A 115,343-nucleotide genomic window follows, 5' to 3' on the forward strand; every position below is an offset into this window, starting at 1 on the left:
TGAGTGCTAAGATCCATTGTCAAAAGGGAAACAGCCCAGACCATCAGCTAAGGTCCCCAAGTGTGTGTTAAGTGGGAAAGGATGTGGAGTTGCACAGACAACCAGGATGTTGGCTTAGAAGCAGCCACCATTGAAAGAGTGCGTAATAGCTCACTGGTCGAGTGACTCTGCGCCGAAAATGTAACGGGGCTAAACACACCACCGAAGCTATGGCTTGATGCTTTGCATCAGGGGTAGGGGAGCGTTGTATAAGGGTTGAAGGTGTACCGTAAGGAGCGCTGGACATTATACAAGTGAGAATGCCGGTATGAGTAACGAAAAGATCAGTGAGAATCTGATCCGCCGAAAGCCTAAGGGTTCCTGAGGAAGGCTCGTCCGCTCAGGGTAAGTCGGGACCTAAGGCGAGGCCGAAAGGCGTAGTCGAAGGACAACAGGTCGAAATTCCTGTACCACCGTAAATCGTTACGAGCGATGGGGGGACGCAGTAGGGTAGTGACGCAGACTGATGGATGTCTGTCCAAGCAGTGAGGCTGATGTGTAGGCAAATCCGCACATCATTAAGGCTGAGCTGTGATGGGGAGTGAAAATTACAGTAGCGAAGGTCATGATCTCACACTGCCAAGAAAAGCCTCTAGCCAGATGAAGGTGCCCGTACCGCAAACCGACACAGGTAGGCGAGAAGAGAATTCTAAGGCGCGCGGAAGAACTCTCGTTAAGGAACTCGGCAAAATGACCCCGTAACTTCGGGAGAAGGGGTGCCCCGGTAGTGTGAATAGCACGAGGGGGCCGCAGTGAAAAGGCCCAAGCGACTGTTTAGCAAAAACACAGGTCTGTGCGAAGCCGTAAGGCGAAGTATACGGGCTGACGCCTGCCCGGTGCTGGAAGGTTAAGGGGAGCGGTTAGGGAGTAATCCCGAAGCTGTGAACCGAAGCCCCAGTAAACGGCGGCCGTAACTATAACGGTCCTAAGGTAGCGAAATTCCTTGTCAGGTAAATTCTGACCCGCACGAATGGCGTAACGACTTGGGCGCTGTCTCAACGAGAGATCCGGTGAAATTTTAATACCTGTGAAGATGCAGGTTACCCGCGACAAGACGGAAAGACCCCATGGAGCTTTACTGCAGCTTGATATTGAATTTGGGTACGATCTGTACAGGATAGGTGGGAGCCTTTGAAGCATGAGCGCCAGCTTGTGTGGAGGCACCGTTGGGATACCACCCTGATCGTATCTAGGTTCTAACCTGGTGCCCTTAGCGGGTACGGGGACAGTGTCAGGTGGGCAGTTTGACTGGGGCGGTCGCCTCCTAAAGAGTAACGGAGGCGCCCAAAGGTTCCCTCAGAATGGTTGGAAATCATTCGAAGAGTGCAAAGGCATAAGGGAGCTTGACTGCGAGACCTACAAGTCGAGCAGGGACGAAAGTCGGGCTTAGTGATCCGGTGGTACCGCATGGAAGGGCCATCGCTCAACGGATAAAAGCTACCCTGGGGATAACAGGCTTATCTCCCCCAAGAGTCCACATCGACGGGGAGGTTTGGCACCTCGATGTCGGCTCATCGCATCCTGGGGCTGAAGTAGGTCCCAAGGGTTGGGCTGTTCGCCCATTAAAGCGGTACGCGAGCTGGGTTCAGAACGTCGTGAGACAGTTCGGTCCCTATCTGTCGTGGGCGTAGGAAATTTGAGAGGAGCTGTCCTTAGTACGAGAGGACCGGGATGGACGTACCGCTGGTGTACCAGTTGTTCCGCCAGGAGCACCGCTGGGTAGCTATGTACGGACGGGATAAGCGCTGAAAGCATCTAAGCGTGAAGCCCCCCTCAAGATGAGATTTCCCAGTATGTAAGACCCCTTGAAGACGACGAGGTAGATAGGCTGGGGGTGGAAGTGCAGTAATGCATGGAGCTGACCAGTACTAATCGGTCGAGGGCTTATCCAAATTGCAGGTTCTAGTCGCAAATTTCGTTTCGGATCTAGTTTTCAGAGAATGATCTCTGAGTGTATAGCAGCATCGTTTGGTGGCGATAGCGGAGGGGTTCCACACGTACCCATCCCGAACACGACCGTTAAGCCCTCTAGCGCCGATGGTACTTGGACCGAAGGGTCCTGGGAGAGTAGGACGCTGCCAAGCAAAGAACCACTGCCGAAGAAACTCGGTGGTGGTTTTTATTTTGTTTATAAGGCTGTATTAAGTGAATGCAAGCGTCATCAGAAGGTAACAGTATTGTTACAGAATATAAGTAGGAAATCAGTATAATAGGACTATGTTAAATATGCTAAAAGTACCTGACCACAGAGCTGTGAAATGTGCAGCTGTGAAAAGGAGGGTGTGTGTGTTAAGTTGGCGGAGACTTGGGCTGTATTCATTTCTAATGATTGGTTTGTTGGGTGTGCTTACAGGATGCGGAGATGCCGGACCTTCCTGGACTTCATATGAAGGCGCAGTCAACGAGAAGAGTTTCCCTGTACCGAAAGTAGCGAATAAATCGGACCAATCCGGAAACAATTCGGAGATGGACTATGTTCGATATACATTGTCTGGTATTAGTGAAAGTACCAGCTTGCCTGAAGTATATCTAGACGAGATTAAAAGCTGGGGCTGGACGGAGACACAAGCCAAGAGTACATCAAATACCTCAAACTCTCTTCGTGTGTTTGCTAAAGAGGGGCATATTGTGCATCTAGCTGTACATGATGGATTCTTTACGCTAATGGTACCTCGGAATGATACTGCGACAACAACGGTGAAATCCCTTGCTGATGATGAAGAGTAAGAGTACGGTTTGTTTTGTAACATTGTAATGTTCAGACGATACAAGTTCCCGTAAGCCTACGGGGACTTTTTTTATTTTAGGGAAGAGGAGATACTGTACGTTGCTGTAGGAGTCTAATGGACTCCTTTCTAGAACCTGGCCTAAGATTAAGATGAACTGAGCTTATAAGCTGCCTAGTTACTGCACGTACTACCATGGGCTCCATGGAATTTGGTACTCCTATATTAGAAGGAGGCCCTAAAGCAGCATCTATGAGCGTGTAGGTATCTCAGTCATGGTAGTCCAAGACAATAGATAAGGCGTAGAGACATGAGCTGAAAATAGGTTTGAGGCGAAGAGCAGTAGATATATAGCTGCTTAATGGGGTATAGTTTACGGCTGCAATGTCTGATCAATAGATAGAGGATGGGAACGGGAATAAATGGGGATAACCTGATTAGCTTGTACCCATGCTGTGGATAAAAGAAAGGTTAGTTAGAATGAACAAAGGTTATCCACTGTGGATAACCTTTGTTCATTATTAAAGAATGGAATGCTCGATTGCTTACGAAGATCATAGGTCATTTTTTAAGCCAAGTTGGGGGCATGTTTTATGTATTGCACTTGTACATATTGATTTTCATAAAAGAGGTAAAGGCGTTATTGCAGATAGTACGAAACGTCCTCTTCATTTAGTTTGATTAATCCGTCTTTGCGTTCACGTGATAGAATCATAACCACGTACAGACGGGGGATGAGCAGCCACAGATGCCAGAAAATCAGTGAAAGCGTGAAGGACAGCGGAGACCAGATCAGGCAAATGGTAATGATGCATAGTCCAATCCAGCTCATGTTCAAATGTACTCTGACAAACATGCGGTAGCTAAAGTGCTGATCCGGAATGTAACCTAACCAAGGCATATGGAAGTTCCAGCGCCAGCGTTTGGCATAAGAGGCACGGACCAGAAGCAAAATAGTTCTGGCAATGACATAATGAATCCATAGGGTGATCGGCCCTGCCAGCAGAAAAAAGAAGAGGCCGGTCCAGGAGAATGCCAGTAAATTAAAGAAGAGCATAATGATAGGCAAGCACAGATAGCTGTAGATGACACTGCGGGCAATCGCCTTTTTTTTCAGAAGCCGGTATTGATAAAATGTAGCTTTATTCTCCGGTTCAGCGGTCATACGATTACAAATCCTCCTTCTGGGATCACGTTCGTGTGTGGACGTATGCTTGTACGTTGGTGTCATGCAAATGATCCATATGCGTATAGGAACCATGGAAGCGCTGTAGGGATGATGTACAAGTTTAAGAGTAGGAGCCTCATACAAGTATATCCACGAACTTCTTGGCTGTCAGGTTCTGATGTATTATATATCGGCTGAAAATCAAAGTTTTTTTAAGATTATAGAATATAAGTTTTTGTGGACGCGAAGGTGAAAGTGTATATAGGAGGGAGGCGATATAACTGTATGGGAAGCATCAGTGCAGAAAAGTACGAGCGGTATGCGATTTGTTGAACTTTTGAATCGGTACAGACACCCAATGGGTGGTGGGCGAATATATATATTTTACAGAAAGAAAGCACTATGAAAAGGTTTAAAATAATAGAAACTGTGCAATACTGATAGTAAACGTAAAACAAGGTGGGATGGTTGATGGAAGAACATACCGAACACACATGTATTATCTGCGAACAGAAAAAAAGAGAAGGCATTTTTATTGTATCTGAATTTATATGCGATGCTTGCGAAGCAGAGATGGTTCATACTGATGCACAGGATGCCAAATACAATTATTTTATACACCAAATGAAACAGATTTGGGTGCAAAAAAACGCATAATGACCATAAGCCGAAACATCCATTGATGTAGGTGTATTCAGGGGCCCATAGGGCCTTTTTCTGTTTGATACGGAGGATTGTAGAACAGAGGATCATGTAGAGCCGCGGATTCGGCAAAAAGACTGATATAATAAAAGGGTAATGAGGAGCAGAATAAGAGTAATATTGTGCTCTTCACTTAATACCTAATTGAGAGAGGCACAGTTCACAAAAGAGCCCTTATTATAATAGGAAGTTAAAGAGCAAATGTGAATCCAAATTTAATGATTATATAGGAAGGTAATTCTATGAAATACAAACCATATCAGGCTCCTTTGTACGAGGCTCTGCTTCATTACCAGAAGTCGGGGAATCGTTCTTTTCATGTGCCTGGGCATAAGAATGGACAAGCTTATCGAGTTTTGATGAATACAGGGAATAGGAAGCAGCACGGAAGTTCTGACGTTATGCCTGCGGCAGCCTTTCTGGATATGATGCAGATGGATGTAACGGAAATTACCGGTACGGATGATCTGCATCATCCAGAAGGGGTGATTCTGGGAGCACAACAGCTGGCGGCTGATTGTTTTGGTGCGGAGGAGAGCTTCTTCCTTGTGGGTGGCAGTACGGCTGGTAATTTGGCTATGCTGCTTACGGTGTGTGATGAGCCAAAAAGTATCGTACTTGTCCAACGTAATGTACATAAGTCAGTCATTCATGGGCTGATGCTTGCTGGCGCCAGAGCTGTGTTTCTGGAGCCACATGTTGATCCATCCAGCGGACTTGCTGTTATGCCGTCGGTAGAGACGGTCAGGGCTGCTGTCCAGGCATATCCTGAGGCAAAGGGGGTACTTGTTACTTTGCCGAATTATTATGGCATGGGCGCTGATTTGAAGCCCATAGCCGACATATGTCACGGTGCTGGCATGCCACTGCTCGTGGACGAAGCGCATGGCGCGCATTATGGACAGCATCCAGAGCTGCCTGCTTCAGCCCTGTCATGCGGAGCGGACGGGGTGGTGCAGTCGACCCATAAGATGCTGTCCGCCTTCACCATGGGAGCCATGCTGCACATTCAGGGACCGTTGTTGAATCGGTCCCTGCTGAGGCAGCGCCTGGCCATGGTGCAGAGCTCAAGCCCATCATACCCTGTGATGGCTTCGCTTGATCTTGCGCGCCGACTGCTGCATGTGCAGGGCGCAGACACCTTCACGGCGGGGCTTGCCGCCGTGGATGCCTTCAAGCGCGGCCTTGCAGAGCTGCCGCGCTTTCAGCTGCTGCAGCCTGTGCAGGCGCTGCAGCAAGAGCCGCCAGCCGAGGCAGAGCCGGCTGATGGCGGTAACAAGGCCGCCGATGCATCGAGGCGGCCAACAGCACCTCCCGCGGCGGCGATGCCATCTGCCGTGGGCTACACCGCTCAGGACCCTTTTAAAGCCGTCATATATGACGGGGCGGGGGTACTGAGCGGTTATGGGCTGCAGCAGCAGCTGGAAGCATACGGCTGCGTGCCCGAGATGAGCGACGAACGGTACGTCGTCCTGCTCTTTAGCCTTGGCTCAACGCGAAGTGATGCTGAGCACTTGCTGCAGGCGTTAGAGCGCATTAGTCAAGCCAATGAGAATGAGCTAAGGCAAAGCCTGAACGAGTCATCAACGCAAGCTGCGAAGAAGGCAGTTCACTATATTTCCACGTGGAACAATTTACTAGATCCATCTGTGGATTCCTTTTCAGAGCCTATTGTGTTCTCACTACAACCTATATCAGAAAAAGATACAGCAAAAGTTGAACTCGAAGACTGTGCAGGCTATCGATCTGCTGAGATGATTATTCCGTATCCTCCTGGAATCCCCCTCCTATATGCAGGGGAACGAATAAGTCCTGCTGCAGTAAAACGTATACAGCTTCTGAGGGATGAAGGGGCGAGGTTTCATGGCGCAGCGGATGATACTCTTCGATCATTGAAGGTCATGAAGGAAGGGCAGAGTTAAGTTAAACCAAAAATGTGGGAACGATACTTACTACTCATTACGTACTCACTCTTTCATTCCTTATCCCTCAATCATCTATTATTTGTACCATCTAAGACATCATGTGCTGTCTGGACATAAGAAAGAAGGGAATTGTTTTGGATATTCCGATAAAGAGATATACAGGAATAGTCCTGCAAGTCATGTTAATGTATGGCTTTTATTGGATAGGAACCTGGATACAGTCTATATTGCATCTACCTTTAACAGGCAGCATTGTGGGCATGCTGCTTTTGTTCATTGTCATTCAAATGGGTTGGGTCAGGATCAGCTGGGGAAATGAAGGTTCATCCTGGCTCCAGTCCAATTTGCAGTTATTGTTTATCCCGCCTACGGTAGGCATCATTAATCACTTTGATTTTTTTACTGCGAATACACTCCTGCTTGTGTTGGGATTGATCCTCAGTACCCTAGTAACTTGCTTGCTATCTGCCAAAATTGGTGAGTGGCTCATGACATGGATAAGATCGCATCGAGACAAGAAGGAGGCGATCTCATGTCAACATTCATCATCGGAATAGCTATGATCGCTCTGACTGTGGTCTTATATATCCCGGCGACTCGTCTATATAAGAGGATAAAATGGCCTATTCTTATGCCAGTACTCACAACAACGGCAGTAATTGTAGTCATTCTGCTTATAACAGGAATTAAACTGGACACCTATATGCTGGGTGGCAAATGGATACAGGATCTTCTGGGGCCTGCGGTTGTTTCCTTAGCCTACCCTTTATCCAAACACATGGATGTGCTGAAACGGAACATCATTCCCATTCTGGGTGGTACGCTTGGAGGAAGCATCGTAGGGATGTTTACCGGGGCATCGGTAGCTCTGCTGCTTGGTTATCCTAAAGATATCGTGATCGCCTTACTGCCAAAGTCAGTGACTACTCCAGTTGCCATCCAGTTGGCAGATCAGGCAGGAGGCAACGCTTCATTTACGTCCCTATTTGTAATGATTGCCGGTTTTTCGGGGATATTACTTGGGCCGCTGATGATGAAATGGATTCGAATAAAGGATAATAGTGCCTATGGCATTGGACTCGGCTCCGCTTCTCATGCACTTGGCATGGCCAGATCTTTTGAATATGGCGAGAATGCTGTAGCATTAAGTTCCGTCTCCATGATTGTCAGTGCGATAGCCGGATCATTGTTCCTTCCCTTATGGGTATCCATTATCTATAGTTGACCGGTCATCTCTATTGAAAAAATTGGCGGAATAGCTGACCGCTATTGCTTGATCATGTATAGTATTATAGTAAGAAGCTTGTACAATATGGCCCAAACGACAATACCATGATCATGAACATACACCTCTGGGCGTGTCATTTCATAATCTGAAGTAGAAAGATCAGGCCATATAACATTCACAGCAGAGTAAGATGCCATTATCGACATAGAAAGCAGGGAAGCATATGCAGGGCAGAGGTAAATTCATTACATTGGAGGGGGGAGAAGGGTCCGGTAAAACGACGATGATCAGCAGATTGGGTTCTTACTTCGAGGAACAGGGTATACCTTACGTAGTTACTCGTGAACCTGGCGGAATCGAGATCGCGGAGAAAATACGTGCTATTATCCTTGACCCTCTCCATACGGCAATGGATGCGCGTACCGAAGCACTGCTCTATGCAGCTGCACGCAGCCAGCACTTGGCTGAGAAGGTGGAACCGGCGCTGAAGGCAGGCAAGACGGTTATCTGTGATCGATTCGTCGATAGCAGTCTGGCATATCAAGGTCATGCACGTGGGCTCGGAATAGAGAATGTCTGGGCCATTAACCGGTTCGCAATAGGTGAGCTCATGCCGGATGTTACACTTTATCTGGACATCGAGCCGGAAGCAGGTCTTGCCCGGATTGATGCCCACGATGGACGTGAGGTAAACCGTCTGGATCTAGAGAGTCTGGAATTTCATCGTAAGGTTAGAGAAGGGTACTTCCTGTTAAAGGAACAATTCCCGGAACGAATCCAGGTTATTGATGCTTCCAAACAGCCTGATGAAGTCGCAGCAGCATTGATTTTGTCGCTGGAGACAGGGATTTTGAAGGATTTTGGCGAGTAATTGTCTAATATATAGACAGGGCATTTCAAAGGTGCTTATTCTGAAGGAGGTTATGCAGGATGAAACTGATTGTTGCGATTATACAGGATAAAGACAGCAACCGATTATCCAGCGCATTGGTCAAAGCTAATTTTCGGGCAACGAAATTGGCCAGTACCGGTGGATTTTTGAAGGCAGGCAACACGACGTTTATGATCGGTGTCGATGATGGTCAAGTCGAGTCCGTAATGAATGTCATTCGCAGCAGCTGTAAGGTTCGTGAACAGCTCGTGACTCCAGTCACACCGATGAGTGGAACAACCGACTCTTACCTGCCGCTGCCTGTTGAAGTCCAAGTGGGTGGAGCTACTGTGTTTGTTCTGCCAGTGGATCGTTTTGAACACTTCTAACAATGCGTTCTGTGTCTATGATGCAAAATGATTGCTAGTGTTCTTAGGCGACTTATATGCGTCCTTCCTGATATCAGGAATCGGCGCTTTCCGTCCGAAATTAGGCCATCTGATAAAGGGAATGCTTTCTTTCGGGCGGAAGTTGACTACCAAGCAGGTTAATGGTGAAAAGTTTTAACTACCATTATATATAGAGACTCATACAAGGGTATCTTCCACGCACAGGCGCAGCGCGCACTGTGCTGATGGTCGATGGTCTACTATAATAGAAAGCGGGCATATCGATGAAAATCAATCCTGGATTTAGACCGATGCAGAGTGGGATCAATTCTACCGACTCCAGTTCCAAACCGGTTCAATCCAAAAATTTCTCTGACATGATGAACCACCAGGGCGAACGAGCATCACAAGCCGAGCTTAACCGCCGACTTAGTGAAATTCAGATGCAGGGCGATCGCTTGGCTCGTTCCATGACGATTCGTGAATTGAAAGCATACAAGCAGCTTGTCAAAAGATTTCTGGAAGAAACGGTTCGCCGGGGTGTATCCATGAAAGAGACCAGAGGATGGGATCGGCGGGGCAGAGGTAAAAGATACAAGCTAATTGATGAAATCGACTCTGCGCTGTTATCCATGGCTGATGAATTGCTCGAAACAGAAGAAGGTAAGATCACATTATTACAACAAGTAGGAGAAATTCGGGGAATGCTTATTAATTTAAGCTTCTGAGGAGGAAGTATGTCCTTTCAACAAATTATGGGTCAGCAGGCAGCCAAGCAGATGTTGCAGAGCAGCTTGAGACGCCAGGCAATCAGCCATGCGTATTTGTTTAGCGGGCCAGCGGGTAGCGGGCAGCTGAAGACAGCTGTGACGTTTGCCAAAGCCATATTCTGTACAGAGCTTGAAGATGATGCCTGCGGACAATGTCTGGAGTGCCGTAAGGTCGAGCATGGTAATCATCCGGATTTAACGATGCTTGCACCAGATGGAAACAATATTAAAATTGATCAGATTCGGGATCTGCAGCGTATTTTCTCATACCGTTCAGAGGCTGGCCATCCCAAAGTTTATATTATAGAACAGGCAGAAAAAATGACCGTGCAAGCGGCAAATAGTCTGCTGAAGTTCCTGGAAGAGCCGCAGGTGCCTGCGGTAGGAATTTTGATTACGGACAATGGTCAAGCCATGCTTCCGACTATCCGTTCACGCTCACAACTTGTTCCTTTCAGTGCACTGAATCCTGAAGAAATGCTGCAAGCTTTGATTGCAGAGGGGCATCCGGCCAATCTTGCGCGTTCAGCGGTTCATTTGGCGTCAGGACTCGAATCATGTAGAGAAATTCTCCAGCAGAATTGGTTTGCAGAAATTAGAAACGTAATGTTACAATTAGGGAAGGAGTCCCTGGGCAGAGGCAGCACATCATTAATCTCTGCACAGCAGAAGCTTTTTAAAACCGGACTCTCAGAACATCTGGATATTATGCTTAGTCTATTCCATTTATGGTTTAGGGATATGCTGTATGTCCAGCACGGTAGGCATGAACATATCGTTTTTATAGATCAGTTGGACATGCTGTCTAAGTTGGCTAATACCCGCAGCACGGAGCAGTGGGTGTCCTATATGGATTTGGCCGCAGCATGCAGAAAAAAATTGCGTTTCAACGTCAATGGCCAGCTTTGTCTGGAGCAATTTTTGATCGGTTTGGCATAAGGCTGGGGAGAGGACAGTTTTTGTTCCATTCATATGCAAACGGTTATTACTTCGGAGGGTTCCCTAAGAAGACAGGGCTTCAGACGAAGCGGGATTGGCTTACAAGGGGGTTAATTTTTTGTATAGTGTAGTGGGTGTCCGTTTCAAAAAAGCGGGCAAAATTTATTACTTCGATCCCCTGGACCTTCCCATTGAGAAAGAAAACTGCGTTATCGTGGAGACAGCGCGGGGGGTAGAGTACGGTAAGGTAGTTGTTGGCAAGAAGGAAGTAAGCGAGTCCGATGTGGTGCTGCCACTCAAAAAGGTCATTCGGGTTGCGGGAGATACAGATGCCCGTGTGGTGGATGAGAACAAGCGGGCAGCCAAAGAAGCATTCGGTACTTGTTTAAATAAAATCAAAGACCATGGCCTCAAGATGAAGCTGGTCGATGTGGAATTTACGTTTGATCGCAACAAGATCATTTTTTATTTTACAGCTGAAGGAAGAGTGGATTTCCGGGAGTTGGTTAAGGATCTGGCAAGCATTTTTAGGACACGGATCGAGCTGCGGCAGATTGGTGTACGGGATGAGGCCAAGATGCTTGGAGGAATCGGACCTTGCGGCCGTGTATTATGCTGTTCTTCCTGGCTGGGAGACTTTGAGCCGGTATCCATCAAGATGGCCAAAGATCAGAGCCTGTCACTGAATCCGACGAAAATTTCAGGGTTGTGCGGAAGACTCATGTGCTGTCTGAAATTTGAGCATGATAACTATGAAAGTGTGAGAGAAGAACTGCCGGCTGTAGGCAAGTTGGTCGTCACCTCTATGGGTGAAGGGAAAGTTGTCGGCATCAATGCCGGTAATCGCACAGTCCATGTTCAACTGTTCGACATCAGTAAAGTCAAAGAACTTCCGCTGGATGACGTCGTTATCAAGTAAACCATAAAGGTTGCTTCGGGGTGGAAACTTGGAAAAGAAAAATCTGTTTACACACATTCATGAAATGGAAACCCAATTGGGTCAGTTGCACAGTGATTTAGGAGAGTTAAAAATGATTGTCAAAGAGCTGCTTGAAGATAATCAGCGGCTTACGATTGAGAATGAGCAGCTACGCAAACTGCTCAAGCGTGAGGCTCCGGTAGATCTGCCCGTTTCATCTGCACTGGCTCCAGCCGCTAGACCTGCAGGTCCGGCTACAGGTGAAGATGTGGTAGGTGAAGGATATGATAATCTGGCCCGGCTGTATCACGAAGGATTCCATATCTGCAATGTCTATTACGGACATTTGCGGACGGAAGGCGATTGTCTGTTCTGCCTGTCTTTTTTGAATAAATGAAGTGACCGTAGGGAAGAGCCCCTACGGTTTTTTTTCAAGGTTATAGACCTAAACTAAAGCTAAAATGCGATATAGAGTACCGGAGGATGAACGTATCATATGACAGCCAATGAAGCTAAAGAAGTAATTTTGCATGAATCAGAACGGATTGACGATCTGCTCTCTCATGATTTGAGAATCATTCAAAGTGATGAAGTATTCAGTTTTTCCATGGACGCCGTATTGCTTGCCCGGTTTGCTTCTGTTCCTAAACGAGGGCGTGTACTCGATTTATGTACGGGAAATGGGGTTGTTCCCATTCTGCTGACAACGCGTACGCAGGCCACCCTGGAAGGAATCGAGATTCAGCCAAGGCTGGCTGATATGGCACGGAGAAGCGTGAAGCTGAATGCTCTGGACCAATCGATCACAATTCATGAAGGCGACCTGCGGGAACTGGTGAAACAGACAGGACATGCTGTGTATGATGCGATTACCGTGAATCCGCCGTATATGCCGCTAAATGGAAGTGACCTTAAAATGAATACACACCAAGCCATGGCACGTCATGAGTTGGGGTGTACATTGGAGGAAGTTATTCAGGCATGCAATCGTCTCGTGCGTAATGGAGGAAAAGTATCCATGGTTCACCGCCCTCAACGGCTCGGGGAGATTATCTCTCTGATGAGGGAGTACAAGCTTGAGCCGAAGCGGATCCGAATGGTACATCCACGCGCTCACCTTGAAGCCAATATGGTGTTAATCGAAGCGCTGAAGGATGGCAAACCCGAAGTGCGCATGCTTCCGCCCCTCATTGTCTACAATGAAGAAGGAACCTACTGTGATGAAATTATGGATATTTATTACGGATCACAACATACAACGAGTACTACGGAAGGAGGAGTGTAAGTGACACTGCACATTCAAAAAAGTTATGCTGAAGCCCATGATGGTCGGGGTAAATTATATTTGGTTGGAACACCTATTGGGAATCTGGATGATATGACATTTCGAGCAATTAAGACACTGCAGAGTTGTGATATTATTGCGGCAGAAGATACAAGGCAAACCCGAAAGCTGCTCACTCATTTTGAGATCACCCCTTCCATGTTGTTTAGTTATCATGAACATAATAAGGCGGCAAGTGGTCCTGAACTGATACGCTATATAATAGAAGGAAAAAATTTGGCACTGGTCAGCGATGCTGGTTTGCCAGCCATTTCAGACCCTGGTTCTGATCTGGTACAACTAGCAATTGAGGCAGGAATTCATGTTATTCCGATTCCGGGTGCCAATGCAGCATTGTCTGCTCTAATTGTATCCGGACTACCGACGGAACGCTTCACGTTCGGCGGCTTTTTGCCGCGCGAGAAAAAGGATATGCGAAAAGTGCTGGAGGGTTTTGACGAATCTAACGGCACCTTGTTGTTTTATGAGTCACCGCATCGTATTCGCAAAACGTTGGTCAATCTGGAAGAGATTTTGGGGGATCGTTCAGTTGTGCTGGCTCGTGAGCTGACGAAGCGACATGAGGAATTTGCACGTGGCACGGTTCGCGAGTGCATAGACTGGCTGGAGGAGCATCCACCACTTGGAGAGTACTGTTTGCTTGTAGAAGGCATTAAGGAACAGGAGCGTAAAGCAGAGCGTGAAGCCTGGTGGCAGCCATTGTCCCTGGAGGACCACGTCAGCCACTATGAAGGTGAAGGACTTCACCGCAAAGATGCGATGAAAAAAACAGCAGCAGACCGAGGGTTAACGAAACGTGATGTATATAACGCGCTGATCTAATCCTCTGCATGCTCCAAACATACGGTTAAATAGGGGAACATAACCTGAAAAGTTTCTCATTGGAAACCTTAGCAAAATATTAAAAGTCCAAGGCGGTGTAAAAATATTTTTTTGATTTTTCACCGCTTTCCTAGTTATGAATGAGCTGATCAGGGTTTGTCCCGAATGGGGTAATAAAAAAAAGACCTTCCAACGGTGGGGTTCACACCGGGAAGGCAAGTAAGGAATATAAAAAGGTTAGAATTAACAATTCAATGAGTCCATTATACCTGAAATTTCTTATTTTGTCACAGGTGCAGGAATTTCGGAAATACATTCGTTACAAACGATTTTACCTTTGAAGTATGTAACGTTCTCAGCGTTACCACAGAAGATACAAGCGGGCTCGTATTTTTTCAACATGATGCGCTCACCGTCAACATAGATTTCCAGAGCATCTTTTTCACCGATACCCAGTGTACGGCGCAATTCGATTGGAATAACTACCCGTCCCAGTTCGTCTACTTTTCTAACAATACCTGTTGATTTCATCATTATAATCAGTGCTCCTCTCAGCTACTTATCTTTGTCATTATTCGACATTATTTTATGTTTTATGATACTCATCATACCAACGATTCCCAAAACAGTCAACCTTAAAATTAGCTTAAAATTAAGGCTGTTTTTGATAAGATTACGGTTGGCAAGGGGTTAAGAGCGATTTTTCATATTTAAACATCAATGTCAGGTTTGTCGATTTGGAAAACATTAAAAGTGCATCATTCGACAAAATTCGTCATTGTATGTCGAATAATAGGGCTGGGCAAGGCTGAAAGCGACAAACACAACTCATAAACAAGGGAGCGAAGCGACATGGAACAGCGTTTAACCGAAGAGAAAGTGTTTAAAGATCCGGTACATAATTATATTCATGTGCAAGATCCGATTATATGGCAGTTGATCAATACTCCCGAGTTTCAGCGCTTACGACGGATTCGTCAGTTGGGAACATCTTATCTGACTTTTCACGGTGCGGAACACAGCCGGTTTTCACACTCATTGGGCGTTTACGAAATTACACGGAAGATTATCTCTCAATTTGAAAGAAGTCACTACTCCGATTGGCCTAAGGAAGAAAAAGCCGTTGCTCTCTGCGCTGCATTACTGCATGACTTGGGACATGGGCCATTCTCTCACTCCATTGAAGAAGCCTTCGACATGAATCATGAGGACTGGACCTGCCGAATTATCCTTGGGGATACCGAAGTGGGGGCAATCCTGAGACGGTATGCTCCCGATTTCCCGGAGAAGGTGGCATCTGTTATTCAGAAAACATATGAAAAGCCAATCGTCGTAAATTTGGTCACTAGCCCGCTTGATGCAGACCGGATGGACTATCTGCTTCGGGATGCATACTTTACAGGTGTAAACTACGGAACCATCGACCTTGACCGCATCCTGCGAATGCTTCGTCCCTATCACGGGAGAATTGTAGTCAAGGAATCCGGTATGCATGCCGTGGAAGACTATTTGATGTCACGTTACCAGATGTACTGGCAGATTTACTTCCATCCGGTGACCCGAAGCTCCGAAATTATCCTGAGACAAATATTTAAGCGTGCAAAAGAGCTAGTAAAGCAGGGGTTCCAATTCCGTTTCATGCTGGAGCCACTGCCGCAGCTGTTTGACGGAGTGCTCTCTGTTGATGAATATCTGCAATTGGATGAGGCACTAATACAGACCACATTCATGCAGTGGCGCAAAGAGAACGATTCTGTTCTGAGCGAGTTATGCGAACGTTTTATGGATCGCAGGTTGTATAAGTATGTAGAGGTTGAACAGATCGATGTGGAAACGATTGAAGAAATTCGGGTTGCCTTTGTCGAAGCAGGTCTTCATCCCGAATATGATCTGGAAATTGATTTTCCGACGGATCTTCCGTATGATGTTTTTCGTCCGGATGAATCGACAGACAAACAGATTCTGCTGCTGGATAGACAGGACAAGTTGCATGAATTGTCCGAGGTTTCGGACATTGTCCGTTCAATCAGCGGAATACATCGTGGTAAGCATCATCTGTACTATCCGCAAAACAAGGTGGACGCCATCATTCACGAACTGCCATCTCATATTCGTCCATACTTCTCATGATCATGAAGTGAGCCGTGAGGAGCAAAATTATTACAAATTAGCTATGATAGAAAGAGTTTCTATTTCGAGATATTATCATGATACAGTAATCTGCTTTAATGGAGAGTATATGTAGATCGACATAATTTTGTAATGTATACTTTTTTTTGAACAAGTTGAGACCATAAGAGCTCCTATATATAGTAGAAATTAATTTTGGTAATTCCACATGTTGTACTCTGAAAAATCAATGATGATGATAAAATGGGTGCATTTTATAGGATTTTGATCGGGAAAGAAAACAGTTATTCGACAGGAAGGGAGAAATACAAATGATGTTATTCGACACACATACACACCTGGATGCACCGCAATTCGACGAGGACCGCGAGGAGATGATTCAACGTGCTGTAGATGCCGGGGTTGGCCGTATGATCAATGTCGGTTTCAACCGGGAGACCATTCCATCCACGATGAAGCTTGCCGAAACGTATGATTTTATATATGCAGCTGTAGGCTGGCATCCTCAGGATGCCATTACGATGCAGGAGGGCGATCTTGAGTGGATTGCGTCTCTGTGCAAGCATGAAAAAGTCGTTGCCATAGGCGAGATTGGCCTGGATTATTATTGGGACACTTCTCCCAAGGATGTTCAGCATCGTGTACTGAGACAACAGATCGGACTAGCTCGTGAACTTAACATGCCGATTGTCATTCATAATCGCGACGCTCATGAGGATATTGTCAAAATTTTGCGCGAGGAAAAGGCTGGAGAAGTCGGGGGTGTGATGCACTCGTTCTCTGGAAGCTGGGAAACGGCAAAACTCTGTCTGGATCTAGGGTTCCATCTATCCTTCGGGGGACCAATCACGTTCAAAAACGCCAAGCAGCCAAAAGAGGTACTGGCGAAGGTGCCAATGGACCGATTTTTCATCGAAACTGACTCCCCATATCTTACACCACATCCTTATCGTGGAAAACGAAACGAAACAGCGCATGTACGTCTGGTTGCAGAAGCAGCTGCCGAAATTAAAGGCATTTCGGTAGAGGAAATTGCTGCAATAACGACCAAAAATGCCATGGAACGATTTGGGATTCGTTAAAAAACGAAGCAAATGCGGTGAAAAAGAGAGGTAGACGGAGCGAATTTGCTTTTTGATCCAAATAAATGAAGAATATTACAATATTTTAACCAAATATTTAGAAAAACGTACTTGAACAACGCTTTACAACATGCATCGAAACAGGATATCATCTTTTCAGTGAATTGTTGTGAGGAAAATTGGACAGATGTTCGGGGGATGAACAAAGGGACACTTTCCGATGACACAACAATACTTTTCATGAACCGATCTCGCTGAGTCTCCGTTAACGGAGAGCGGGGGAACCAATAGGGCTTAAACATCAGTGTAAGCAGCTGATGCGCATCGTTTCGCTGACCCAAAAGCAGCGGATGCACTTGCGAAGCGCTATTTGATTTCTTCTTTGGGTCTCGGGGTGAATTCAAGGGCATCCGCCATGAGCGGGTGACCGGAGATAGGGCGGCTCTCTTTCGCCCGAACCCGACAGCTAACCTCGCAAGCGGAAAAAGAGAGGCAACCTCGTGCATGAATTTCCGATATTCAAAATCATTCGGAAGCCACGAAAGAGTTCCTCTTACACTCTTTCTTTGGCTTTTTTGTTTTTGAATAAAAGAAATAAGGTCATCATACGGTAAGAATTCAGGTGGTGACATCATGTTGCGAAGAGTGGTTCATGGTGCAGAGCCGGTCATTGAGATATCGATCAGTTCTGTAGAAAATTTGGTATAGTCGCGTCAAAGACATCATGCATTAACTTTAGACGGCGAGGCTATGAAGGAGGACGGAGAAGTGGGCACATTCCAACCAGAAGAGACCCATGAGTCACGATCATCCAGTAAGTCTTACGCGTTGCGGTGGAAGCATGAGAACATGCGTCAAATGGCACTGATCGCTATTTTCTCAATCGCGCTTACAATCATGATCTTGTTAGTCGTTTACGGTCAAGCCGGGAAACAAATTTCGCTGGTTATTGATGGCAAAGCTCAAGCGGTAGAGACTCGTACAGGAATGCTTCAAGAAATGCTGGAGGAGCAATCAATCACAGTCAGCCCCCATGATGAGGTATCCATGCCTTTGAACGGGGCAATCGCAGATGGAGACCGCATAGTTATTGAGCGGGCCGTTCCAGTCAACATTACGGCAGACGGAGACACCAAGACTCTGTATACAACCGATTCATCGGTAGAAGATGCAATTCAGAAATCTGGAATTGAAGTTGCCAGTGAGGATAAGGTTTATCCTGCGCTCGCAACACCAATCAAGGCAGATATGAAAATTCGCGTAGTGCGTGTAACAAAGCGTACAGTGGAAGTGGAACAGCCGATTGCGTACAAAGTAATCAAAACGGCTGACCCTAGCTTGTACAAAGGTGACAATCGCGTCATCGTAAACGGCAAAGAAGGTACACTTGTACAGCATATCGAAAAGGTGTTTCAGGATGGAGAGTTAGTCTCCAAAAAGATGGTGGGCAAATCGGTATCGACCAACCGTGTAGATAAAGTTATTGCTGTCGGAACCAAAGCAAAACCAGTTGTGAAGCAGCCGGAGATTCAGACGGTATCGGCCCAAACCTCCACAGCAAAGAAAGAAACGACAACGAACTCGAAGAAAACCGCTGCATCAGGCAGCAAAGTGATTACCGTCTCAGGCACTTCTTTTAAATATTCCAAAGTACTTAAAAATGTATCGATGACCGCGTACTCTTCTGAGGAGCCTGGCATTGGTACAAAAACAGCTTCCGGTACCCGGGTAACTGAAGGACGGACCATTGCGGTCGATCCAAAAGTGATTCCGATTGGCTGGTGGGTGTACATTGAGGGCCTCGGCTTCCGTCGTGCGGAAGATACCGGCGGCGCCATTAAAGGCAACAAAATCGATGTGTATTATGACAGTGTGAAGCATGCCCTGAATTTCGGACGTAAGAAAGGCAAGACGGTATATGTGATCGGTCCGGTTAAGCCGGAAGCGAACTAAAATCGTTTTACTTTGAAATGGGAATGCTATAAAATAGTTGCATGAATGAATCATGCGGAATATGCAGCGGTGGAGTCTGAATAGACTCGCCGCCGTTTGGCAGAGAAGAGGATATTCCTCTTCTTTTTGCGTTAGAAAGGAAGAAATGGAACATGATAAAAGAAGTCATTGTGGTAGAAGGACGCGACGATACCGTCGCCATCCGGCGGGCTGTTGAGGCAGACACCATAGAGACCGGCGGATCAGCCATCAATCAGCGAATCCTGAAGCGAATTGCACTGGCACAGGAGAGACGTGGTGTGATTGTTCTTACGGACCCGGATCATGCCGGAGAGCGCATTCGCAAAATCATTGCAAATAAGGTCCCAGGCTGTAAGCATGCTTTTATTCCGGAAGCGGATGCAACCCGCAAAGGGGATATCGGGGTCGAGAATGCCTCGCCTGAGGCAATCCGCCATGCGCTGGAGCGTGTACATACCTCTTATGAGGGTATACCGAGCCTGATCGATTGGGAGGACTTGATTGCAGCAGGACTGATTGTGCACCCACAGGCAGCCGCAAGGCGTATGGAGATGGGGAATCTGCTGGGCATAGGTTATTGCAACGGAAAGCAGTTCCACAAGCGTCTGGGTGTATTCCAAATTAGCCGGGAAGAGTTTTCTGCAGCATTATCGCAAATTGAACGTGAAGGATTGTGAGCGTATGAATGGCATGGATGAGACTTTGGAAATTGCAACACCTAAGCGAACGAAAGAGATAATTCAGAGACACGGTTTCTCATTTAAAAAAAGTCTAGGTCAGAACTTTCTGATTGATCAGAATATATTGAACAAAATTGTAAATGCAGCGGATCTGGACGAGTCCAAGGGCGCACTCGAAATCGGCCCGGGGATTGGGGCACTTACGGAGAGACTGGCCCGAGCAGCCGGCCCTGTAACAGCTGTGGAAATCGATCAGCGTTTATTACCGATCCTTGGAGAAGTAATGGAGCCCTATCCCAACGTCCGGATACAGCACGGCGATGTGCTGAAGCTGGATTTGGCAGAGCTTTTCCGCACAGACTTTGCTAGTGTGGGCAAGGTGAGTGTTGTAGCCAATCTGCCGTATTATGTGACGACGCCTATTATGATGAAACTGCTGGAAGAGAAACTTCCGGTAGACAGCATTGTCGTTATGATTCAGAAGGAAGTAGCAGAACGTATGGCAGCTGCACCCGGCTCGAAGGACTACGGAAGTCTGAGCATTGCGGTCCAATACTACAGTGTGCCTGAATTGGTTTGTATTGTGCCGCCAACCGTATTTATTCCGCAGCCCAACGTGGAATCGGCTGTCATCAAGCTCAAGGTTCGTGAGCAGCCCCCTGTCGAAGTGCCGAGTGAAGCACACTTTTTCGAAGTGGTACAAGCCTCATTTGCCCAGCGCAGAAAAACCATCTCGAACAATCTGAAAGCTCGCTTCTTCACTAAGGAGAATCGGGAGCAGGCGGATCAGTTACTGGAGCAGGCTGGCATTCAGCCGTCCAGACGGGGTGAGACACTTAGTCTGCAGGAATATGCGACGTTAAGCACGGTAATGTGGGATGCAGGAGTTCGTGCCGGTCTGTAAATAAATTCGGATGAACCAAACCGGGTCTTTGCCCATACGATGGGGTAGAGGTGATTATGTTGATGAATATCGGTGACTTGGTCGTTCGAAAGTCATACGGAGGAGATGTGACTTTTCGGGTGGAAGGCCTCCAGTTGGATAGCGCGGTCATTAAAGGGACCGAATTCCGTCTGCTTGCTGACTCCCCGGTGGACGATTTGATACAGGTTCCTTATGAACCGCAGAGTGCCAAGACCAGGCAGGCACATGTAAAAGCGCATCAGACACTCTCCAGGCTGCAGCAGAACCGGATTGAACAGGCGGAACGCAACCTTGAAGGCTTGACGCAGGACTGGGCTGCACAGCGGGAGCCGGCTTATTTTGAAATGCCCGGCAAGGTGCTTCACTTGGATGGGGATCCAAATTACCTGAAGAAAAGTATGGCTCTCTATGAGCAGCTTCGTGTCCCGGCAGAGGGTCAATATGTCCATGAGTCAGCCATGGCTGATGCCCTGTATCGTCTTCTTCCCAAAGTCCAGCCTGACATTGTGGTAATTACCGGCCATGACGGAGTGCTGAAGACCCGTCAGCCTTACGACTTATACAGTCTTGGAAGTTACAAGAATTCGCAAAATTTTGTGGCAGCGATCCAGGTTGCAAGACAATATGAGCGTCATCTGGATGCGCTCACGATCGTTGCAGGAGCATGTCAGTCCCATTTTGAAGCACTGCTGCGGGCAGGTGCGAACTTTGCCAGCTCACCAGGCCGAATTCTGATTCATGCCCTAGACCCGGTATATGTGGCAGCCAAGGCAGCCTTTACATCGGTTAGGGAAACGGTGAATATGAATGATATTCTGCATAACACGATTAGTGGCAGCCAGGGGGTAGGTGGTGTCGAAACACGCGGCAGTTACCGCGTTGGCCTCCCTGGTTTGAACGATTTATCCACACTTAAAGTTAACCCATCAGTCGTCTGAAACAGGTCAATTAAAGTCCCAATTTGGGGCTTTTTTCATTTGCAAAAAAATTCATTGACAGCAACTTTTCCATGCTGATATAATATTTAGTTTTGATTTGACATTGACTGTAAATTCAGGTATAATGGACAAGAAAAGAGGTGGTCGTCGACAATGGCTAAAAATACGCTGTTGGATATCAAACGCAATCTCGACGCTCATATAGGTCAAAAAATTATGTTGCGGGCTAATGGTGGCCGCCGTAAGACTATCGAGCGTACGGGTGTATTGGAAGAAACGTACCCTTCTGTTTTTATCGTCAAGCTTGATGAGGAGCAAGAAACGTTCAAGCGAGTCTCTTACAGTTATGCAGATATACTTACGGAGTCGGTGGAAGTCATGGTATTTAACCCAGGCGACCAGACGCCTAACTCCTACATGGAGACGTAAGCATCGTTTTACAGGCAGTTTGCCCCTTGGGGCGAACTGCTTTTTTATTTGTATAGAAATACCGTCCAGGCAGGCATCTCAGGAATGAGGTTTAACCAGAAACGGCATACTACTTGAACAGGCACATATTGATATGCTGAACAGTTCATCGAAAATGGTGGCTCTGAAGCTGTCAGGAAGAATCCTGGTGTAAATGGACTAATCAGAACTGTACTTCAAGGAGGATGGTTTCATGAGCCGCAGAAGAAGAAGTGTGATGTCAGATGAGCTCAAGAATGAGCTGGCAAAAGACCTGGGATTTTATGATACTGTACAGCAGGAAGGCTGGGGTGGAATCAAAGCCAAGGATGCAGGCAATATGGTGAAGCGTGCCATTCAGCTTGCTGAAGAGGCAGCACGCAAATCGTAATTCGATCTAGACGGTTTGGAGAGCGGGGCCTTCCATGAGGTTGACCTCGCTTTTTCCCCATGAATTCGGAATAAAAATGACTTGACAGCCCCATTTTGATATAATATGTTAAGTTGTCTTAGGGAAAAGGTGAGGACGGGTGAACGCCTTGAAAATTTACGAAAAAGCGCCTGCTAAAATTAATTTGATGCTGGATGTTTTACATAAACGAAGTGACGGCTTCCACGAAGTCGAGATGATCATGACCATGGTCGATTTGGCAGACCGGCTGGAAATGTCAGAACTGCCTCGCGATACGATATTTATCTCCAGTCAGGCGGGGTATATTCCGCTGGATGAGAAGAATCTGGCATTCCAGGCGGCCAGATTAATCAAGGAGCGTTACGACGTGCGTACTGGAGTGCACATTCATCTGGACAAAAAGATACCGGTGGCTGCCGGTCTGGCAGGCGGCAGTAGTGACGCTGCAGCTACGCTGCGCGGCTTGAACCGCCTCTGGCGTCTGAATATCCCGGATCATGAGCTCCAGGAGCTCGGAGCAGAGCTTGGTTCGGATGTACCTTTTTGTATTACAGGGGGTACAGCGCTCGCTACAGGCCGCGGAGAGAAACTGAAACCAATGCCTAACCCACCGCAATGTTGGGTCATCTTGGCGAAGCCTCCAATCAATGTGTCGACAGCGGATGTGTACGGAAGATTCCGCAGCGACAAGATTGTGCGGCATCCAAGTGCGGCCAAAATGGAGCAGGCCATTCGTAATCATTCTTTTACAGAAGTGTGCGGACAGATGGGGAATGTGCTTGAGGATGTCACGCTTAAGCTGTATCCGGAAGTTCAGCATCTGAAGGATGCCATGATGAAGCTGGGTGCAGATGGGGTGCTCATGTCGGGTAGTGGCCCAACAGTATTCGGGCTGGTCTCCAAGGAAGCAAAGGTTGCACGGATCTATAATGGGCTGCGCGGCTTCTGCAAAGAAGTGTATGCAGTACGCATGTTGACTTAGAATTCGCTTTTATAATGTACAAACACGTATAAAGGTGGTATATTTTTAAATAATTATTCGGATTTGGATGTTTTCCGTGATCGTGAGGATGGATCTCTGTGAAGAAATTAAAACGAAGCGCTAGGCTGGTTGAAATGACGCAGTATTTATTGTCAAGACCGCATACGGTTATTCCGTTAACCACTTTTGCCGAACGTTATGGTGCCGCGAAGTCGTCAATCAGTGAGGATTTGGCGATTATCAAGGAAGTGTTCGAAGAAGGTGGGTCGGGAGAACTGCAGACACTGGCAGGGGCTGCCGGGGGAGTTAAATGGATTCCGAAGGTATCCAGAGAACATGCACTGGCTTTTGCCGAACGACTAAGCAATCAGTTGGAGCAGCCTGACCGTATTTTGCCTGGCGGGTACCTCTATATGTCTGACCTGCTTGGACAGCCTGCATTGATGAATGAAGCAGGTAAAATATTTGCGACTGCTTTTGGCAACATGGATATCGATGTAGTCATGACGGTAGAAACGAAGGGTATTCCTCTGGCATATGCGACTGGAGCCCAGCTTAACCTGCCTGTAGTGCTCGTGCGCAGGGACCATCAGGCTACGGAAGGATCGGCCGTAAGTATCAATTATGTATCAGGGTCCCATAAAAGTCTCCATACCATGTCCCTATCTCGCAGGGCGATGCGTGAGCATTCGAGGGTTCTGATTGTGGATGATTTCATGAAAGCCGGTGGAACGGTACAGGGCATGATTGATTTGCTCGCCGAGTTTAATGCAACGGTAGCAGGTGTAGGGGTGCTAGTGGAATCTGGTTCAGTTGATTCGGAAGAGCGTTTGCTGACCGATTACGTATCTCTTGCGCAGCTGACAGCCGTGGATGCAAAAAGCAGACACATTTCGGTGAAACCTGGTAACTATTTTGACCTGTAGAAAGATGACGAATAACATGTCGGGAAAGGTTCTTTTCCATCGACCTGGCACTAACGTTGTCGAATTGTGTATTAAATAAAAAAATTCCTGAAATTAGGACATTTTTGTGGTTATAAAAAGAAGGAGTTCGTATAGGCTGTGTGGAATTATACACCAAGTTCTGATGGAAAAAGGTGGTGAACACACACATGCAAATTACGGATGTCAGACTCCGCCGTGTTAACTCGGAAGGGAGAATGAAGGCTATCGCATCCATTACCATCGATAACGAATTCGTCGTTCATGACATTCGCGTCATTGATGGGAACAACGGAATGTTTGTTGCTATGCCGAGCAAGCGGACTCCTGACGGAGAATTCCGTGATATCGCCCACCCGATCTCTTCCGGTACTCGTGAGAAGATTCAGGCTGCTGTTTTGACTGAGTATGACCGCGCTGCAACTGAGGAAGAAGTCATTGAAGAAGGTGCCTGAGAACATTATTGGGGTTCGAAGGAAAAGAGAGCCATGTCTTATGGCTCTCTTTTCTTTTTGACCGGAATAAGATATATTCAGTATTGAGTTTATTCAAACAGGAACATTTAACAGCTTTATTGCTGGAAAATGTTGAAGGAAACATTAGCGCAGCGTGCGCTTGGTGACAGGGCGGCATCTTAAGAGTCATTGGGATTCGGTTAAGGCTCGCAGGTACACGGCGTATACATATAGGTCACGATTTCCTCGTGTCCGCGTTGTTACGTGTGATAACAGAGACAGTAGGCGATGAACAAGACCGGCTTCAGGCCGGCTGAACGATACTTATCAGGGATGATCCATTAAGGTGGGTCTTCCGGATGGGGTTTTCAGAACAGGAGGTCGTGAAATTTGAAACGAATGGCAATTGTACTTGCTGCAGGGCAAGGTAAACGAATGAAATCTAAATTGTACAAAGTACTGCATCCCGTATGCGGTAAACCTATGGTAGCTCATGTGCTGGATGCAGCTCTACGCGCAGGCGTTGAGCGCAGTGTAGTCGTGGTCGGTCATGGTGCCGAAGCGGTGCAGTCATTTTTGGGTTCCAAAGCAGAGTATGCACTTCAGGCTGAACAATTGGGAACGGGTCACGCGGTGAAGCAAGTGAAGTCTTTGCTTGGAAGTGAGCAAGGCTCTACTATAGTCGTCTGTGGAGATACACCACTGGTAACCAGTGAAACGCTGGAAGGTCTGATGAAGCTTCATGAAAGTCGCGGAGCTGCTGCAACCGTGCTAACGGCTCAATTGGACAATCCAAAAGGCTACGGCCGCGTCATTCGCGGAGAAGACGGTTCTGTACAACGCATTGTGGAACAGAAGGACTGCAACGAGCAGGAAGATGCTGTGAAAGAAATTAACACAGGGACTTACTGTTTCGATAATGCGAAATTGTTTGCTGCACTGGAGAAAGTGACCAACCAGAACGCCCAAGGAGAGTATTACCTGACAGATGTTGTTGGGATTTTCCGTAACGATGGTGAAGTGGTTGAAGCTTATATGTCAGATGATATCGCGGAATCCATCGGAGTTAACGATCGACTTGCTCTGTCCCAAGCAGAAGCATATATGCGTGAACGTTTGGCTGTAAAACATATGTTGAACGGTGTTACGATCATTGATCCGTCATCGACATATATCGGAGCGGATGTTACGATTGGATCAGACACGGTATTGTACCCGGGAACCATTCTGAAAGGGACAACTTCCATTGGTGAAGCTTGCCATATTGGTCCTCAGGCTGATATTGAAGACAGTGTTATTCAGAACGGTGTAACGATTAAACATTCCGTGTTGTCCCAGGCTGAAGTAGGCGAAGAGACAACGGTAGGACCATTTGCTTACCTGCGTCCTGGCACCAAGCTGGGCCGGAAAGTAAAAATTGGTGACTTTGTCGAAGTGAAAAATGCTACAATTGATGAAGGATCCAAAGTATCACATCTCAGCTATATTGGGGATGCTAAAGTAGGGAAGAACGTAAATGTTGGATGCGGGGCAATAACAGTTAATTATGATGGATATAATAAAGCTGTAACGACAATCGAAGATGATGCGTTCGTAGGCAGCAATGTCAATCTGATTGCACCGATCACGGTAGGAAAAGGCGCTTATGTGGTTGCCGGCTCAACCGTTACACATTCCGTTCCGGAGAACGATCTGGCTATTGCTCGTCCTCGCCAGGAGAACAAACCTGGTTACGCGGAGAAAATTCGCGGACGTGCCAAAGCCAAGAAACAAAATGCCAAACCCGAATAAGGGGTATTGATATTCTGATTGCCTCCCGATCTTCGGGAGGTGCCGACATGTCGCAGACGCTTATAGATTCCAATGAACCAGCACGGAGGGTTTTTATTTTATGACTTATTTTGATTCGAAATTAAAAATATTTACTTGCAATTCTAACCCCAAGCTTGCCCATCAAATTGCTGATTATATCGGAATTCCTATGGGTGAATCTCACACAACCAGCTTCAGTGATGGTGAGATTCAAGTGAAGCTCTCCGAGAGCGTTCGGGGCTGTCATGTATACATTGTACAGTCCACTTGCTTGCCGGTTAATGACAACCTGATGGAGATGCTCGTCATGATTGATGCACTGAAACGGGCATCAGCCAAGACAATTAACGTTGTAATTCCGTATTACGGTTATGCACGACAGGATCGTAAGGCACGTTCGCGTGATCCAATTACGGCGAAACTGGTAGCCAATCTGATCGAAAAAGCAGGAGCTACCCGCGTAATTGCGATGGACTTGCATGCCATGCAAATCCAGGGCTTTTTTGATATTCCAGTGGATCATCTGCTTGGTGTGCCGATTCTGGCTCAATATTTCCGCTCCAAACAGATCGAAAATCCGGTCGTTGTATCTCCTGACCACGGTGGTGTAGTACGTGCACGGAAATTGGCTGATTTCCTGAATGCACCCCTGGCCATCATTGATAAACGTCGTCCGGAGCCGAATGTAAGTGAAGTTATGAACATTATCGGTAACATTGAAGGTAAAACAGCAATCCTGATCGATGACATCATCGATACGGCAGGTACCATTGTGCTGGGTGCAAACGCACTGATGGAAGGCGGCGTGAAGGAAGTATACGCATGCTGTACTCACCCGGTATTGTCCGGACCAGCGATGGAGCGTTTGGAGAATGCACCACTGAAAGAAGTTATCGTAACGGATACGATTCCAATCACGCATGCCAATCCGACAAGCAAACTTAAAGTGTTGTCTGTAGCACCTTTGCTCGGGGAAGCCATTATCCGGGTTCATGAGGAATTGTCAATCAGCAAGCTGTTTGAAATTGAATAAGGATGTCTGCACAAAGTAGTAGAGGGGTTACGTTTTCCGGTCGAACGGAAAATGTAACCCCTGTCGGCGTGCCATTATAACGATGCATAGAGAGGCTGGATGATTAATATCCTGGCCGTGAAATGAAGCGAAAACGCCGCCGATGAAAAAGAGTGTCGGCAATTTCGACAAATTGATTATCGAAACGTGTAATCAATCCGATCTCAATATGGGTGTCGCGATCATATACCTGTACGGGTACATGGTATTCGAGATGATAGATAAAATCACTATGTTGAGTCAGCTGTCCGTTATCTTCGCGCAAAACCCGCTCACCTTCCTGGGTTAATAAGATAATAATCGTGAAAATTACAGTAAATAGGAAGTTCACTTTCTTGATATTATATGAAATATAACATTCGAAGTCTATGCCTCACCTCATGTGATCCGAAGGAGGGAATAAGATGAAGTGGATTGTAGGCCTGGGTAACCCGGGCTCAAACTATGCCAAAACACGACATAATATTGGCTTTATGGCACTGGACCAACTGGCCAGTCGTCATGGGATTTCCATCACTCAGAGCAAATGCAAAGCGTTAATTGGAGAAGGAAATATTGGCGGTGTGAAAACCGTGTTGATCAAACCCATGACATTCATGAATCTGTCCGGTGAATCGGTACGGGCATATATGGACTTTTACAAAGTCAGCCTGGAAGATCTGATTGTCGTTTATGATGACATGGACACGGAGATTGGCAAAGTCAGACTGCGCTATCAAGGTAGTGCTGGCGGCCATAATGGAATCAAGTCCATTATTCAGCATACCGGCACACAGCAATTCAACCGTGTACGGATGGGCATTTCCCGCCCGGAACCTGGACACGCCATTGTTGATTATGTACTGTCTACATTTATGAAGAAAGAGAAGGAAGCACTCGAACATACCATTGAGCAAACCTGTGATGCTTTGGAGCATAGCCTGAATCATACATTCGAGCAGACAATGGCTAAGTTTAACGGGTAATACTTGCTTGGAAGACATGCTGGGAAAAATGATCAAAACCGGGTTCAATTCAGTCATAATGGGCATACTGGACGTATAAACCATGTTCAGGAGGCATAAACATGTCAGTGAATTATGTGTGCAGGCACTGCCGTACCTTTATTGGACGAATCGATTCTGCCCGAATATCAGAAGCACAGTTAGGCTTTCATTTCTTGACCCCCGACGAGCGGAGGGATATAATAGCGTATAATTCCGGTGGGGATATTACCGTTCGGATTACATGCGATTATTGCAAAGAAGCGCTTGAACTCAATCCTGAGCTCAGCCTGCTGGCGAGCCCGCTTCAATAATAAGTCTGGTTCGCAGCGAAGATGGATAACAGATGATGGGGACCGCGGAATACCGCTCCACCTTTATAGCCTTGGCAGCCTGCTGAGGCTTCTTTTCAATTTGGGAATGAAAATGCTCATGACGGAATTTAGGTTATTGGTTGAACCTGATGTGGTAATGAAGCGAGTAATCCGATATGATGAAACAGGACAAAAAGGAATTTGTATCCAATTTAAAATGATAATACTGCGCTAAGGCGTGAACTAATCAAGTAAGTTATAAGAGAGGTGCCCCTTTTGTTACAAGCACTTATACAGGCTTTTTCCAAAGATCCCGATTTTGGATCCATTACTGCCGGTATTACATCCGGTATGAAAGAGCAGCTGGTCTCAGGATTGTCCGGATCAGCGCGCCAGATCATGCTGGCAGCTCTGCACCAAGAGATGAACCGACCACTGCTCGTCGTTACACACAATATGTTTTCTGCACAAAAAATCGCAGAAGATTTACAGGAAGCGCTTTCACCCGATCAGGTGCTGCTCTATCCTGCGAATGAACTTGTAGCCGCTGAAGCCGCTGTTTCCAGTCCGGAAACACTGGGTCAGCGTATTGATGTGTTAGTTCGTTGCGCCCAAGGTTTTAGGGGCGTTGTTGTTATTCCATTTTCGGGCGTGCGGCGTTATGTGGCTCTTCCGGAAGTGATGGCGAATGCTCAGATTACCATCAAACAAGGGAATACACTCGATCTGGACTCGTTCCTTCTGGAGATGGTGAAGCTTGGATATGAACGTGTAGAACGGGTTGAATCTCGCGGCGAGATGAGCGTGCGCGGAGGGATTATCGACTTTTATCCAGTGACTTCGTCCATTGCCTATCGGGTGGAATTGTTTGACGATGAAATTGACTCCATACGAACATTCGACCCAGCGGATCAGCGTTCCATTGAACGTATCGATGAAGTTACGGTGCTGCCGTGCAAGGAATTGATTGCTGACCGCGAACGCATGGAGAAGGCTGCGGATGAAGCTGTCGTTTTACTGGAAAAACAGCTGGAGAAAATGACTGACCGTCAGGCCAAGCTGCGTCTCCGTGAAGAAATTCACCGGGAGATTGAGCTGCTGCGGGAGCATGTGTATTTCTCTGAAATGTATAAATATATTTCACCGCTCTATCCGGAGCATAAAACCATTTACGATTACATGCCAGAGGATACGCTGCTTGTTCTGGACGAACCTGCACGGCTGGCTGAAACGTCCAAGCAGCTCGACCGGGATGAATCAGAGTGGAACCTGCATTTGATGCAAAACGGAAAGACGCTGCCTGATCTTCATTTGTCGGCAGATGGGGATGATCTGTTATATGAACGCCCATTCCAGACGCTGTTCATGTCGATCTTCTTGCGTCAGGTTCCACATACACAGCCTCAAAACATTCTGAATTTTATCAGTCGGGGCATGCAGGATTTCCACGGACAGATGAATGTACTTAAGGCCGAGATGGAGCGCTGGCAGAAAGCCGGAGTGCATGTGCTTATGCTGGCGAGCGGGGAAGAAAGACTCGAACGTATGCGGCGCGTCCTCATGGACTACGATATACCGGAACCGGAAATGCTTATCGGTAACCTGCAGACCGGATTCGAACTGCCGTCCATTCATTTAGCCGTCGTAACCGAAGGTGAGATGTTCTCCCAAAAGCAGCGCAAGGCGCGCAAACAAAGCCGTAATGTGGATAATGCAGAACGGATTAAATCGTATAGTGAGCTGAAAGTGGGCGATTATGTTGTCCACCAGAACCACGGGATTGGTAAATATCTGGGCATTGGTACACTTGAGGTCGGCGGTATTCATAAGGACTATATGCATATTCTCTATGCTGGTGGGGATAAACTGTCGGTACCGATCGAACAGATCGATCTGATCCAGAAATATGTCGGGTCAGAAGAGAAAGAGCCCAAGATCTACAAGCTGGGTGGTAACGAGTGGACACGGGTTAAAAATAAAGTTCGCTCATCTGTACAGGATATCGCCGACGATCTGATCAAGCTCTATGCAGAGCGTCAGACCTCAAAAGGTTTCGGCTTCGAGAAGGACTCTGCCGAGCAGCAGGAATTTGAGGCCATGTTCCCTTATGATGAAACTCGTGATCAGGTCCGTGCGATTGAAGAAATCAAAAAGGACATGGAACAAAATCGTCCCATGGACCGTCTGCTATGTGGAGACGTCGGTTACGGAAAAACCGAGGTTGCCATTCGTGCTGCATTCAAAGCGGCTATTGAAGGCAAGCAGGTTGCGGTACTCGTTCCGACCACGATCTTGGCACAGCAGCATTATGAGACATTCCGTGAACGTTTCTCGGGGTATCCATTCAATATTCATGTCCTAAGCCGGTTCCGTTCCCGTAAGGAACAAAATGAGACCGCCAAAGGCATTAAAAGTGGAACAGTCGACATTGTTATCGGTACGCACCGGTTGTTATCGCAGGATCTGGTATTCAAGGATCTAGGACTGCTTATTGTTGATGAAGAGCAGCGCTTCGGTGTAACCCATAAGGAGAAACTGAAGAAGCTGAAAACAAACGTGGACGTGCTCACACTGACGGCTACACCAATTCCGCGTACCCTCCACATGTCCATGCTGGGAGTCCGTGATCTCTCGGTGATTGAAACACCACCAGAGAATCGTTTCCCGGTGCAGACCTATGTCGTGGAACATAGCCAGGCGCTGGTTCGGGAAGCCATTGAGCGGGAACTGGCACGTGGGGGTCAGGTTTATTATCTGTATAACCGTGTCCAAGGAATTCAGGAGATGGCTGCCGAAATTGCTGACCTGGTTCCTGGAGCCAAAGTGGGCGTGGGCCATGGTCAGATGTCGGAGACGGAGCTGGAGAAAACCATCCTGGACTTCCTGGATGGCGAATATGACGTACTCGTAAGCACAAGCATCATTGAGACGGGGGTAGATATCCCGAATGTAAATACCCTGATTGTTCATGATGCAGACAAAATGGGCCTTTCCCAGCTGTACCAGCTGCGTGGGCGCGTTGGACGGTCCAATCGAATTGCCTATGCGTACTTTACGTACCAACGGGATAAAGTGCTGACCGAGGTTGCAGAGAAACGTCTGCAGTCTATTAAGGAGTTTACTGAGCTGGGGTCGGGATTCAAAATTGCGATGCGAGATCTATCGATCCGCGGAGCAGGAAACCTGCTGGGTGCAGAGCAGCACGGCTTCATTGCCTCAGTCGGATTCGACTTGTATTCTCAGATGCTGGCCGAGGAAATTAATAAACGCAAAGTCACCATGCTCGGAGAAGAGCCGGTACCTTCCGATCAATGGAACACCACGCTCGATCTCAGCATCGATGCCTACTTGCCGGGTGATTATATCTATGACAGTATACAGAAGATTGAGATTTACAAAAAAGTGGCGGTTATTGCCTCTTTCGACGATGCAATGGAACTGGAAGACGAATTGGTTGACCGATTCGGTGACCTTCCAGAAGCTGTCATTAATCTTATGGCTGTAGCCAGATTAAAAGTGTATGGAAAAATGTATGGAATTGAGTCCATTACGCAGCGTGGTGACGACCTTACCGTGAAATTCTACGAAGGCCGTGAGCATGCGTTTGAACTCTCGAAAATTGCGCACATTGGAAATCAGTTCGAAAGACGTGTACAATTTGAACAAGGACCCCATATGCTTATTCATGTCAAAGGCAAAGGGCTTGGGGACAAGCAACTGATGGAGCTGGTAGAGAAATTTCTGGAGTCCATGAAGAGTGCTTTTAAATCAAAGGGGGAACCAAAGGATGTTACCAAAGTATAAAAAAGTAGGGAAAGTACTCTCCGTGAGTATGGTTGCAGTACTGTCCTTATCACTGCTTGCTGCATGCGGCAAGAAGGATGAAGCAGCTACACCAGAAACCAATGATACAAGCGCTGTTGTAGCGACATATGATGGCGGTACAATTACAGCCAATGAATTCGATATGGAGCAACGGGTCATGAAATTCCTCTATCCGGAATATGCACAAATGATGGAGATGGACGATTTCAAGGACTACCTGGTGCGCCAGGAAGTTGCTTATGAATATTTGAGTGGCAAGGCGACTGAAGAAGCCAAAACAGAAGGGGCCAAAGTGGCAACCGAGCAGTTCGACAAAATGAAGGCTTCTGTTCAAGCCGATCAATGGACTGAAATGTTGAAAGCTCAGAACCTGACAGATCAAAACATCAAGGATTACATGACTCGCATCATGACGGTAATTAAGGATAAAGAGACTGGTGTTACGGAAGATGCAATCAAAAAAGAATTTGAAACAAACAAGGATCAGTTCACAACCGCTTCGGTTCGTCACGTCCTGATCAACTTCACGGACCCAGATACGCAAAAAGAGCGTAAAAAAGAAGATGCCTTGAAAATTGCCAAAGAAGTTAAAACCAAACTGGATGCCGGTGAAGACTTTGCAAAAGTGGCAAAAGAATACTCCGAAGATCCAGGCTCTGCAGATAATGGCGGATTGTACGAAAATACCCCTGTATCCAACTGGGTAGAAGCGTTCAAAGAAGCTGCCAAAACATTGCCACTCAACAAAATCAGTGATCCGGTTGAGACGGAATACGGCTATCACGTGATGAAAGTGGAATCCCGTACGGAAGCAGACTACAGCAAATTGACAGATGAGCAAAAAGAAACACTCAAAAGCCAATTGGCAGCTGCAGAGATCGATACGTTCATGACGAATGAACTGGATAAGATCGTGAAGGAAGTAAACCTGCCGAAGACAGACAAGGCTGAAGAAGGTACTACGGAAGGTACTGAAGGCACAACGGGTACTGGATCTGGAACCGAAGGTGACAAATCTACAGAAACCAAAACGGACGAGTCCACAGGTACTGATGCTAAGACAGATCAAGGTACTAAAACAGAGTCCGATGCAACAACAGGCGATAGCGCAGATACAAACAGCAAGTAAGAAACGAGCTGCAGCACACTTACTTTCTGGACAAGCATAGAGAAGCAAGGGGAGGACTTATGGCCTGCCCCTTGCTTCTTTTTGTACAGACAGCAGCATAATGGGTACATGGTCACCTTCTGCGAAGAGAACACAACTATATTCTTCAAAGTATGTATAAGGAAATGGGAACAGATGAATACTATGGTCAAGATATCACACTAAACGTTCTGGGACTTTCCTCTACCCATTAAGGAACAGTAGTTGAAAAATCTTCTCGAGAAAGTGGGGCAACATGTGAAATGAAAGCTACTGGTATTGTCCGCCGTATTGATGACCTCGGCCGTGTGGTCATTCCAAAAGAAATCCGTCGTACGTTACGAATTCGTGAAGGAGATCCGCTTGAGATTTTTGTGGATCGTGATGGAGAAGTCATTCTAAAAAAATATTCGCCGATCGGCGAACTGGGCGATTTCGCCAAAGAATATGCTGAATCGTTGTATGAGAGTACAGGTCACGTAACCATGATCTCTGACCGCGATACCATTATTACGGTAGCGGGCGGCTCCAAGAAGGAATATCTGGACAAGCAGGTAGGTCAGCTGGTAGAGAGCTGCATGGAAAATCGCAAGACCATCCTTGAGACAGGTAGTGGCTCCTATGAGATCAGCAAGGATCATGATGAAACATTATCCTCTTTCGTCATTGCACCCATCATTTCGGGTGGAGACCCTATTGGAACCGTCATTCTGTACAACAAGGATGAATCCGTGAAAATGTCCCAGATGGAAGTTAAAATGGCTGAGACGGCTGCTGGCTTCCTTGGCAAACAGATGGAACAATAAATAGCAGATCAACTCCTGGTGCCTTTCCGGCAGACAGGAGTTTTTTGCATTTAAAAAGGCATAATACGCAGGCTGAATTAAGAGCAGATGTAGGGGGCTTCAAAGGGAACTTCAACAGAAGGTTAGTCTGTGCGGCTTCGGGCAGGTATAATAGCAAAGTATGCTTACTGGATATAATCGCTTGGATAACTGTAGGAGGGACTTATGAAACAGCCGTCTACTACTGGCTCAAGATTGCTGCAGGGTGCATTTGTGCTTGGCCTTGCTGCCATTATTTCTAAAATCATCGGTGCTTTTCAAAAGATTCCGTTACAGAATCTAGGGGGCGACGGTGTTTTTGGTATTTATAACACGGTATATCCGTTCTATATGCTAATTATTACGATCGCTGCTGCTGGACTGCCTGTTGCCGTATCCAAATTTGTTGCTGAACAGCATGCGCTGGGGAGGCCCGAGGAGGGCAAACGGATTATCCGTCTGTCTTCGATACTTCTTGGAAGCATCGGATTAGTCCTGGCCATACTGATGTACATCGGTGCACCACTTATAGGTCAACTGATTGGTAATGGACATGTCATGCCTTCTATTCGGGCCGCGGCACTCGCACTGCTATTTGTCCCGCTAATGACTGGACTTCGTGGCTATTTTCAGGGTTTACAGCAGATGGTTCCGACCGCTGTGTCACAGGTCGTAGAGCAGACGATTCGTGTGACGGTAATGATTGTACTGCTGCTATGGTTGATGAAGCGGGATGCATCACTGGAGACCATTGCTGCCGGAGCCATGCTGGGTTCCGTTGCCGGTGGATTCGTGGGGTTAATCACCATGCTCGCCTATGTGTACAGTAGGCGGCGAAAGAGCAGGAAAACGGGTCTATCCCAAGAAGAGCTGGATGGCTTGCAGAGATCGGGAGCCAGGGAAGGACAACCGGAACAATGGACAGGAGAAGGCCTTCAAGCGGAGAAGCTTCCCACCAATGGTCAATGGATTCGAACCTTGCTGGTATATGCCATTCCCGTCTGTCTGGGTTCGCTCGCTGTACCTCTGATGAATCTGGTGGATACCTTCACGGTGCCCCGGCTTCTAAGAAGTGAAGGGCTGGATGAGGTCGAATCCATGGTGTCGTTCGGAATTTACAATCGGGGCTTGCCGCTTGTACAGCTCGTGACGATGCTTGCTACGTCGCTATCCGTGCTGTTCATTCCGGCGATGGCCGAAGCTCGCCTGAAGGGCGGGCCAGAAGCCGTCAGGCAGCAGGCAAGCATTGCGCTGCGCTGGTTCTGGTTAATCGGTCTGGCTGCATCCGCCGGTCTGGCGGTACTGGCAGAACCGATCAACCGCATGCTGTACGGTGATGCCGCAGGCACCGAAGCTCTGCGGTATATGGCGCTGACGGCAGCAGGCAGTACCGTCAGCATCATTGCGGCGGCGCTGCTGCAGGGCCTCGGCGCCGTGCGCGCACCCGCGTTCAGCATGCTGGCCGCCGCAGGCGTCAAGGCGCTGCTGAACGTCATGCTTGTGCCTGCGCTGGGCATCAGCGGCGCGGCCCTGGCAGGCGCAGTCGCCTATATGCTGGCGGCTGGCCTGAATGTGGCGCTGCTGGCGCGGCGTACCGCGATGCGCCCTGCCCCTGGCGCCGTCCTGGTGAAGCCGGCGCTGGTGATCGCCGCCATGAGCGTGGCGGCGGCAGGCGTGGCCTGGGCTGCCGGAGCGGTGCTCGGCGGCATGGGCATCGCGGCCGATCGCAGGCTGGCCGCGGTAGGCATAAGCCTGCTTGGCATCGCCGCAGGCGCAGCCGTGTTCTTGCTGGCGTCAGCCCGTACCGGGCTGCTGACCGCCACAGATCTGGCCGCGATCCCGAAGCTTGGACCGAGCCTGGCCAAATGGCTTCGCAGGCTGCATGTCCTGCGGTAGCCCTGTCTCACCCTTTTGCGTGTGAAATTATTGGATATCCACGGATTCTGTTATAATACGTGTAATTATAGAGCGCTGTTCTGCGTATGTTCCTCATGTCAATGTAACAAAGGGAGGCATTTTGCAGAATGGTTCGGATGGAGGCTTGAAAATGAGCGCAGCAGCTTTGACCGTCGTTGGTCTCGGATCAGGAGATGCAGATCAGCTGACAGTAGGTATTATCAAGAAAATGAAACAAGCGGCTACGCTGTATGTCCGCACATTGGATCATCCTGTGTTGAATGACCTGAAGCAGGAAGGACTGGAGATGACATCGTTTGATGCAATCTACGAGGCGAAAGCATCGTTCCCGGAGGTCTATGACGAGATTGCCAATCGCCTCATTGAGGCTGCCCGTCAGGGAGAGCCGGGAACCGAGATTGTCTACGCTGTGCCAGGCCATCCGATGGTGGCCGAGGCGAGTGTACGACTGCTTAAGGAACGCTGCCCGCAAATGGGTATCTCACTTCGTGTCATGGGGGGAGAGAGTTTTCTGGATGAAGCCTTTATCCGTCTCGGATTTGATCCCATTGAAGGCTTCCAACTTCTCGATGCGAGCAGCCTGAGCACGGAGCTAGTGCAGCCTCAGCTGCATACCTTGATTGGGCAGGTTTATGATGTGTTTACTGCGTCCGATGTGAAGCTATGCCTGATGGATGTATATCCAGATGACTATCCGGTATTTGTTGGACACGCCCTCGGTGTACAGGATCAGGAGATCATTCACAAGGTACCGCTTCATGAGCTGGACCGGATTGAAGGTTACGGAAACCTCTCCCTTATTTATGTGCCGAAAAACACGGATGATGCCCTGCGACGTCGCTCTTTTGCAAGGTTGCATGAAATCGTTAATATACTTCGCAGCCCGGGCGGATGCCCATGGGATCAGGAGCAAACCCATCAGTCGATTCGCAAGAACCTGATTGAAGAGACGTATGAGGTCATTGAAACAATCGATGAAGATGATCCTGACCACATGAAAGAGGAGCTTGGGGACTTATTGCTGCAGATTCTGCTGCATTCCCAGATGGAAGAGGAAGTGGGCACCTTCAATGTATATGATGTCATTGAAGGGCTTAATGACAAGCTCATTTTTCGTCATCCTCATGTATTTGGCGAGCATCAGGCCGAGAATGCGAATGAAGCACTGCAGAACTGGGAACAGATGAAGGCAGAGGAAAAGAAGCGCAAAGGGATCGATCAACAGACCGTTTCGGTGCTGGATGGTATTCCCCGCGATTTGCCAGCCTTGATGAAAGGCTACAAGCTCCAGAAGAAAGCAGCCAAGGTTGGTTTTGACTGGGATGATGTGAATGGCGTATTTGCCAAGATTGAAGAAGAACTGGCAGAACTGAAAGAAGCGGTGCAAAGCAATCAATCGGCTGAGGAGCGGAAGCTGGAACTGGGCGATTTGCTGTTTGCTACGGCCAATGTGGCTCGTTTCATTGATACGGATCCGGAGGAAGCTCTTGCCGCTACCAACCGCAAGTTCACTCAGCGCTTCCAATATATTGAGGAGCGGCTTCGTGAACTTGGACGGACACCTGCAGATAGCAACGTCGAAGAGATGGAGCAATTCTGGCAAGCAGCGAAGAAGGCTGGACTGTAACAGGGTAAACCAAGTAAACTGTTCAAATATCCTTGTTCCATGTTTTTCAATGGTATGATATGCTATACGAACATGTGTTCATGTTTGGATTAGGGTTAATCCTGATTGATCGGACAACATTCCGGGTATTGGACTTAGACTTTCCATAGGTACAGGTTCATCATCAGCCAAAAAAAGTCGCTGGCCGAGGCAGGAATTCAGAATCCAAGCCAGAATACATGTGTAGTAACCTTGCGCGAAAGCCGCGGCAATCAAGCGGATTGCCAGGATTCGCAGATACTTTCTTTTTAATTTGGGAGGCTTTTAAAAATGAACAAAACAGATCTGATTAACAACATTTCCACCAAAAGCGGTTTGACTAAAAAAGACGTTGAGTCCGTATTGAACGGCTTCTTGGGAGAAATTACAGATGCACTCGCAAGCGGAGACAAAGTACAACTGATCGGCTTTGGCACTTTTGAAACCCGCAAACGTTCCGGTCGTACCGGACGTAACCCACAAACAGGGAATGAAATCGTTATTCCTGAGTCCACTGTTCCTGCATTCAAAGCAGGCAACAAACTTAAAGAAGCCGTAAAATAATGCGTCTTGATAAATTCCTGAAGGTCTCCCGGCTAATCAAACGCCGTACTGTGGCCAAGGACGTCTCCGAACAGGGACGTGTTCTGATTAACGGACGTGAAGCAAAGCCAAGCGCTGCTGTTAAAGTGGGCGATGAGCTGACGGTTCAGTTCGGTCAGAAGCTGGTCACCGTGAAGGTGGAACGTCTTGCTGAGAGCACCAAGAAGGATGAGGCGAGCAGCCTCTATACCTTGGTTAAGGAAGAGCCGATCGCCAAGGATAACGGGCTGAACTGGTAATCATCTGCCCGATATGCTCTTTTGTGAATGAAAGTAAGTGAGATAGAAGCACCTTTCCTATATAGGAAGGGTGCTTTTGTGTTTGGATAAGCGGAAGCATTTCCTTCATGATCCCTGGTTCTATTCCCGCCTTCGCCTCCATAAGCTAGGTGTAAGAAGGAGGGGTACATGCCATGGTTGAGCACGGTAAACCGAAACAGCATCATTTGAGCATGCAAAATCGCAAACTGCTGGATCTGACAGGTGTCTCCAATGTAGAGAGCTTCGACAGTGAGGAATTTTTGCTGCAGACTGAACTTGGGCATCTGACCATCCGGGGGCACAATTTACATATCAAAAACTTGAGCCTGGAGGAAGGTTTGCTATCCATTGAAGGCACAGTCAGTTCTCTGCAATATCTGGACCCCGGTTCCCAGAACAAGAATAGTAAAGGCCTGTTCGGCAAGATGTTCCGATGAGTCTGGACACGCAGTGGATCACATTAACATGGATGCTGTTGTCGGGAATCGTAATGGGTATGGCCTACGACAGTTACCGGGTACTGTCCGGTCAGCTGCGCTTCCCGAGATGGAGCATGCACACGCTTGACCTGTTGTACTGGGTTGCTTCCGCGCTGTTCGTTTTCCGGATGCTGTATGCCGGAAACCACGGACAGCTGCGGTTTTATGTCTTTTTGGGGCTAATTATAGGGGTTTGCTTCTATTTTTGGCTTTTAAGTGTTACAACCCAGCGTTTTGTGGTAATGTTAATTAAACTCGCAAGAACACTTATTCATTGGTGTGGACATATCCTTAACATCCTGTTCGTTATGCCAGCGAAGGGACTATACAAGCTAGTTCGCGTGATATTGGGTTTTGTACTCGCGATACTGATATTCCTGGGCAAGCTGGTATTGCAATGTTTGGTACCTTTCGGTAAGTTGTTCCGCTGGATGTTTAGGCCGCTCCTGAAACATTGGGTAACGCCCCGTTGGATAATCCGTGCGGGTTCAAGTATTGCAGCGATATGGAAACGCTGGTTTTAAGGAGGTCCAAAAATGGGTAAAACACCTGTGGGGAGATCTACAGCCCCAACAGGCCAAGGGAAATCTGCCGGGGCAAAAAGACGCCTCATGCTCTGGATGACATTCGTCATTGTATTTGTTATTTGGGCAGGATATACGTTCCTCGTACAGAATGCACAGATTTCGGACAAGAGTTCAAACTTGGCCGCACAGCAGACTTCGAAGGAAGAGACGCAGAAGAAGCTGGATCAGTTGAAGTATGAAGTCAGTCGGTTGAAGGACCCTGAATACATAGGACAGCTGGCGCGGAAAAAAGGCTATTACCTGCCTGAAGAGACACCAATTCAGGTTGAAGAGTCAGGGAACTGATGGAATTACGCTCATGACTGAGCAAGAATTATTATCCATATATCTGAAGCCGTTATACTGTAAAAAATAGGCTCCCCTGCGGGGTAGAGCTCTGTTGACCTTGGTTTGCGGCATAAGGTATAATTACATTTAGCACAGCATTGATTTTGGCATCTAAAAAATCGGGTTGTATATTTTTAAGGGAGGATCATTTTATTCTATGGCAATTGAAGTGGGCACCAAGTTAGAGGGCAAGGTGACAGGCATCACGCATTTTGGAGCATTTGTGGATCTGTCAGGAGGTGTCACGGGTCTCGTTCACATCTCGGAAATCGCCGACAATTATGTCAAAGATGTCAACGACCACCTGAAACTTAATGACGTCGTTACAGTGAAGGTCATCAACGTTGACAAGGATGGCAAAATCGGACTTTCCATTAAGCAAGCTGTTGACAAACCGGTTGAGCAACAAACACAATCTAGACCCCCAAGAGCTCCAAGACCGGAACGCAGTGGAGGAGATCGCGAACGATTCAGCGGTGGAGGCCCAAGTGGCGGCCAAGGCCGTGGCGGCGGCGGTGGATTTAACCGCGACCGTGGAGGCCGTTCTTTCAAGCCCGCAGCAGGCAAACCTTCATTTGAGGATAAAATGTCACGCTTCCTGAAAGATAGTGAAGAGCGGATCTCTTCGCTCAAGAAGAACACAGAGGGCAAACGCGGAGGCCGTGGAGCTAAGCGCGTGTAATCTGTATCAACCTGATTTAAAATATAAGAAAAGCCGTTATCCCGTAAGGGTCGACGGCTTTTTTGCGTTTTGTCCTTTTTTTAAGTCTGTTGCTTACGCATACTTTTTGGGGTTTACCGTCGCCTATGCGCGTTCCACTGGATTCCTGGCTTTTCTTGTAAAGTAGTGCTCCACAGATGCACTTTTTTCGCACAAGGACCATAGGAAATAAGAACATTTGTCGTCTACCATTTTTTACCGACATGTTTCCGTGCCATTCCGCAGGTATCCCGTTCAATTCAAGTTGAAGGCAGAACAAATGCCATTCAAAATCAGACAACCCCGTCCTCGGTGGACCAGGCTGTGAAGGATGGAATGACAATAAGGCCGGGGGTTTCGCTCCTCCGCGCCATGCTTGTTTCTTTTGTCGTAAACTTTTTGAACCCTATCCACCTATTATGACAAACTACGTCTTCTAATCTATCTATAATCAGAACCATCGAGAATGAAACACGAAAACAAATAATCGAATGGGGTGCCTTTGGGATGATGGAAAAGTGGAATGTCATTCAATTTCCGGGAATGAAAGCTGGTAAAGGGAGTACAGAAGCTCGGGAGGAGTTGTCCGTACGTCTCAAACAGTGGATTACCTCCCGCAAGGCTGTCCAGTTCGTTGCTGCACGCAAATGGGTGCTGCTCCTTACATTTATGGGATTTTTATTGGGTAAGGCCATGATCCTGAATGAACTATCGCCCTTTGCAATTGCGTACTTCGCGGTGATTGCCTTCATGCGTAGGGATTACATTATTCCAGTTGGGGCCGCTTTGCTGGCGGGGAGCCTGTTTGCCCCGTTTCCGGTTCCACTTATCGTTGCATCTGAGATGGCGATCTTCTATCTCTTGTTCAGAGGGCTGGAGTCTTATGACCGTGCTGAATTATCTTATGCACCAACAATGGTGTTTACGACTACTTTTATGGTCAAGTTGTTCGCGGTCGTCATTGGACCGTCTTTCAGCTGGTACGCCATGTTAATGCTCACGATGGACTCCGTACTCAGCTTTGTGCTTACCCTGGTTTTTATACAAGCCATACCGATTTTTACGTACCGCAAAAAGAAATTCAACCTAAAGAGCGAGGAGATCCTCTGCCTGATCATATTGTTGGCTTCCGTTATGACAGGCGCGGTGGGTTGGACTATTCAATCCCTTTCCGTAGAGCATATGCTCTCTCGTTATTTAATTCTGATCTTCGCGCTGGTGGGCGGAGCCCCCCTGGGGGCATCCGTTGGGGTCATTACGGGGCTTATTTTAAGTCTTGCTGACATGTCCGCCGTGTACCAAATGAGTTTGCTCGCTTTTGCCGGGATGCTGGCGGGTATGCTTAGAGAGGGCAAACGAGCAGGCGTTGCACTGGGGATGCTGCTCGGCTCATCTATTCTATCCATTTATCTGGGCGGTCCAGGTGATGTAATGAATTCCCTATGGGAGACGTGTGCAGCCATTGTTCTGTTCATGCTTACACCTAAAAGCATGATGACGGCCATATCCAAATATGTGCCAGGTACACAGGATCATACCAAATCGCAGCATGAATATGCGAAGCGAATTCGGGATATCACGGCAGAACGGGTGACCCGCTTCTCGCAGGTATTCCGCCAGCTTTCCCGCAGCTTCGATCAGATGTCCGGTACGGGGGAACCGGTACAGAATGAAGGCGGCATGGAGCATTTCATGAATGCGGTAGCAGAGGGAACGTGCGCAGGGTGCTTTAAACGTGCACAGTGCTGGGATGCAAAGTTTATTCAAACCTATAAATACATGACAGATGTGATGAGTTCCATTGAGGCCAATCCGGAGATGTCGGGTAAACAAATCCCAGTGGAGTGGAACAGGGTATGTGCCAAACCGGAGGAGGTGCTTGAGGTTATGCGTGCCCAATATGGGCTCTACCAGCATAATATGCAGTGGAAGCGTCAGATTGTGGACAGCCGGCAGCTGGTTGCCGAGCAATTATCCGGAGTATCCCAGGTGATGGAGGACCTGGCCAGAGAAATCCAACGGGAAAGTGAGGAGATGGTACAGCAGGAGGAACAGATTCGGGATGCGCTGGAGTCGCTGGGCCTGTCCATTCATTCGATTGAGATTATCAATCTGGAAGCAGGCAATGTGGAAATCGAGATTGTTCATGCCTATACGAGGGGATTTGATGAATGCCGGAAGATGATCGCGCCGCTGATCTCGGATATTCTGGACGAGCATATTGCTGTTCTTCATGAGACGATGACGGATCCCCGTCAGGGTCTCGCAACCGTCACCTTTGGATCAGCCAAAACCTATGAGGTGACTACAGGGGTAGCTGCGGCTGCCAAAGGGGGAGATTTATTATCTGGGGACAGCTTCAGCACGGTTGAACTGGGGAATGGTACCTTTGCGGTGGCACTCAGTGATGGTATGGGCAACGGGGAACGTGCGCGCATGGAGAGCAGTGCTGCGTTAAATATTCTGGAACAGCTGCTTCAATCGGGCATGGATGAGAAGCTGGCGATCAAGTCCGTGAACTCTGTGCTGATGCTGCGCTCTCCTGAAGAGATGTATGCCACGGTGGACATGGCTCTAATTGATGAATATACGGCAGAGACCACATTTATGAAAATCGGCTCAACACCGAGCTTTATTAAACGAGGACAGGAGGTTATTCAGGTATCGGCCAGCAACCTGCCCATTGGCATTATTAAAGATATCGAAGTGGATTTGGTCACTGTACAGCTTCAACCTGGCGATATATTGATTATGATGACGGATGGAATCTATGATGCCCCAGGGTATGCCGTTAACAAGGAGCTATGGATGAAACGTCTCATTCAGGAGATTGATAGTGACGATCCGCAGGAGGTAGCGGACTGCCTGCTTGAGAGCGTGATTCGATATCAGCAGCATGAGATTTTGGATGATATGACTGTCGTTGTAGGAAAAGTAGAGCACTACCGTCCCGAATGGGCCACATTGCGTGTACCGGGCATTAACCGGATGGAGCGTCCCCGTACAGTAAGTTAATTGCATCGTTCTCTGTTTGAAGTCTCTTCATTCTGGCAATGCTAGTCATAGAATTGGAGAGTAACGAAAAACGGAGGGATTTCGGATGAAGCAGATCTTGTTGATCACCGACGGTTGTTCTAATGTAGGTACAAGTCCGGTACTGGCAGCGGCGGAAGCCCGTGAAGAGGGAATCACGGTCAATGTAGTTGGTGTGATCGATTACGGAACCATTGGTGAACTGGGCAGCCGGGAGATTGAGGATATTGCAAAAGCCGGAGGGGGGATCAGCCAGATTGTCGGCACAAGGCAGCTTGCCCATACGATGCAGATGATGACAAGGAAAACAGTGGTTCAGACCATTCAGCAGGCGGTTAATAGAGAGTTAACACAAATTTTGGGAGAGAAGGTGTCCAAAACCGTAACGGACCTTGAACCTGCACAGCGTGCTCAGGTAGTAGAAGTAATAGATAACCTGGCTGAAACGAGCCCTCTTCAGGTGATCCTGTTGATCGATGTAAGTGCAAGCATGAAGCCGAAGCTCGCTGCAGTTGAAGAAGGAATCCGGGATTTGATGTTGAGCTTGCAGTCGCGTGTAGGGCAGAGCAAGCTCTCGGTATTTCATTTCCCGGGCCGCCATAGTGGAGAAGAGGCTGTGATGGATATTAACTGGACATCGGATCTGGGCAGTGTCCGTTCGCTGTTTGGACGTCTGCAGATGAAGGGTGCGACCCCGACAGGTCCTGCGATTCAGAAGGTGATTGATTTTTACCGTTATGGTACACTGGAGGGACAGCAGGAAATAGAAGGGAACTATCGCATTGAAAGAGAAGGGATGCTCGGTGACAACGTTGTCTGATGCCTCTTTCCCGCCAGGAACAGTAATTACGGGGAAATGGAATCGCAGCCGTTATACGATTCGCAAGCTGCTGGGCAAAGGCGCCAACGGCATCGTTTTTCTTGTCCAGCGGGGTGAGAATGGCAAGCACTATGCACTTAAGATGGGATTTGATCCGTTCGATCTGCAATCAGAGATCAATGTGCTCAAATCGTTTCAGCTACAGCGTAATCATGAGGCCCTGAAGCAGAGTGGTATTCCTTCCTATCTCAAGGATGTGGACGATTATGCCATTCAGGGACGGGATATTCCCTTTTATGTGATGCGTTATGTTCGGGGTGAAGCTCTTCACCACTTCATCAGGCGTCAAGGGACGGACTGGACACTGCTGGTTGGGCTTAGACTTTTGCAGAAGCTGGCACAATTACATCAGGCGGGATGGGTGTTTGGTGATCTTAAGCCTCAGAACGTACTGGTATCCGATTATGGTCAAGTGGAGCTCATTGATTATGGTGGAGTAACGTCAATTGGGCGAAGTGTGAAACAGTTTACCGAATGGTATGACAGGGGCTTCTGGAATGGCGGAAGCCGAACAGCAGATGGCACCTACGATGTTTTTGCTTTTGCTCTGTTACTGATTCACGTATTGGAGGGGGAAGCACTCAAGGCGCTGGCTGCCGAAGGATTGCCACAACTGCGGAGTGTCAATCAGCTCACGGCTCTGGTGGAGCGAAGCGAAAGGCTGCGACCGTTTCGTAACTGGACGATTCAGGCTCTTCGGGGACAGTTCCGGGACGCCGGACAAGCAGCCAAAGCCTGGAAAGACATGATGGCCCGGCCTACACCTCTTCGCCGGCGTTCATCAAGCACTACACCACGCTGGCTGAAAAATGCATTCGCTGTATCCGTTATATTACTTATTGGGGTACTCATCTATGCACTGCGTTTTTAATTTTTATAGGTGCATATACATAACGCAAGGAATGAGGAACAGGTATGGGGGCTTTACGCTGGAACGAGCTGGTGAATCATGTGCTGGAGGCAGCGGAAGAGCATCAGTTATGGGTTCCCGGGGATCGGATTATCGTCGCTGTATCGGGCGGACCGGACTCGGTGGCTTTTTTGCATATTATGCATGAGATCAGTACAAGACATGTTCCGCTGGAGCTGGTCTGTGCTCATGTGCATCACGGATTCCGCGCAGAATCCGATGAAGAAGCCGAAATGGTCGGAAAAATGGCAGCACAGCTGAACATTCCTTTTGAATGGGTGAAGGCCGATATTCCTTCCTATATGAAGCTTACAGGGAAGGGATCCCAGGAAGCTGCACGCGATAGGCGGTATGCATTTCTGCATGAGGTAGCTGACAAATATGGTGCAGCAAGCATCGCTCTGGCACATCATGCGGATGATCAGGCCGAGACCGTTATGCTTCATTTATTACGTGGCAGCGGGTTAACCGGACTGTCCGGAATGAAGTTTAAACGCCGTGAAAAAAATGTGGAACTTATTCGCCCATGTCTTCGTATAAACAAGACAGACCTTGTAGAAGCTTGTAATACTCAGGGATTTCTGTACTTTAATGATGCAAGCAATTCCCAGCGTAAATATCGGCGCAATGCCATTCGCTTGGATGTGCTTCCTTATTTGGGGCAATATAATGGACAGCTCACGCCGTCTTTGAATCGGCTTGCCGAAATTGTGGGCGATGAAGACGATTTCATGGAGCAAGGTGCATATGACGCATACAGGTGTCTAGTGCAGGTGAACGGCGGAAGGCAAACCTTTGAGGTGCCTTCCTTTTTGAAGTTACATGTCGCTTTACAACGAAGGTTGATTAAACTAATATTGAATTATCTGCCTTTGGACAGTGATTTTGTCGACTTTACCCGTATCGAAACCATTCGCCGCAAGGTGATAGAGCCTTATGCGAAGACCTGGAGCCTAGATTTAGGACAGACACTCGCTTGTACCCGGGAGTATGATCTGGTTTCCTTTGGCTTACGGACAGACGTACAGGATCAATCTTTCGAGTATCGTCTCGTGCAATGGAACGGAACTTATGAGCTTTCACTCAGGGAGATTGACCGATATCTTCGGATCGTTCCTATGAGTCCCGAGGACTATCTTGTACCGGAAACGGCAGATCAGGCCGCATTTGATGCGGATCAATTGCTCATGCCGCTGGTTGTGCGTTCACGGTTACCTGGAGATACCATGAAAGTCATGGGATTAAACGGAAGCAAAAAGGTGAAAAATATTTTCATCGATGAAAAAATCCCACCCTCTGTCCGTCCGCGTATTCCCGTGGTTTGTGACGGAGCAGGCAACATTGTCTGGTTGCCGGGTGTTCGCCGGTCGAATATTGCACCGGTGAAGAAGGATACTTCCGCCATCCTGTACATGACTGTAGGCAATTCAGCGATTCAGGGGTAGTGGTTATGGTTCAGGTAAGGCTTTCATAGTATAACTTAGGAGGTTCGCACAGTTGCAGAACGACATTCAGGAAGTATTGATCAGTGAAGAAGAAATTCAAAGTAAAGTCAAGGAATTAGGCGCAACACTAAGTGCCGAATACGCAGGTCGCAATCCTTTGGTCATTTGTGTGCTCAAGGGTGCGTTTATATTTATGGCTGATTTGGTTAAAAACATAACGGTACCTGTTGAAATGGATTTCATGGCAGTATCAAGTTATGGAGCATCGACCAAATCGTCAGGCGTTGTTAAGATCATCAAGGATCTCGACGTCTCGGTTGAAGGCCGTGAGGTTCTCATTGTCGAGGATATTATCGATAGTGGACTTACGCTCAGCTATTTGATTGAACTGCTTCAAAATCGCGGTGCCGAATCGGTGCGCGTGGTTACGCTTTTTGACAAACCTTCAGGCCGCAAGGTGGAGCTTGAAGCTCATTACACCGGCTTTGACATTCCTGACGCATTCATCGTCGGATATGGTTTGGATTATGCCGAGAAGTACCGAAATCTCCCTTACATCGGGATTTTGAAACCGGAAGTATACAGCAGTTAATAAGCATGCTAGTTCCAAGCCCAGTTCTGCTCGTGCCTTCTGTTGAGAAGCCATGTCGGGCTATGTTAAAATAATTAAAGTGTCTCGAGAGGAGGTAGGGGATGAATCGGTTCATCCGGAATTCTGGTTTTTATTTGATTCTTTTTTTAGTCGTGGTGGGCATAGTGCAGTTCGTCAGCAATGGCGGCGAAGCCACAGATAATCCTAGATATGATCAGTTGCGCACGGCGGTTAAGGCGAACAACATCTCGGAATTGACGGTTCAATTCGACGGTCAGTCTTTTCTTGTGACCGGTCAATATAGAGAGAAGCCTAGCGAAGCCAAATCAGAAAATTTCTCAACGTACATTCCTCCTACGGATGAAGCGATTAGTGAGCTTGTAGCGGCAAGTGAAGCTAATAATTTCAAGTTAAATCAGGAGCCAATGAGAGGTGACAGCATCTGGCTGACACTTCTGACATCCTTTATTCCTTTGATCATTATGTTCCTGCTGTTCTTCTTCCTGTTTAATCAGGCGCAAGGCGGCGGCGGTAAAGTAATGAACTTTGGTAAAAGCCGTGCCCGTCTCTATAACGAAGAGAAGAAGCGGGTTACATTTGAAGACGTCGCAGGTGCGGACGAAGAGAAGCAGGAGCTTGTTGAGGTCGTTGACTTCCTCAAAGATCCTCGCAAATTCGCAGCTGTAGGTGCACGGATTCCTAAGGGCGTATTGCTCGTGGGGCCTCCGGGTACTGGTAAAACGTTGCTTGCTCGTGCCGTTGCAGGTGAAGCGGGTGTGCCGTTCTTCAGTATCTCGGGTTCTGACTTCGTCGAAATGTTTGTCGGTGTCGGTGCATCCCGTGTACGTGACTTGTTCGAAAATGCAAAGAAAAACGCCCCATGTATCATCTTTATTGACGAGATTGATGCTGTAGGTCGTCAGCGTGGTGCTGGCCTTGGCGGTGGTCACGATGAACGTGAACAAACGCTCAACCAGTTGCTCGTTGAAATGGACGGATTCGGAGCTAACGAGGGTATTATCATCGTGGCTGCAACGAACCGTGCAGACATTCTGGACCCTGCCTTGCTGCGTCCGGGCCGTTTTGACCGTCAAATTACGGTTGACCGCCCTGATGTAAAAGGTCGTGAAGCGGTACTGAAAGTACACTCCCGCAACAAACCACTCACAAAAGATGTGAAACTGGACATTATTGCGAAGCGTACAACAGGCTTCTCTGGTGCAGATCTCGAGAATCTCCTGAATGAAGCGGCATTGCTTGCGGCACGCCGTAACCGGAGAGACATTTCCATGAAAGAAGTTGACGAGGCGATTGACCGTGTCATCGTAGGTACGGAGAAGAAAAGCCGTGTCATCAGTGATCGTGAGAAACGAATCGTTGCTTATCACGAAGCAGGCCATACCATTGTAGGATACTTCCTGGAACATGCCGATATGGTACATAAAGTGACCATCATTCCGCGCGGACGTGCGGGTGGATATGTAATCATGTTGCCAAAAGAAGACCGTATGCTGGTTACCAAGCAAGAGCTCTTGGACAAAGTTACAGGACTCCTTGGGGGTCGTGTGGCAGAAGAATTGTTCATTGGTGAAATTGGTACTGGTGCATACAGTGACTTCCAGCAAGCGACAGGTATTGTTCGCAGCATGGTAATGGAGTACGGTATGAGTGAAAAATTGGGACCTATGCAATTCGGAAGTTCACAAGGACAGGTATTCCTTGGACGGGATATCGGCCATGAACAGAATTACTCGGATTCCATCGCTTATGAGATCGATCAGGAAATGCAGCGCTTTATCAATGAATGTTACGAGAAATGTAAGGACTTGCTCGTAAAACATTCCAAAGAAATGCACTTGATCGCTCAAACATTGCTTGAAGTGGAGACACTGGAGATGGATCAGATCAAACAATTGATCGAGACAGGTTCCTTGACTCCAAAACCGGAGAGCGATAATGATAACGAAGGTACGCCAAGTGAAGGCGGAGAACCAATCGTCGATAACATCGGTGATGTGCGTGTTCGCATTCAAGGCAAAGACGAAACACCTGAACCACCTGCCGGAGATATCCCTAACAATGCTCCGAATCTGGATAAAGGCAACAGTAATGATCCAGATGATGGTGGTACGAAGCCAACGTCTTAATGTCTAACAGAACCTATTCTGAGAACAGATCAAAGAGAGCCGAGAGGCTCTCTTTTTTTGTGCGTTTTGTTCAAATTGCAGAGATAATGATAACTGCGAGCTAGAGCGCGAACTACGCAGGAAACAGTTGATTAGGGTGTTGTTCTGTGCCCTTTTCATTTATTGACAGAGTCGTGAACGTTGTGTACATTAGGTGTTAAACCGCTTGTGATTCGTTTCTCAAGCGAAAATATCGACGCAGATAGTCACAGGAAACGGCGCATGGCGCCGTCCGTCAAAGGAGAGGATCACAGGTGGAAGCTCTGGCTTTAGAGCGCAAGGCTGAGATGAACCGGGAGCTGCGAGCGCGGCTGATGGAGTTGAAGAAGGAACGTAATGCTATTATTCTTGCTCATTATTACCAACGTGACGAAGTGCAGGAAGTAGCCGATTTCCGTGGGGATTCATTCCTATTGGCACAGAAAGCGGCACAAACGGATGCGGATGTCATTGTATTCTGCGGGGTTCATTTTATGGGTGAAAGCGCTAAGATTTTGGCCCCGAACAAGACGGTTATCATTCCGGATGAACGTGCTGGATGCCCCATGGCAGACATGGTCAATGTTGAGGGCCTGCGTAAACTGAAAGCGCAGCATCCTAATGCAAAAGTAGTGACATATATCAATTCCTCGGCTGAGATCAAGGCGGAGACCGACATCTGTTGTACATCGGCCAATGCAGTCCGGGTTATTCAATCTGTTGATTCTGATGAGATTATCTGGGTGCCGGATAAAAACCTCGGACATTATGTTCAGCAGCACACAGACAAAAAAATGATTATCTGGGAAGGGTATTGCAACACTCACGATATGCTGACTGTAAAAGACGTCGTCGAGATGAGAGCCAAATATCCAAATGCCGAGTTTGTCGTACACCCGGAATGTCGTCCGGAAGTCGTGGAGATGGGAGACTTTGTAGGCAGCACGACAGCAATTCTCGAATACTGTAAAAATTCTTCTGCCAAGGAATTTATCGTGGGTACGGAAGATGGTACAGGGTACCAGCTGCGACTGGATAGCCCGGATAAACAGTTTCATTTTGCCACCAAGTTCTTGGTGTGTCCAAACATGAAGGTCAACAACCTGAAGAAACTGGTTAAATGCCTGGAAACGATGAAGCCGGAAATTTATGTACCACCGGCCGTTGCCGACAAAGCCAGAGAATCGCTAGAGCGCATGTTACTGGTGAAGTAGCATGCGCTACTCTTGCTCCGAGACAGGTGAATAGGATGATACCGCAATATATAGTGGATTTTGATCTGTCCCAGCTGCCCATTGTGGAGACGGATGTACTAGTTATTGGTTCTGGCATTGCCGGATTATATACAGCCATCAGGGCAAGCAAACATAATCAGATATTGATGATTACGAAGAAGTCCTTACTGGAGAGCAATACCCGCTATGCACAAGGAGGCATCGCTGCGGTAATCGCTGAGGATGATTCCCCTGCATACCATCTGCAGGATACACTTGTGGCTGGAGCGGGCCTGTGTCGCCGCGAGGCAGTGGAAGCATTGGTAAACGAAGGCCCGGATGGAGTACAGGAACTGATCCGTCTGGGCACATTGTTTGATGTGGAGAACGGCGAGCTGGCGTTGACGCAGGAGGGTGCGCACAGTCACCGCCGTATTTTGCATGCAAATGGTGATGCGACTGGATACGAGATCGTGAGGGCTCTTGCAGCTCAGGCAAGTGCACATTCAGGTATTGAAGTCTGGGATGAGCATTTTGTCATCGACTTGATCACGGATCACGGTGAATGTGTAGGGGCATTGGTTCAGAAGTCTGACGGTACCAAGGTGTTTGTAAAAGCGCGTGCTACGGTGCTCTGCTCCGGTGGGGCAGGGCAATTGTACCGCTATACAACCAACCCAGAGGTTGCCACAGCTGACGGTGTTGCGATGGCATATCGTGCAGGTGCAGTCATTCGCGATATGGAGTTCATTCAATTCCACCCGACCTCCCTATGTTATCCGGGTGCTCCGCGCTTCTTGGTTTCTGAAGCAGTACGGGGCGAAGGAGCGTTTCTGCGAAATATCAAAGGTGAGCGTTTTATGGAACGTTATCATCCACAGCTTGAACTCGCTCCGCGTGATGTTGTTGCACGAGCAATTGTTAGTGAGATGGAGACGACGAACAGTACATTTGTGTATCTGGATATCACCCATGAATCGGCTGAGTTAATCAAACACCGGTTCCCTACCATATATGAGACATGTATGCGGTACGGACTGGATATGACCACAGACTGGATTCCGGTTGCTCCGGCAGCACACTATATGATGGGTGGCGTCAAAACAGATTTGAACGGGGAGAGCAGCATTGGAAGGTTGTTTGCTTGTGGTGAAGTTTCCTCAACGGGAGTCCACGGAGCCAATCGTCTGGCGAGTAACTCATTGTCTGAAGCCATTGTATTTGGGCACAGAATTGTTGAACGCATTCAAACACTGCCACCGCTAAATTCAATTCAAATTGAAACCCCTACGCCGCATAGTGTCGGGAATAGAAAATGGAATGAGCAGCAGCCGATTTCGGAACGGCGTTTGCGTTTGCAGAAGATGATGGTCCGTCAGGTGGGTCTGAGACGTAACGGTGCCGGCTTACAGGGTGCCTTGAATAAACTGGAGAGTGAAATGGACATCTTCAATTATTTGCTGACACATAAGGAAGAGATGGAATACGCCAACCTTTTGACCTGTGCCTGGCTGGTCACCAGTGGAGCATTACATCGTCAGGAGAGTCGGGGAGCACATTTCCGTGAGGATTTCCCGCTTCGTGATGATGCGGGTTGGCAGAAGCATAGTTTGCAGCAAAGAGAACAAGCGATTGTGGAGGAATTGATGTCATGATACTGAACGGATATAATGAAGGACTCACCGAATCCATCAAAAACTGGCTTCGCGAGGATGTGGGGGCAGGGGATGTCACTACGAGTGTGACGATTCCTGCAGGCCATCAATCCAAGGCAGTTATTCACGCCAAAGACCACGGGTTCATCGCAGGCATATCGGTAGCTGAACTGGTATTTCAGGTAGTAGACCCATCGCTCGTATTTAGACCGATGGTACAAGATGGAGATGAGGTTACTCGGGGAACAACGCTGGCAGAAGTGGAAGGAAGCACCCACAGTCTGCTTACAGGTGAGCGTCTGGCGCTCAATCTGCTGCAGCGCATGTCGGGGATTGCAACGCGCACACGTTCATATGTTGATGCATTAGAGGGCCTCTCTACACGATTGGTGGATACACGTAAAACAACCCCTGGACACCGCTTGCTTGAAAAATATGCAGTACGGATCGGTGGAGGGGCGAATCACCGATTTGGATTGTACGATGCGGTTATGATTAAGGATAACCATATTAAAGGGGCAGGCGGCATCACAGAAGCCGTGAAGCGGGCAAGAGATGTCATTCCTCATACAATGACTATTGAGGTGGAGACTGAGAATCTGACCCAGGTGAACGAAGCCTTGCAGGCAGGTGCGGATATCATTATGCTGGACAATATGCATCCGGATCAGATGCGTGAGGCTGTTACGGTTATTCGTAAACAGGCTCCGCATGTGAAGGTGGAGGCATCAGGTAATGTCTCTCTGGATACCATCCGGGGGATTGCCGAGAGTGGTGTGGATGTAATTTCGGTTGGAAGGTTAACCTATTCTTTCGAGAGCCTTGATATCAGCCTAGATTTAAACGAAAAGAAAGAGGGGTGAACCTCTTTGATTCTTGTTGTAGACGTGGGCAACAGTAATATTGTACTCGGCGTGTACCAAGGCCGGTCGTTGCTCCACCATTTTCGTCTGAGTACGTCCCGTCAGTCCACAGTGGATGAATACGGCGTATTGATTTATAATTTATTTCATATGTCGGATATATCAACACGCGACATTGAAGGAGTCATCATCTCATCGGTGGTTCCTCCGCTTGTGCATGTGATGGAAACGATGTGTGAAAAATATGTTGGCAAAAAGCCAATGGTTGTGGGACCTGGCATTAAAACAGGCCTAAACCTAAGGTACGAGAACCCGCGTGAGGTAGGCGCAGATCGCATTGTGAATGCAGTGGCAGCCGTTGAGAAATACGGTGGTCCACTTGTGGTTGTTGACTTTGGCACTGCGACGACCTTCGACTGTATTGATGAGAAGGGCAACTACCTTGGGGGAGCCATCGTACCGGGCATTCATATTGCCACTGAAGCGCTCTATGAGCGGGCATCCAAGCTGCCTCGCATCGAACTGGAGAAGCCCAAGAAGGTTATAGGACGCAATACGGTGCATGCCATGCAGGCTGGTATCATATATGGCTATGCTGGACAGGTCGACGGAATTGTTGATCGCATTCGTACAGAGATGGGTGTACAGCCCAAAGTTATTGCAACCGGGGGGCTTGCACCGTTGATTGCGGAGGAAACACGCAGCATCGAGGAAGTTGATCCGCTGCTTACGCTGGAAGGGCTGCGTATCATTTATGAGCGGAACCGGGAAAGGTAAGGAAAGAGACGGCATGCAGCGGGCTGATTTACCAGTCTTACGTATTGTGCCGTTTTTTCTGTAAATTGAACGGATTTATAAGTTGAACGATATCACATTCAATTTATATATCGTGTATCAGAGATACTATAGTATACGCCAAAGGAGGCTGAGTGACTTGGAAAACAACAAACAGGACCGCTTGATTCGCGGTACAGCAATGGGAGGACGGGTTAGAGCCTTTGCTGTCCAAACAACAGAGTTGGTTGAGGAATTGCGCAGAAGACATGATACGTTTCCCACGGCTACAGCTGCCATGGGGCGTACGGTAACCACTGCAGCCATCATGGGTGCAATGCTTAAAGGTGAAGAGAAGCTGACCATTCAGGTCAAGGGAGACGGTCCCATTGGGCAGATTGTTGCCGATGCGAATGCCAAAGGGGAAGTTCGTGGCTATGTGACGAATCCGCATGTGCATTTACCAAGCAACAGTATGGGTAAGCTTGACGTTAGAGGAGTTGTGGGCACAGAAGGCTTCGTGAATGTAACGAAGGACCTTGGCCTGAAGGAACCTTATCGTGGCAGTGTACCGATTGTTTCGGGAGAGCTGGGCGAAGACTTCACATACTATTTTGCCAAATCGGAGCAGACACCTTCTGCTGTAGGCGTTGGCGTACTTGTAGATACCGACAATTCGGTCATTGTCTCCGGCGGATTCATTATACAGCTGCTGCCTGGGCTGACCGACGATGAAATCACCGTAATTGAGAATGCTATCGGCACGTTGCCTGCTGTGACGACGCTGCTGGAGCAAGGGCTTGAACTGGAAGAATTGCTGAAGCGTGTACTGCCGGATGTACAGGTTATGGATGGCATGGACATTCATTTCCGCTGTCAGTGTTCCCGGGAACGGGTCGAAAAAACGTTGATCAGTCTGGGTCAGCACGAAATGGAGCAGCTGATCGAAGAAGAAGGCAAAGCAGAAGTAGTGTGCCAGTTCTGCAATGAAGCTTATGATTTCAATAAAGAACAACTCGAGACCATTCTAGAGCAAGCCAAGAACTGATATAAGCGGGGACGGGACGCGGAATGACGAGACAGGAAAAAGGGCTGTGGACGGCTGTAATTGTCCTGACGCTCGGCATGCTTGTGATGGGGACGGTAATGGTGGTTCAGGGTATGAGATCAGGTCGGGATGATGCAGATGCACCTCATGATACAGGTCAGGAGGAAGGAAGCGCCATTGCCACAATTAACGGAGAGGTCATTACGGACAAGGAATGGACCGATGCGCTGAAACGGCGTTATGGCAGCGATATGCTCCTTCAGATGCTGAACCGCAAAGCGGTTTATGCGGAGGCAGTTGATCGCGACCTTACAGTCACTCCGGAGGAAATAGCGAAGGAACTGTCTGTTGCGATGGATGGCTATGATTCGGAGCAGGCATACTTTGACGAGATGAAGTCCCAGCTTGGCCTGACGAGACAAGAGCTTGAATTGGAAGCTGGTTATCGGCTTTTATTGGAGAAAATCGCTACGAGCGGCATTCAGGTCAAGGATGCAGACATTGAGCATTATTGGGACGAGCATCGCGAGGACTTCATCTCTCCCGAGAAATACGATCTGTCCATGATTATGGTGGAAGATGAAGAGCAAGCCGATTCGTTACTGGATGATTTGGAGCAGGGTGCAGACTTCGAAGATATGGCAAAGGCAGAATCAACAGACAGCTTCACCCGTGACGCTGGAGGGCGGCTTGGCTGGATTGAACAGAATGATCCGTTTCAGCCGGAAGACGTCATGAACCTGGCTGAACAATTGGATGTTGGTGATATTGCTGGGCCAGTACAGGTCGAGGATGGATATGCCATTATCAAATTAAACGATAAGCAGGATGCCCAGGTTCAATCCGCAGAAGAGGTACGTGAAGATATCCGGATGCAGCTGGCTCTGAGCCAGGCTGATCCACTTCCTCAGGTGGAAGAGAGGCTGCGCAATAAATATGAAGCCGTGATTATCGCCGAAATTCCTGCTTCCTAATTTTCACTGATCGGTGGATAGTTATTTGGGATGCTGCACCGTGATAAAAAATACTCTGTCTACAGGCTTATGGCCCAGGACAGAGTATTTTTTTGAGTACTCATATTGACAATGGCGTGCAACGTTGATAAGATAAAAATAATAAATACCTACTCGTTTACTCGGATTAAAAGCAATGTTTAACCCTAAGAAACCTTCGGAAACCTCAGATCCGTTCCATGGATATGCATTTGGGCCAGATGGAGTAAAGGATTTCCGCAGTTCTTCTATAACATCAAGAGGCTGCTCCGGCCGCGCAATATAAGCAACAGGACTTAAGTATTATTCATCCCACTAAGGAGGGCATTCATATGGCTAAAGTTGTTAATAACGTAACAGAACTCATCGGAGGTACTCCGCTTGTTCGTCTCAACCGTATCGTACCTGAAGGTAGTGCTGAAGTATTCGTGAAACTTGAGTATCAGAATCCAGGTTCGAGCGTTAAGGACCGTATTGCGATCAGCATCGTAGAAGAAGCGGAAAAAGAAGGCAAGCTGAAACCAGGTGATACCATCATTGAAGCAACTAGCGGTAACACAGGAATTGGTCTTGCAATGGTAGCTGCAGCCAAAGGCTACAAGTCTGTCATTGTTATGCCTGAAACGATGAGCTTGGAGCGTCGTAACTTGCTTCGTGCCTATGGTTCTGAGCTGGTGCTCACGCCAGGATCCGAGGGAATGAACGGTGCTGTCAAAAAAGCAGAAGAATTGCTTAAGGAAAACCCAACATACTTCATGGCTGAGCAATTTAAGAATAAAGCAAACGTAAAAATCCACCGTGAAACAACAGGTCCGGAGATCGTTGAAGCGATTCAATCTGTTGGTGGTACATTGGATGCCTTTGTTGCAGGGATTGGTACAGGCGGAACAATTACAGGTACAGGCGAAGTATTGAAAGAAGCCTTCCCTTCGATCAAAATCGTCGCTGTAGAGCCAGCTGCGTCTCCAATTTTGGCAGGCGGCAAGCCGGGTCCTCACAAAATTCAAGGAATCGGTGCGAACTTCATTCCTGAGATTTTGGATCAGGAAATCTATGACGAGATCATTCACATTGAGAATGATGATGCGTTCGAAACAGCTCGTCAAGTTGCGAAGGAAGAGGGCATTCTGTCCGGTATTTCTTCCGGTGCAGCGATTCGTGCAGGTCTGCAAGTAGCCAAACAGCTGGGTGCAGGCAAACGTGTTGTTGTTATCGTGCCAAGTAACGGAGAGCGTTACCTCAGCACACCACTATACAACTTCGAAGCTTAGGTGTAAGCATAATGATATCAATCCTCCGTACCCACATGCTGGGTATGGGGGATTTTTTGCTGAATGCTTTTAAAAGATGCGGTGCTTTAGTATACTATCAGACAATAGAACTAGCGACAGATGGAGGGCGGCTAACCGCAAATGACACACCTGATGACAACATACGCCGACTGGACAGAGTGGGCCAGACAAGGATGGACCATGATGCCGTACATGATCAAGTCGGATGAGGGACCGGTTCATGGCGGTTTACCGTTAACATGGGAAGCAGCTTGGCACCAAGCATCGCCCTATTCCATGGTGCTGGAGAACGGGAAGGGCGGAAGATATACATTTCTGGGATTGCACCCGGTATCCGTTATTTCAGGCAAGGGACATGAAGCGGTCATCTATGATCTGAAAAAAGGATTGACGTCCACAGATACGGGTAAACCGCTGGATGTGTTAAAAAGGTGGTCAGCTCCGTACACTGCCCCTAAAGTGAGTGAGGCTCCTGATTTTGGTGGGGGGAGTGCAGGTTACCTCAGCTATGACGTAGCCAGATCACTGGAGAAGCTGCCAACGCTCGCTGAAGACAATCCCGCTTTGCCTGACTACTGGTGGATGCGTTTTGAAGAGCTTTGGGCATATGACAATGAACAAGAGGCACTGTACTGCATGGTCCATCTGCCGCTAAGAGCTGAATCGGACGAGGCACACCTTCAAGTCTTGTATGCAGAAGCTGAAGAGCGAGCTGAAGCCATGCGGCAGCGGTGGCTGCATATTGTGGGCTATGCTCAGGCAGAGGAGCAGCAGCAAGCATTGGAGCATCGCAGCAGGCACATGCAGCTGGCGCAGAAGCAGGAAGAGGCGGACAGGGAAACGGAAGGATGGCAGACATCATTTCCCCAACAGGATTTCGAACAGGCTGTACGCACCGTACAGGAATATATCCGGCAGGGTGATGTGTTCCAAGTGAACCTTTCGCTGCGGCAGGAAAAGCAACTCCAGTCCACTGCCGAGCATATATACGAATGGCTGCGTCTTGTGAACCCATCGCCGTATATGGGAATGCTTCGCAGTCCAGACTTTCAACTGGTGAGTGGTTCACCGGAGCTTCTTGTCAAAGTGGATAACGGCAAGGTAAGTGCACGCCCGATTGCGGGCACCCGGAGAAGAGGTCGTGACGCAGCCGAGGATGAAGCCATGGCCGCTGAGCTGTTGAACAGTGAGAAGGAACGGGCAGAGCATATTATGCTGGTTGATCTGGAGCGCAATGATATTGGGCGCATTGCAGCCTATGGATCAGTTCATGTACCCGAACTGATGACCATCGAGAAGTATTCGCATGTTATGCATCTGGTTTCCCAAGTCGAGGGGAGACTTGCCGATGGTCTATCCGTTTTCAATGTCATTGCAGCCACCTTCCCTGGTGGAACGATTACCGGGGCTCCCAAAGTAAGGACCATGGAAATTATTGAGGAACTTGAGCCTGTGCGGAGAGGTCCCTATACAGGATCGATCGGGTGGATGGACTACAGTGGGAATATGGAGCTGAACATCGTCATCCGAACGCTTGCCATCAAGGATGGAGTCGGCTATGTTCAAGCGGGCGCAGGCATTGTTATTGACTCTGATCCGTATCGGGAATACAAGGAGTGCCGGAATAAGGCAAGAGCCATGATGAGGGCCGTGAACTACAGTGAGCAAGCGGAAGCAGTCAAACTATACTAATTGAAGCAACCGTCATTACATGACGGAAGAAGAGGAGGAACAAGAATATGATACTGGTTATCGACAATTACGACTCCTTCACATATAACCTGGTTCAATATCTGGGTGAGCTGGGAGAGACGGTGGAGGTTCGCCGGAATGATGAGATTGACTTGGCAGGCATTGAGGCATTGGCACCTGATCATATTTTGATCTCTCCTGGACCTTGTACTCCGAATGAAGCAGGCATCAGTCTGGCTGTCATCGATCATTTCAAGGGTAGTATTCCGATCTTTGGCGTTTGCCTGGGACACCAAGCCATTGGACAGGCTTTTGGAGGCAACGTTATTCGTGCAGATCGCATGATGCATGGCAAAACCTCGGAAATGCATCATCATGGAACGTCTGTCTTTGCCGGACTGCCTTCCCCGTTTACGGCAACCCGCTATCACTCCCTTATTGTAGAGCGCAGCAGTTTGCCGGATTGTCTGGAGATCACAGCCGAGACGGCAGAAGGTGAAATTATGGGATTGCGCCATAAGGAGTTTGCCATTGAGGGTGTGCAGTTTCATCCTGAATCGATCATTACAGATCATGGGCATCAGATGCTGCGTAACTTTCTGTCCCAGAAGGTGAAGGTATAGGAATGCAGTACGCCGCGATAAACGGAAATGTGGTTCATATGGCGGCAGCCGTGGTTCCGGTAACGGATCACGGCTTTTTGTACGGACTGGGCCTGTTCGAGACTTTTCGGACTTATCAAGGCGTCCCCTTCTTGCTGGAACGCCATCTGGAACGAATGGCCGCAGGTTGTGCGGAGCTTGGAATCCCATTTACTACGACAGTAGAGGAACTGAAGGAATGGATCAATTGTCTGCTGCAGGCAAACGCACTTCGAGATGCGTACGTACGATACACGGTTTCAGCAGGTGAAGCAGCGCTAGGATTGCCCTCGGGGGATTATGATCGACCCAATCATATTGTATTTGCAAAAGCATTACCTGAGCTCTCTCCATCCTTATACGAGAAGGGCAGAATGCTTCAGTGCTTATCGACGGTTCGCAACACACCTGAAGGGAATATACGCTTCAAATCACTGCAATACATGAACAGCATCCTGGCCAAACGGGAATTGAACGGATACGGTAAGCCTGCTCAAGGGGCGGAAGGCCTGCAGCTGACCCGGGAAGGCCATGTGGCTGAAGGCATTGTCAGCAATGTATTCTGGGTGAGGCAGGGTGTTCTCCATACACCATCTATCGAGACGGGGATATTACCAGGCATCACTCGAGCAGCAGTTCTGGAACTTGCAGCTGATATGGGATTAGCCAGTGCAGAGGGCTTGTATACCTGGAATGAGCTGCAGGAAGCAGATGAGATATTCCTGACAGGCTCGGTAGCAGAGCTTGTGCCGGTTACGACTTTACGAGGACAGAACGGAAACGAAACGATAATCAGTAACGGACATATCGGCCCGGTTACAGCAGCACTTCTGGGTATGTACCGTCAGAAAGCGGGGTATACTTCATGACACTCACACCAGTCATTTACGAACGGAACTATTCATGGGGGCCAGCTGAACTCAAGCTTGGTACACGGACACAGATCATGGGCATCCTTAATGTTACGCCGGATTCCTTCTCCGATGGAGGACGCTACAATCAGGTAGATCTGGCAGTTGCCCATGCGATACAGATGATGGAGGATGGAGCAGATCTGATTGATATCGGAGGCGAATCCACACGCCCGGGGTCGGAGACCGTCAGTGCCGAGGAAGAGCTCAGCCGAATCATACCTGTGATCGAAGCATTGCAGCTCCAGGCTCCGCATATTCCAATATCCGTAGATACCTATAAGGCGGAAGTTGCACGGAAGGCTATCCTAGCCGGTGCTCACATTATTAACGATGTATGGGGAGCCAAGGCAGACCCGGATATGGCCCGCACAGCTGCGGATCTGGGATGTCCAATCATTTTGATGCACAATAGACCCGAGCGGGATTACACAAGTTATCTCGATGATGTGGTTCAGGATCTGCAGGAAAGCATTCAAATTGCCTTGGATGCCGGAGTGCATCCGGATCAGATTATTCTCGACCCGGGTATTGGCTTCGTGAAGGATCTGACCGAGAATCTGACGCTGATGTCTTCTCTTGGACTTCTTAACGAGATGGGGTATCCGGTTCTGCTGGCTACTTCACGCAAGCGATTCATTCAGAACACCCTTCAAGTGCAGGCGAATGATGCAGTAGAAGGGACGGCAGCAACAGTTGCATTTGGCATCGCCCAAGGCTGCCAGATGGTTCGAGTTCATGATGTGAAGCCGATCCGGCGGACGGCGGACATGTGTGATGCCATGTTGTATGCCTCTCCGGGTCTACGGAGGAAATAACCTAGCGGGTCCGATTGACCCGCTCTAGAAGCGTAGCGTTTTGCACGAGGTAACGAACGAGTAGTAACACACAATCTAAATTATATAGAAGGCGGGCGAATCCTATGGATAGAATGGTACTGCATCGGATGGAATATTACGGATATCATGGTGTTTTTGCAGAAGAGCGGAAGCTCGGACAGCGCTACTACATAGATCTCGAATTGGATATGGATCTTGGGGAAGCTGGGCGTACAGATGATCTGACCAAGACCGTTAATTACGCCGAAATTCATGAACTTGTGAAACATATTGTGGAAAACAAATCATTCCAGTTAATTGAAGCTTTGGGCGAACATATTGCATCTTCGTTACTGGACACTTATACTATTATCAATGCTTTGACAGTTAAGGTGACGAAGCCGCATCCACCGTTTGATATTCATTTTGAGGGCGTAACGGTAGAGCTTCGCCGCACAAGAAAGTGAGAACCGATCATGACTGCACATTCGACCTCTGAATATTCAGAGGCTTATATTGCTTTAGGGGCCAATTTAGGTGACCGGGAACAGACGCTGCTTGAAGCGCTGACGTTACTCGATGCACATCCTGATATAGAAGTCCTTCGTTGTTCATCGCTATATGAGACAGAGCCTGTAGGTTATGTGGATCAGCCCTCGTTTCTGAATATGGCTGCTGCAGTACAGACGCGTCTTACTCCCGAGCAGCTCCTGACCGAATTGCTGGACGTCGAGAATCGGCTTGGACGAGTCCGCGATATTCGCTGGGGTCCTCGAACAGTAGATCTCGATTTGCTCTGGATGAATGGGCAGAGTCGGGATACCGAATTGCTTCAATTACCACATCCGCGGATGGGCGAACGGGCATTTGTGCTTGTTCCATTGTCAGATATCGTACCTGAAGGCGAGCCTTCAGGCTTGTATACCTATGTACACTCATCGTTGTCTGTACTGGATGGAAAGGATGGAATACAGCTTTGGAAAACGTGCAACTGGCGAGCCGCATCCGGGCCTTTCGGAAGCTGAAAGGTTTAACGCAACAGGAACTTGCAGCTGGTACTGGCATATCGCTTGCTATTCTGGGAACGATTGAACGGGGGAACCGTAAGGTATCCGAACAAGAGCTGGAGCGCATTGCGAGCGTGCTGAACATCAGCGTTGAAGAAATGCAGGGTAAGTAGAGTTCATTCACTATAGTCACTCATGAGTATATAACGTGTTTTATGAAGACACATATCGTTAATCGTTGATTGTATATAGCACAACATGACCGGGACTCTTGTAAGAGTCTGCGGTATTCAGAAGGAGAGAAACACAGAAATGCTGAAAATCGGTGGCATTGAAATGAAAAATCAGGTCGTACTTGCGCCGATGGCTGGCGTGTGTAATCCGGCTTTTCGCCTGATTGCAAAAGAATTCGGAACAGGGCTTGTATGTGCGGAAATGGTAAGTGGCAAAGCCATCGTGCATGGCAACAAGCGTACACGTGAGATGCTGTTTGTAGATGAGCGGGAGAAACCGCTGAGCCTGCAGATTTTTGGTGGAGACCGTGAAGCGCTTGTAGAAGCAGCCAAGATTGTAGACAAAGAAACCAACGCAGATATCATTGACATCAACATGGGATGCCCTGTGCCAAAAGTAACGAACTGTGATGCAGGAGCGCGCTGGTTGCTTGATCCGAACAAAATCTATGATATGGTATCCGCTGTAGTGGACGCAGTCGAGAAGCCTGTGACCGTCAAGATGCGTATCGGCTGGGATAACGAGCACATTTTCGTCGTTGAAAATGCACTCGCGGTAGAACGTGCTGGAGGTCAGGCTGTAAGTGTGCATGGCCGTACACGTGAGCAGCTCTATACAGGAACGGCTGACTGGTCCCATATCAAAAATGTAAAAGAAGCAGTCTCCATCCCGGTGATCGGGAACGGAGATGTATCTTCACCGGAAGATGCACGTCGCATGCTGGACGAAACGGGCTGTGATGGGGTCATGATCGGCCGAGCTGCACTGGGTAATCCATGGATGCTGTATCGTACTATTCAATACCTGAGTTCCGGGGAATTGCTTCCTGATCCGGGTGCAGAAGAGAAAATCCGTGTTGCCATTCTCCATATGGACCGTCTGATTGCTTTGAAGAATGAGGCCGTAGCGGTTAAGGAGATGCGTAAACATCTGGCTTGGTACCTGAAAGGATTGAAAGGCTCTGCACGCATCAAGGACGTGATTATGGAAGGAACCAAACGTGATCAGATGGTACAGATTCTGGAGAACTTTGTAGGCCAGATTCAAAATGAAGAGTACGTTGATGCGGAATCAGCGGTAGCCGAAAATGCATCCTGATCCTGTCCTGTAAAACGTTTACAAATATAAGGGGCGTAACATTGACTTTTCGAGATCGTTCCCCTATAATTTCACAGTATAAATTCGCCATGTGTGTTATAAGGCTAGTGCATCAGGAGGAACGTTCTGTTTCTCTGGAGAACTTCATATAGTTTTGAAGATATATGCGGTCGGAGCTCTGTATTCAGCATTGGTTCCGTTCCCGTGCAATCAAATTATTCCCATGACAGGAGAATCGGTTGAGATGAGCGATAAGGAAGTTATCCTTACACAAGAGGGACTCAAGAAGCTGGAAGAAGAACTGGAAACACTGAAATCGGTTAAGCGCCGCGAAGTGGCTGAACGGATCAAAGTAGCCATCGGGTATGGCGATATCAGTGAAAACTCCGAATACGAAGACGCGAAGAATGAACAAGCCTTCATTGAAGGTCGTATCATCACTCTGGAGAAAATGCTCCGGAATGCGCGGATCATCAACAGCGATGAAATCGATACCGATGCGGTAAGCGTAGGTGCAACCGTAACTGTAGAAGATCTGGAATTCGGAGACATTACAGAGTACACAATTGTAGGTACCGCGGAATCCAATCCGCTTCAGAACAAAATATCGAACGAAAGCCCTGTTGGAAAAGCCATTTTGGGTAAGAAAAAAGGCACCGTTGTTGACGTAAGCGTACCAGCTGGCGTAATTCAATATAAAATTGTAGATATTAAGAAGCAATAGTTAGTATTGTAATGAAGCAGTCGGGCACGGAGACAAAAGCTTCCTTAGGGAAGCTTTTTTCAACATTTGAGGAAGAACACATCTGAGGATGTCTGCAATGTAAATAAGGAGATGAATATAGATCATGACGGATGAAGTCTTGAATCAGGAAACCGAACTCAGCGAGCTTTTGCAAATTCGCCGCGACAAATTGGACGAGCTCCGCAAATTGGGAATCGACCCTTTTGGCCAAAAATACGTACGTACCGAAGAAGCCGGTTCTATTCTGAAGAAGTATGAAACACTGACCAAGGAAGAGCTGGAAGAGAAGCAGATCGAAGTCAGTATTGCCGGACGGATTATGGCGAAGCGGGGAATGGGTAAGGCAAGCTTTGCGCATATTCAGGACCTGAGCGGCAGAATCCAGATCTATGTTCGTCAGGATACGGTAGCTGAGGACAAGTTTGCGGCTTTCAGCCTGCTGGACCTTGGCGATATCGTTGGAGTTAGCGGTGTAGTCTTCAAGACCAAAACCGGTGAAACGTCGGTTAAAGTAAAAGATTTGGAAGTGCTGTCCAAGTCGCTGTACCCGCTTCCGGATAAATACCATGGTCTCACCGATGTAGAGCTGCGTTATCGTCAGCGCTATGTGGACCTGATCATGAATCCAGAAGTACAACAGACCTTTATTACACGTTCCAAAATCATTCAGTCGATGCGCCGCTACTTGGATTCCCTTGGCTATCTTGAAGTGGAAACTCCTACACTGCACAGCATCGCTGGTGGTGCGGCTGCACGTCCGTTCATTACGCATCATAATGCGCTCGACATGGAGCTGTACATGCGTATTGCGATTGAGCTTCACTTGAAACGTCTGATTGTAGGTGGACTCGAAAAAGTGTATGAAATCGGCCGTGTCTATCGGAATGAAGGGATGTCAACTCGTCACAACCCTGAATTCACGATGATTGAGCTGTATGAGGCTTATGCCGACTATAAAGATATCATGCAATTGACCGAAAATCTGGTTGCTCATATTGCGCAGGAAGTGCTTGGAACACAAGTGATCCAATATGCTGACTACCAAGTAGATCTTACTCCGCAATGGCGCCGTGTAACGATGGTGGATGCGGTTAAGGAAGTCGTTGGTGTGGACTTCTCCGTGCAAATGACAGATGAAGAAGCTCACCAGCTGGCCAAAGAGCATAAGGTTCCAGTTGAGCCGCATATGACGTTTGGCCACATTTTGAATGCATTCTTCGAACAGTTTGTTGAAGAAACACTAATTCAGCCAACGTTTATTATGGGACACCCGGTTGAGATTTCTCCGCTGGCGAAGAAAAGTGATGCAGATCCGCGTTTCACAGACCGCTTCGAGCTATTTATCGTTGGACGTGAGCACGCGAATGCCTTCACCGAGTTGAATGATCCAATTGATCAGCGTCAACGCTTTGAAGCACAACTGCTGGAGAAAGAACACGGGAATGATGAAGCGCACGAAATGGATGACGACTTCATTCGTGCACTCGAATACGGAATGCCGCCAACAGGCGGATTGGGTATCGGGATCGATCGTCTGATCATGTTGTTGACCAACTCACCGTCCATTCGTGACGTACTGCTCTTCCCTCACATGCGTCCACGTACGCAAGAATAATAAGGAACGTATTACACGTTCATAATAGAAGAGGAACCTGCCATTCAGTATCATGCTGGGGCAAGTTCCTCTTTAGGTTTACATAGGACGCTTTCCAAGGCTCCTTGGTTCGTTTTGATCTGACTACAGATTGTATTATGTTAAAAGAGGTGCCCTTCATGAAATTCAGGCTTCACATTGCCAAATTTCTGTCACCCCCGCTTATTTTGGTTGGCGGTTTCCTGCTGATTATCTCTATTGGTACCATTCTGCTGATGCTGCCTATTTCGAACCGAAGCGGTGAACATCTGGCGTTCATTGATGCGTTATTTACGGCGACTTCAGCAGCATGTGTGACCGGACTGGTCGTTGTGGATGTAGGAACGACGTTTAATCTGTTTGGACAGATTGTCATCATGGTACTCATGCAGCTTGGCGGACTCGGCTTCATGACCATTGCAACGCTGTTTGCACTTGTCCTGGGTAAACGGATATCCCTCAAAGACAGACTGCTTCTGAAAGAGGCCATTAATGCAGACAGCATGGAAGGTATTGTGCGCATTATCCGTAAGGTACTGATCTTTTCCTTCACGATTGAGGGTGTGGCTGCTGTGATCCTGGCTTTGCGCTGGGCAGCCGAAATGCCTCTGGGACAAGCAGCCTACTATGGGATATTTCACTCGGTTTCCCTGTTTAATAACGGTGGATTTGACCTGTTTGGCAACAGCTTTCAGCATTATACCGGGGACCTGTTGTTTAACCTGACTGCATCTGTGCTCGTTATATCTGGTGGACTCGGCTTTGTGGTTCTGAATGACCTGTTTGAGTTTCATAAACGTCGTCGTTTGTCGCTTCAGTCGAAGCTGGTACTTTCCGTGTCTGGTGCGCTGATTGGTATTGGAGCCCTTGTGGTATTTATCTTTGAATTCACTAATGGACATACACTTGCTTCACTGACCTGGCCTGAGAAAATCTATGCTTCCATCTTCCAGTCTGTGTCTACAAGATCGTCTGGAACAAGCTCGATTGATATAACGGAGATGAGACAGGCGACTCAGTTTTTCTTCATCCTGCTCATGTTTATTGGAGCTTCACCGGGTTCAACCGGTGGCGGAATCAAGACAACGACGTTCCTGATTATGATTGGAGCGGTATATGCCATGATCCGCGGGAATAAGGATATAGTGTTTTTCCGTTCTCGTGTTCCCAAAGAACTGCTCATGAGGGCATTGACCATCATTATGGTCTCGTTAATCATCTTCATGATTGTGGTCATGCTCCTGCTTACAACCGAAGATGCACCATTCCTGCCTTTGATGTTTGAAGCAGCTTCAGCAATAGGGACAGTGGGTCTGTCCGTAGGGGTGACTCATGAATTAACGGATATAGGAAAATTGATTATCTGTTTTACGATGTTTGTTGGCCGGATCGGACCATTAACCATTGCGTATGCGCTTCGTCCGCGTAAAGAGAAGAAGTTGTATCGTCATCCGGAAGGCCGGATTATTATCGGATAGAGAAAAACCGTCAGACAGCGGTCTACCTCCTGCAATAACAGGAAGTGGACTCAAAACGTCTGACGGTTTTTTTGTTTTATGGGCATGTCTTCTGTTGTTCAATCTTTCGTTAAGTCTAGTTGTAATAAAACAGTAAAAAGCTTTTATTCTTCTGCACGACACAATGCTGCGAGATGTAGAGAAAGAGCATTTTCCATAATTTCATAGGTCATCTGATCCGGTCTGAGTACGGCGTGAATGGACAGTCCGTCCACCAGGGCGTAGAGACGCTCTATCTCCAGTTCTTCATTGAGGTTAGCTCGTGAGAGATTAAGTTTAACAATGTACGTGATTACCGTGGCTATGGCTTGTCTGATTTCATCATAAACCTTGTCAGCGAGTGCTTTGAGAGCCGGATCAGTTTTGGACTTGGCTGTAAAAGCAAACCACACCTCCATTTCAGCCATTTTTTCGTCCGTGTTAGGCATGAATTCGAGCAGTAGAAGTTTCATATTCTCCATAGGAGAACCGTTGAACGACATCTGCTTAATTCGATTTGATACCCTTTCGGATACCAAATTCATTGCATATAGGAGTAATTCGGATTGAGTTGAGAAATAGTGACGCATTGAACCGGCAGATATACCCGCTTCTTCGGCAATATTTCGGACAGATGCTTGCTCCATGCCATCTCTGCGTATAATGCGCCAAGCTGCTTCAGCGACAAGGAGTCGCTGTTTGTCATGATCTACTATTTTAGGCATATGTGAATTATAACACTATTGCTTAATATAATACAAACGTGTTAAATTGTATTTAGCACAATTGTGTTATAAAGGGAGGGGTTATGATGATTGCCTATTTTATAATAGGATGTGAAATTGCCTTTTGGATTTTCGTTGCTGCCGGATTATCTGTAAGATATCTGCTAGGTATGAAGCGTCTGGGTGTTGGTTTACTGATGGCGACACCTGTTATCGATTTATTGCTATTAGTGGCTACGGTTATGGATCTGCAAAGAGGGGCTACAGCGAGTATGGTGCATGGCATCGCAGCCATATATATAGGTGTTAGTATTGCTTTTGGCCACCAGATGATTGCGTGGGCAGATCGATACTTTTTATTTTGGTTTAGAGGTGGAGAGAATCCACGCAGCAGGAAAGCATACGGAAGCGAACATGCAAGTCAGGAAAGGCATGGATGGTTTCGACATCTGGCTGCCTACATCATAGGGAGTTCCTTCTTATTGATTATGATCTGGTGGATTGGTGATCCTGCCCGTACTGAAGCATTCGTGAACATCGTAAGAGTGTGGGGAGTTATATTGGTCATCGACTTTATAATCAGTTTCAGTTATACCCTATGGCCCAAGAAGATGCCAGCAAAGAAAGTCGAATAGAGAATAAGAGAGTTATTCAGTAATTATATATCAGCAAGTAACAGGCATTTAATTGTTAACACTTTATATAGTCTCCTGAAGCGATTGACCAAATAATCAGCGAACCTAAAGTTTAAACAAAGGGATGTTAATGAGTGCGGAATTAGAATATACAATCTTTTTCGAAAAAGTACTTGCATAAAAAATCTGTACATGGTATATTCTAATTCCGGCCAAGAAAACACAAGAAACACGGTGCGGTAAGCAACTGAAAAGCTTCGAAAGAAACTTAAAAAAAGTGCTTGCTAAATTGGTTCGGATGTGATAAGATATAAAAGTTGCTGAAGAGAACAACACTCGGATGCAAACGACGTTTGATCTTTGAAAACTGAACAACGAGTGAGTAATCATCCTGCTTGCAGGATGAACGTGAAGGTTTTTGGTACGTGCCAATTGGCTGTATGAAAACTGGAACAACAAATGAGATTTTTAATCTCGTCAGATTCAAAATGAGCTAATCGCTCTTTTCAATACTTTATTGGAGAGTTTGATCCTGGCTCAGGACGAACGCTGGCGGCATGCCTAATACATGCAAGTCGAGCGAACTTGAGGAGAAGCTTGCTTCTCTGATGGTTAGCGGCGGACGGGTGAGTAACACGTAGGCAACCTGCCCTCAAGCTTGGGACAACTACCGGAAACGGTAGCTAATACCGAATACTTGCTTCTTTCGCCTGAAGGGAGCTGGAAAGACGGAGCAATCTGTCACTTGAGGATGGGCCTGCGGCGCATTAGCTAGTTGGTGAGGTAACGGCTCACCAAGGCGACGATGCGTAGCCGACCTGAGAGGGTGATCGGCCACACTGGGACTGAGACACGGCCCAGACTCCTACGGGAGGCAGCAGTAGGGAATCTTCCGCAATGGGCGAAAGCCTGACGGAGCAATGCCGCGTGAGTGATGAAGGTTTTCGGATCGTAAAGCTCTGTTGCCAGGGAAGAACGTCCTTGAGAGTAACTGCTCAAGGAGTGACGGTACCTGAGAAGAAAGCCCCGGCTAACTACGTGCCAGCAGCCGCGGTAATACGTAGGGGGCAAGCGTTGTCCGGAATTATTGGGCGTAAAGCGCGCGCAGGCGGTCATTTAAGTCTGGTGTTTAATCCCGGGGCTCAACCCCGGATCGCACTGGAAACTGGGTGACTTGAGTGCAGAAGAGGAGAGTGGAATTCCACGTGTAGCGGTGAAATGCGTAGAGATGTGGAGGAACACCAGTGGCGAAGGCGACTCTCTGGGCTGTAACTGACGCTGAGGCGCGAAAGCGTGGGGAGCAAACAGGATTAGATACCCTGGTAGTCCACGCCGTAAACGATGAATGCTAGGTGTTAGGGGTTTCGATACCCTTGGTGCCGAAGTTAACACATTAAGCATTCCGCCTGGGGAGTACGGTCGCAAGACTGAAACTCAAAGGAATTGACGGGGACCCGCACAAGCAGTGGAGTATGTGGTTTAATTCGAAGCAACGCGAAGAACCTTACCAGGTCTTGACATCCCTCTGACCGTCCTAGAGATAGGGCTTTCCTTCGGGACAGAGGAGACAGGTGGTGCATGGTTGTCGTCAGCTCGTGTCGTGAGATGTTGGGTTAAGTCCCGCAACGAGCGCAACCCTTGATCTTAGTTGCCAGCACTTCGGGTGGGCACTCTAAGGTGACTGCCGGTGACAAACCGGAGGAAGGTGGGGATGACGTCAAATCATCATGCCCCTTATGACCTGGGCTACACACGTACTACAATGGCCGGTACAACGGGCTGTGAAGCCGCGAGGTGGAACGAATCCTAAAAAGCCGGTCTCAGTTCGGATTGCAGGCTGCAACTCGCCTGCATGAAGTCGGAATTGCTAGTAATCGCGGATCAGCATGCCGCGGTGAATACGTTCCCGGGTCTTGTACACACCGCCCGTCACACCACGAGAGTTTATAACACCCGAAGTCGGTGGGGTAACCGCAAGGAGCCAGCCGCCGAAGGTGGGATAGATGATTGGGGTGAAGTCGTAACAAGGTAGCCGTATCGGAAGGTGCGGCTGGATCACCTCCTTTCTATGGAGAATCGTCTTCTGTAACGAAGACATTCAAAAAGTCTTCAGGAAGCATGCTTCCGAAGCGAGCTTTACTTCGTAAAGCTTTCAACTCACTCGTTGCTCAGTTTTGAGAGCTCAAACTCTCAAAACAGCTTGCTTTTGCATGGAGCTTGTTCTTTGAAAACTAGATATCGAAACGAAAATTGCGAATTAGAACATTCCTTTTAGCTGAACTTGTGTTAAACAAGTTTCAAATATTAGTGATACTGTATGAGCGAGTGATCGAATGGAACGACTTTTGGATTTGCGCAAGCAAACCAAGGGAAGAGACAGCTTGAACACGAGCGAATTGGTTAAGCTACTAAGAGCACACGGAGGATGCCTAGGCGCTAGGAGCCGATGAAGGACGTGGCGAACAACGATACTGCCTCGGGGAGCTGTAAGCAAGCTTTGATCCGGGGATGTCCGAATGGGGAAACCCAGCTGGGGTAATATCCAGTTACTCATAACTGAATACATAGGTTGTGTAGAGGCATACCAGGGGAACTGAAACATCTAAGTACCTTGAGGAAGAGAAAACAATAGTGATTCCGTCAGTAGCGGCGAGCGAACGCGGAACAGCCCAAACCAGAGAGCTTGCTCTCTGGGGTTGTGGGACGTCTCACATGGAGTTACAAAGGAGCCGGTTAAACGAAGAGGTCTGGAAAGGCCCGCCAAAGAAGGTAAAAGCCCTGTAATTGAAAGTCTGCTCTCTCCGAGACGGATCCCGAGTAGTGCGGGGCACGTGAAACCCCGTATGAATCCGGCAGGACCATCTGCCAAGGCTAAATACTTCCTAGCGACCGATAGTGAAGCAGTACCGTGAGGGAAAGGTGAAAAGCACCCCGGAAGGGGAGTGAAATAGAACCTGAAACCGTGTGCTTACAAGAAGTCAGAGCCCATTTTAGGGGTGATGGCGTGCCTTTTGTAGAATGAACCGGCGAGTTACGTTCCCGTGCAAGGTTAAGGTGAAGAGCCGGAGCCGCAGCGAAAGCGAGTCTGAATAGGGCGAGTTAGTACGTGGACGTAGACCCGAAACCGGGTGATCTACCCCTGTCCAGGGTGAAGGTGCGGTAACACGCACTGGAGGCCCGAACCCACGCACGTTGAAAAGTGCGGGGATGAGGTGGGGGTAGCGGAGAAATTCCAATCGAACTCGGAGATAGCTGGTTCTCCCCGAAATAGCTTTAGGGCTAGCCTCGGAAAACAGAGTCGTGGAGGTAGAGCACTGATTGGGTGCGGGGCCCGCAAGGGTTACCAAGCTCAGTCAAACTCCGAATGCCATAGACTTACTTCCGGGAGTCAGACAGTGAGTGCTAAGATCCATTGTCAAAAGGGAAACAGCCCAGACCATCAGCTAAGGTCCCCAAGTGTGTGTTAAGTGGGAAAGGATGTGGAGTTGCACAGACAACCAGGATGTTGGCTTAGAAGCAGCCACCATTGAAAGAGTGCGTAATAGCTCACTGGTCGAGTGACTCTGCGCCGAAAATGTAACGGGGCTAAACACACCACCGAAGCTATGGCTTGATGCTTTGCATCAGGGGTAGGGGAGCGTTGTATAAGGGTTGAAGGTGTACCGTAAGGAGCGCTGGACATTATACAAGTGAGAATGCCGGTATGAGTAACGAAAAGATCAGTGAGAATCTGATCCGCCGAAAGCCTAAGGGTTCCTGAGGAAGGCTCGTCCGCTCAGGGTAAGTCGGGACCTAAGGCGAGGCCGAAAGGCGTAGTCGAAGGACAACAGGTCGAAATTCCTGTACCACCGTAAATCGTTACGAGCGATGGGGGGACGCAGTAGGGTAGTGACGCAGACGGATGGATGTCTGTCCAAGCAGTGAGGCTGATGTGTAGGCAAATCCGCACATCCTAAGGCTGAGCTGTGATGGGGAGTGAAAATTACAGTAGCGAAGGTCATGATCTCACACTGCCAAGAAAAGCCTCTAGCCAGATGAAGGTGCCCGTACCGCAAACCGACACAGGTAGGCGAGAAGAGAATTCTAAGGCGCGCGGAAGAACTCTCGTTAAGGAACTCGGCAAAATGACCCCGTAACTTCGGGAGAAGGGGTGCCCCGGTAGTGTGAATAGCACGAGGGGGCCGCAGTGAAAAGGCCCAAGCGACTGTTTAGCAAAAACACAGGTCTGTGCGAAGCCGTAAGGCGAAGTATACGGGCTGACGCCTGCCCGGTGCTGGAAGGTTAAGGGGAGCGGTTAGGGAGTAATCCCGAAGCTGTGAACCGAAGCCCCAGTAAACGGCGGCCGTAACTATAACGGTCCTAAGGTAGCGAAATTCCTTGTCAGGTAAATTCTGACCCGCACGAATGGCGTAACGACTTGGGCGCTGTCTCAACGAGAGATCCGGTGAAATTTTAATACCTGTGAAGATGCAGGTTACCCGCGACAAGACGGAAAGACCCCATGGAGCTTTACTGCAGCTTGATATTGAATTTGGGTACGATCTGTACAGGATAGGTGGGAGCCTTTGAAGCATGAGCGCCAGCTTGTGTGGAGGCACCGTTGGGATACCACCCTGATCGTATCTAGGTTCTAACCTGGTGCCCTTAGCGGGTACGGGGACAGTGTCAGGTGGGCAGTTTGACTGGGGCGGTCGCCTCCTAAAGAGTAACGGAGGCGCCCAAAGGTTCCCTCAGAATGGTTGGAAATCATTCGAAGAGTGCAAAGGCATAAGGGAGCTTGACTGCGAGACCTACAAGTCGAGCAGGGACGAAAGTCGGGCTTAGTGATCCGGTGGTACCGCATGGAAGGGCCATCGCTCAACGGATAAAAGCTACCCTGGGGATAACAGGCTTATCTCCCCCAAGAGTCCACATCGACGGGGAGGTTTGGCACCTCGATGTCGGCTCATCGCATCCTGGGGCTGAAGTAGGTCCCAAGGGTTGGGCTGTTCGCCCATTAAAGCGGTACGCGAGCTGGGTTCAGAACGTCGTGAGACAGTTCGGTCCCTATCTGTCGTGGGCGTAGGAAATTTGAGAGGAGCTGTCCTTAGTACGAGAGGACCGGGATGGACGTACCGCTGGTGTACCAGTTGTTCCGCCAGGAGCACCGCTGGGTAGCTATGTACGGACGGGATAAGCGCTGAAAGCATCTAAGCGTGAAGCCCCCCTCAAGATGAGATTTCCCAGTATGTAAGACCCCTTGAAGACGACGAGGTAGATAGGCTGGGGGTGGAAGTGCAGTAATGCATGGAGCTGACCAGTACTAATCGGTCGAGGGCTTATCCAAATTGCAGGTTTTAGTCGCAAGTTTCGTTTCGGATCTAGTTTTCAGAGAATGATCTCTGAAATGAAAATCGGTACATCACTCCAATGTGTGTATGATTTTCAGTTCCACAAAATGCATTTGTTACACAAATGCTCGTTTGGTGGCGATAGCGGAGGGGTTCCACACGTACCCATCCCGAACACGACCGTTAAGCCCTCTAGCGCCGATGGTACTTGGACCGAAGGGTCCTGGGAGAGTAGGACGTTGCCAAGCAAAGAACCACTGCCGATGAACTTCGGTGGTGGTTTTTATTTGTTAATAAAGGTAAATATATGGAAGCTATCTAGTTTTACTTGAAACAAAGTTAAAAAAATTTGAGGACAAACGCCATTTAAAAACGGATGGTGTTTTTGGCATATTCGGCAGTTGTCCGCTCAAGAAACACAGTTGTATGCATCAGACAGTACACCTGATATAACCAGGCACTTTTCCTTGACAGTCTAAATATCGCTTTGCTAAGATGGCAATAATAAATTTTTCAGAAAACGTATTTTCGGCATAAATACTGCCTGAGATCTTCGGGTTTTGGACCGTAAAGCTGAGCAAACATAAGGAGGAACACCTGCGTGTGGGAAGATAAGTTTGGTAAGGAAGGTTTGACCTTTGATGATGTATTGCTAGTGCCACGGAAATCCGAGACACTGCCTAAAGAAGTGGATGTATCGGTTCGTTTGAGCGATAGTGTAAAACTGAATATCCCTCTGATCAGTGCTGGTATGGATACCGTTACTGAAGCGACTCTGGCCATTGCCATCGCACGTGAGGGCGGTATCGGAATTATCCACAAAAACATGTCAGTTGAACAGCAAGCGGAAGAAGTAGATCGGGTTAAACGTTCGGAGAGCGGCGTAATTACCAATCCGTTCTCACTGACAGCTGAGCACCTGGTATCGGATGCGGAAGAAGTTATGGCGAAATATCGCATCTCCGGTGTACCGATTGTCGAAGGTGATCAGAAGCTGGTTGGGATTCTGACTAACCGTGACTTGCGTTTCATCCATGACTACGGTATTAAAATCAGTGAAGTCATGACTCGTGAGAATCTGGTTACTGCTCCTGTAGGTACAACCTTGCAAGAAGCAGAAGGAATTCTCCAAAAGCACAAAATTGAGAAACTTCCTTTGGTGGATGAGTCCAATACACTGAAAGGTCTCATTACGATTAAAGATATCGAAAAAGCAATTCAGTTCCCTAATGCAGCCAAGGATGCTCAAGGTCGTCTCCTGGTTGGTGCGGCAATTGGTATCTCCAAAGATACTTTTGAACGCGCTGATGCATTGGTACAAGCTGGTGTAGACTTAATTACTGTTGACTCTGCACATGGACATCACATCAACATTATCGAAGCTGTTCGTCAATTGCGTGAGCGTTTCCCGAACTTGACTATTATTGCAGGTAATGTAGCTACTGGTGAAGCTACTCGTGATCTGATCGAGGCGGGTGCATCGGTTGTCAAAGTGGGTATTGGTCCAGGTTCCATTTGTACAACACGTGTTATTGCTGGTATTGGTGTACCTCAAGTAACTGCTGTTTACGATTGTGCAACTGTCGCACGCGAGTATGGAGTTCCAATCATCGCAGACGGCGGGATCAAATATTCAGGTGAGATTACAAAGGCACTGGCTGCAGGCGCACATGCAGTTATGTTGGGAAGCTTGTTTGCGGGAACTGCAGAGAGCCCGGGAGAAACTGAAATCTTCCAAGGACGTAGCTACAAAGTATACCGCGGTATGGGCTCAATGGCTGCAATGAAACAAGGAAGTAAAGATCGTTACTTCCAGGATGATGACAAAAAACTCGTTCCGGAAGGCATCGAGGGACGTGTAGCTTATAAAGGTCCATTGTCCGATACCATTCATCAGTTAATTGGTGGTCTGCGTTCGGGTATGGGTTATTGCGGAACAAGCAACCTTGAGCAGCTCCGCAATGATACAGGCTTTATCCGTATTACTGGCGCGGGACTTCGTGAAAGTCATCCGCATGATGTTCAAATTACAAAAGAAGCACCTAACTACTCGTTGTAATCTGAAGAGAGTTAATCATTTCCAGGACAGGCTTGGCGATTTTCGCCGGGCCTGTCTTTTTTTGCGGATACCCCTGTGATAGAATAGAAAAAGCGGTGACGATCCTTTATCGGATTAGGGCGTTGCGGCGGCTTTTTGACGTGAATCTATGAATCTTGTTTCACATGGAACAAATGCCACGAAAGGTTGCCCAGCTAGATAGAAGCGCGGACGTCCTTTTACATAAGCATTGGATAATGCTAACTAAGTGACAATCGATAATGAAACTTATGGAGCAATGATATTGCTCTTTCGATACAGCGCATAAAAAGCTACTTTTCACAACATCTTCTACGATCGTTAAGGACCAAGAAAAACGCAGCTCAAGCTGCACTGAAGCATCAATTAAGCGAAGCTTCGGAACGAAGGGAGTATTATCATTGAAAGCTAAACAAATGAACAAAAAGAAACGCCAAATGCTCAAAAAAAGCGTAGCCTCGGTTATGCTGGTCAATATGCTCTGCATGTCTGCAGTAATGCCGGTGATGGCTGCTGCGAATGATTCGGGTCAGGTACTGACTGCTGCTGCGACAACAACGAAGACCGAAAAAGCCGTGCAGGTTCCTTCTGTAGACTCACTTGGACTTGAAGTTAGATCTGCCGTACTCATGGAGGCTTCGACAGGCCAGATTCTGCTTAATGTGAATGCGGACAAAGCCATGCCGCCTGCCAGCATGACGAAGATGATGACCGAGTACATTGTGGCTGAGCAGGTTAAGCAAGGGAAGTTTGGCTGGGATGATGTAGTTACGGTTAAAAGAAATGCAGCGGAGAGCATAGGCTCACGTATTTTCCTGGCTGAAGGCGATCAACATACGGTTAAAGAGCTGTATATTGCTATGGCCGTTGGATCTGCAAATGATGCAACAGTGGCATTGGCAGAATATGTTGCAGGATCCGAAGAAGCTTTTGTGAAGATGATGAATGATGAAGCAAAGCGAATGGGCATGAAGGATACATTCTTTATTAACTCCACAGGTCTTGATCGTGCGGATATGCCTGCGGACTTCCAACCGGCCGAAGATAAAGAGACAGTTATGTCTGCATTGGATGCAGCAATTCTGTGCAGATATATCATTCAGGATCACCCCGACTACACAGACTTTACAACAATTCAATCCTATAAATTCCGTCCCAATGACAAAGCTCCAATTATCAACTACAACTGGATGTTGGAAGCGAATAAAGATATAACCAATTTCAAAAGCTACGCCTATGAAGGTCTAGATGGAATGAAAACGGGCCATACCACAAATGCAGGGAATAACTTCACAGGAACGGCTGAACGTGATGGTATGCGCCTGATCAGTGTTGTTATGGGTACCGATTCCGAGCCTGCACGCTTCAGAGAGACGAAAAAAGTACTGGATTATGGTTATAACAACTTCGAAGTGAAGCAAGCTGTCGCTGGTAAAACCAAAGTAACTGGCTGGGAAGCTGTTCCGCTGAAAAAAGGTAAAGAAACGAATGTGCCCGTAGTGACCGACAATGCAGTTAGCTTTGTTGTTCCCAAAGGCACTCAAAACCTGGATGTTACCTTTAAGGCAAACGTAACGGAAGCAGACAAGCTGGTTGCTCCAATTAAAGCAGGTACGAAAGTCGGAACGGTGACCTACACCTATAAGGCTGATGGTATTGAACCACAAGAGAAAACAGTGAACCTGATCACAGCAGAAGAGGCTGAAAAAGGCGGCTGGTTCCGTTTGTTCTTCCGTGCGGTAAAGGACTTCTTCGTTGATCTGTTTGATGGTATTAAAAACCTGTTCTAATTGATGCTATAGGGCATGACTGCAGATCATAGAAGTTTACGATCTACCTCACCTGAATAAGGACAATAAGCACCAAATTGCGACTGGATGCATTGTGTATTTACAATTTTTCCGGTAAAATATCAAGTTAGAATTCTACGCATACATCAGCTCAAAAGTCTAAGGAGAACCTTGTTAGTTGCACATGTTATAGTGGGAGCGACAAAGCATTACATGGACGGTAAATGGATTGCTGGAGTGTCCATAAACCTCGGGGCACGGATCTCCAAACTTACGGCTTTTGACGTATAACAGGATCGCGGCTGGTAGAAGAGGAGAACGCAAATGAAGATAGGTGTATTAGCACTTCAAGGTGCGGTTACAGAGCATATTCGCAGTGTTGAGCGGGCTGGTGCAGAGGGACTGGCTGTGAAACAGGTTGAGCAGTTGGATGAACTGGATGGTCTGATTCTTCCTGGCGGTGAGAGCACCACTATTGGTAAATTGATGCGCAAATATGGTTTCATGCAGCCTATTCGGGACTTTGCTGCCAAGGGTAAACCGGTATTCGGCACCTGTGCAGGCCTGATTGTAATGGCTGAGCGTATTTCAGGACAGGAAGAAGCCCATTTGGAATTGATGGATATGACTGTCTCCAGAAATGCATTCGGGCGGCAGCGGGAAAGCTTTGAAACAGACCTGCCTGTCAAAGGAATCGATGAAACGGTAAGAGCAGTGTTTATTCGCGCACCTCTAATTGAGAGTGTTGGGGAACAGGTTGAGGTTCTTTCCACTTATAAGGGTGAGATCGTTACTGCGCGCCAAGGAAACTTGCTGGCCTGCTCATATCATCCTGAATTGACCGATGACTACCGTTTGCATTCTTATTTTGTAGATATGGCCCAATCCTATAAGCAGTCGTTATAGAACCAATAGTGCATATTAGACAACTTATGATACCCTGGTGGATTGGAACACTCCTTCTGCAATCTGTAAGACTGCTGGAGGAGCTGAATCTGGTCAAATGCCTGATGTTGCCCGTATCTGCTTTACACAGCGGGAATCGCAGCGTAGGGTGTCACAGGGGTTCATAGGTTGTTTTTTTATTGTTGAAAATGATTAAGATGAAGTTATACGCGACTCCACAAAGGCTATGTGATAGGCTTAGGTTTATTGATATGTTTTCTGTGAGGTCATTTAGGAGGAGTATATAATGCTTGATGTAAAGATATTGCGGAATGAATACGCCCGTGTAGAAGAAGCGTTAACCAACCGTGGCAAGTCACTCGATCTCATTGCTGGATTTTCCGAGATGGACGCAAAGCGCCGGGAACTGCTGCAAGAGAGCGAGACATTGAAGAACCGCCGGAATACAGTATCCGGTGAAGTTGCTAAGCTGAAAAAGAATCGCGAGAACGCGGATGATTTAATTGTTGAGATGCGTGAAGTGTCTGATCGCATCAAGGCGATGGATGAAGAGGTCCGGGAACTGGAAGCGAAGATCAACGATCTGACGATGGCCATCCCTAACATTCCAAATGAGAGTGTACCTGTGGGTGCCTCTGAGGATGATAATGTAGAGATTCGCCGCTGGTCTGAACCGAAGTCGTTCGGTTTTACTCCAAAAGCACATTGGGAGATTGCGCAGGATCTGGATATCCTTGATTTTGAGGCTGCTGCGAAAGTAACAGGTTCCCGTTTTACGTTCTACAAAGGACTTGGCGCACGTCTTGAGCGAGCTCTGATTAACTTCATGATGGATCTGCACAGTGATCAGCATGGATATGAGGAGATTTTGCCTCCATATATCGTCAACCGCGACAGCCTCTTCGGAACAGGCCAATTGCCGAAGTTCGAAGAAGATCTGTTCAAGCTTAAGGATACGGAGTATTATCTAATCCCTACCGCAGAAGTTCCAGTAACGAACTATCATCGCGAAGAGATTTTGAATGCAGAGGATCTGCCGAAGCATTTCGTGGCATACAGCTCATGTTTCCGATCTGAAGCCGGCTCTGCTGGACGGGATACACGTGGATTAATCCGTCAGCATCAGTTCAATAAGGTTGAGTTGTTGAAATTGTCTTCTCCTGAAACGTCTTACGAGGAATTGGAGAAAATGACGCAAAATGCAGAACGTGTGCTTCAACTGCTGGAGTTGCCATACCGTGTTTTAGCGTTGTGTACAGCGGACATGGGCTTCACTTCCGCGAAAACCTATGATCTCGAGGTATGGTTGCCAGAAAGCAATACATATCGTGAAATCTCTTCCTGCTCGAACTGTGAAGACTTCCAGGCGCGCCGTGCCAACATTCGTTTCCGTAGAGAGCCGAAGGCTAAGCCTGAATTCGTCCACACACTGAACGGATCCGGACTGGCTGTTGGACGTACAGTGGCAGCTATTCTCGAGAACTATCAGCAAGAAGATGGGACTGTAGTTATTCCTGAAGCATTGCGTCCTTACATGGGTGGAATCAGTGTGATTGCACGTCGTTCCTAACATAGCGAATAGGGTTTTATTATGATAAAGCCAACCAAAAAAGCCCGTCAATTATTTATGACGGGTTTTTTTTATTCTAAAGCTTGCTTTTTTAATTGTATATGTGGTATGATCTATTTCGTGGCAAGTTTATAAAACTTCAAATTTTGGAGAGGTACCGAAGCGGTCATAACGGGGCGGTCTTGAAAACCGTTAGGGGGCAACTCCACGTGGGTTCGAATCCCACCCTCTCCGCCATAACAACACTTATAACAGGGACTTGAGCGATAAGCTCGGGTCCTTTTTTGCATATAACATTTTCCTCAATCGAGCTATCTGCCATGGTTCATTTATTAAAGGCATCAACAGGCTCTAATTGACTCCATATGCATGTATAAAATCATCTTGTTCGCCGCACTTTATAGGAGTGGAGGTGGTTAGATGAACCGCGAGTTAAATATAGATCAGACAGAGCTTGTAGGCGCATGGCAGGAGCGTTTGCCGGAAGTACTGAATGTCGGCGATCAGGCACAGGTAATGGCAGATGAAGCCGATCAGAAGGCTATTCGTATTCATATCGCGACTGCAGGACACCAAATGTACTCATTCGATTTCAAATGCGCGTATGTGGACTCCCGTGAGGTCAGTGTACAACTGATTGATGTAGAACGGGATGGACAAACGACAGATGAGCGCACAGAACCCATTCAGGAGCTGGCTCAGGATTATACACGGCATATTCATGAATGTGCCCAGTCGTTACAGTCCAAGACAAGAACATAGCCCCAATTGAAGGAGTGATTCGAGTGAGCAAAGCCAAGGCAGGGATCGATAAAAACTTGCAGAATGTTGTTGCTGATCTGGAGCAGCCAGCCGTGAACAGCCATCATGCACAGCAAATTCAGCAAGATACCAATGATCGTCGTCATCAGGATTCGTTGAATCATGACAAAACGGAAGATATGAACCCATCCCATTCCTAAAATCATGAAGAGGGGGTATTGGCATGAGCAAACCAAAAGCGATACCTGTACCGGAAGTTCAAGCTGCTGAGCAGCATCGCCGTCCGGAAAAGCATTCATCTGGACAGGAACCGTTGTCGGGGTCCAAAAAAGTGAAAAATCAAAATCATGTGGATCATAACAACCCACAAGGGTGAGATGAATACCCATCCATTTCAGTATTGTATTATGAGATATATATTGATGCATAACGAGACCTCCTGTTACCTAACAGGGGGTTTTTGCGTATTCATACATATTAATGACCGATAAAGATAGAATTGAAAAGCTAACATAGGTCTTTGTAGCCATTTTAGTGTGGGAAGATCACAAATTTCCCAAATCGTGTTTCCGTTTCAGAATAAATGGTATATCATTGATGTTGAATTACTTTTTTGGGGTTATCACGAGAGGAGAGAAACAAATGACTAAACGTATGGGGGCGTTGCTTCTAACGTTGCTGTTGACGGTATCGTTGGCTTTGACAGCATGTAGCAGCAAACAAGAACCAAAAGAAGCACTGAAGACGGCTGCGGCCAATGCTTCTAAACTGACTTCGTATGAGATGAGTTCCAATTTCACAATTAATGAATTGAGCTATAAACCTGCAGACGAGTCACAACAAGATCCAACGATGACTCAGTTTATGAGCATGTTGAAGGATGCTCAGTTTAACGTAACTGGCGTATATCAAAGCGAGCCAATGCAAACAGAAATGACAGTTAGCCTTGAGCTCAAAGGTGATATGGGCATGACATTCACCATTCCAATGGTGATGACAGCTGAGAAGCTTTACGTTAAAGTGCCAAGCATTCCGTTCTTCCCAATTCCGGAGACGGTGGTTGGCAAGTTCCTGGAACTGGATCTGAAAGAATTGGCTGAGCAAGAGGGTACGGAATGGAACCCTGATGCTATGGACGCAGCCAAAACACAAAAACTGAGCAATGAAGTTATGGATGCTGTTCTTAGTGAATATGACCAAGACAAATTCTTCAAAAACGTAGATGTTAAGGATGCACAGCTGCCAGAAGGTGTAGATGCCAAGCAGGTAGTGCAATTCTCCGTTACTAACGACAACGTTAAAGAAGCAGTTACTGTACTGGTGACTAAAGCACTGCCTAAAGTGCTGGACATCTTGTCCAAAGAAGAATACCGCGATATGCTGCAACTGGATCAAGCTGATATTGATCAAGCCAAAGAAGATCTGAACATCACGGAAGCTGATCAGACTGAAATGTCTAAGGATCTGGATCAGTTGAAAGAGACGTTGACCATCAACAAATTCAACATCGATTTCGCACTGGATAAGCAGGATTTCCCGGTTTACCAAAAGATTGCAGCTGATCTGCTGATCAAACCAGTGGATACCAAAGATGAAGTGAAGTTGGCCTTTACTGGATCCAACACCTACACTAAAATCAATGAGAAAGCTGCCTTCAAAATCAATATCCCTACAGGTGAAAATGTAATTACGATGCAAGAGTTCGAAGAACTGATGAATTCTTCTTACGGATACTAAGCTCATTCCAAGCAATGAGTGAAAAAAGCCGCCTCGACTTTATGTCGGGCGGCTTTTTGTTGTTTTATAGGTTAAATTTGTTGTTGGGACTCCGATAAATCTTCAGCAAGAACGGCATAAATTCGGTGATCCTGATAGCTTCCGTTGATCTTCAGATATTTACGGGCAATGCCTTCTGCCTGAAAGCCGTTCTTCTCCAGTACACGCTGGGAGCCGGCATTAGTGGGTAGGATTGCGGCCTGAACACGATTCAACTTCAAGGCGCGGAAGGCATAGGCAACAGCCAGTTTAACAGCTGCTGTCATACGTCCACCACCCTGATAGTCTGGATGGATAAAGTAACCCATATCGGCATAATTGGCAACGCCATAGGAGACGTTGTTCAGGCTGATTTGTCCAATGAGCAGGTCGTCCTTGATAGTGTAGATGCCAAACTGATAACCTGTACCTTCTTCAGCGGCTTTTAGACGGTCCTGAATCCGCCTTGTTTGAGCATCCAATGTGTAAAACTCATCATCTCGAAGAGGCTCTACAGCTTGGTAGGGAACGCGAGTAACCTGGATCAGATCAAGATAGGCTTGCGTATCGTCGGTGGTGAGTAATCGGAGGCTAATTCCGTTGGGGGTATCATACAGGGTTAATGCCATAGCAGTACACTTCCTCTCAAGATCAAAAGTATAAGTATTACTTCTTGCGTAACCGACGGAAGAATTGGGTCAGCATCGTGGAGCATTCGGGTTGAAGGACATCTGGAATCACCTCAGTACGATGATTGAACCGTGGCTCCTGCAGCAAGTTCATCAAAGTTCCTGCACATCCGGCTTTGGGGTCAGCAGTACCATATATAACGCGGGGCACTCGAGACTGTACAATGGCACCTGCGCACATAGGGCAAGGTTCTAGTGTCACATACAGGCTGCAATCAAGCAGGCGCCAGGCTCCCATCGTTTCGCTTGCCTGACGAATAGCGACCATCTCCGCATGTGCAGTGGAATCAAGAGTGGTCTCACGCAAATTATATCCTCGTCCGACAATCTGATTATGCTGCACAATGACCGCTCCGATAGGGACTTCCCCAAGTGCCTCAGCTTTTAGCGCCTCGGCAATGGCTTCACGCATCCAGAATTCGTGCTGCTGTTCCTCCGTAAGATGTGAAAGATCAACCGAGATTGGGTGTTCATTCATTACAGTTAAAGCTCCTTCCAAAGCATTTATTCGGCGAACAAATATTCGTTTGTTAACATGATGTGCATAAGTCTGTGGATAACTACCGAGTTGCTCACATAGTTATGAACAGGATATCCACAAGCCTGTGGATTTGTGGATAGTTTTAGTGATTAATCTCATTGTAGGCACGGAAAAGACAAAAAACAATGAAATTCGAGCTTTTTAGCCAAGCGGTAACTTTTGGACGAGGGGCATTTATCCTTTTCAAAATCACACACAACCGTTATGATGGAGATAGGTTTTGCCATATATCGCCAAAGGGTACAAGCCGAGAGGTGAACTAAAAAAGTTGTCTATTAAAACGAAATTATCCATGATTATGTCGTGCTCGGTGCTTGTTATTTTGATTCTGAATATCGCGCTGAGTTATTATACTACCGAGGAAAATCTTAGGCAGGACAGTGAAACCAAGATGGTCCTAACGGCCAAACAGATTGCAATTTCTGTCGAACAGAATCAGAATAGTTTGGATTATGTAAAACGCCAGATTGGTAATAATCTATGGCTTGCTTCAGTCATGGCTGCAGAAGAACTCGACCCGGATATTAATAATATCACAAATGAGGAACTTGTACGTTTAAGCAAAAAAGTGGGGGTATCGCATATCTCTCTCATGGAACAAACCGAGGATGATATCGTTGTAACCCGCTCTTCCGATCCGCGCGAAGTTGGTTTATCCACAAAGAAAATGACCTATTGGTATCAAGCCTTTAAGCAATTGTTCGAAAAACATCAGGTTACCATCACTCAAGGGCAGAAATTGGATCATTTTTGGTCCGATGGTTTCGAGTACTCGACGTCCAGTCCATCGGATATTGATATCTGGGGTTATTATCATGATGGCAAGAGGAACTACATAATCAATCCCTTCTATAATAATGCTGAAGTTGATGACTATGTGAAGATCTCTGGTCCGGATGAGATATTGAACAAAATTCGTGAAGTGAATCCTTCCATTTTGGAGATTACGGGTATCAATCCATTGACTTTTGGCAGTCCCAATATGAGTGAAGATGGAAGGGATAGCAACTACAGCAAGTTGAATAGTAGACCGATTCGTTTTGGTACGTATCAGTATGGTACCGCAGATGAGGACCACCGGGCAGTCGTGAGGGCGATCCGAACCGGGCAAAATGTATCGTTTGTCAGTGAAACGCATGAGCAGAAGGTGTTAAAAAGCTTCATCCCAATCTTTACTCCGAATGAAGCATCATATGTCATCAGTATTGTCATGGACTATAAGCAAATATCCTCCATGGTATCGGAACAATTGGTCAGTCATGCTTCCATATCGCTGGTGCTGCTGGAAATCGTGATCTTTGGCAGCTATTTGTTAGCAGGATATATTACACGTCCTATTCAATCCATCCTGGGCAAAGTGAATGATGTAGCGGATGGACATTTCGACTTCCGTCTGAAAGTAAGAAGGAAGGACGAGCTGGGTCAGCTGGCCAATCGGATTAATGCCATGATTCGCAATCTGGGTCACTATACCAACCGGTTGAAACAGATGTATGAGGAGAACAGGGCGGTTAAAGAGCATCTGGAATCCATCATTAATCAAACTGCCGATGCCATTCATATTACCGATCTAGATGGTAAGGTCTTGCGTGTAAACCGGGCATTTGAACAACTATATGGCTGGCGAAGCCGAGAGGTCGAAAACCGCAGGCTGAAGATCATCCCGCCTGAAGCGGAAGAGGAAATGAAGCAGCAGCATGCCCAGCTCATTGAAGGGCTATCCATTACCTCGAACGAAACCGTATGGATGAAAAAAGATGGCACACGGGTTGAAGTTAGTGTCAGTACAGCGCCTGTGCGCGATGAATTAGGTGAAATTACAGCACTGATTAGTGTGTCGAGGGATATCACGAGCCGCAACCGGATGGAAGAGCTGCTAAGACGCTCAGAGAAGCTCACAACCGTAGGCCAACTGGCTGCTGGTGTTGCGCATGAAATCCGTAACCCGCTTACAACGCTGCGTGGTTTCCTGCAGCTGCAGCAGGAGACGAACAAACTGAATCATCGACATCTCGATTTGATGCTGTCGGAACTTGACCGGATCAATCTGATCGTAGGCGAATTCCTGATTTTGGCCAAACCACAGGCTGTTCACTTCCAGGAGCGGGATATCCGCTTTATTCTCGGCGATGTGATATCGCTGCTGGATAGCCAGGCACATCTGCACGGGGTTGAATTTGTATTAAATGCATCATCGGATTCAGCTATGGTACACTGTGAAGAGAATCAGTTGAAGCAAGTGTTCATCAATCTGCTTAAGAATGGTATGGAAGCCATGCCGAACGGAGGCAGCATTCGGATTCGTCTTGACCATGACGAGGAATTAAACCGGGTGCGGATTGAAATTAAGGATGAGGGTATCGGGATTCCGGAAGAGATGATGCCGAAGCTTGGTGAGCCGTTCTTTACCAATAAGGAGTCTGGAACAGGACTTGGTTTAATGGTCAGTCAGCGCATCATTCAATCACATAAGGGCATGATGGATATTAAAAGCGTCATGAACAAGGGCACGACCGTTATCATTGATCTTCCCGCTACCAAACAGCTCCCGGAGAGCATGGAAGATGAAGATCGGACGGAAGATGGGCTTACAGACGAAGAGAACTAGATGAGGTGAGATTACCTTTTGCGTATTAATAAATTTATAAGTGAAACGGGCTATTGTTCCCGGCGTGAAGCGGACAAATTAGTGGAGAGCGGGAAAGTGACCATTAATGGCGTAACCGCCGAACTGGGAAGTCAGGCGGAAGAAGGCGACGACGTACGGATCAACGGTCAGCCTATCAAGGAAAAAAGAAAACATGTATACATTGCACTGAATAAACCTGTCGGTATTACGAGTACAACCGAGCAGCATATCAAGGGGAATATCGTTGACTTTGTAGGGCATAAGGAGCGCATTTTTCCAATTGGCCGATTGGATAAGGATTCCGAAGGGCTCATTCTGATGACCAATGATGGAGATATCGTCAACCGGATACTTAGAGCAGAGGGACGCCATGAGAAAGAGTACATCGTAACGGTTGACCGCCCTGTCACGCCGAGTTTTCTGAAGGGGATGAGCACGGGCGTCAAAATTCTCGGTGAAATGACGCTGCCCTGCACCGTCACTCGAATCTCTGAGCGAGTATTCCGGATTATACTGACCGAGGGGAAGAATCGGCAGATTCGCAGAATGTGCAGTGCCTTTGGTTACGAGGTGCGTAAACTGAAGCGTGTACGTATCATGAATATTCATCTGGGTGAACAGGCTACAGGGAAGTGGAGAGAGCTGACAGCTGCGGAGAAGTCGGAATTGGGCAGCCTGCTGAACTACTCTCTGGAATAAATAGTTTAATTCAAGAAAGCTCTGCATATCTTTTCTGAAGAAAAGGGCAGAGCTTTTTTGATATCACGCTTTACATAATTACACATCAAAAAGACGTTTTCCTCTACCTGAGAGAAAAACGTCCTTTTGAACTTGCATTCACTTCTAGTTTGCTGGATTGACTGCTTTCACAGTTGAATTGTTGCTTTGATACTTCCGGATAATTGAAACCTCTACACGGCGATTCTGAGCTCGTCCAACATTGGTCTGGTTACTGGCAACCGGGTGATACTCACCATACCCGCTAGGTGTGAACTTCGCAGGGTCCAGCGCGTCGTTCAATAAGAGGATTTTAAGGAAGTTCAGTGCGCGATCCGCACTTAGATCCCAGTTATCCTTATATTGGCTGTTCGAGATGGGAATATTATCAGTATGGCCAGATACAACCACTTCATATTGCGGGAACTCCTGAAGCATGTTGGATATGGCTTTTGCCAGTGATCGCGATTCAGGCTTCACATCTGCACGCCCTGAAGAGAACAGAGCGTTATCACTGATGGTGATCTTCAGTTCAGATTGATTCAGCTTGGTGTTGAGTTGGTCGGATAGCCCGTTTTTGCTAATATATTGGTCCAGTTGTTTCTTGAGTTTTTCCAGATCTTCCTGCTCTTTTTGTGCCATCTGTGCATCTGTAATCTGAGCAGACTTGTTCTTGGTGATCTCTTCAGGCACCTGTTTGTTTTTGCCCAGGTCGGTTGTGGCTTCCGTAGGATTCATGGATGTATGATCCAATACACCTGCGCCGCCATTCAGTGCACTGCTTAGTGCCGAGGCCATCTGTTCGAACTTGGCTGCATCGAGAGAACTCATGGAGAACAACGTAATAAACAGGGCAAGTAACAGTGTCATCAAGTCAGAATACGGGAGCAACCAGCTCTCGTCTATATGTTCTTCATGCGGCTCATGTTTTTTAGCCTTTTTCACCTGATGATCCCTCCTTCTCTTCCAGCTGTCTACGTTCGGAAGGTGTCAGGAATACAGATAATTTTTGGTTGATGGCAATGGTGGAAACACCAGATTGAATGGATAACAATCCTTCAACCATCATCAGCTTGATCTCCATCTCTTTCTTGGACATCCGCTTCAACTTGTTGGACATCGGGTGCCACAACACGTAACCACTAAAAATACCAAGGAGTGTCGCGATGAACGCAGCCGCAATCGCGTGAGATAGCTTTTCCATATCACTAAGGTCGGCCAGGGCTGCAATCAGACCTACAACGGCCCCGAGAACCCCGAGTGTTGGAGCGTACATCCCCGCTTGTGCGAAGATCAATGCTCCTCCGCGGTGACGCTCTTCGGTGGCATGGATATCTTCCATCAAAACATCACTAACAAATTCCTGGTCGTTGCCGTCAATAATCATGCGCATACCGCTGCGAAGGAATTGATCGTCAATCTCTTCGACTTTTGATTCCAGTGCCAGCAAACCTTCACGACGGGTAGTGGAAGCCCAATCCATAAATGTGCCGATCAGTGAAACACGGTCAATCAGTTGCTGCTTTTTGAAGAGTACCCCGAAAAGCTTGGGGATTTTTTTAACTTCAGACATTGGAAATGCCATGAAGATTGTTGCTGCTGTACCAACAAAGATAATAACGTAGGCTGCCGGGTTGTTAACCAGATTAATCAGGGGAGCACCCTTCAGGAACATCCCGAGAACAAGTGAAACCAGCCCTAAAACTAGTCCGATAATCGTTGAAATTTCCATCATACACCTCATCCATGAGATAAAATTGAATCCTTTCAAGCGGCTGTATTCGGGCTTCCGGGCGAATGTTTGGCCGCAATCCGTTTAACCTTTGGCATTTTTTAGAAATGCTGTAACAGCTGAAACGGTCATGTATAGTATTTATCGACCAGAAGCCCTTTTTTTTTAAGGGTTATTTTCAGGTATAATAAGAACAAATCAGCTCTTTAGGGGCCAAACAGGAGTGAAAAAGCCAATGGGCGTAAAGCATGGACGGGATTATGAAGGAATATTGACAGATTTGACACAGGCGATCGGACGCATTCCGGACCGATACGTTTTTTTTGAAATGGATGCAGAGGATTGGTCCCGTTTGGGTGAAAACGAGCAGCTCGAAGTAGACGAAGCTCTGGCAGAGGACTTGTTCTATGCGCTGGGCACAGAGTCGGTCATTCCTGTAGGGAGTGGTGTGGTTATCCATGATAAGGAGCAGCATCGCATTCATATTCTGATTGGGGAAGAAGAATTGACATTTGTACCCCTAATCTAGGGCCGAATATAAGGGGCATTCTAGCGTGGAAGCCGGGAGGGTAAACGCCTGGAAGCCTTACCACTATTGGCTCTAACGCCATTTACAGTATTGGATTTTGAGTTCCGTACGTGGTAAGATGAGAGTCATGAAACGGGCGAGCCGCAGAGCGGCTAACCTATAACGGTTGGGGTTACTGTGGTAGCACCAAGGTTTCGGATGGCATGAGGGACAGGGTTAGAGACTACCCTTTTGCCGTCTTTATGGGGAGGAAGATAACGTATGGTTTTTACGCAAGAAGAAGTCGAAGCTCATCTGGGAAGGCTGGAAGGCTGGGAACTAGAAGAGGGACGGTGGATTGTCCGCAAGTTCGTATTTTCCAACTACATGAAAGGGATTGCATTCGTGGATGAGGTCGCCGCGATCTCGGAAGCATTTAATCATCACCCTTTTATTACGATTGATTATACAACGGTTACGCTGCGTCTCACGTCGTGGGATGAGGGTGGAATTACATCTGTAGATATTAAGGAAGCAGAGCAGTTTAACGAAACGTTTGAGAAAATGAGGACGACATAGCCGGGATCGGTTATCGTTGTGCTGCCAAGAAATGAGGAAGCATACATGTCAGACATGAATCAGAATAAGCCTCTGATCGCGGTTGTAGGCAGTCTCAATATGGACCTCGTGGTGAAGACCGATATCATCCCGGAAGAGGGAGAAACGGTAAGCGGTGAGGAGCTTCACTATCTGGCTGGCGGCAAAGGGGCTAACCAAGCCGTTGCTGCTGCACGTCTGGGTGGACAGACCACGATGATTGGAGCAGTGGGTTCGGACGGTTTTGGGGAACGCTTGCTGCACAGTCTGACGGATAGTGGGGCAGATGCCTCGCAGGTTCGTGTATTGGAAGACACTGTAACAGGTACAGCATCGATCTGGCTCTCCAAGGGAGACAACCGGATTATCGTTATTCCTGGAGCGAATGGACAAGTGGTGCCGGAGATGCTGGAAGAGGCGGATACGGTAAAAAGCCTGACTGCAGCCGCAGCGGTGCTGCTGCAGCTGGAGATCCCGCTGCCAGCGGTCACCCGCGCCGCCGAACTGGCGGCAGAAGGCAGCGCACTGGTGGTGCTCAATCCGGCTCCAGCGGTGCCGGGTCTGCCCCAGGAGCTCCTGCGGTGCGTCGACGTGGTCACGCCGAACCGCAGCGAGCTTGCCGTGCTTACCGGCCGGGATGATCTCCGGCCGGAAGACGTGGATGCGGCGGTCGCAGAGCTCGCCGCATCGCTCGGGGCCGCTGTCGTCACGACGCTCGGCCCCGAGGGGGCTGTGTACGCGGCAGCGCCTGGCGGCCGCGTACAGGCTGGGCGTGCCGGCGCTTGCCGTGCGCCGGGCTACGCCGTAAGCGCCGTCGATACGACCGGCGCTGGCGATTGTTTCAACGGCGCGCTGGCGGTAGCCCTTTCGCGCGGGGAAACCCTGGACGCGGCAGTAGGCTATGCCATGGGAGCGGCCGCGTTATCCGTAACGAAGCTCGGCGCCCAGTCGGGGATGCCGTATGCACGTGAAGTGGAAGCCTTTTTGGCAGAACACTCAGCCAGAGGCTGAACGATATGACGAAGAGGCCCGTACCATTCCCGAGAGGGAAGGCAGGGGCCTCTTTGCTGCGTATCTCGTTATCCTTATTTCTTCTCGGCCAGCCACATCGCGATATTGGCAATTTCCTCGTCCTTCAGTTTGTCCTTGAAGGAAGGCATGCCTCCGCCTTTACCTTTGACAATGGTAGAGTAGATCTTCTCCACATCATCCTTGCTGCCGATGTTAGCTAGAGCAGGTCCTACGCCACCTTGAAGCTGATCCCCGTGACACGTGATACAATTGGCTTTGACCAGTGCTTCAGCCTGTCCGGCATCCATTGCCACTTCCGGCATGGTTGGTTTCGCTTCTTCAGCCACTTCCTCTTTCCCTGGAAGCGTAAACATTAATACAATAGCCAATGCGCATGCTGCAAAAAATACCCCGCTCATGATCCATTTGTGCATCCGTTATGTCCCCTCCAGAATGAAAGATCATCTAAACTGAAACTGTCCATATCATTATAACGGAACCTGTTAAGACATCATAGCATTTTGTGGTAATTTTTTGAACTAATCACATAAACGGGCATGAATTTCTTTTTGGTTATGCGGTTTAAGGGTTAACGAGGTCCTTCATAGACCATGCAATAAAAAGGCATCAAACCACTTGGTGTCTGTCGTTCATACGTATCCTGGGTGACAAATCCAGCCTTGTGATAAACCCGAATAGCCCGCGTATTCCAGGTGAGCACTTCGAGATCGATCTCATGACTTGGGTTCCGCCGAATGGCTTCCTTCACGATCGCAGAGACAAAGGCAGTACCGCGACCTTGTCCACACTGTTCAGGGTGCATACCAAGTCCAATGCGCGTCACGCCTTCAAGAGGAAAGAATTGAACGAATCCGCAAAGTTGGTCCTGCTCTCCGAGTACAACAGCATATTGCTCTTTTCGAAGCTGCTCGTCCCCGAATTCAACCTCCAGCGCCTTCATCTGTTCCCAGGGCAGCCAGGTATAGATGTTATAGGGTGGTTCATATATCCAGCTGCAGATCAATGCTGCATGTTCTTCTTGCATCGGCACAACGTGAAACGTTACAGAAGCTTCATCCACACCACTGCACGCTCCTTTCATTGTGAACAAGCTACTTCTAGTCATACGCTAATCGTTTATAACATATGTCATTTCATATTTAATCCTGATTTTACTCTACAAAAGAGGAGGGTATTTGGCAAGGTTTTGCTCCCTTGAAAAAAAGTGAAACAAAAGTTTCTGGAATTTCGTTTATATTATAGTAGGATGGGTAAAAACATCATAAGGGCATGGACGAACAAGCACAAAAAAACCGCCGGATACATTCCTGCGGAGAATGTACCGGGCGGTTGATTTATGCTTCGTTACAGTATGATGTTGCTCAGCTTGTCCCTAGTCGAGGGCCAGTGACTCATATGCGTCCGTGCTCATAATCCGTTTAGCGCCAACATAGCGGTTGGCCCAGTAGTTCTCACTCAAAGAACTAATGGTAACTCCTTTGGAAGACGAGGAGTGTGCAAACTTACCTTCACCCACGAAAATCCCTACGTGTGAAACCCCTTTACCCGTTGTATTGAAGAATACCAGATCGCCTGGTCTCATTTCCATGCGGGATACCGAGTCACCCATGTCGAATTGGGAACTGGATTGACGAGCCAAATCGATGCCCAGCTTTTCGAATACATACCGTGTGAATCCAGAGCAGTCAAAGCCGTTAAGCGTTGTTCCACCACTTTTGTATGTAGTTCCCATTGCTGAATCAATTACTTTATCCATTTTTGAATCTGCGAATGCGCTGCCTGCTCCAAGCGATAGTGCGAATGTTAAGCTAAGGACAGCTGCTGTTAATTTCTTTTTGAACAAGAGATATACCCCTTCCAACGCCTGCGAGGTTAGCTTAAGGATTCGGTTGAAGGTCCCCTATGATCCCTCTGTAGCAAGATCAATTCACCCATAACTGGTTCCCCCGCTTCCCAGGTGCCAGGAATTTGGCTATGCTAGTTGTGCACCTGCGAAATCAAGAAATGACGATTTAATTTTAAGTAGTTACAATTCATAAGGTAAAGATTACAAAGTTGTTACTAAAAACTCACTGCGATTATTGTAACAGAGGAGTAAAGCTTTGGCAACGTTTAACAAGAAAATTAGCAAAAAAAACCTCGACCTTTGACGGGGAAAGGTTGAGGTTTGCTTTTTTGAAGCGTAAACATTGACACAAGTTTACATGAAGATGGTAACAATTTTTGAGCGGTTCATTACACTTTTTAACCTTTGGAGGACTTGGACTGCCACAGGCGGAAATGAGCACATATCTTCCATATATCCAACAAACATCTGGCGAGCGGATAGGTTTGTTGCAGGATCAGACCGATGAGACCTGTCAGGAACCACGACGCAGATGTGAAGGCACCGAAGATGAGCAGATGAATTCCTCCCAGAACCACTGCGATACCAATGAGAGAAATGATATGACGCAAGGCGAGCAATAGACCGAGAAATGTACCTTTTACCCCGCCCTGACTCTCGGGTGCTGTGGCGCCAAACTGCATATATAACAAAGCATGATGTACGATCCATCCATACACGATCCATCCGGCTACATATGGAATGCCTGGCAGCAGCAGCTGCAGCGAGTGGAATCCATCCAGAAAGATACTATACAGCTTGGGGATCAGCCAGTACGCAGGCAGCAGTAATAATAGCGTTTTAATGAAATGAAGCAGCATCATCGGTTTCCACAGTGCCTTGATCCCACGTATAAAAGGAATACGTTCTTCTGTATGATTGAAGTGTTGTAATGAATAGAGTAGCCCTGCCTGAATGAGAGGGGTAATCAGCATGCGGAGCAGGAGCATGGCCCCAAGTATCCATAAATAACGATGCACCTCGGGATGGGTAGACAGACTGAGCTGGCTTTCCATTTTGAATAAAATGGTACTCAGCTCCCCGGCGTCAGGGTCCGGATAGCGCAGCAGCAAGGGAATAACTGCCGATTGCACCATTTTATAGATGAAGTAACCCCATACTAGCTGATAGAGAAACAAAAGTGCCACAATGAACATATGCTGACGGACGAGAAACCAGCCCTCACGTATTTTTGCTTTCACTGTCTCCACCTCACCATGACAGACCTCCGAATATAGCTTCAATGAGCTTGGTTACACTCATGCTCCAGCGGAACTTGGATGGTTCATCCAGACCGGCTTTCAAAAAGTTATTCATATGACGGTTCTCCAGCACAACGGTATATAACGGATCGGTCATGGCCCAGGATACAGGCGAGCTGTACGTTAACTTGTACGTAATTCGACCGTTACTGCCATCCCATTCCTTGGCGACGATGTGTCCATCTTCAAAAACGATGCGAACGGGGACTTTCTCGTAGTCGCTGCCTTTTTTTACTAATGTTACCGATGATTCGTACAACGTTTGACCGTCTTTCTCAACAGGCTTGACCTGGATATTCTCCACGGCGAAGTCGGCCATTCCGTCCCCATATACGTATTGATTAAAATAATCAGACCAGGACTTATGAGTCACTTGCTCCACGACCTTTTGGAAATCGGCCGAAGTAGGATGTTTGAACCGATATTTTTTAACATAAGTTGAAAGAATGCGTTCCATCGTTTTGGCGCCTACTTGTTGTTCGATGCCCAGCAGCACAAGCTTGCCCCTTGTGTAAACATTGGCTGCGTAATGATTCTGGGAATCAAACTTCCAGGACTCCTGCGTGAGTGAGGCAGGTGAAGTAATTAAGCCGGATTGAACGGGCAGATTCGGAATAAGTCCGTATTCCTGTTCCATCAGTTTGTCTTCTGCGTAAGAGGTGAACCCCTCATCCAGCCAAGCTTCTTCAAATTCATTGCTGGCAACCATACCATAGAAGTACTGATGGCCTATCTCGTGTACAACCGTGCGTTCCAGATCGTAGCCTGGTGTAGTATCGTCCGCACCGAAGGCTGTAACTAAGGTAGGATACTCCATGCCGCCTGCTCCATTGCCTGTCTTCGGGGGAACAACGATAGAGAGCGTGGAATACGGATACGGACCAAACCACTTGCTGTAATTCGAAAGAGCTGCTTTGGCTGCATAGAAGTAACGTTCCTTCAGATCCTGGTGGGCCGGGTCCAGATAGAGCTTGATTCGTACACCTGGCACGTTGGGAGCGGAGAAGGGTTCTTCTGCATAAACAAAGTCAGGTGAGGCTGCCCAGGCAAAGTCGTGCACATCGTCAGCATAGAATTGATAGATCTTTTCGCCATTTTTTATAACAGCCTGCTTCGTTGGAAACCCGGTCGCGGCAACCTTGTATGTTTCCGGTACCCGAATACGCACACTATAGATGCCAAAATCCGCATAAAACTCGGAATTCCCGTGGTACTGATGCAGATTCCAGCCCTCAGCCGTACGTCCTCGCGTGCCTGCAGGCTCGTATACACTGAGTTTGGGGAACCATTGGCCCGCCATAACGAAGTTTTCAGCGGTCCCCATGCGGGCAAAGATTTTGGGCAGCTTGACCTCAAACCGGGTATGCAGTGTAATGGTTTCCCCGCCCTTGACCGGCTTGGGTAATCTCACTTTTATGAGCGTTTTGTCTTTCATGTTTCCGTCATCCGGCTGTACATATTGCATCCGGTGCAGCAGGGAAAGCCCGTCCTCTGTTTTCATCTCTGTAATATTCATGGAGCCGTAACCGTCCGTTGGCATCACATCACCGCGAAGCTTTCCTCCGGATTCCTTCATAAATGTTGTGTCAGTAGAAGAGAATGCATTGGGGTATAAGTGGAAATAAAGTTCGCTGACTGTTTTTTTACCCGGATGAGTCCAGGTCAGCGTCTGCGTTCCCTCCAAGACATTGCCGTCTACTAGCTTCACATCCATGTGATATTCCACCACGCGGTTGCTGAACACCTCAGCAGTAGGTGTCTGTACACTTTCTGGAGGTGCCGGAGTTTGGACTTTTGCCGGAGGCTTGCCCAATTCCGGGGCGAGCGTTGGCAAGTCGGATGTCGTAGAACGAGTGTGATCCAGAGTGATCCATATGGCTCCGGTAAACACACACAGGGCCAGAATTGCAGTAAGCCAGCTCTTGGCGCGTAGTGGAATCATCGTTAAATACCTCCCGTTGACAAGCATCTACAGCATGTATATGTTTGCAATGGGGCGATTATTAGTTAAAATATTTGTATCAACCCTTGGAGGCTATAACTATGGATCAAAACGAGCAAAACGGCAAAAAACAGATTGCCTTGAATATCGTAAGTGCCAAGAGCAAACATAAAGGTTTCGGTGCAGGCTCCATTGATCTGAACAACCTGTCGCCGGTTATTATTGATAATGGCGAGGCGAAGATTGATATTGGTGCCATGCATGCAAAGAGCAAGGTAGAACGTGGAATCAAGTTTTCAACGAATCGGGAAGATGTACCTAACGGTCGCCAGGTATGGTTGGTTTGGGTAGCTGTGGACCGTACAGAACAGGGACAATTGTACGGTGGAGCAACAGCGTGCGAGATGTGGATCGATACCGAGGCGAAACGAGGATGGAAGCTGCTGGCTGACCATGTAAACCGGATGGATTATGCAATGAAACGCCGCTTTATGCTGGATGAGCTTGGACCAGAGGATCGTGCTGCTCTCAAGAAGCTGTTGATTACACACAATGAAGAGTGGTGGAACGCTTCACCGGATGAACTAAAAGAAGCGCTTTCCTGATAAAAGATTTCTGATAAACGCCTTATAAGCTGTTTTCTAGAAAAAGAACATGAAAAGCCCCGCAACCGAAATGATCGGTTCGGGGCTTTTGCTTCACAAGTGGGAAGAGGTATTGAAATAGTTGAACAAGACTGACCTTCAGAAAGAACCTGAAGCCGGCCAATCACAGTGACGCAATTAAGTCATTACGTAGTTGCGTCATTCTACCCACCAACGTTTAAAGTCTCTCCACCACGAATGCTTTTCTTCCTGGATTCCTTCTTGATTCTGTACCTCATGACTTCCTTCATTCTTTTTCGGATCGGTATCGTCGGTTTTTCCGGTACAGGTTTCTGTCGGTTCTGTACCGTCAATGAAGACCTCAAGCCGTTTCTCTTCACAGCCATTACCCGCCAGTTTTCCGGACTCGGGATCAATATACACACTGACCACATGATCGGGAACAGGGAAGATCTTAGGCGGCACACTCGCAAGAGCCTGTTCAGTAAATTGGGCAAACATCGGTGCTGCACGGCGTCCATCCGACGTGGAGATGGCTTTTCCCTGATCATAACCGACCCATACTGCGGTGGAGAGTTCGGGGGTGAAGCCAACCATCCAGGCATCCGTATTGGTCGTACCGGTTTTGCCTGCTACGGGGCGCTTAATCGTTGTAGCAACCCTATTCCCTGTACCGCCATTTTCGAACACACTTTCCATTAAACGTGTCAGTACATATGCTGCGGCGGGTTCTACCACATTCTCGGCCTTGGTTTGTGGTGCTTCATAGATGACACGTCCTGTTGCATCCGTCACCTGCAGAATGGCGACAGGTGGCATCCGTTGTCCGCCTGCAGCGATGACGGAGAAGGCAGAAGCCATTTCCAGTGGGCTCACGGGCGAGGTGCCCAAGGCGAGAGAAGGGACAGCACTCAGATTGCTTGTAATCCCCAGACTTTTGGCCATATCCACAACCTGCTCAGGCCCGATCTGCATAATTGTATTGACTGCATAGATATTGTCCGAAGCGGCAATGGCCTGCCTTAGATCAATTTCCCCCAGATACTTGTCGCCGAAATTTCCAGGTTTATAGGTCTTGCGATCATTGTCATAGTGAAACAGGGTTGGTTCGCTATTGAAGATAGAGGCACTTGTCAGCTCTTTGGATTCCAGTGCAGCCAGATACATAATAGGCTTAAATGCAGATCCCGGCTGGCGTGTCGTCGCCAGAACATGGTTGATCTGATTGTTCCGGTAGTTTTTGCCGCCTACCATAGCCTTGATATAGCCTGTACGAGGGTCTATGGACACGAGAGCTGTCTCCAGTTCACTGCTCGGATCCATGCCTTTGGCTACAGCGTCTTCAGCTGCCTTTTGCACACGTAGATCCAGAGTGGTGTATATATTTAATCCTCCATGGTCCAGCATTGCTTCACTAATGCCCAGCTCCTTGACCGCAAGGCTGCGAATGTAATCCCTGAAATAAGGCGCGCTTTCTACTGTTTTCCGTTCGCTTTCCGGTTTAAAAGACAGCATCTCTTCATAAGCCTTGTCCGCTTCTGCTTTTGTTATCTTGCCGATATCGACCATGGCGGCCAGCACGATCTTCTGCCGATCCTTCGCGTTCTTCATATGGTTATATGGAGAATAGTAGGTGGGGCCTTTTGGAATGCCTGCGAGCATGGCGCTTTCCGCCAAATCGAGCTGTTTGGCTGATTTGCCGAAATACATGCGCGAAGCTGCTTCAATTCCGTAGGCGCCATGACCATAATAGATTTCATTGAGATACATTTGTAGAATTTCATCTTTGCTGTACTTCATTTCAAGTTGTGCCGTGTACATGGCCTCTTTGGCCTTGCGAGTCCAGGTCTTCTCATGGGAAAGATATAGATTTCGCGCAAGCTGTTGTGTAAGTGTGCTGGCACCTTGGGACATTTCCATATGCTGCAGGTTAACGAGGACGGCCCGTCCCACCCCTTGAATGTCAAAACCATAATGGTCATAGAATTTGCGATCCTCTACAGCCAGAGTGGCATTGACCAGGTCTTTTGAGATGTCTTGAAGCTGCACAGGTACAGAATCCTTGCCGCCTGCAGAGAAGGTGGCAATGACTTCGCCTTGGCTATCAAGCAGCCTTGAGTTGCGATCCGAATCAGCTAAAGGTAGGCTGGTCGCATATAGATAGACCAATCCTGCAATCGTTGCAATAACGCCGAGAACAGCGAGCAGAGAGAGGCTTTTGATCCATTTTAATAAACGGAACCCGCGTTTGCGGGTTTTCTGGCGATGTTGAGTCATGGAACGGGCTCCTTTCTTCTTTTCTTCCCAGTATGGGATTTCATGGACAGGGATATTCAGTCTGCCGCTGAACAGTTTAAAATGTAGCATTTCTGCAGAAAAAACCGTTTTGCAGGATAAACATCTATCGCGTATAATGCAAAAGGGTAATGAAAAGTAGCAGTTCGGCACAACATACACAAAGGCACAGAAAGACGAACAGCACCAATTGTCATTGATTCGTTGATCGGTCAGACGCTTAGCACGCTGTGGTCAATTTAATCTATATAATGAAGTGAACGCGGACCTTTCCCGCAGCCAGCAACCCTAATGCTTTGGCGCCGAACGCTGGGCGTGCTTGTGCGAACCGGGCGGCGTGCAGCGCCATGCTTGATATGGCTGATCAATAACTTTACGGAAAGAAGGTAGAGATCATGGAATTGTGGTTCACGGAGAAGCAGACCCCGGCATTCGGGATCACCGCGAAGATTAAGCAGACATATGTAAGCGAGAAGACAGATTTTCAGGACTTGGCCATGGTAGAAACCGAGGAATTCGGTAACATGCTGCTGCTTGACGGTATGGTGATGACAACTGTGAAAGACGAATTCGTATATCACGAAATGGCTGCTCACCCTGCGCTGAACACTCACCCGAATCCGAAAAAAGTTTTGGTTGTAGGTGGTGGTGACGGCGGCGTTATTCGTGAAGTCATCAAACACGCTGCAGTAGAAAAAGCAGTTCTCGTCGAAATCGACGGTAAAGTTATTGAGTATTCCAAAAAATATTTGCCTGAAATTGCCGGTAAACTGGACGAGCCTAATGTTGAAGTGCTCGTTAATGACGGCTATATGCATATTATTGAACATAAAAATGAGTACGATGTAATCATCGTGGATTCCACGGAGCCTGTAGGTCCGGCTGCACCACTGTTTGAGCGTGGTTTTTACCAAGGGATCCATGAAGCACTGAAAGAAGATGGCATCTTTGTTGCACAAACTGACAACCCTTGGTTCAAAGCAGACCTGATTCAAAAGGTAAACAAGGATGTGAAAGAAATCTTCCCCATTGTACATGTATACGGCTGTAACATTCCAACGTATCCAAGCGGTCTGTGGACATTCACAATGGGCAGCAAGAAACATGATCCACTTCAAGTGGATGAGAATCAAATTCCAGAGATGGACACCAAATATTACTCGCCACGTTTGCATAAGGCAGCCTTTGTACTTCCTAAATTCGTGGAAGACTTAACGAAATAAAGGGGAAATCATTAATGAAATTGGATCAAGCTTATTCTGGTAACGTATTTATTTGCAGTTCCGAGGATTATGAGAATTCCAAAGCGGTCATCTACGGGATGCCCATGGATTATACTGTCAGCTTCCGTCCGGGTTCCCGGTTCGGTCCTTCTCATATCCGCCAGGCTTCGGTTGGACTTGAAGAATACAGCCCGTACCTCGACAAGAGTATTGTCGATATGACCTACTTTGACGCTGGAGATCTGCTTTTGCCTTTCGGTAACGCAGGACGCAGCCTTGAAGTGATCAACGAGTATATCGGCAGCCTGCTGGCTGATGACAAATTCCCGATCGGTCTTGGCGGGGAGCATCTGGTCACTTGGCCAGTGATCCAACAAATGTACAAGAAATACCCGGATCTCATCCTGATTCATATTGATGCACATGCAGACCTTCGTGAAAGCTATGAAGGTGAGCCGTTGTCCCACTCGACGCCAGTACGCAAAGCAGCTGAGCTGATGGGCGGCAAAAATATTTATCAATTCGGAATCCGTTCCGGCTCCCGTGAAGAGTTCCAGTATGGCCGGGAGAACATTAACTTCTACCCGTTTGAAGTCGCAGCTCCAATGAAGGAAGCTCTTCCGAAAATGGGCAATCGTCCAGTGTATGTGACCATTGATATCGATGTGCTTGATCCATCGGCTGCTCCAGGAACAGGTACAGCGGAAGCGGGCGGTATCACGTCCAAAGAACTGCTTGAAGCCGTCCATATGATTGCCGGATCGGATGTAAATGTAGTTGGCTGTGACCTGGTTGAGGTAGCGCCAATCTATGATCCAACACAACAGACACAGATTGTAGCGGCAAAGCTGATCCGTGAGATGCTGCTTGGCTTCGTGAAGTAATAACCCGAATAATGGTTAGAACATAACACTCTCTTTCTGCGCGGATCCAATATTGCGTAGGGGAGGGTGCTTTCGTTATCAGGACACTTGTAAAGGATGCTCCACCATCCTGTTTTAGCGAGTGGAATATTTGATTGGGTGGGGTTCACTTCATTGAACCCTGGCTCACGACTATGTTATACTGGCTACAACGTAATAGGTAATATATCAAATTATTGATGTATTACATCAGGGAAGTATATGGTGGTCTGGTTCGGCCATACACTATAAAAAGAGCCCTTGTCGTTGGTAGCGACAAAGACTCTGAGGACCAGAAAGGCTGTGGACTGCCACGGCGTGCATTAAACTTGATAGCTTAGTTCAAGCGAAACCCACCGTCAGGCTCCAACCTATGAGGTGGGTTTTCGCTTGTTACGAAACTTTTTACGCAACCAACGGTATAGCCTTCGTACACTCAGTACCAGACTGAGAATCGCAGCAATCCACCGGATCACATCAAGCAACGCCACAAGTTTGACCATCGACGTCACCCCCTCTCGGGAAGCTGCGCCGTGGTCATGAAAACATCCACCATATTCAGAGTCCTTAATACCAATTATAGCACGTATGTTCGCATGTCTCTACCATTTACTGCATACCATGAATGAATCGTTCTATACGTTTACGAACGACCACCCTTATCTACAAGATATCAATCGTAGGTGAAGGTGGCTTTTTTATTGCAGTAATGTCATTGCTGATAGATCAATTGTTACTTTAGAACATGCAAATTCGGGTAAAACATAGAAGGAGGTGTCGCGATGACAACAAAGAGTACGATCACATGGGAACGGATTGGGACATTGGCATTATCCTTAACGCTGGCGTGGGGATTGGGGCCAGTATATGCACAGGCCGATGCAAGTGCTGTTGCAGCTTCATCCACTTGTGGAAGTGGAGATCACGGATTGTCTGCTACATTGAAGAAAGGCAGCGGTGTAGAAGATCAGCATCTGCAGTTTACAGACATTGATTTCCTGAACAACACAACGGGTCGTGCTGCTGGGGAGGGGTTCCTGATTGGCACCTCGAATGCGGGCTGTACATGGCAATCCATTTATACTGGACAATGGCAGTTCATGCAGATTGATTTTCCGAATAACGTAAATGGATTTGCCTTAGCGCAAATGAAGGATTCTGCCAAGACGTATCTTATTCGCACGACAGATGGGGGATCACACTGGAACCGACTTGATACCCCTGGTATGCAGTTCAAGCGAATTGATTTTAAAAATAAAAATGAAGGTTACGGCTACACCTATAATGGCGCGTATCGGACACAGGACGGCGGATTAAGCTGGATTAAAATCCATACCCCCGCAAATACAAGATCGGTGGCTTTCACCACAAATAAACAAGGCTATGCTGTACAAGTTGTACCTGGCTCGGGATATCAGTTGCTCCGGACTGCAGATGGGGGTAAGAACTGGACAACCTCTCTCAAAGTCGCTTCGACCACATGGAATGGGGCAGATCTATATGCAAACGGAAAGCAGGTATGGGCTGTCCTGTATGGTGATGCAGGCATGTCTCAACAATCGTATTCCCTATATGCAAGCGGGAATCAAGGCAGAAGCTGGAGGCAGGTTTTTGCTCAGTCGACAGCAGGTGGAGGCCCTGCGCCGGGTGGCAGCAATGTAGGGAAAGGAAAAGGCCCGGCAGACCCGGGGGGCCATCCTGGGAACATGTCGCTAATTGGTGATCAGACTGCTTATCTCTCAGGTGGATCTCCTGCTGCTGGTAAAGTGGGTGTTGGACGTTCGTATGATACAGGTTCCACGTGGAAAAATATCGATCTGAAAGATCCAGGTTATAGCTCGCGCATCTCTTTCCCATCAGCCCAAACAGGCTGGCTCGTTGTAACGAGTGATAACTCACCTGCCATTTACCAAACGACAGATGGCGGAACTTCTTGGGCACAAAAAATGTTGTTACCTTCAGAGCGGGATTAAATGGCCCTTTAATTTGGAATAACAACCAGCCAAATTCACTAGTAGAGACGAAAACAAACCATTTCGTAGGTCTATGTTGAATCTGCCAAATAAACAAGCCCTTTCCAGAGAAATTATGCTGGCAAAGGGCTTGTTTTTGTAAAAATAAAAACGGTTGAAACCTGTTAAAAAACAAGTTATTGTAAGCGATAACAACACATTTTGGGAGGTTGAAATCATGGTTGATGTTACTTTAAAGGCGAATTCAGATCAAGGATTAATAAATCGCAATATATACGGTCACTTTTCTGAACATTTGGGACGTTGTATTTACGAAGGGATCTGGGTAGGGGAAGATTCACCCATTCCGAATACGGAAGGGATACGCAATGACGTGCTGGCGGCACTGCAGAAGCTGAATATTCCGGTACTTCGCTGGCCGGGCGGTTGTTTTGCTGATGAATATCACTGGAAGGATGGCGTAGGTCCAAAAAGTGAACGTGCACGCATGATTAATACGAACTGGGGCGGCGTGGAAGAGAATAACCATTTTGGAACACATGAATTCCTAAGATTATGTGAGCTGTTAGGAACAGAACCATATATCAGTGGTAATGTGGGTAGCGGAACCGTCCATGAAATGCAGCAGTGGGTCGAATACATTACGTTTGACGGGGAATCTCCTATGGCCAACTGGCGCAAGGGTAACGGTAGGGATAAACCATGGAAACTGACTTACTTTGGTGTAGGTAATGAAAACTGGGGATGTGGCGGTAACATGCGTGCCGAGTATTATGCGGATGAGTATCGTCGGTATGCTACATATGTACGTAATTATTCTGATAATCAGATCTATAAGATTGCCTGCGGACCCAACGAGGACAATTACCACTGGACAGAAGTATTGATGCGTGAAGCGGGACAGCACATGAACGGCTTAAGCCTTCATTATTATACATTGCCGACGGGAGTGTGGAATGATAAGGGCGAATCTACCGGATTTGATGATCAAGCCTGGTTCCAGACCCTGAAGCGCACATTGCGCATGGAAGAATTGATCGTGAAGCATTCCGAGATTATGGATAAATATGACCCAGATTGCAAGGTGGGACTTATTATTGATGAATGGGGAACCTGGTACAACGTCGAGCCAGGGACGAATCCGGGATTCCTGTATCAGCAAAACACAATGCGGGATGCGCTTGTAGCTGGCATTAACCTGAACCTGTTCAATCGCTACAATAAACGGGTGCAAATGGCCAATCTGGCACAAATCGTTAACGTACTGCAGGCTCTGGTCCTAACAGAAGGCGAGCGTATGCTGCTCACCCCAACATATCATGTGTTTGATATGTATCAGGTTCATATGGATGCACAGCGGTTGGAGCTGAACTATGAGAGCCCTGGGTACACGCTTGGTGAAGATACCATTCCTCAGCTTAGCTTGTCCGCTTCCCGCAGTAAGGACGGCGTGATTCATGTAACGGCATGCAATCTCAGTCACACAGATGAGCTGGAAGTGGTATGCCAGATTGAAGCGGCAGAATCTTCTTCCGTATCTGGTCGAATTCTGCATCATGCCGATTTTGGTGCATTCAATACATTTGAAGATCCGAACCAGGTTGAGCCGACGGATTGGAAGGGTGTTACCCTGGTTAATCAGGAGTTGCGTTTTGTCCTGCCGCCTGCATCTGTAGGGGTACTTGCAATCCAGGAGTAATGCGATGAGCACATCTAATTCAAGTCATTTTGGGGCTAAGCAGGAGTCATGTAAGGGATGCAGTGATCAACATGCTGTCAACATCAGTGAGTCCAAAATGGCCCGATTGGTGGAGATTGCATCGCGTTCGCGCCCTGTCGTTCAGGATGAGGAATATGAGAGGCGATTATCCTCATGTGCAGACTGCCCAGGACTTCAATATGGCACTACCTGCCGCTATTGCGGCTGTCTGGTCCAGGTTCGTGCCAAGCTGGTAGAATCGATCTGCCCGTTCCCCTATGAATCCAGGTGGTCGAGCATCTAACGTTTAATCTCATTATAATGTAACAAAGCAGGGCTGCACTTTTAGGGTGCCGCTCTGCTTTTTTTGATGATATGGGACAAAAACTCTGAATTTGGATTTGAATTGAGCGGGTGAACTGGATATAGTTATACAGTAGAGTGTAGGATAGCGAGCTATCTGGTCATATTAGCGCGTATAGCGGTACTCGAATTCGGGAAGGGCTGTTCTCACCGGTCCTGCCCGATTTTGCGCCGCCTCGAATATATTGGAGGTTAACATTCATGTCGAACATGCGACCGGTTCAGATCCGGCTGCACAGCCGTTATGAAGGCGAAGATGTGCTGCAGGAAATGAAGGGTGAAGCCGTTTTGAAGGGTTCTGTGCTCTACGTTCGTTACGAAGAGCCACAGGCTGGACCTGAGGGCGGTATTACCCGAACAACATTGAAGCTTGGTGGACAATCCCTCAAGATTATACGCCATGGTGAGGTGGAATCGGAGCAAACGTTTGAAATGAATCGCAAGCTCCCAGGTTTTTACCGATCACCTTACATGTCATTTACCCTGTCCACGCATACACATAAGCTGGACCTTTCCATACAGGGATTGAGCGCACGCGCAGCGTGGAGCTATGACTTTTACCGCTTTGACGAAGAAGCCGGACATTTTGAGATCAGTTTGCACATACAGGAGGAACCAATTTCATGACACGTAATCCACTAGATACGATTAACGAACGGGTAAGTACCGCGATCGGCAATGCTGTTGTTGCTGCCGGCCTCGTTACGCAAGAGGAACTGCCAGCCATCACACTTGAAGTGCCGCGTGACAAGTCGCACGGGGATTTGGCGACCAACGCAGCCATGCAGCTGACCAAGATTGCCAAGCGCAATCCACGCCAGATTGCAGAAGAGATCATTGCGAATCTGAACCTTGTGGAAGCTGGAATCGAGAAGGCAGAGATTGCCGGACCAGGATTTATCAACTTCAAATTGGACAAGAGCTACCTTTACCCGGTGCTTGGACTTGTTCATGAACAAGGTGAGAACTACGGACGGATCAATGTCGGCGAAGGGCGCAAGGTCGAGATGGAGTTTGTCAGTGCGAACCCGACAGGCAGCTTGCATCTGGGACATGCCCGTGGAGCGGCTGTGGGTGATGCGCTCTGCAACATCCTCGATTATGCCGGATATGACGTAACACGTGAATATTACATTAATGATGCGGGTAACCAGGTGTTTAACCTGGCACGTTCCATTGAAGCACGTTATTTGCAGGAGCTGGGCCAGGATGCCGAGATGCCTGAAGATGGTTACCACGGCGAAGATATCAAAGGATTTGCCAAGGAGCTGGTAGCCGAAAAGGGAGACAGCTTGCTGTCGATGCATCCAGGTGATCGTGCTGCCTATTTCCGTGACTATGGTTTGGAGAAAGAGCTCGATAAAATCAAGCGCGACCTGAATCGCTTCCGCGTTAACTTTGACATCTGGTTCAGCGAGACTTCTTTGTACGACAATGGGGAAGTGCTTCGTGTCCTTGACGAATTGCGTGATCGTGACGAAATTTACGAAAAAGACGGAGCAACTTGGCTGAAAACCATGCAATATGGTGACGACAAAGAACGTGTATTAATCAAAAACGATGGCACGTACACGTACCTGACACCGGATATTGCATATCACCGTGACAAGTATTCCCGTGGATATGACACAATGATCAACATTTGGGGAGCTGACCACCATGGATATATTCCACGGATGAAAGCAGCAATGCAGGCATTGGGTAATGACCCATCCAAGCTGGTGGTATTGATTGCACAGATGGTGAGCTTGTTCCAGAACGGTGAAAAAGTGAAGATGTCGAAGCGTACCGGTAAAGCGGTAACGATGGAAGACCTGATGGATGAAGTGGGTATCGATGCAATCCGTTACTTCTTCACGATGCGCAGCATGGATTCCCATCTGGACTTTGATATGGATCTCGCGATTTCGACGTCCAATGAGAACCCGGTATTCTACGTGCAATATGCACATGCCCGCGTATGCAGCGTATACCGTCAGGCTGAAGAGCAGGGTATTGAGCTGCTGCCGCTGGCACAGATTGACCTGTCCAAGCTGACGACGGAACATGAATTCGATCTTCTTCGCAAAATGGGTGAGCTGCCTGAAGAGATTGCCGCAGCAGCTACCGGATATGCGCCTCATCGCATGATCCGTTATGTATATGAGCTGGCTTCATTGTTCCACAGCTACTATCGTGCTGAACGCGTCATTACCGAAGACGCGGGTCAAACCCAAGCGCGTCTGGCGCTGATCGGTGCCGTTCGCACCGTCATCGCGACAGCGCTCCGTCTGGTAGGCGTATCCGCACCAGACAAAATGTAAACCGTGAGGGCAAGCACCGCAGCAGCGGCTTGGCCGATCGCAAAAAGTCTCCATGCATCACGCCTGCAATGCAGCGTGGACATGGAGACTTTTTGTTGTGCCCGGTGCTTCATCCCGCCAAGGCTTGGCGGACCAGCCGGGCACCGAGCCAGCCAGACTGCCGTAGGCTGCTGCTGGCAAGACCCCAAGAGCAGCAGCAATACGCAGCTGCCCCATTACCCGCCGCCCTCCTGCATCAGCCGGAGTGCGTCAATCTCGCCACCGCGCACTTTGCTCTTCGCGGTGGTGGACTTGCGTGCACGCAGCGGAACGGTTGCGCGCTTGACCAGCGTCTTGATCTCGCTGGGCGAGAGACCCGGATGCTTCGCGAGCAGCAGCGCAATAGCGCCGCTCACATGGGACGTAGCCATGGATGTGCCACTCATCTCATGGTGCTTGCCCTGCACCCAGGAAGAGATGATCTTGTCGCCAGGGGCATAGACATCCACATATGCACCGCGGTTGCTGAAGGACGCAATCCGCCGATTTTTGTCGGTGGCTCCCACCGAGATGGTCTGCGGATAGCGTGCAGGATAATCGATACTGCGGCGTTTGCCGTCATTTCCTGACGAAGCCACAATGACGATGCCAGCCTGATGTGCACGGTTAACCACATCAAGGAGTGCCTTGCTGCGGGTTTTCATACCGAAACTCATATTGATAATATCGACCCGGTTACGCACACACCAGTCGATGCCCAGTACAATATCAGAGACATAGGCGGAACCGTTATGGTCAAATGCCTTGACCGGATAGATCAGGGAACGTGGAGCTACGCCAATCATGCCTTCCGTGCTATTCGCTGCGGCGATCGTTCCGGCAATATGGGTACCATGACCGTTGTCGTCATGAGGAAGCAGACTGCGGTTTAACAGGTTGATCCCGCGAGCCAGGGAGTACCTGAGGTCAGGGTGGTGATAATCGGCACCTGTATCGATCACGCCGATTTTGATCCGGTGTCCTGTGGAGACGGACCATACTTTCGGTGCGCGAATCTGCTTCACTCCCCATGGAACCCCTTGAGCTGTGGCCGGCTTGTTGTGAAGTGCTGTTGCATGAAGGGAGATTTGCATATCTTCCTCTACGGTAATCTCATCACGGTATTGATCCAGAACCTCCGGACAATGGACCGGAGCGATAATGGAGCGGGCCAGCCGTGAGGATCGTACCATGCTAAGATGAGTATGCTCATTCCGCATCCGCGAGAGCTCAAGCAGACAGGCTTCATACTGTCCAGGTTTGGCGAACCGGATCAGGTACCGCCCTGCCTGTTCCGGTTCAGGACGTTGCATTCCTTCAACTAATTGATGCAAAAAACCAGTATAGTCCATTATGGGCTGCCCCCTTCGGGATGAACATGCTGAGGTATTCTATGAATGCGTTCATCCCGCCGCATGGGGAACTTGCCCTTTTTTTACAAAAAGGCGTTCTCTTCGTGTCAAAACGGGCGCAGGGACATATGATGGATGGAGAGCTAGAGGGCTCTTGCGGGGAACCTGGTGAGGAGCAATCCTACGAGGGTATACAGTCAGAAGGCGGAGGGGACTCCGTCTTTTTCATTTTTCGCTAACTTTTACAGAATCGACATATTTGCAAACGGGAAGCACGGCACCTTGAATTTATATCAAATGCCTACATAAAAACTTGCTTTTTACCGCTAAATAGGTTTTACTTAGGTTTGTTAATGGATATGTTATACGTAACGGTCCAGCTCGTAGGGATATAAAGTGAATTATGTGTGAGAGGAAGTGTCTGTCAGTGAGTACCTCGCTCAATTTGAAAATTGATAAAGAAAAGGTAAGAGAGATTCCTTTGGTTGACCTTGCCTTTATGGTGCTGAAAGCGGCCAATACGCCGTACTACTACCGTGATTTGATGAATGAGGTAGCGAAACAGCGCGGAATGACTGATGAAGAAATCAACGAGTTTATCGCCCAGCTATATACCGAGATCAATATCGATGGCCGTTTTGCCTGTGTCGGTACAAGTCTTTGGGGATTGAAACGCTGGTATCCAGTAGGTGGAACAGAAGACTCCATGACGGGTGCGAAGCGTCCGCGCATCATCAACGATGAAGACGATGATCTGGAAGATGAGGACTTTGGCGAAGAGGAAGACAGCTACAACAGCGACGAAGACTTCGACAATGCCGATGATGATCAAGATGATGATGACGATGATGACGACGACGATGACGACATCTTTGATGAAGATGACAGCGATGAAGAAGTCCTTGTTGAAGATGATGATTTGGAAGACGAAGACCTCGATGAAGACGATGAAGATGAGTCCGAAGACGAGGATGATTTTGACGACGATTCCGATAAGTAACCGTCATTTTTGACGTCGATAATTTACCCGTTTTCCCCAGATAGTCAGCCTTGACAGCGAACGGGGTAACGGGTAAACTATTGCATGGGCTTATGAATGAGCGAGAATATATTTATGTTTTTTATAAAAAGTGCCCCGTCCTGCGGGAGTACTTTTTTTTGTATTTTTAGAGGCTGAATATTGCAAAATGATTGATTTCCGCACGCTCCCGGCCAAACATCCGTGGCCCGTTTTTTGTATATAAAAAAAACGTCGATAAGAGATGGATTGATGCCAATTTGGGGACAGGCATGGATGTTTGGCTTTCGGAAAATTTGCACCATTCTTAGCTGTAGAGCAAGGTTTACACATGGTCTTCGCACAAAAGAGCAGTACGCAGATGCAGGGAATTTCTGCCATTGCTCTTTTTAACGATGATTACCTGGGAAACGGGTTACGATAACACCATATATCGCCTGAATTTCTGCATTTATATTAGGAGGGTAATAACAGTGACAAAGTATATTTTCGTGACGGGCGGAGTTGTGTCCTCCCTGGGTAAAGGGATCACGGCTGCCTCGTTGGGCAGACTGCTGAAAAACAGAGGTCTCAAGGTAACCATTCAAAAATTTGATCCATACATCAACATCGACCCGGGAACAATGAGTCCTTATCAGCACGGTGAGGTTTTTGTAACGGATGATGGCGCGGAAACGGATTTGGACCTTGGTCACTATGAACGTTTTATCGATATCAACCTCTCCAAAAACAGCAACGTCACGACGGGTAAAGTGTATTCCTCCGTTATTAGCAAAGAGCGGCGCGGAGAGTACCTCGGCGGCACGGTACAAGTTATTCCGCACATTACGAACGAGATCAAGGAGCGTGTATTCCGCGCTGGACGTGAAGCAGGTTCGGATGTTGTTATTACAGAGATCGGCGGAACTGTAGGCGATATCGAGAGCTTGCCTTTCCTGGAAGCTATTCGTCAGATCAAGAGTGATGTTGGCCGTGACAACGTAATGTATATCCATGTAACGCTGATTCCTTACATCAAGGCAGCTGGTGAAGTGAAAACCAAACCAACCCAACACAGCGTAAAAGAATTGCGCAGTATCGGTATTCAGCCAAACGTGATTGTATGCCGTACAGAATATGAACTGTCCAAAGACATGAAAGCCAAAATCGCTCTCTTCTGCGACATTGATGAGAATGCCGTAGTTGAATGTCGCGATGCAAGCACGTTGTATGAAGTGCCTTTGAACCTGCGTGAAGAAGGTTTGGATGAAATCGTGGTAAATCACCTGAAGCTGACCACTCCTGCACCGGATATGAGCGAGTGGGAAGGGCTGGTTGACCGCATCAGCAAATTGCAGCGTACAGTTGAAATTGCCATTGTTGGTAAATATGTAGCACTGCACGATGCTTATTTGAGTGTTGTTGAATCCCTGTCTCATGCAGGATTTGCATCCAATGCAGATGTGAAGATTCGCTGGATCCATTCCGAAGATATCACAGACGAGAACGTTGGCGACCTGCTGCATGGTGTTGGCGGTATCCTTGTTCCTGGTGGTTTCGGAGATCGTGGTATCGAAGGTAAAGTGTCGGCAATCCGTTATGCCCGTGAGAAAAACATTCCATTCTTCGGTATTTGCCTGGGTATGCAGGTATCCGTAATCGAATATGCACGTTCCATTGTAGGTCTGAATGGTGCGAACAGCTCCGAGATTAACCCGGCTACCGAATTCCCGGTAATCGACCTGCTGCCAGAACAAAAAGATATCGAAAATCTGGGCGGTACAATGCGTCTGGGTCTATATCCTTGTAAGCTGCAAGAAGGTTCTTTGGCTATGGCATGTTATGATGATGAGTTGGTATATGAGAGACATCGTCACCGGTATGAGTTCAACAATGAGTACCGTGAAGCGATTGAAAAAGCAGGTCTGGTCATCTCCGGTACATCTCCGGATGGCCGTCTGGTTGAGATCGTGGAACTTCCGGGACACCCGTGGTTCCTGGCTGTACAATTCCATCCGGAATTTACATCCCGTCCGAACCGTCCACAGCCATTGTTCCGTGAATTCGTAAAAGCTTCATTGGAAAATGCAGAAAGATAATATTGAGTTTACCCTATAATGTAGAGGGGTGTTTGCCGAGTGGCCTGTGTTTGCAGGCTGGTGCGGTGAGCACCTCTTTTTTTTGTTTCGGCAATAGCTTCCGTTCAAGTGTGACACGGATAAAATGTTTGCTGTAATTTGTGCGTGGGGCAGGATTTTAATGGGGAGGGTAGAATACTTATCATGACGACTATGGGATAGTTATCCAGATTCGGAGAAATACATGCTTTCCTAAAATCCAGGAGGTTACAGAGTGGAAAATAAAAAAGTGTTAATCGTTGATGACCAGAACGGGATTCGAATCCTCTTAATGGAAGTATTCAGCAGTGAGGGATATAACACATTCCAGGCTCCCAATGGCAAGATCGCTCTGGAAATTGTGAATACAGATAAACCTGATCTAGTGTTGCTCGATATGAAGATTCCAGGCATGGACGGCCTTGAAATTTTGAAGCATATTAAGGAGATTGACCCGGATATCAAAGTCATCATGATGACAGCTTATGGCGAACTGGACATGATTAAGGAAGCTACTGATCTCGGTGCTCTTATGCATTTCACGAAGCCGTTCGATATTGATGAAATGCGCGTGGCAGTCAACATGCAGCTTCGCAATGATACGGCGAATAGGTGCAGCTGAATCCTGTGAATGCAGGATTTTTTAGTCTGTGCTCTACAGGTCATGTACTTCTTGGGGGTAATGGGTATTTCGTCCAATTAACGAGGGAATATTGAAAATGGGAGCGGCTTCATGCGGTGTCTATGAAAACTGTGCTGCAAAGCACAGCATTTTTGCAAATGCTTGTTTAGTATTTGACATGGGATGTGGTATAATAAGCCCGTATGTGATTTCGGCTAAAAACCATAGACACAACCCAAACCCTAGGAGGATTGAAACCATGCCATTAGTTTCTATGACAAACATGTTGAACAAAGCACTTGAAGGAAAATATGCAGTTGGTCAATACAACATCAATAACCTTGAGTGGACTCAAGCGATTCTTGCAGCTGCAGAAGAAGAGAAATCTCCTGTAATCCTTGGTGTATCCGAAGGTGCAGCACGTCACATGGGTGGCTTCTACACAGTAGTTAAAATGGTAGAAGGACTTATTCATGACATGAAAATCACCGTTGAAGTTGCGATTCACCTGGACCACGGTTCCAGCTTTGATAAATGTAAAGAAGCAATCGATGCCGGATTCACTTCCGTTATGATCGACGGTTCCCACCACTCCATCGACGAGAACATTGAAATGACGAAAAAAGTCGTTGAATATGCACACGCTAAAGGCGTTTCCGTTGAAGCTGAAGTAGGTACTGTTGGCGGCCAGGAAGATGACGTTATCGGCGGCATCCAATACGCTGACCTGAACGAGTGTATCCGTATCGTCAAAGAAACAGGTATCGACACATTGGCACCAGCTCTGGGTTCCGTACACGGTCCTTACCAAGGCGAGCCAAACCTGGGCTTCAAAGAAATGGAAGAAGTTCGTGATGCGGTACAAGTTCCACTCGTATTGCACGGTGGTACAGGTATTCCTAAACATGATATCGATAAAGCCATTTCCCTGGGTACTTCCAAAATCAACGTAAACACTGAGAACCAAATTTCGTTCACAAAAGCGGTTCGTGAAGTGCTTGCAGCTAAACCAAATGCTTACGATCCACGTACGTTCATCGTACCAGGCCGTGAAGCAATCAAAGAAACCGTTAAAGGTAAAATCCGCGAGTTTGGTTCCAACAACAAAGCGTAATTTATCTTTACCAGTTCCATACTGTGAAGTGGAAAGAACACCGCCTAGCCGGTGTCTTTCCATTTTCACACCTTATTTCACGTAGGGAGCCATGAGCACGTCATGCCGTTCGTCGGCTGCAAAACACGTAGGGGGACATTAAGCTTTATGGAAAAATTGATGATTAGTGGCGGACGTCCGTTACAGGGGACTGTAACCATAAGCGGCGCCAAGAACAGCGCCATTGCGCTT

Annotated in this window: 108 protein-coding genes, 1 tRNA gene, 5 rRNA genes and 2 riboswitches (2 of these 116 only partly in view); of the genes, 97 read left to right on the forward strand and 17 right to left on the reverse strand. The window is 47.8% G+C overall.

Features of this window, described 5'->3' with window-relative positions; all coding sequences use genetic code 11:
• The 3 genes from MHB82_RS00055 to MHB82_RS00065 form a co-directional block, all read left to right on the forward strand.
• Window positions 1-1,931: ribosomal RNA gene (locus MHB82_RS00055) — 23S ribosomal RNA — on the forward strand; it begins 998 nt to the left of the window's first position.
• Between the two features lie 75 nt (window positions 1,932-2,006).
• Window positions 2,007-2,123 (forward strand): 5S ribosomal RNA (rrf, locus tag MHB82_RS00060).
• A 202-nt stretch (window positions 2,124-2,325) separates the two neighbouring features.
• Window positions 2,326-2,766: a hypothetical protein gene (locus MHB82_RS00065; RefSeq protein WP_236146670.1), complete on the forward strand. Its 441-nt coding sequence runs from the start codon at window positions 2,326-2,328 to the stop codon at window positions 2,764-2,766.
• A gap of 639 nt (window positions 2,767-3,405) precedes the next feature.
• Here the strand turns inward: MHB82_RS00065 and MHB82_RS00070 are convergent.
• Entirely contained in the window at window positions 3,406-3,930 is a 525-nt protein-coding gene (locus MHB82_RS00070) for a hypothetical protein (RefSeq protein ID WP_110756347.1), read from the reverse strand.
• A 474-nt stretch (window positions 3,931-4,404) separates the two neighbouring features.
• On the opposite strand from MHB82_RS00070, the gene MHB82_RS00075 reads away from it, so the two are divergent.
• The 12 genes from MHB82_RS00075 to rsmI all read left to right on the forward strand — a co-directional run bounded on the left by MHB82_RS00075 (window position 4,405) and on the right by rsmI (window position 13,843).
• Entirely contained in the window at window positions 4,405-4,590 is a 186-nt protein-coding gene (locus tag MHB82_RS00075) for a sigma factor G inhibitor Gin (RefSeq protein WP_095293335.1), read from the forward strand.
• Between the two features lie 287 nt (window positions 4,591-4,877).
• Window positions 4,878-6,557, forward strand: a complete 1,680-nt coding sequence (locus MHB82_RS00080; RefSeq protein WP_341173541.1) for an aminotransferase class I/II-fold pyridoxal phosphate-dependent enzyme — start codon at window positions 4,878-4,880, stop codon at window positions 6,555-6,557.
• 188 nt (window positions 6,558-6,745) lie between these two features.
• Window positions 6,746-7,117 (forward strand): CidA/LrgA family protein, encoded by a 372-nt coding sequence (locus MHB82_RS32060; protein WP_426643655.1) that lies wholly within the window; start codon window positions 6,746-6,748, stop codon window positions 7,115-7,117.
• Window positions 7,093-7,785, forward strand: coding sequence for an LrgB family protein (locus MHB82_RS00085; protein WP_341173542.1), 693 nt, complete (start codon window positions 7,093-7,095; stop codon window positions 7,783-7,785). The genes MHB82_RS32060 and MHB82_RS00085 overlap by 25 nt, the downstream gene beginning before the upstream one ends.
• 226 nt (window positions 7,786-8,011) lie before the next feature.
• Window positions 8,012-8,659 carry a dTMP kinase gene (gene tmk / locus MHB82_RS00090; RefSeq protein ID WP_095362261.1) on the forward strand — a complete coding sequence of 216 codons (648 nt, stop codon included), beginning with the start codon at window positions 8,012-8,014 and terminating at the stop codon, window positions 8,657-8,659.
• Between the two features lie 59 nt (window positions 8,660-8,718).
• Window positions 8,719-9,048, forward strand: a complete 330-nt coding sequence (locus tag MHB82_RS00095; RefSeq protein ID WP_017691391.1) for a cyclic-di-AMP receptor — start codon at window positions 8,719-8,721, stop codon at window positions 9,046-9,048.
• A 284-nt stretch (window positions 9,049-9,332) separates the two neighbouring features.
• The gene (locus MHB82_RS00100) at window positions 9,333-9,776 is read left to right on the forward strand and encodes a YaaR family protein (protein ID WP_095362260.1); all 444 of its coding nucleotides are present in this window, start codon (window positions 9,333-9,335) and stop codon (window positions 9,774-9,776) included.
• A 9-nt stretch (window positions 9,777-9,785) separates the two neighbouring features.
• Entirely contained in the window at window positions 9,786-10,757 is a 972-nt protein-coding gene (gene holB, locus MHB82_RS00105; RefSeq protein WP_341173543.1) for a DNA polymerase III subunit delta', read from the forward strand.
• A gap of 118 nt (window positions 10,758-10,875) precedes the next feature.
• Window positions 10,876-11,676: a PSP1 domain-containing protein gene (locus MHB82_RS00110; RefSeq protein WP_095293342.1), complete on the forward strand. Its 801-nt coding sequence runs from the start codon at window positions 10,876-10,878 to the stop codon at window positions 11,674-11,676.
• A 28-nt stretch (window positions 11,677-11,704) separates the two neighbouring features.
• Window positions 11,705-12,073, forward strand: a complete 369-nt coding sequence (yabA, locus tag MHB82_RS00115; RefSeq protein WP_095293343.1) for a DNA replication initiation control protein YabA — start codon at window positions 11,705-11,707, stop codon at window positions 12,071-12,073.
• A 99-nt stretch (window positions 12,074-12,172) separates the two neighbouring features.
• Window positions 12,173-12,961, forward strand: coding sequence for a tRNA1(Val) (adenine(37)-N6)-methyltransferase (locus MHB82_RS00120; protein ID WP_110756337.1), 789 nt, complete (start codon window positions 12,173-12,175; stop codon window positions 12,959-12,961).
• A complete protein-coding gene (rsmI, locus tag MHB82_RS00125; RefSeq protein WP_095362258.1) occupies window positions 12,962-13,843 on the forward strand; it encodes a 16S rRNA (cytidine(1402)-2'-O)-methyltransferase in 882 nt (293 codons plus the stop codon).
• Between the two features lie 279 nt (window positions 13,844-14,122).
• Here the strand turns inward: rsmI and MHB82_RS00130 are convergent, their stop codons facing one another.
• Entirely contained in the window at window positions 14,123-14,377 is a 255-nt protein-coding gene (locus tag MHB82_RS00130; RefSeq protein WP_024633700.1) for an AbrB/MazE/SpoVT family DNA-binding domain-containing protein, read from the reverse strand.
• Between the two features lie 318 nt (window positions 14,378-14,695).
• Here MHB82_RS00130 and MHB82_RS00135 point away from each other — a divergent pair, with 318 nt between their 5' ends.
• The 13 genes from MHB82_RS00135 to MHB82_RS00195 all read left to right on the forward strand — a co-directional run bounded on the left by MHB82_RS00135 (window position 14,696) and on the right by MHB82_RS00195 (window position 27,657).
• Window positions 14,696-15,973, forward strand: a complete 1,278-nt coding sequence (locus MHB82_RS00135; RefSeq protein WP_095362257.1) for an HD domain-containing protein — start codon at window positions 14,696-14,698, stop codon at window positions 15,971-15,973.
• Window positions 15,974-16,284: 311 nt separating this feature from the next.
• Entirely contained in the window at window positions 16,285-17,055 is a 771-nt protein-coding gene (locus MHB82_RS00140) for a TatD family hydrolase (RefSeq protein WP_170948305.1), read from the forward strand.
• A 242-nt stretch (window positions 17,056-17,297) separates the two neighbouring features.
• Window positions 17,298-17,552, forward strand: a riboswitch (cyclic di-AMP (ydaO/yuaA leader).
• Window positions 17,553-17,823: 271 nt separating this feature from the next.
• Window positions 17,824-19,008, forward strand: a complete 1,185-nt coding sequence (locus MHB82_RS00145; RefSeq protein ID WP_095293347.1) for a 3D domain-containing protein — start codon at window positions 17,824-17,826, stop codon at window positions 19,006-19,008.
• 152 nt (window positions 19,009-19,160) lie between these two features.
• A complete protein-coding gene (rnmV, locus tag MHB82_RS00150) occupies window positions 19,161-19,706 on the forward strand; it encodes a ribonuclease M5 (RefSeq protein WP_341173544.1) in 546 nt (181 codons plus the stop codon).
• Window positions 19,707-19,710: 4 nt separating this feature from the next.
• Window positions 19,711-20,613: a 16S rRNA (adenine(1518)-N(6)/adenine(1519)-N(6))-dimethyltransferase RsmA gene (gene rsmA, locus MHB82_RS00155; protein WP_176476241.1), complete on the forward strand. Its 903-nt coding sequence runs from the start codon at window positions 19,711-19,713 to the stop codon at window positions 20,611-20,613.
• A gap of 62 nt (window positions 20,614-20,675) precedes the next feature.
• Entirely contained in the window at window positions 20,676-21,572 is an 897-nt protein-coding gene (gene yabG / locus MHB82_RS00160) for a sporulation peptidase YabG (protein WP_095362256.1), read from the forward strand.
• A gap of 153 nt (window positions 21,573-21,725) precedes the next feature.
• A complete protein-coding gene (gene veg / locus MHB82_RS00165; protein WP_095293350.1) occupies window positions 21,726-22,001 on the forward strand; it encodes a biofilm formation stimulator Veg in 276 nt (91 codons plus the stop codon).
• Window positions 22,002-22,233: 232 nt separating this feature from the next.
• Window positions 22,234-22,410: a small, acid-soluble spore protein, alpha/beta type gene (locus MHB82_RS00170; protein WP_053778930.1), complete on the forward strand. Its 177-nt coding sequence runs from the start codon at window positions 22,234-22,236 to the stop codon at window positions 22,408-22,410.
• Between the two features lie 148 nt (window positions 22,411-22,558).
• Window positions 22,559-23,413, forward strand: a complete 855-nt coding sequence (ispE, locus tag MHB82_RS00175) for a 4-(cytidine 5'-diphospho)-2-C-methyl-D-erythritol kinase (protein ID WP_095362268.1) — start codon at window positions 22,559-22,561, stop codon at window positions 23,411-23,413.
• Window positions 23,414-23,511: 98 nt separating this feature from the next.
• Window positions 23,512-24,339: a pur operon repressor gene (purR, locus tag MHB82_RS00180; RefSeq protein ID WP_095293352.1), complete on the forward strand. Its 828-nt coding sequence runs from the start codon at window positions 23,512-23,514 to the stop codon at window positions 24,337-24,339.
• A 188-nt stretch (window positions 24,340-24,527) separates the two neighbouring features.
• On the forward strand, window positions 24,528-24,812 hold the full coding sequence (spoVG, locus tag MHB82_RS00185) for a septation regulator SpoVG (RefSeq protein ID WP_017691372.1): 285 nt from the start codon (window positions 24,528-24,530) through the stop codon (window positions 24,810-24,812).
• Window positions 24,813-25,211: 399 nt separating this feature from the next.
• Entirely contained in the window at window positions 25,212-26,603 is a 1,392-nt protein-coding gene (glmU, locus tag MHB82_RS00190; protein WP_164764365.1) for a bifunctional UDP-N-acetylglucosamine diphosphorylase/glucosamine-1-phosphate N-acetyltransferase GlmU, read from the forward strand.
• Window positions 26,604-26,703: 100 nt separating this feature from the next.
• Window positions 26,704-27,657 carry a ribose-phosphate diphosphokinase gene (locus MHB82_RS00195; protein WP_017691370.1) on the forward strand — a complete coding sequence of 318 codons (954 nt, stop codon included), beginning with the start codon at window positions 26,704-26,706 and terminating at the stop codon, window positions 27,655-27,657.
• A 103-nt stretch (window positions 27,658-27,760) separates the two neighbouring features.
• On the opposite strand, the gene MHB82_RS00200 is transcribed toward MHB82_RS00195, so the two are convergent.
• Window positions 27,761-27,961, reverse strand: a complete 201-nt coding sequence (locus MHB82_RS00200; protein ID WP_024633712.1) for a hypothetical protein — start codon at window positions 27,959-27,961, stop codon at window positions 27,761-27,763.
• A 139-nt stretch (window positions 27,962-28,100) separates the two neighbouring features.
• Between MHB82_RS00200 and pth the strand changes: the two genes are divergently transcribed.
• The 37 genes from pth to MHB82_RS00385 all read left to right on the forward strand — a co-directional run bounded on the left by pth (window position 28,101) and on the right by MHB82_RS00385 (window position 68,427).
• Complete coding sequence (pth, locus tag MHB82_RS00205) at window positions 28,101-28,661, forward strand: aminoacyl-tRNA hydrolase (RefSeq protein ID WP_095293354.1); 561 nt, start codon at window positions 28,101-28,103, stop codon at window positions 28,659-28,661.
• Window positions 28,662-28,762: 101 nt separating this feature from the next.
• The gene (locus MHB82_RS00210; RefSeq protein WP_095362254.1) at window positions 28,763-28,993 is read left to right on the forward strand and encodes an anti-sigma-F factor Fin family protein; all 231 of its coding nucleotides are present in this window, start codon (window positions 28,763-28,765) and stop codon (window positions 28,991-28,993) included.
• Window positions 28,994-29,269: 276 nt separating this feature from the next.
• Window positions 29,270-32,797, forward strand: a complete 3,528-nt coding sequence (mfd, locus tag MHB82_RS00215; RefSeq protein WP_095362253.1) for a transcription-repair coupling factor — start codon at window positions 29,270-29,272, stop codon at window positions 32,795-32,797.
• Window positions 32,781-33,947: a peptidylprolyl isomerase gene (locus MHB82_RS00220; protein ID WP_095362252.1), complete on the forward strand. Its 1,167-nt coding sequence runs from the start codon at window positions 32,781-32,783 to the stop codon at window positions 33,945-33,947. Before mfd ends, MHB82_RS00220 begins: the two co-directional genes overlap by 17 nt.
• Window positions 33,948-34,228: 281 nt before the next feature.
• Window positions 34,229-34,771 carry a stage V sporulation protein T gene (gene spoVT, locus MHB82_RS00225; RefSeq protein ID WP_095362251.1) on the forward strand — a complete coding sequence of 181 codons (543 nt, stop codon included), beginning with the start codon at window positions 34,229-34,231 and terminating at the stop codon, window positions 34,769-34,771.
• A gap of 204 nt (window positions 34,772-34,975) precedes the next feature.
• The gene (locus MHB82_RS00230) at window positions 34,976-36,685 is read left to right on the forward strand and encodes a putative polysaccharide biosynthesis protein (RefSeq protein ID WP_341173545.1); all 1,710 of its coding nucleotides are present in this window, start codon (window positions 34,976-34,978) and stop codon (window positions 36,683-36,685) included.
• 151 nt (window positions 36,686-36,836) lie between these two features.
• A complete protein-coding gene (mazG, locus tag MHB82_RS00235; RefSeq protein ID WP_110756322.1) occupies window positions 36,837-38,333 on the forward strand; it encodes a nucleoside triphosphate pyrophosphohydrolase in 1,497 nt (498 codons plus the stop codon).
• 309 nt (window positions 38,334-38,642) lie between these two features.
• A complete protein-coding gene (locus tag MHB82_RS00240) occupies window positions 38,643-38,915 on the forward strand; it encodes an HU family DNA-binding protein (RefSeq protein ID WP_017691362.1) in 273 nt (90 codons plus the stop codon).
• On the forward strand, window positions 38,915-39,193 hold the full coding sequence (locus MHB82_RS00245) for an RNA-binding S4 domain-containing protein (protein WP_095293361.1): 279 nt from the start codon (window positions 38,915-38,917) through the stop codon (window positions 39,191-39,193). The genes MHB82_RS00240 and MHB82_RS00245 overlap by 1 nt, the downstream gene beginning before the upstream one ends.
• A 173-nt stretch (window positions 39,194-39,366) precedes the next feature.
• Complete coding sequence (gene yabP, locus MHB82_RS00250) at window positions 39,367-39,651, forward strand: sporulation protein YabP (RefSeq protein WP_095293362.1); 285 nt, start codon at window positions 39,367-39,369, stop codon at window positions 39,649-39,651.
• A complete protein-coding gene (gene yabQ / locus MHB82_RS00255; protein WP_095362248.1) occupies window positions 39,648-40,217 on the forward strand; it encodes a spore cortex biosynthesis protein YabQ in 570 nt (189 codons plus the stop codon). Before yabP ends, yabQ begins: the two co-directional genes overlap by 4 nt.
• Window positions 40,218-40,229: 12 nt before the next feature.
• Window positions 40,230-40,565, forward strand: a complete 336-nt coding sequence (locus tag MHB82_RS00260; protein WP_095362247.1) for an FtsB family cell division protein — start codon at window positions 40,230-40,232, stop codon at window positions 40,563-40,565.
• 199 nt (window positions 40,566-40,764) lie between these two features.
• Entirely contained in the window at window positions 40,765-41,289 is a 525-nt protein-coding gene (locus MHB82_RS00265) for a S1 domain-containing RNA-binding protein (RefSeq protein WP_095293365.1), read from the forward strand.
• Window positions 41,290-41,814: 525 nt separating this feature from the next.
• On the forward strand, window positions 41,815-44,322 hold the full coding sequence (spoIIE, locus tag MHB82_RS00270; protein ID WP_341173546.1) for a stage II sporulation protein E: 2,508 nt from the start codon (window positions 41,815-41,817) through the stop codon (window positions 44,320-44,322).
• Window positions 44,323-44,407: 85 nt separating this feature from the next.
• Window positions 44,408-45,160, forward strand: a complete 753-nt coding sequence (locus MHB82_RS00275; RefSeq protein ID WP_095362246.1) for a VWA domain-containing protein — start codon at window positions 44,408-44,410, stop codon at window positions 45,158-45,160.
• Window positions 45,144-46,091 carry a serine/threonine protein kinase gene (locus MHB82_RS00280; protein ID WP_095362245.1) on the forward strand — a complete coding sequence of 316 codons (948 nt, stop codon included), beginning with the start codon at window positions 45,144-45,146 and terminating at the stop codon, window positions 46,089-46,091. Before MHB82_RS00275 ends, MHB82_RS00280 begins: the two co-directional genes overlap by 17 nt.
• A 44-nt stretch (window positions 46,092-46,135) precedes the next feature.
• The gene (tilS, locus tag MHB82_RS00285) at window positions 46,136-47,575 is read left to right on the forward strand and encodes a tRNA lysidine(34) synthetase TilS (protein WP_341173547.1); all 1,440 of its coding nucleotides are present in this window, start codon (window positions 46,136-46,138) and stop codon (window positions 47,573-47,575) included.
• A gap of 52 nt (window positions 47,576-47,627) precedes the next feature.
• On the forward strand, window positions 47,628-48,167 hold the full coding sequence (hpt, locus tag MHB82_RS00290) for a hypoxanthine phosphoribosyltransferase (protein ID WP_095293369.1): 540 nt from the start codon (window positions 47,628-47,630) through the stop codon (window positions 48,165-48,167).
• Between the two features lie 101 nt (window positions 48,168-48,268).
• Complete coding sequence (gene ftsH / locus MHB82_RS00295) at window positions 48,269-50,314, forward strand: ATP-dependent zinc metalloprotease FtsH (RefSeq protein WP_341173548.1); 2,046 nt, start codon at window positions 48,269-48,271, stop codon at window positions 50,312-50,314.
• Window positions 50,315-50,607: 293 nt separating this feature from the next.
• The gene (gene nadA / locus MHB82_RS00300) at window positions 50,608-51,546 is read left to right on the forward strand and encodes a quinolinate synthase NadA (RefSeq protein WP_095362242.1); all 939 of its coding nucleotides are present in this window, start codon (window positions 50,608-50,610) and stop codon (window positions 51,544-51,546) included.
• A 35-nt stretch (window positions 51,547-51,581) separates the two neighbouring features.
• Window positions 51,582-53,201, forward strand: coding sequence for an L-aspartate oxidase (gene nadB, locus MHB82_RS00305; protein WP_341173549.1), 1,620 nt, complete (start codon window positions 51,582-51,584; stop codon window positions 53,199-53,201).
• Window positions 53,198-54,064 (forward strand): carboxylating nicotinate-nucleotide diphosphorylase, encoded by an 867-nt coding sequence (gene nadC, locus MHB82_RS00310; protein WP_341173550.1) that lies wholly within the window; start codon window positions 53,198-53,200, stop codon window positions 54,062-54,064. Before nadB ends, nadC begins: the two co-directional genes overlap by 4 nt.
• 6 nt (window positions 54,065-54,070) lie before the next feature.
• Window positions 54,071-54,841, forward strand: a complete 771-nt coding sequence (locus tag MHB82_RS00315) for a type III pantothenate kinase (RefSeq protein WP_095293374.1) — start codon at window positions 54,071-54,073, stop codon at window positions 54,839-54,841.
• A gap of 157 nt (window positions 54,842-54,998) precedes the next feature.
• Window positions 54,999-55,886 carry an Hsp33 family molecular chaperone HslO gene (gene hslO, locus MHB82_RS00320; protein WP_341173551.1) on the forward strand — a complete coding sequence of 296 codons (888 nt, stop codon included), beginning with the start codon at window positions 54,999-55,001 and terminating at the stop codon, window positions 55,884-55,886.
• A 23-nt stretch (window positions 55,887-55,909) separates the two neighbouring features.
• Window positions 55,910-56,860, forward strand: a complete 951-nt coding sequence (locus tag MHB82_RS00325; protein ID WP_095362238.1) for a peptidyl-prolyl cis-trans isomerase — start codon at window positions 55,910-55,912, stop codon at window positions 56,858-56,860.
• A gap of 350 nt (window positions 56,861-57,210) precedes the next feature.
• Window positions 57,211-58,149 carry a cysteine synthase A gene (gene cysK, locus MHB82_RS00330; protein ID WP_095293377.1) on the forward strand — a complete coding sequence of 313 codons (939 nt, stop codon included), beginning with the start codon at window positions 57,211-57,213 and terminating at the stop codon, window positions 58,147-58,149.
• A 141-nt stretch (window positions 58,150-58,290) separates the two neighbouring features.
• Window positions 58,291-59,862, forward strand: a complete 1,572-nt coding sequence (locus MHB82_RS00335; RefSeq protein ID WP_341173552.1) for an anthranilate synthase component I family protein — start codon at window positions 58,291-58,293, stop codon at window positions 59,860-59,862.
• A gap of 47 nt (window positions 59,863-59,909) precedes the next feature.
• A complete protein-coding gene (gene pabA, locus MHB82_RS00340; RefSeq protein ID WP_095293379.1) occupies window positions 59,910-60,485 on the forward strand; it encodes an aminodeoxychorismate/anthranilate synthase component II in 576 nt (191 codons plus the stop codon).
• Window positions 60,486-60,487: 2 nt separating this feature from the next.
• Window positions 60,488-61,372: an aminotransferase class IV gene (locus MHB82_RS00345; protein ID WP_110756305.1), complete on the forward strand. Its 885-nt coding sequence runs from the start codon at window positions 60,488-60,490 to the stop codon at window positions 61,370-61,372.
• Complete coding sequence (gene folP, locus MHB82_RS00350; RefSeq protein WP_341173553.1) at window positions 61,369-62,232, forward strand: dihydropteroate synthase; 864 nt, start codon at window positions 61,369-61,371, stop codon at window positions 62,230-62,232. Before MHB82_RS00345 ends, folP begins: the two co-directional genes overlap by 4 nt.
• A gap of 104 nt (window positions 62,233-62,336) precedes the next feature.
• Window positions 62,337-62,699, forward strand: a complete 363-nt coding sequence (folB, locus tag MHB82_RS00355) for a dihydroneopterin aldolase (RefSeq protein WP_095362233.1) — start codon at window positions 62,337-62,339, stop codon at window positions 62,697-62,699.
• 9 nt (window positions 62,700-62,708) lie between these two features.
• Entirely contained in the window at window positions 62,709-63,257 is a 549-nt protein-coding gene (gene folK / locus MHB82_RS00360; protein ID WP_341173554.1) for a 2-amino-4-hydroxy-6-hydroxymethyldihydropteridine diphosphokinase, read from the forward strand.
• Window positions 63,209-63,412 carry a helix-turn-helix domain-containing protein gene (locus MHB82_RS00365; protein WP_095293384.1) on the forward strand — a complete coding sequence of 68 codons (204 nt, stop codon included), beginning with the start codon at window positions 63,209-63,211 and terminating at the stop codon, window positions 63,410-63,412. Before folK ends, MHB82_RS00365 begins: the two co-directional genes overlap by 49 nt.
• Before the next feature lie 139 nt (window positions 63,413-63,551).
• Window positions 63,552-64,571 carry a tRNA dihydrouridine synthase DusB gene (gene dusB, locus MHB82_RS00370; protein WP_095362231.1) on the forward strand — a complete coding sequence of 340 codons (1,020 nt, stop codon included), beginning with the start codon at window positions 63,552-63,554 and terminating at the stop codon, window positions 64,569-64,571.
• A 244-nt stretch (window positions 64,572-64,815) separates the two neighbouring features.
• Window positions 64,816-65,295: a transcription elongation factor GreA gene (gene greA / locus MHB82_RS00375; protein WP_095293395.1), complete on the forward strand. Its 480-nt coding sequence runs from the start codon at window positions 64,816-64,818 to the stop codon at window positions 65,293-65,295.
• 124 nt (window positions 65,296-65,419) lie between these two features.
• A complete protein-coding gene (gene lysS, locus MHB82_RS00380) occupies window positions 65,420-66,931 on the forward strand; it encodes a lysine--tRNA ligase (RefSeq protein ID WP_095362230.1) in 1,512 nt (503 codons plus the stop codon).
• Between the two features lie 158 nt (window positions 66,932-67,089).
• A complete protein-coding gene (locus MHB82_RS00385; RefSeq protein ID WP_336784335.1) occupies window positions 67,090-68,427 on the forward strand; it encodes a TrkH family potassium uptake protein in 1,338 nt (445 codons plus the stop codon).
• Window positions 68,428-68,570: 143 nt separating this feature from the next.
• Here the strand turns inward: MHB82_RS00385 and MHB82_RS00390 are convergent, their stop codons facing one another.
• Complete coding sequence (locus MHB82_RS00390) at window positions 68,571-69,170, reverse strand: TetR/AcrR family transcriptional regulator (protein ID WP_341173555.1); 600 nt, start codon at window positions 69,168-69,170, stop codon at window positions 68,571-68,573.
• A gap of 86 nt (window positions 69,171-69,256) precedes the next feature.
• On the opposite strand from MHB82_RS00390, the gene MHB82_RS00395 reads away from it, so the two are divergent.
• From MHB82_RS00395 to MHB82_RS00455, 13 genes are all read left to right on the forward strand, one after another.
• Window positions 69,257-69,805: a 2TM domain-containing protein gene (locus MHB82_RS00395; RefSeq protein ID WP_341173556.1), complete on the forward strand. Its 549-nt coding sequence runs from the start codon at window positions 69,257-69,259 to the stop codon at window positions 69,803-69,805.
• A 514-nt stretch (window positions 69,806-70,319) separates the two neighbouring features.
• Window positions 70,320-71,871 (forward strand): 16S ribosomal RNA (locus MHB82_RS00400).
• Between the two features lie 332 nt (window positions 71,872-72,203).
• Window positions 72,204-75,131 (forward strand): 23S ribosomal RNA (locus tag MHB82_RS00405).
• 135 nt (window positions 75,132-75,266) lie between these two features.
• Window positions 75,267-75,383, forward strand: a 5S ribosomal RNA gene (rrf, locus tag MHB82_RS00410).
• The 16S, 23S and 5S rRNA genes sit together here, the layout of an rRNA operon.
• Window positions 75,384-75,736: 353 nt before the next feature.
• Window positions 75,737-77,194: an IMP dehydrogenase gene (guaB, locus tag MHB82_RS00415; RefSeq protein WP_095293447.1), complete on the forward strand. Its 1,458-nt coding sequence runs from the start codon at window positions 75,737-75,739 to the stop codon at window positions 77,192-77,194.
• 419 nt (window positions 77,195-77,613) lie between these two features.
• A complete protein-coding gene (locus MHB82_RS00420; protein ID WP_110757097.1) occupies window positions 77,614-79,002 on the forward strand; it encodes a D-alanyl-D-alanine carboxypeptidase family protein in 1,389 nt (462 codons plus the stop codon).
• A gap of 324 nt (window positions 79,003-79,326) precedes the next feature.
• Complete coding sequence (pdxT, locus tag MHB82_RS00425; protein WP_095362321.1) at window positions 79,327-79,908, forward strand: pyridoxal 5'-phosphate synthase glutaminase subunit PdxT; 582 nt, start codon at window positions 79,327-79,329, stop codon at window positions 79,906-79,908.
• 286 nt (window positions 79,909-80,194) lie between these two features.
• On the forward strand, window positions 80,195-81,478 hold the full coding sequence (serS, locus tag MHB82_RS00430) for a serine--tRNA ligase (RefSeq protein ID WP_095293450.1): 1,284 nt from the start codon (window positions 80,195-80,197) through the stop codon (window positions 81,476-81,478).
• Window positions 81,479-81,626: 148 nt separating this feature from the next.
• A tRNA-Ser gene (locus MHB82_RS00435) sits at window positions 81,627-81,715 on the forward strand.
• 183 nt (window positions 81,716-81,898) lie between these two features.
• The gene (locus MHB82_RS00440) at window positions 81,899-82,240 is read left to right on the forward strand and encodes a hypothetical protein (protein WP_095293451.1); all 342 of its coding nucleotides are present in this window, start codon (window positions 81,899-81,901) and stop codon (window positions 82,238-82,240) included.
• A 23-nt stretch (window positions 82,241-82,263) separates the two neighbouring features.
• A complete protein-coding gene (locus tag MHB82_RS00445) occupies window positions 82,264-82,440 on the forward strand; it encodes a hypothetical protein (RefSeq protein WP_167301673.1) in 177 nt (58 codons plus the stop codon).
• 23 nt (window positions 82,441-82,463) lie between these two features.
• Window positions 82,464-82,616: a small acid-soluble spore protein P gene (locus MHB82_RS00450; RefSeq protein ID WP_095293452.1), complete on the forward strand. Its 153-nt coding sequence runs from the start codon at window positions 82,464-82,466 to the stop codon at window positions 82,614-82,616.
• Between the two features lie 266 nt (window positions 82,617-82,882).
• On the forward strand, window positions 82,883-83,977 hold the full coding sequence (locus MHB82_RS00455; protein WP_095293453.1) for a hypothetical protein: 1,095 nt from the start codon (window positions 82,883-82,885) through the stop codon (window positions 83,975-83,977).
• A 71-nt stretch (window positions 83,978-84,048) separates the two neighbouring features.
• Here MHB82_RS00455 and MHB82_RS00460 read toward each other — a convergent pair whose 3' ends face one another.
• Both MHB82_RS00460 and tadA read right to left on the reverse strand, forming a co-directional pair.
• The gene (locus MHB82_RS00460) at window positions 84,049-84,624 is read right to left on the reverse strand and encodes a GNAT family N-acetyltransferase (RefSeq protein ID WP_095362320.1); all 576 of its coding nucleotides are present in this window, start codon (window positions 84,622-84,624) and stop codon (window positions 84,049-84,051) included.
• 37 nt (window positions 84,625-84,661) lie between these two features.
• Window positions 84,662-85,162, reverse strand: a complete 501-nt coding sequence (gene tadA, locus MHB82_RS00465) for a tRNA adenosine(34) deaminase TadA (RefSeq protein ID WP_095362319.1) — start codon at window positions 85,160-85,162, stop codon at window positions 84,662-84,664.
• Window positions 85,163-85,493: 331 nt separating this feature from the next.
• On the opposite strand from tadA, the gene MHB82_RS00470 reads away from it, so the two are divergent.
• Both MHB82_RS00470 and rluF read left to right on the forward strand, forming a co-directional pair.
• On the forward strand, window positions 85,494-87,833 hold the full coding sequence (locus tag MHB82_RS00470) for an ATP-binding protein (protein ID WP_341173557.1): 2,340 nt from the start codon (window positions 85,494-85,496) through the stop codon (window positions 87,831-87,833).
• An 18-nt stretch (window positions 87,834-87,851) separates the two neighbouring features.
• Complete coding sequence (gene rluF, locus MHB82_RS00475) at window positions 87,852-88,553, forward strand: 23S rRNA pseudouridine(2604) synthase RluF (RefSeq protein ID WP_095293456.1); 702 nt, start codon at window positions 87,852-87,854, stop codon at window positions 88,551-88,553.
• A 144-nt stretch (window positions 88,554-88,697) separates the two neighbouring features.
• Here the strand turns inward: rluF and motB are convergent, their stop codons facing one another.
• Both motB and motA read right to left on the reverse strand, forming a co-directional pair.
• Window positions 88,698-89,516 carry a flagellar motor protein MotB gene (motB, locus tag MHB82_RS00480; protein ID WP_110757113.1) on the reverse strand — a complete coding sequence of 273 codons (819 nt, stop codon included), beginning with the start codon at window positions 89,514-89,516 and terminating at the stop codon, window positions 88,698-88,700.
• Window positions 89,503-90,303 carry a flagellar motor stator protein MotA gene (gene motA, locus MHB82_RS00485; protein ID WP_095362317.1) on the reverse strand — a complete coding sequence of 267 codons (801 nt, stop codon included), beginning with the start codon at window positions 90,301-90,303 and terminating at the stop codon, window positions 89,503-89,505. Before motA ends, motB begins: the two co-directional genes overlap by 14 nt.
• A gap of 235 nt (window positions 90,304-90,538) precedes the next feature.
• Here motA and MHB82_RS00490 point away from each other — a divergent pair, with 235 nt between their 5' ends.
• The 3 genes from MHB82_RS00490 to rbsK all read left to right on the forward strand — a co-directional run bounded on the left by MHB82_RS00490 (window position 90,539) and on the right by rbsK (window position 92,419).
• Window positions 90,539-90,832 (forward strand): hypothetical protein, encoded by a 294-nt coding sequence (locus tag MHB82_RS00490; protein ID WP_095293459.1) that lies wholly within the window; start codon window positions 90,539-90,541, stop codon window positions 90,830-90,832.
• 261 nt (window positions 90,833-91,093) lie between these two features.
• Window positions 91,094-91,390 (forward strand): 4a-hydroxytetrahydrobiopterin dehydratase, encoded by a 297-nt coding sequence (locus tag MHB82_RS00495; protein WP_095293460.1) that lies wholly within the window; start codon window positions 91,094-91,096, stop codon window positions 91,388-91,390.
• A 45-nt stretch (window positions 91,391-91,435) separates the two neighbouring features.
• Window positions 91,436-92,419: a ribokinase gene (rbsK, locus tag MHB82_RS00500; protein ID WP_341173558.1), complete on the forward strand. Its 984-nt coding sequence runs from the start codon at window positions 91,436-91,438 to the stop codon at window positions 92,417-92,419.
• Between the two features lie 74 nt (window positions 92,420-92,493).
• Here rbsK and MHB82_RS00505 read toward each other — a convergent pair whose 3' ends face one another.
• From MHB82_RS00505 to MHB82_RS00525, 5 genes are all read right to left on the reverse strand, one after another.
• Complete coding sequence (locus MHB82_RS00505) at window positions 92,494-92,853, reverse strand: c-type cytochrome (RefSeq protein ID WP_095362315.1); 360 nt, start codon at window positions 92,851-92,853, stop codon at window positions 92,494-92,496.
• Between the two features lie 155 nt (window positions 92,854-93,008).
• A complete protein-coding gene (locus MHB82_RS00510; protein ID WP_341176561.1) occupies window positions 93,009-93,521 on the reverse strand; it encodes a GNAT family N-acetyltransferase in 513 nt (170 codons plus the stop codon).
• 291 nt (window positions 93,522-93,812) lie between these two features.
• Entirely contained in the window at window positions 93,813-94,283 is a 471-nt protein-coding gene (locus MHB82_RS00515) for a C40 family peptidase (RefSeq protein WP_095293464.1), read from the reverse strand.
• A 3-nt stretch (window positions 94,284-94,286) separates the two neighbouring features.
• Window positions 94,287-94,424, reverse strand: a riboswitch (cyclic di-AMP (ydaO/yuaA leader).
• A gap of 260 nt (window positions 94,425-94,684) precedes the next feature.
• Window positions 94,685-95,527 (reverse strand): hypothetical protein, encoded by an 843-nt coding sequence (locus tag MHB82_RS00520; protein WP_341173559.1) that lies wholly within the window; start codon window positions 95,525-95,527, stop codon window positions 94,685-94,687.
• A 10-nt stretch (window positions 95,528-95,537) separates the two neighbouring features.
• A complete protein-coding gene (locus tag MHB82_RS00525) occupies window positions 95,538-97,529 on the reverse strand; it encodes a M1 family metallopeptidase (protein ID WP_341173560.1) in 1,992 nt (663 codons plus the stop codon).
• Between the two features lie 101 nt (window positions 97,530-97,630).
• Here MHB82_RS00525 and MHB82_RS00530 point away from each other — a divergent pair, with 101 nt between their 5' ends.
• Window positions 97,631-98,134 carry a YwhD family protein gene (locus MHB82_RS00530; RefSeq protein WP_095293467.1) on the forward strand — a complete coding sequence of 168 codons (504 nt, stop codon included), beginning with the start codon at window positions 97,631-97,633 and terminating at the stop codon, window positions 98,132-98,134.
• A 198-nt stretch (window positions 98,135-98,332) separates the two neighbouring features.
• Here MHB82_RS00530 and MHB82_RS00535 read toward each other — a convergent pair whose 3' ends face one another.
• The gene (locus MHB82_RS00535; protein ID WP_341173561.1) at window positions 98,333-100,411 is read right to left on the reverse strand and encodes a transglycosylase domain-containing protein; all 2,079 of its coding nucleotides are present in this window, start codon (window positions 100,409-100,411) and stop codon (window positions 98,333-98,335) included.
• Window positions 100,412-100,824: 413 nt separating this feature from the next.
• Here MHB82_RS00535 and speE point away from each other — a divergent pair, with 413 nt between their 5' ends.
• Both speE and speB read left to right on the forward strand, forming a co-directional pair.
• Window positions 100,825-101,652, forward strand: coding sequence for a polyamine aminopropyltransferase (speE, locus tag MHB82_RS00540; protein ID WP_341173562.1), 828 nt, complete (start codon window positions 100,825-100,827; stop codon window positions 101,650-101,652).
• Window positions 101,653-101,666: 14 nt separating this feature from the next.
• Window positions 101,667-102,536, forward strand: a complete 870-nt coding sequence (gene speB / locus MHB82_RS00545; RefSeq protein WP_095293470.1) for an agmatinase — start codon at window positions 101,667-101,669, stop codon at window positions 102,534-102,536.
• A 389-nt stretch (window positions 102,537-102,925) separates the two neighbouring features.
• Here the strand turns inward: speB and MHB82_RS00550 are convergent, their stop codons facing one another.
• Window positions 102,926-103,057 (reverse strand): hypothetical protein, encoded by a 132-nt coding sequence (locus MHB82_RS00550; RefSeq protein ID WP_260504323.1) that lies wholly within the window; start codon window positions 103,055-103,057, stop codon window positions 102,926-102,928.
• Between the two features lie 279 nt (window positions 103,058-103,336).
• Between MHB82_RS00550 and MHB82_RS00555 the strand changes: the two genes are divergently transcribed.
• From MHB82_RS00555 to argS, 5 genes are all read left to right on the forward strand, one after another.
• A complete protein-coding gene (locus MHB82_RS00555; protein WP_341173563.1) occupies window positions 103,337-104,527 on the forward strand; it encodes a WD40/YVTN/BNR-like repeat-containing protein in 1,191 nt (396 codons plus the stop codon).
• Window positions 104,528-104,744: 217 nt separating this feature from the next.
• Window positions 104,745-106,226 carry an alpha-N-arabinofuranosidase gene (locus tag MHB82_RS00560; RefSeq protein ID WP_341173564.1) on the forward strand — a complete coding sequence of 494 codons (1,482 nt, stop codon included), beginning with the start codon at window positions 104,745-104,747 and terminating at the stop codon, window positions 106,224-106,226.
• A gap of 4 nt (window positions 106,227-106,230) precedes the next feature.
• Window positions 106,231-106,530, forward strand: a complete 300-nt coding sequence (locus MHB82_RS00565; protein ID WP_341173565.1) for a DUF6171 family protein — start codon at window positions 106,231-106,233, stop codon at window positions 106,528-106,530.
• A gap of 260 nt (window positions 106,531-106,790) precedes the next feature.
• Window positions 106,791-107,216, forward strand: a complete 426-nt coding sequence (locus tag MHB82_RS00570; RefSeq protein ID WP_095293474.1) for a DUF1934 domain-containing protein — start codon at window positions 106,791-106,793, stop codon at window positions 107,214-107,216.
• The gene (gene argS / locus MHB82_RS00575) at window positions 107,213-108,892 is read left to right on the forward strand and encodes an arginine--tRNA ligase (RefSeq protein WP_095293475.1); all 1,680 of its coding nucleotides are present in this window, start codon (window positions 107,213-107,215) and stop codon (window positions 108,890-108,892) included. Before MHB82_RS00570 ends, argS begins: the two co-directional genes overlap by 4 nt.
• Window positions 108,893-108,949: 57 nt before the next feature.
• Here the strand turns inward: argS and MHB82_RS00580 are convergent, their stop codons facing one another.
• Window positions 108,950-109,108, reverse strand: a complete 159-nt coding sequence (locus tag MHB82_RS00580; RefSeq protein ID WP_176476242.1) for a hypothetical protein — start codon at window positions 109,106-109,108, stop codon at window positions 108,950-108,952.
• A complete protein-coding gene (locus tag MHB82_RS00585) occupies window positions 109,108-110,262 on the reverse strand; it encodes a S8 family peptidase (RefSeq protein ID WP_095362307.1) in 1,155 nt (384 codons plus the stop codon). The genes MHB82_RS00580 and MHB82_RS00585 overlap by 1 nt, the downstream gene beginning before the upstream one ends.
• Before the next feature lie 104 nt (window positions 110,263-110,366).
• On the opposite strand from MHB82_RS00585, the gene MHB82_RS00590 reads away from it, so the two are divergent.
• From MHB82_RS00590 to MHB82_RS00615, 6 genes are all read left to right on the forward strand, one after another.
• A complete protein-coding gene (locus MHB82_RS00590) occupies window positions 110,367-110,501 on the forward strand; it encodes a hypothetical protein (RefSeq protein ID WP_341173566.1) in 135 nt (44 codons plus the stop codon).
• Between the two features lie 188 nt (window positions 110,502-110,689).
• A complete protein-coding gene (rpoE, locus tag MHB82_RS00595; protein ID WP_095362305.1) occupies window positions 110,690-111,262 on the forward strand; it encodes a DNA-directed RNA polymerase subunit delta in 573 nt (190 codons plus the stop codon).
• A 491-nt stretch (window positions 111,263-111,753) separates the two neighbouring features.
• Window positions 111,754-113,358 carry a CTP synthase gene (locus MHB82_RS00600; RefSeq protein WP_095362304.1) on the forward strand — a complete coding sequence of 535 codons (1,605 nt, stop codon included), beginning with the start codon at window positions 111,754-111,756 and terminating at the stop codon, window positions 113,356-113,358.
• Window positions 113,359-113,611: 253 nt separating this feature from the next.
• On the forward strand, window positions 113,612-113,998 hold the full coding sequence (locus tag MHB82_RS00605) for a response regulator (RefSeq protein WP_095293480.1): 387 nt from the start codon (window positions 113,612-113,614) through the stop codon (window positions 113,996-113,998).
• A 259-nt stretch (window positions 113,999-114,257) separates the two neighbouring features.
• The gene (gene fba, locus MHB82_RS00610) at window positions 114,258-115,112 is read left to right on the forward strand and encodes a class II fructose-1,6-bisphosphate aldolase (RefSeq protein ID WP_095362303.1); all 855 of its coding nucleotides are present in this window, start codon (window positions 114,258-114,260) and stop codon (window positions 115,110-115,112) included.
• A gap of 147 nt (window positions 115,113-115,259) precedes the next feature.
• Window positions 115,260-115,343 carry the 5' end (the start) of a UDP-N-acetylglucosamine 1-carboxyvinyltransferase gene (locus tag MHB82_RS00615; RefSeq protein WP_095362302.1) on the forward strand. It continues 1,170 nt past the right edge of the window, so 84 of the gene's 1,254 nt are visible here — the first part of the coding sequence; it begins with the start codon at window positions 115,260-115,262; its stop codon lies beyond the right edge, outside the window.

The sequence above is a fragment of the Paenibacillus sp. FSL K6-2862 genome, assembly GCF_038005125.1.
In the GTDB taxonomy this organism is placed as follows: Bacteria; Bacillota; Bacilli; order Paenibacillales; family Paenibacillaceae; genus Paenibacillus; species Paenibacillus illinoisensis_A.

Bases quoted from the DNA above. Each gene is read 5' to 3' on its own strand.
- greA (WP_095293395.1), top strand. From the start codon at position 64,816: ATGAGCGATAAGGAAGTTATCCTTACACAAGAGGGACTCAAGAAGCTG.
- MHB82_RS00275 (WP_095362246.1), top strand. From the start codon at position 44,408: ATGAAGCAGATCTTGTTGATCACCGACGGTTGTTCTAATGTAGGTACA.
- MHB82_RS00335 (WP_341173552.1), top strand. From the start codon at position 58,291: ATGACACACCTGATGACAACATACGCCGACTGGACAGAGTGGGCCAGA.
- MHB82_RS00455 (WP_095293453.1), top strand. From the start codon at position 82,883: ATGACTAAACGTATGGGGGCGTTGCTTCTAACGTTGCTGTTGACGGTA.
- spoVT (WP_095362251.1), top strand. From the start codon at position 34,229: ATGAAAGCTACTGGTATTGTCCGCCGTATTGATGACCTCGGCCGTGTG.
- MHB82_RS00230 (WP_341173545.1), top strand. From the start codon at position 34,976: ATGAAACAGCCGTCTACTACTGGCTCAAGATTGCTGCAGGGTGCATTT.
- folB (WP_095362233.1), top strand. From the start codon at position 62,337: ATGGATAGAATGGTACTGCATCGGATGGAATATTACGGATATCATGGT.
- MHB82_RS00565 (WP_341173565.1), top strand. From the start codon at position 106,231: ATGAGCACATCTAATTCAAGTCATTTTGGGGCTAAGCAGGAGTCATGT.
- ftsH (WP_341173548.1), top strand. From the start codon at position 48,269: ATGAATCGGTTCATCCGGAATTCTGGTTTTTATTTGATTCTTTTTTTA.
- speE (WP_341173562.1), top strand. From the start codon at position 100,825: ATGGAATTGTGGTTCACGGAGAAGCAGACCCCGGCATTCGGGATCACC.
- MHB82_RS00075 (WP_095293335.1), top strand. From the start codon at position 4,405: ATGGAAGAACATACCGAACACACATGTATTATCTGCGAACAGAAAAAA.
- MHB82_RS00535 (WP_341173561.1), bottom strand. From the start codon at position 100,411: ATGACTCAACATCGCCAGAAAACCCGCAAACGCGGGTTCCGTTTATTA.
- cysK (WP_095293377.1), top strand. From the start codon at position 57,211: ATGGCTAAAGTTGTTAATAACGTAACAGAACTCATCGGAGGTACTCCG.
- MHB82_RS32060 (WP_426643655.1), top strand. From the start codon at position 6,746: ATGTATGGCTTTTATTGGATAGGAACCTGGATACAGTCTATATTGCAT.
- MHB82_RS00495 (WP_095293460.1), top strand. From the start codon at position 91,094: ATGGTTTTTACGCAAGAAGAAGTCGAAGCTCATCTGGGAAGGCTGGAA.
- veg (WP_095293350.1), top strand. From the start codon at position 21,726: ATGGCTAAAAATACGCTGTTGGATATCAAACGCAATCTCGACGCTCAT.
- fba (WP_095362303.1), top strand. From the start codon at position 114,258: ATGCCATTAGTTTCTATGACAAACATGTTGAACAAAGCACTTGAAGGA.
- MHB82_RS00385 (WP_336784335.1), top strand. From the start codon at position 67,090: ATGAAATTCAGGCTTCACATTGCCAAATTTCTGTCACCCCCGCTTATT.
- spoIIE (WP_341173546.1), top strand. From the start codon at position 41,815: ATGATGGAAAAGTGGAATGTCATTCAATTTCCGGGAATGAAAGCTGGT.
- MHB82_RS00210 (WP_095362254.1), top strand. From the start codon at position 28,763: ATGTCAGTGAATTATGTGTGCAGGCACTGCCGTACCTTTATTGGACGA.
- argS (WP_095293475.1), top strand. From the start codon at position 107,213: ATGACACGTAATCCACTAGATACGATTAACGAACGGGTAAGTACCGCG.
- holB (WP_341173543.1), top strand. From the start codon at position 9,786: ATGTCCTTTCAACAAATTATGGGTCAGCAGGCAGCCAAGCAGATGTTG.
- MHB82_RS00265 (WP_095293365.1), top strand. From the start codon at position 40,765: ATGGCAATTGAAGTGGGCACCAAGTTAGAGGGCAAGGTGACAGGCATC.
- mazG (WP_110756322.1), top strand. From the start codon at position 36,837: ATGAGCGCAGCAGCTTTGACCGTCGTTGGTCTCGGATCAGGAGATGCA.
- MHB82_RS00560 (WP_341173564.1), top strand. From the start codon at position 104,745: ATGGTTGATGTTACTTTAAAGGCGAATTCAGATCAAGGATTAATAAAT.
- MHB82_RS00220 (WP_095362252.1), top strand. From the start codon at position 32,781: ATGTTACCAAAGTATAAAAAAGTAGGGAAAGTACTCTCCGTGAGTATG.
- yabG (WP_095362256.1), top strand. From the start codon at position 20,676: ATGAATATCGGTGACTTGGTCGTTCGAAAGTCATACGGAGGAGATGTG.
- tadA (WP_095362319.1), bottom strand. From the start codon at position 85,162: ATGAATGAACACCCAATCTCGGTTGATCTTTCACATCTTACGGAGGAA.
- pth (WP_095293354.1), top strand. From the start codon at position 28,101: ATGAAGTGGATTGTAGGCCTGGGTAACCCGGGCTCAAACTATGCCAAA.
- MHB82_RS00460 (WP_095362320.1), bottom strand. From the start codon at position 84,624: ATGGCATTAACCCTGTATGATACCCCCAACGGAATTAGCCTCCGATTA.
- MHB82_RS00510 (WP_341176561.1), bottom strand. From the start codon at position 93,521: ATGAAAGGAGCGTGCAGTGGTGTGGATGAAGCTTCTGTAACGTTTCAC.
- nadB (WP_341173549.1), top strand. From the start codon at position 51,582: ATGATACCGCAATATATAGTGGATTTTGATCTGTCCCAGCTGCCCATT.
- MHB82_RS00140 (WP_170948305.1), top strand. From the start codon at position 16,285: ATGATGTTATTCGACACACATACACACCTGGATGCACCGCAATTCGAC.
- rsmA (WP_176476241.1), top strand. From the start codon at position 19,711: ATGAATGGCATGGATGAGACTTTGGAAATTGCAACACCTAAGCGAACG.
- rbsK (WP_341173558.1), top strand. From the start codon at position 91,436: ATGTCAGACATGAATCAGAATAAGCCTCTGATCGCGGTTGTAGGCAGT.
- MHB82_RS00450 (WP_095293452.1), top strand. From the start codon at position 82,464: ATGAGCAAACCAAAAGCGATACCTGTACCGGAAGTTCAAGCTGCTGAG.
- speB (WP_095293470.1), top strand. From the start codon at position 101,667: ATGAAATTGGATCAAGCTTATTCTGGTAACGTATTTATTTGCAGTTCC.
- MHB82_RS00390 (WP_341173555.1), bottom strand. From the start codon at position 69,170: ATGCCTAAAATAGTAGATCATGACAAACAGCGACTCCTTGTCGCTGAA.
- MHB82_RS00100 (WP_095362260.1), top strand. From the start codon at position 9,333: ATGAAAATCAATCCTGGATTTAGACCGATGCAGAGTGGGATCAATTCT.
- MHB82_RS00170 (WP_053778930.1), top strand. From the start codon at position 22,234: ATGAGCCGCAGAAGAAGAAGTGTGATGTCAGATGAGCTCAAGAATGAG.
- pdxT (WP_095362321.1), top strand. From the start codon at position 79,327: ATGAAGATAGGTGTATTAGCACTTCAAGGTGCGGTTACAGAGCATATT.
- spoVG (WP_017691372.1), top strand. From the start codon at position 24,528: ATGCAAATTACGGATGTCAGACTCCGCCGTGTTAACTCGGAAGGGAGA.
- glmU (WP_164764365.1), top strand. From the start codon at position 25,212: ATGGCAATTGTACTTGCTGCAGGGCAAGGTAAACGAATGAAATCTAAA.
- MHB82_RS00490 (WP_095293459.1), top strand. From the start codon at position 90,539: ATGGGCGTAAAGCATGGACGGGATTATGAAGGAATATTGACAGATTTG.
- MHB82_RS00525 (WP_341173560.1), bottom strand. From the start codon at position 97,529: ATGATTCCACTACGCGCCAAGAGCTGGCTTACTGCAATTCTGGCCCTG.
- tilS (WP_341173547.1), top strand. From the start codon at position 46,136: ATGGGGGCTTTACGCTGGAACGAGCTGGTGAATCATGTGCTGGAGGCA.
- MHB82_RS00395 (WP_341173556.1), top strand. From the start codon at position 69,257: ATGATTGCCTATTTTATAATAGGATGTGAAATTGCCTTTTGGATTTTC.
- MHB82_RS00245 (WP_095293361.1), top strand. From the start codon at position 38,915: ATGCGTCTTGATAAATTCCTGAAGGTCTCCCGGCTAATCAAACGCCGT.
- MHB82_RS00580 (WP_176476242.1), bottom strand. From the start codon at position 109,108: ATGGGGCAGCTGCGTATTGCTGCTGCTCTTGGGGTCTTGCCAGCAGCA.
- MHB82_RS00135 (WP_095362257.1), top strand. From the start codon at position 14,696: ATGGAACAGCGTTTAACCGAAGAGAAAGTGTTTAAAGATCCGGTACAT.
- pabA (WP_095293379.1), top strand. From the start codon at position 59,910: ATGATACTGGTTATCGACAATTACGACTCCTTCACATATAACCTGGTT.
- MHB82_RS00095 (WP_017691391.1), top strand. From the start codon at position 8,719: ATGAAACTGATTGTTGCGATTATACAGGATAAAGACAGCAACCGATTA.
- MHB82_RS00570 (WP_095293474.1), top strand. From the start codon at position 106,791: ATGTCGAACATGCGACCGGTTCAGATCCGGCTGCACAGCCGTTATGAA.
- MHB82_RS00440 (WP_095293451.1), top strand. From the start codon at position 81,899: ATGAACCGCGAGTTAAATATAGATCAGACAGAGCTTGTAGGCGCATGG.
- MHB82_RS00260 (WP_095362247.1), top strand. From the start codon at position 40,230: ATGGGTAAAACACCTGTGGGGAGATCTACAGCCCCAACAGGCCAAGGG.
- MHB82_RS00555 (WP_341173563.1), top strand. From the start codon at position 103,337: ATGACAACAAAGAGTACGATCACATGGGAACGGATTGGGACATTGGCA.
- MHB82_RS00325 (WP_095362238.1), top strand. From the start codon at position 55,910: ATGACGAGACAGGAAAAAGGGCTGTGGACGGCTGTAATTGTCCTGACG.
- lysS (WP_095362230.1), top strand. From the start codon at position 65,420: ATGACGGATGAAGTCTTGAATCAGGAAACCGAACTCAGCGAGCTTTTG.
- MHB82_RS00195 (WP_017691370.1), top strand. From the start codon at position 26,704: ATGACTTATTTTGATTCGAAATTAAAAATATTTACTTGCAATTCTAAC.
- tmk (WP_095362261.1), top strand. From the start codon at position 8,012: ATGCAGGGCAGAGGTAAATTCATTACATTGGAGGGGGGAGAAGGGTCC.
- MHB82_RS00080 (WP_341173541.1), top strand. From the start codon at position 4,878: ATGAAATACAAACCATATCAGGCTCCTTTGTACGAGGCTCTGCTTCAT.
- MHB82_RS00070 (WP_110756347.1), bottom strand. From the start codon at position 3,930: ATGACCGCTGAACCGGAGAATAAAGCTACATTTTATCAATACCGGCTT.
- dusB (WP_095362231.1), top strand. From the start codon at position 63,552: ATGCTGAAAATCGGTGGCATTGAAATGAAAAATCAGGTCGTACTTGCG.
- MHB82_RS00345 (WP_110756305.1), top strand. From the start codon at position 60,488: ATGCAGTACGCCGCGATAAACGGAAATGTGGTTCATATGGCGGCAGCC.
- rnmV (WP_341173544.1), top strand. From the start codon at position 19,161: ATGATAAAAGAAGTCATTGTGGTAGAAGGACGCGACGATACCGTCGCC.
- MHB82_RS00130 (WP_024633700.1), bottom strand. From the start codon at position 14,377: ATGATGAAATCAACAGGTATTGTTAGAAAAGTAGACGAACTGGGACGG.
- serS (WP_095293450.1), top strand. From the start codon at position 80,195: ATGCTTGATGTAAAGATATTGCGGAATGAATACGCCCGTGTAGAAGAA.
- yabQ (WP_095362248.1), top strand. From the start codon at position 39,648: ATGAGTCTGGACACGCAGTGGATCACATTAACATGGATGCTGTTGTCG.
- nadC (WP_341173550.1), top strand. From the start codon at position 53,198: ATGATACTGAACGGATATAATGAAGGACTCACCGAATCCATCAAAAAC.
- yabP (WP_095293362.1), top strand. From the start codon at position 39,367: ATGGTTGAGCACGGTAAACCGAAACAGCATCATTTGAGCATGCAAAAT.
- MHB82_RS00240 (WP_017691362.1), top strand. From the start codon at position 38,643: ATGAACAAAACAGATCTGATTAACAACATTTCCACCAAAAGCGGTTTG.
- MHB82_RS00085 (WP_341173542.1), top strand. From the start codon at position 7,093: ATGTCAACATTCATCATCGGAATAGCTATGATCGCTCTGACTGTGGTC.
- folP (WP_341173553.1), top strand. From the start codon at position 61,369: ATGACACTCACACCAGTCATTTACGAACGGAACTATTCATGGGGGCCA.
- motA (WP_095362317.1), bottom strand. From the start codon at position 90,303: ATGGAAATTTCAACGATTATCGGACTAGTTTTAGGGCTGGTTTCACTT.
- MHB82_RS00550 (WP_260504323.1), bottom strand. From the start codon at position 103,057: ATGGTCAAACTTGTGGCGTTGCTTGATGTGATCCGGTGGATTGCTGCG.
- MHB82_RS00505 (WP_095362315.1), bottom strand. From the start codon at position 92,853: ATGCACAAATGGATCATGAGCGGGGTATTTTTTGCAGCATGCGCATTG.
- MHB82_RS00530 (WP_095293467.1), top strand. From the start codon at position 97,631: ATGGATCAAAACGAGCAAAACGGCAAAAAACAGATTGCCTTGAATATC.
- MHB82_RS00585 (WP_095362307.1), bottom strand. From the start codon at position 110,262: ATGGACTATACTGGTTTTTTGCATCAATTAGTTGAAGGAATGCAACGT.
- MHB82_RS00120 (WP_110756337.1), top strand. From the start codon at position 12,173: ATGACAGCCAATGAAGCTAAAGAAGTAATTTTGCATGAATCAGAACGG.
- folK (WP_341173554.1), top strand. From the start codon at position 62,709: ATGACTGCACATTCGACCTCTGAATATTCAGAGGCTTATATTGCTTTA.